The 115,343-nt window shown below is 38.8% G+C and carries 107 protein-coding genes and 3 tRNA genes (2 of these 110 running past the window's edge); 32 read left to right on the top strand and 78 right to left on the bottom strand.

The genetic code is table 11. The annotated features are described in order from the left end of the window. From mukB to DES39_RS01150, 5 genes are all read right to left on the bottom strand, one after another. Window positions 1-1,191, bottom strand: the start of a protein-coding gene (gene mukB, locus DES39_RS01170; RefSeq protein WP_121143944.1) for a chromosome partition protein MukB. The gene continues 3,216 nt to the left of window position 1, outside the view; only the first 1,191 of its 4,407 coding nucleotides appear in the window; the start codon lies at window positions 1,189-1,191; the stop codon falls past the left edge of the window. Between the two features lie 2 nt (window positions 1,192-1,193). Then, the gene (gene mukE / locus DES39_RS01165) at window positions 1,194-1,916 is read right to left on the bottom strand and encodes a chromosome partition protein MukE (RefSeq protein ID WP_121144745.1); all 723 of its coding nucleotides are present in this window, start codon (window positions 1,914-1,916) and stop codon (window positions 1,194-1,196) included. Between the two features lie 43 nt (window positions 1,917-1,959). Then, window positions 1,960-3,282 carry a chromosome partition protein MukF gene (gene mukF / locus DES39_RS01160; protein WP_121143943.1) on the bottom strand — a complete coding sequence of 441 codons (1,323 nt, stop codon included), beginning with the start codon at window positions 3,280-3,282 and terminating at the stop codon, window positions 1,960-1,962. A 312-nt stretch (window positions 3,283-3,594) separates the two neighbouring features. Then, entirely contained in the window at window positions 3,595-4,515 is a 921-nt protein-coding gene (gene rnz / locus DES39_RS01155) for a ribonuclease Z (protein ID WP_121143942.1), read from the bottom strand. A 13-nt stretch (window positions 4,516-4,528) separates the two neighbouring features. Continuing rightward, entirely contained in the window at window positions 4,529-4,756 is a 228-nt protein-coding gene (locus DES39_RS01150) for a YccJ family protein (RefSeq protein ID WP_121143941.1), read from the bottom strand. 120 nt (window positions 4,757-4,876) lie between these two features. On the opposite strand from DES39_RS01150, the gene yaaA reads away from it, so the two are divergent. From yaaA to map, 3 genes are all read left to right on the top strand, one after another. Continuing rightward, the gene (gene yaaA / locus DES39_RS01145) at window positions 4,877-5,674 is read left to right on the top strand and encodes a peroxide stress protein YaaA (protein WP_121143940.1); all 798 of its coding nucleotides are present in this window, start codon (window positions 4,877-4,879) and stop codon (window positions 5,672-5,674) included. 24 nt (window positions 5,675-5,698) lie between these two features. Next, window positions 5,699-6,655 (top strand): AEC family transporter, encoded by a 957-nt coding sequence (locus tag DES39_RS01140; protein ID WP_121143939.1) that lies wholly within the window; start codon window positions 5,699-5,701, stop codon window positions 6,653-6,655. 182 nt (window positions 6,656-6,837) lie between these two features. Continuing rightward, window positions 6,838-7,629 (top strand): type I methionyl aminopeptidase, encoded by a 792-nt coding sequence (map, locus tag DES39_RS01135; protein ID WP_121143938.1) that lies wholly within the window; start codon window positions 6,838-6,840, stop codon window positions 7,627-7,629. Window positions 7,630-7,743: 114 nt separating this feature from the next. Here map and DES39_RS01130 read toward each other — a convergent pair whose 3' ends face one another. Together DES39_RS01130 and DES39_RS01125 are read right to left on the bottom strand one after the other, a co-directional pair. Further along, a complete protein-coding gene (locus DES39_RS01130; protein ID WP_121143937.1) occupies window positions 7,744-8,613 on the bottom strand; it encodes a thioredoxin family protein in 870 nt (289 codons plus the stop codon). Window positions 8,614-8,649: 36 nt separating this feature from the next. Beyond that, window positions 8,650-9,420: an SDR family oxidoreductase gene (locus DES39_RS01125; protein WP_281271046.1), complete on the bottom strand. Its 771-nt coding sequence runs from the start codon at window positions 9,418-9,420 to the stop codon at window positions 8,650-8,652. Between the two features lie 221 nt (window positions 9,421-9,641). On the opposite strand from DES39_RS01125, the gene DES39_RS01120 reads away from it, so the two are divergent. Together DES39_RS01120 and DES39_RS01115 are read left to right on the top strand one after the other, a co-directional pair. After that, window positions 9,642-10,334 carry a 5'-methylthioadenosine/adenosylhomocysteine nucleosidase gene (locus tag DES39_RS01120; protein WP_121143935.1) on the top strand — a complete coding sequence of 231 codons (693 nt, stop codon included), beginning with the start codon at window positions 9,642-9,644 and terminating at the stop codon, window positions 10,332-10,334. 16 nt (window positions 10,335-10,350) lie between these two features. After that, window positions 10,351-11,001 (top strand): TRIC cation channel family protein, encoded by a 651-nt coding sequence (locus DES39_RS01115; RefSeq protein ID WP_121143934.1) that lies wholly within the window; start codon window positions 10,351-10,353, stop codon window positions 10,999-11,001. On the opposite strand, the gene plsY is transcribed toward DES39_RS01115, so the two are convergent. The 3 genes from plsY to DES39_RS01100 form a co-directional block, all read right to left on the bottom strand. Next, complete coding sequence (plsY, locus tag DES39_RS01110) at window positions 10,995-11,588, bottom strand: glycerol-3-phosphate 1-O-acyltransferase PlsY (protein ID WP_281271045.1); 594 nt, start codon at window positions 11,586-11,588, stop codon at window positions 10,995-10,997. The two genes, DES39_RS01115 and plsY, sit on opposite strands and share 7 nt — an antisense overlap. Window positions 11,589-11,610: 22 nt before the next feature. Then, window positions 11,611-14,442: an excinuclease ABC subunit UvrA gene (gene uvrA / locus DES39_RS01105; RefSeq protein WP_121144744.1), complete on the bottom strand. Its 2,832-nt coding sequence runs from the start codon at window positions 14,440-14,442 to the stop codon at window positions 11,611-11,613. Between the two features lie 169 nt (window positions 14,443-14,611). After that, complete coding sequence (locus DES39_RS01100; protein WP_121143932.1) at window positions 14,612-14,812, bottom strand: alternative ribosome-rescue factor A; 201 nt, start codon at window positions 14,810-14,812, stop codon at window positions 14,612-14,614. A gap of 115 nt (window positions 14,813-14,927) precedes the next feature. On the opposite strand from DES39_RS01100, the gene DES39_RS11105 reads away from it, so the two are divergent. The 4 genes from DES39_RS11105 to infA all read left to right on the top strand — a co-directional run bounded on the left by DES39_RS11105 (window position 14,928) and on the right by infA (window position 17,986). After that, on the top strand, window positions 14,928-15,185 hold the full coding sequence (locus DES39_RS11105; protein WP_121143931.1) for a YhdT family protein: 258 nt from the start codon (window positions 14,928-14,930) through the stop codon (window positions 15,183-15,185). Between the two features lie 7 nt (window positions 15,186-15,192). Continuing rightward, entirely contained in the window at window positions 15,193-16,629 is a 1,437-nt protein-coding gene (gene panF, locus DES39_RS01090; protein ID WP_121143930.1) for a sodium/pantothenate symporter, read from the top strand. Beyond that, window positions 16,629-17,513 carry a 50S ribosomal protein L11 methyltransferase gene (gene prmA / locus DES39_RS01085; protein WP_121143929.1) on the top strand — a complete coding sequence of 295 codons (885 nt, stop codon included), beginning with the start codon at window positions 16,629-16,631 and terminating at the stop codon, window positions 17,511-17,513. Before panF ends, prmA begins: the two co-directional genes overlap by 1 nt. Window positions 17,514-17,767: 254 nt before the next feature. Further along, window positions 17,768-17,986 (top strand): translation initiation factor IF-1, encoded by a 219-nt coding sequence (gene infA / locus DES39_RS01080; RefSeq protein ID WP_025315083.1) that lies wholly within the window; start codon window positions 17,768-17,770, stop codon window positions 17,984-17,986. 86 nt (window positions 17,987-18,072) lie between these two features. On the opposite strand, the gene DES39_RS01075 is transcribed toward infA, so the two are convergent. Continuing rightward, a complete protein-coding gene (locus DES39_RS01075; protein WP_121143928.1) occupies window positions 18,073-19,572 on the bottom strand; it encodes an amino acid permease in 1,500 nt (499 codons plus the stop codon). A gap of 99 nt (window positions 19,573-19,671) precedes the next feature. After that, window positions 19,672-19,938 (bottom strand): YkgJ family cysteine cluster protein, encoded by a 267-nt coding sequence (locus DES39_RS01070; RefSeq protein ID WP_121143927.1) that lies wholly within the window; start codon window positions 19,936-19,938, stop codon window positions 19,672-19,674. A 96-nt stretch (window positions 19,939-20,034) separates the two neighbouring features. Between DES39_RS01070 and yeiP the strand changes: the two genes are divergently transcribed. The 5 genes from yeiP to DES39_RS01045 are packed head-to-tail and all read left to right on the top strand — an operon-like array spanning window position 20,035 to window position 23,847. Continuing rightward, a complete protein-coding gene (gene yeiP / locus DES39_RS01065) occupies window positions 20,035-20,607 on the top strand; it encodes an elongation factor P-like protein YeiP (protein ID WP_121143926.1) in 573 nt (190 codons plus the stop codon). 15 nt (window positions 20,608-20,622) lie between these two features. Then, complete coding sequence (locus DES39_RS01060) at window positions 20,623-21,345, top strand: phosphatase PAP2 family protein (RefSeq protein ID WP_121143925.1); 723 nt, start codon at window positions 20,623-20,625, stop codon at window positions 21,343-21,345. A gap of 10 nt (window positions 21,346-21,355) precedes the next feature. Then, window positions 21,356-22,249 carry a tRNA 2-thiocytidine(32) synthetase TtcA gene (ttcA, locus tag DES39_RS01055; RefSeq protein ID WP_121143924.1) on the top strand — a complete coding sequence of 298 codons (894 nt, stop codon included), beginning with the start codon at window positions 21,356-21,358 and terminating at the stop codon, window positions 22,247-22,249. After that, complete coding sequence (hemW, locus tag DES39_RS01050; RefSeq protein ID WP_121143923.1) at window positions 22,250-23,380, top strand: radical SAM family heme chaperone HemW; 1,131 nt, start codon at window positions 22,250-22,252, stop codon at window positions 23,378-23,380. It abuts the gene before it with no gap. A gap of 44 nt (window positions 23,381-23,424) precedes the next feature. Continuing rightward, window positions 23,425-23,847 (top strand): hypothetical protein, encoded by a 423-nt coding sequence (locus tag DES39_RS01045; protein WP_121143922.1) that lies wholly within the window; start codon window positions 23,425-23,427, stop codon window positions 23,845-23,847. Here DES39_RS01045 and pgeF read toward each other — a convergent pair whose 3' ends face one another. Both pgeF and rluD read right to left on the bottom strand, forming a co-directional pair. Then, complete coding sequence (pgeF, locus tag DES39_RS01040; RefSeq protein ID WP_121143921.1) at window positions 23,848-24,579, bottom strand: peptidoglycan editing factor PgeF; 732 nt, start codon at window positions 24,577-24,579, stop codon at window positions 23,848-23,850. 10 nt (window positions 24,580-24,589) lie between these two features. Then, entirely contained in the window at window positions 24,590-25,579 is a 990-nt protein-coding gene (rluD, locus tag DES39_RS01035; RefSeq protein ID WP_121143920.1) for a 23S rRNA pseudouridine(1911/1915/1917) synthase RluD, read from the bottom strand. 170 nt (window positions 25,580-25,749) lie between these two features. Here rluD and bamD point away from each other — a divergent pair, with 170 nt between their 5' ends. Together bamD and DES39_RS01025 are read left to right on the top strand one after the other, a co-directional pair. Then, window positions 25,750-26,529, top strand: coding sequence for an outer membrane protein assembly factor BamD (gene bamD, locus DES39_RS01030; protein ID WP_121143919.1), 780 nt, complete (start codon window positions 25,750-25,752; stop codon window positions 26,527-26,529). A gap of 396 nt (window positions 26,530-26,925) precedes the next feature. Further along, a complete protein-coding gene (locus DES39_RS01025) occupies window positions 26,926-27,738 on the top strand; it encodes a tetratricopeptide repeat protein (RefSeq protein ID WP_121143918.1) in 813 nt (270 codons plus the stop codon). A gap of 95 nt (window positions 27,739-27,833) precedes the next feature. On the opposite strand, the gene tusA is transcribed toward DES39_RS01025, so the two are convergent. The 6 genes from tusA to DES39_RS00995 all read right to left on the bottom strand — a co-directional run bounded on the left by tusA (window position 27,834) and on the right by DES39_RS00995 (window position 32,204). Then, complete coding sequence (gene tusA / locus DES39_RS01020; protein ID WP_121143917.1) at window positions 27,834-28,061, bottom strand: sulfurtransferase TusA; 228 nt, start codon at window positions 28,059-28,061, stop codon at window positions 27,834-27,836. A gap of 1 nt (window position 28,062) precedes the next feature. Further along, window positions 28,063-28,881, bottom strand: a complete 819-nt coding sequence (locus DES39_RS01015) for a Cof-type HAD-IIB family hydrolase (RefSeq protein WP_121143916.1) — start codon at window positions 28,879-28,881, stop codon at window positions 28,063-28,065. 68 nt (window positions 28,882-28,949) lie between these two features. Beyond that, on the bottom strand, window positions 28,950-30,140 hold the full coding sequence (locus DES39_RS01010; protein ID WP_147405405.1) for a secretin N-terminal domain-containing protein: 1,191 nt from the start codon (window positions 30,138-30,140) through the stop codon (window positions 28,950-28,952). A 73-nt stretch (window positions 30,141-30,213) separates the two neighbouring features. After that, window positions 30,214-30,588: a hypothetical protein gene (locus tag DES39_RS01005; protein ID WP_121143914.1), complete on the bottom strand. Its 375-nt coding sequence runs from the start codon at window positions 30,586-30,588 to the stop codon at window positions 30,214-30,216. A gap of 26 nt (window positions 30,589-30,614) precedes the next feature. Beyond that, complete coding sequence (locus DES39_RS01000; RefSeq protein WP_121143913.1) at window positions 30,615-31,124, bottom strand: hypothetical protein; 510 nt, start codon at window positions 31,122-31,124, stop codon at window positions 30,615-30,617. An 18-nt stretch (window positions 31,125-31,142) separates the two neighbouring features. Next, on the bottom strand, window positions 31,143-32,204 hold the full coding sequence (locus DES39_RS00995; RefSeq protein WP_170143297.1) for a PilN domain-containing protein: 1,062 nt from the start codon (window positions 32,202-32,204) through the stop codon (window positions 31,143-31,145). Window positions 32,205-32,399: 195 nt separating this feature from the next. Between DES39_RS00995 and DES39_RS00990 the strand changes: the two genes are divergently transcribed. The 3 genes from DES39_RS00990 (at window position 32,400) to DES39_RS00980 (ending at window position 32,721) form a co-directional block, all read left to right on the top strand. Further along, window positions 32,400-32,475, top strand: a tRNA-Val gene (locus DES39_RS00990). A gap of 52 nt (window positions 32,476-32,527) precedes the next feature. Continuing rightward, window positions 32,528-32,603 (top strand) — tRNA-Val (locus tag DES39_RS00985). Window positions 32,604-32,645: 42 nt separating this feature from the next. Further along, window positions 32,646-32,721: transfer RNA gene (locus DES39_RS00980), tRNA-Lys, on the top strand. A 287-nt stretch (window positions 32,722-33,008) separates the two neighbouring features. On the opposite strand, the gene DES39_RS00975 is transcribed toward DES39_RS00980, so the two are convergent. Beyond that, entirely contained in the window at window positions 33,009-33,422 is a 414-nt protein-coding gene (locus DES39_RS00975; protein ID WP_121143911.1) for a DUF1090 domain-containing protein, read from the bottom strand. 43 nt (window positions 33,423-33,465) lie between these two features. Next, window positions 33,466-34,401 carry a type I pantothenate kinase gene (gene coaA, locus DES39_RS00970; protein WP_121143910.1) on the bottom strand — a complete coding sequence of 312 codons (936 nt, stop codon included), beginning with the start codon at window positions 34,399-34,401 and terminating at the stop codon, window positions 33,466-33,468. A 238-nt stretch (window positions 34,402-34,639) separates the two neighbouring features. On the opposite strand from coaA, the gene yihI reads away from it, so the two are divergent. Both yihI and hemN read left to right on the top strand, forming a co-directional pair. Continuing rightward, window positions 34,640-35,131, top strand: a complete 492-nt coding sequence (gene yihI / locus DES39_RS00965) for a Der GTPase-activating protein YihI (RefSeq protein WP_121143909.1) — start codon at window positions 34,640-34,642, stop codon at window positions 35,129-35,131. Between the two features lie 149 nt (window positions 35,132-35,280). Beyond that, on the top strand, window positions 35,281-36,666 hold the full coding sequence (hemN, locus tag DES39_RS00960; RefSeq protein ID WP_121143908.1) for an oxygen-independent coproporphyrinogen III oxidase: 1,386 nt from the start codon (window positions 35,281-35,283) through the stop codon (window positions 36,664-36,666). A 109-nt stretch (window positions 36,667-36,775) separates the two neighbouring features. Here the strand turns inward: hemN and DES39_RS00955 are convergent, their stop codons facing one another. From DES39_RS00955 to DES39_RS00910, 10 genes are all read right to left on the bottom strand, one after another. Further along, window positions 36,776-38,887 carry a WG repeat-containing protein gene (locus DES39_RS00955; RefSeq protein WP_121143907.1) on the bottom strand — a complete coding sequence of 704 codons (2,112 nt, stop codon included), beginning with the start codon at window positions 38,885-38,887 and terminating at the stop codon, window positions 36,776-36,778. Between the two features lie 162 nt (window positions 38,888-39,049). Further along, the gene (rpsI, locus tag DES39_RS00950) at window positions 39,050-39,442 is read right to left on the bottom strand and encodes a 30S ribosomal protein S9 (protein WP_121143906.1); all 393 of its coding nucleotides are present in this window, start codon (window positions 39,440-39,442) and stop codon (window positions 39,050-39,052) included. A gap of 11 nt (window positions 39,443-39,453) precedes the next feature. Further along, entirely contained in the window at window positions 39,454-39,882 is a 429-nt protein-coding gene (gene rplM, locus DES39_RS00945) for a 50S ribosomal protein L13 (protein WP_121143905.1), read from the bottom strand. 231 nt (window positions 39,883-40,113) lie between these two features. Then, entirely contained in the window at window positions 40,114-41,094 is a 981-nt protein-coding gene (locus DES39_RS00940; protein ID WP_121143904.1) for a Gfo/Idh/MocA family protein, read from the bottom strand. A 48-nt stretch (window positions 41,095-41,142) separates the two neighbouring features. Beyond that, window positions 41,143-42,681 carry a threonine ammonia-lyase, biosynthetic gene (ilvA, locus tag DES39_RS00935; RefSeq protein ID WP_121143903.1) on the bottom strand — a complete coding sequence of 513 codons (1,539 nt, stop codon included), beginning with the start codon at window positions 42,679-42,681 and terminating at the stop codon, window positions 41,143-41,145. A gap of 1 nt (window position 42,682) precedes the next feature. Beyond that, entirely contained in the window at window positions 42,683-44,533 is a 1,851-nt protein-coding gene (gene ilvD / locus DES39_RS00930; protein ID WP_121143902.1) for a dihydroxy-acid dehydratase, read from the bottom strand. 140 nt (window positions 44,534-44,673) lie between these two features. Then, window positions 44,674-45,603 carry a branched-chain amino acid transaminase gene (locus DES39_RS00925; RefSeq protein ID WP_121143901.1) on the bottom strand — a complete coding sequence of 310 codons (930 nt, stop codon included), beginning with the start codon at window positions 45,601-45,603 and terminating at the stop codon, window positions 44,674-44,676. Between the two features lie 29 nt (window positions 45,604-45,632). After that, on the bottom strand, window positions 45,633-45,863 hold the full coding sequence (locus tag DES39_RS00920) for an ACT domain-containing protein (protein WP_121143900.1): 231 nt from the start codon (window positions 45,861-45,863) through the stop codon (window positions 45,633-45,635). Between the two features lie 21 nt (window positions 45,864-45,884). After that, window positions 45,885-47,579, bottom strand: a complete 1,695-nt coding sequence (gene ilvG, locus DES39_RS00915; RefSeq protein WP_121143899.1) for an acetolactate synthase 2 catalytic subunit — start codon at window positions 47,577-47,579, stop codon at window positions 45,885-45,887. Window positions 47,580-47,991: 412 nt separating this feature from the next. Continuing rightward, window positions 47,992-49,335 (bottom strand): hypothetical protein, encoded by a 1,344-nt coding sequence (locus DES39_RS00910; protein ID WP_147405404.1) that lies wholly within the window; start codon window positions 49,333-49,335, stop codon window positions 47,992-47,994. Between the two features lie 750 nt (window positions 49,336-50,085). On the opposite strand from DES39_RS00910, the gene leuS reads away from it, so the two are divergent. From leuS to nadD, 4 genes are read left to right on the top strand one after another with little or no spacing between them, the layout of a single operon-like run. Next, window positions 50,086-52,668 carry a leucine--tRNA ligase gene (gene leuS, locus DES39_RS00905; RefSeq protein WP_121144743.1) on the top strand — a complete coding sequence of 861 codons (2,583 nt, stop codon included), beginning with the start codon at window positions 50,086-50,088 and terminating at the stop codon, window positions 52,666-52,668. 53 nt (window positions 52,669-52,721) lie between these two features. After that, complete coding sequence (lptE, locus tag DES39_RS00900) at window positions 52,722-53,234, top strand: LPS assembly lipoprotein LptE (RefSeq protein ID WP_121143897.1); 513 nt, start codon at window positions 52,722-52,724, stop codon at window positions 53,232-53,234. Beyond that, entirely contained in the window at window positions 53,231-54,247 is a 1,017-nt protein-coding gene (holA, locus tag DES39_RS00895; protein WP_121143896.1) for a DNA polymerase III subunit delta, read from the top strand. Before lptE ends, holA begins: the two co-directional genes overlap by 4 nt. Next, window positions 54,240-54,896, top strand: a complete 657-nt coding sequence (nadD, locus tag DES39_RS00890) for a nicotinate-nucleotide adenylyltransferase (protein WP_121143895.1) — start codon at window positions 54,240-54,242, stop codon at window positions 54,894-54,896. Before holA ends, nadD begins: the two co-directional genes overlap by 8 nt. Before the next feature lie 79 nt (window positions 54,897-54,975). Here nadD and DES39_RS00885 read toward each other — a convergent pair whose 3' ends face one another. The 6 genes from DES39_RS00885 to DES39_RS00860 form a co-directional block, all read right to left on the bottom strand. Then, window positions 54,976-55,398, bottom strand: a complete 423-nt coding sequence (locus DES39_RS00885; protein WP_121143894.1) for a YcgN family cysteine cluster protein — start codon at window positions 55,396-55,398, stop codon at window positions 54,976-54,978. Between the two features lie 6 nt (window positions 55,399-55,404). Further along, the gene (locus tag DES39_RS00880; protein WP_121143893.1) at window positions 55,405-56,463 is read right to left on the bottom strand and encodes a lytic murein transglycosylase; all 1,059 of its coding nucleotides are present in this window, start codon (window positions 56,461-56,463) and stop codon (window positions 55,405-55,407) included. A gap of 30 nt (window positions 56,464-56,493) precedes the next feature. Then, window positions 56,494-56,748 (bottom strand): YcgL domain-containing protein, encoded by a 255-nt coding sequence (locus DES39_RS00875; protein ID WP_425463982.1) that lies wholly within the window; start codon window positions 56,746-56,748, stop codon window positions 56,494-56,496. 18 nt (window positions 56,749-56,766) lie between these two features. Beyond that, a complete protein-coding gene (locus DES39_RS00870; protein WP_121143891.1) occupies window positions 56,767-57,972 on the bottom strand; it encodes an MFS transporter in 1,206 nt (401 codons plus the stop codon). Between the two features lie 163 nt (window positions 57,973-58,135). Then, window positions 58,136-58,606, bottom strand: coding sequence for a NanQ anomerase/TabA/YiaL family protein (locus DES39_RS00865; protein WP_121143890.1), 471 nt, complete (start codon window positions 58,604-58,606; stop codon window positions 58,136-58,138). Between the two features lie 105 nt (window positions 58,607-58,711). Continuing rightward, complete coding sequence (locus DES39_RS00860) at window positions 58,712-60,454, bottom strand: DUF3413 domain-containing protein (protein ID WP_121143889.1); 1,743 nt, start codon at window positions 60,452-60,454, stop codon at window positions 58,712-58,714. 152 nt (window positions 60,455-60,606) lie between these two features. Between DES39_RS00860 and DES39_RS00855 the strand changes: the two genes are divergently transcribed. Then, window positions 60,607-62,343 carry an AAA family ATPase gene (locus tag DES39_RS00855; RefSeq protein WP_121143888.1) on the top strand — a complete coding sequence of 579 codons (1,737 nt, stop codon included), beginning with the start codon at window positions 60,607-60,609 and terminating at the stop codon, window positions 62,341-62,343. A gap of 79 nt (window positions 62,344-62,422) precedes the next feature. After that, window positions 62,423-62,944, top strand: a complete 522-nt coding sequence (gene fabA, locus DES39_RS00850; RefSeq protein WP_121143887.1) for a bifunctional 3-hydroxydecanoyl-ACP dehydratase/trans-2-decenoyl-ACP isomerase — start codon at window positions 62,423-62,425, stop codon at window positions 62,942-62,944. Window positions 62,945-63,012: 68 nt separating this feature from the next. Here fabA and DES39_RS00845 read toward each other — a convergent pair whose 3' ends face one another. The 5 genes from DES39_RS00845 to DES39_RS00825 all read right to left on the bottom strand — a co-directional run bounded on the left by DES39_RS00845 (window position 63,013) and on the right by DES39_RS00825 (window position 69,044). Beyond that, entirely contained in the window at window positions 63,013-63,369 is a 357-nt protein-coding gene (locus tag DES39_RS00845) for a RidA family protein (RefSeq protein ID WP_121143886.1), read from the bottom strand. A gap of 36 nt (window positions 63,370-63,405) precedes the next feature. Continuing rightward, a complete protein-coding gene (locus tag DES39_RS00840) occupies window positions 63,406-63,771 on the bottom strand; it encodes a DUF5362 family protein (protein ID WP_121143885.1) in 366 nt (121 codons plus the stop codon). Window positions 63,772-63,902: 131 nt separating this feature from the next. After that, a complete protein-coding gene (uvrB, locus tag DES39_RS00835; RefSeq protein WP_121143884.1) occupies window positions 63,903-65,906 on the bottom strand; it encodes an excinuclease ABC subunit UvrB in 2,004 nt (667 codons plus the stop codon). 415 nt (window positions 65,907-66,321) lie between these two features. Further along, on the bottom strand, window positions 66,322-67,788 hold the full coding sequence (gene modF / locus DES39_RS00830; protein WP_121143883.1) for a molybdate ABC transporter ATP-binding protein ModF: 1,467 nt from the start codon (window positions 67,786-67,788) through the stop codon (window positions 66,322-66,324). Between the two features lie 101 nt (window positions 67,789-67,889). Further along, window positions 67,890-69,044 (bottom strand): iron-containing alcohol dehydrogenase, encoded by a 1,155-nt coding sequence (locus tag DES39_RS00825; protein ID WP_121143882.1) that lies wholly within the window; start codon window positions 69,042-69,044, stop codon window positions 67,890-67,892. 82 nt (window positions 69,045-69,126) lie between these two features. On the opposite strand from DES39_RS00825, the gene DES39_RS00820 reads away from it, so the two are divergent. Beyond that, window positions 69,127-70,785: a sulfatase-like hydrolase/transferase gene (locus tag DES39_RS00820; protein ID WP_121143881.1), complete on the top strand. Its 1,659-nt coding sequence runs from the start codon at window positions 69,127-69,129 to the stop codon at window positions 70,783-70,785. A gap of 19 nt (window positions 70,786-70,804) precedes the next feature. On the opposite strand, the gene birA is transcribed toward DES39_RS00820, so the two are convergent. The 4 genes from birA to DES39_RS00800 all read right to left on the bottom strand — a co-directional run bounded on the left by birA (window position 70,805) and on the right by DES39_RS00800 (window position 76,306). Then, window positions 70,805-71,770, bottom strand: a complete 966-nt coding sequence (gene birA / locus DES39_RS00815; RefSeq protein ID WP_121143880.1) for a bifunctional biotin--[acetyl-CoA-carboxylase] ligase/biotin operon repressor BirA — start codon at window positions 71,768-71,770, stop codon at window positions 70,805-70,807. Window position 71,771: 1 nt separating this feature from the next. Further along, complete coding sequence (locus DES39_RS00810; RefSeq protein WP_121143879.1) at window positions 71,772-72,911, bottom strand: MFS transporter; 1,140 nt, start codon at window positions 72,909-72,911, stop codon at window positions 71,772-71,774. Window positions 72,912-72,983: 72 nt separating this feature from the next. Continuing rightward, window positions 72,984-74,000 carry a UDP-N-acetylmuramate dehydrogenase gene (gene murB, locus DES39_RS00805; protein ID WP_121143878.1) on the bottom strand — a complete coding sequence of 339 codons (1,017 nt, stop codon included), beginning with the start codon at window positions 73,998-74,000 and terminating at the stop codon, window positions 72,984-72,986. Window positions 74,001-74,008: 8 nt separating this feature from the next. Further along, window positions 74,009-76,306, bottom strand: coding sequence for a Tex family protein (locus DES39_RS00800; protein WP_121143877.1), 2,298 nt, complete (start codon window positions 76,304-76,306; stop codon window positions 74,009-74,011). A gap of 51 nt (window positions 76,307-76,357) precedes the next feature. Between DES39_RS00800 and greB the strand changes: the two genes are divergently transcribed. Beyond that, window positions 76,358-76,846 (top strand): transcription elongation factor GreB, encoded by a 489-nt coding sequence (gene greB / locus DES39_RS00795; protein WP_121143876.1) that lies wholly within the window; start codon window positions 76,358-76,360, stop codon window positions 76,844-76,846. 328 nt (window positions 76,847-77,174) lie between these two features. Here the strand turns inward: greB and yfbR are convergent, their stop codons facing one another. From yfbR to prlC, 20 genes are all read right to left on the bottom strand, one after another. After that, on the bottom strand, window positions 77,175-77,768 hold the full coding sequence (gene yfbR / locus DES39_RS00790) for a 5'-deoxynucleotidase (protein WP_121143875.1): 594 nt from the start codon (window positions 77,766-77,768) through the stop codon (window positions 77,175-77,177). Window positions 77,769-77,860: 92 nt separating this feature from the next. After that, window positions 77,861-78,790: a UDP-3-O-acyl-N-acetylglucosamine deacetylase gene (gene lpxC / locus DES39_RS00785; RefSeq protein WP_121143874.1), complete on the bottom strand. Its 930-nt coding sequence runs from the start codon at window positions 78,788-78,790 to the stop codon at window positions 77,861-77,863. Window positions 78,791-78,850: 60 nt separating this feature from the next. Then, window positions 78,851-79,984 (bottom strand): cell division protein FtsZ, encoded by a 1,134-nt coding sequence (gene ftsZ / locus DES39_RS00780; protein WP_121143873.1) that lies wholly within the window; start codon window positions 79,982-79,984, stop codon window positions 78,851-78,853. A 110-nt stretch (window positions 79,985-80,094) separates the two neighbouring features. Further along, window positions 80,095-81,348, bottom strand: coding sequence for a cell division protein FtsA (gene ftsA, locus DES39_RS00775; protein WP_121143872.1), 1,254 nt, complete (start codon window positions 81,346-81,348; stop codon window positions 80,095-80,097). A 14-nt stretch (window positions 81,349-81,362) separates the two neighbouring features. Further along, window positions 81,363-82,193: a cell division protein FtsQ/DivIB gene (locus DES39_RS00770; RefSeq protein WP_121143871.1), complete on the bottom strand. Its 831-nt coding sequence runs from the start codon at window positions 82,191-82,193 to the stop codon at window positions 81,363-81,365. Window positions 82,194-82,232: 39 nt separating this feature from the next. Next, the gene (locus DES39_RS00765; RefSeq protein ID WP_121143870.1) at window positions 82,233-83,141 is read right to left on the bottom strand and encodes a D-alanine--D-alanine ligase; all 909 of its coding nucleotides are present in this window, start codon (window positions 83,139-83,141) and stop codon (window positions 82,233-82,235) included. Beyond that, window positions 83,141-84,604: a UDP-N-acetylmuramate--L-alanine ligase gene (murC, locus tag DES39_RS00760; RefSeq protein WP_121143869.1), complete on the bottom strand. Its 1,464-nt coding sequence runs from the start codon at window positions 84,602-84,604 to the stop codon at window positions 83,141-83,143. Before murC ends, DES39_RS00765 begins: the two co-directional genes overlap by 1 nt. Window positions 84,605-84,625: 21 nt before the next feature. Beyond that, the gene (gene murG / locus DES39_RS00755) at window positions 84,626-85,687 is read right to left on the bottom strand and encodes an undecaprenyldiphospho-muramoylpentapeptide beta-N-acetylglucosaminyltransferase (RefSeq protein WP_121143868.1); all 1,062 of its coding nucleotides are present in this window, start codon (window positions 85,685-85,687) and stop codon (window positions 84,626-84,628) included. Beyond that, complete coding sequence (ftsW, locus tag DES39_RS00750; protein ID WP_121143867.1) at window positions 85,684-86,841, bottom strand: cell division protein FtsW; 1,158 nt, start codon at window positions 86,839-86,841, stop codon at window positions 85,684-85,686. Before ftsW ends, murG begins: the two co-directional genes overlap by 4 nt. After that, window positions 86,841-88,169: a UDP-N-acetylmuramoyl-L-alanine--D-glutamate ligase gene (gene murD / locus DES39_RS00745; protein ID WP_121143866.1), complete on the bottom strand. Its 1,329-nt coding sequence runs from the start codon at window positions 88,167-88,169 to the stop codon at window positions 86,841-86,843. The genes ftsW and murD overlap by 1 nt, the downstream gene beginning before the upstream one ends. A 15-nt stretch (window positions 88,170-88,184) precedes the next feature. Then, the gene (mraY, locus tag DES39_RS00740) at window positions 88,185-89,288 is read right to left on the bottom strand and encodes a phospho-N-acetylmuramoyl-pentapeptide-transferase (RefSeq protein ID WP_121143865.1); all 1,104 of its coding nucleotides are present in this window, start codon (window positions 89,286-89,288) and stop codon (window positions 88,185-88,187) included. 3 nt (window positions 89,289-89,291) lie between these two features. Further along, a complete protein-coding gene (murF, locus tag DES39_RS00735) occupies window positions 89,292-90,650 on the bottom strand; it encodes a UDP-N-acetylmuramoyl-tripeptide--D-alanyl-D-alanine ligase (protein WP_121143864.1) in 1,359 nt (452 codons plus the stop codon). Then, window positions 90,647-92,209, bottom strand: a complete 1,563-nt coding sequence (gene murE, locus DES39_RS00730; protein WP_121143863.1) for a UDP-N-acetylmuramoyl-L-alanyl-D-glutamate--2,6-diaminopimelate ligase — start codon at window positions 92,207-92,209, stop codon at window positions 90,647-90,649. Before murE ends, murF begins: the two co-directional genes overlap by 4 nt. Window positions 92,210-92,251: 42 nt before the next feature. Continuing rightward, the gene (gene ftsI / locus DES39_RS00725) at window positions 92,252-93,976 is read right to left on the bottom strand and encodes a peptidoglycan glycosyltransferase FtsI (RefSeq protein WP_121143862.1); all 1,725 of its coding nucleotides are present in this window, start codon (window positions 93,974-93,976) and stop codon (window positions 92,252-92,254) included. Then, window positions 93,976-94,308, bottom strand: a complete 333-nt coding sequence (gene ftsL / locus DES39_RS00720) for a cell division protein FtsL (RefSeq protein WP_121143861.1) — start codon at window positions 94,306-94,308, stop codon at window positions 93,976-93,978. Before ftsL ends, ftsI begins: the two co-directional genes overlap by 1 nt. Continuing rightward, window positions 94,305-95,237 (bottom strand): 16S rRNA (cytosine(1402)-N(4))-methyltransferase RsmH, encoded by a 933-nt coding sequence (rsmH, locus tag DES39_RS00715; RefSeq protein ID WP_121143860.1) that lies wholly within the window; start codon window positions 95,235-95,237, stop codon window positions 94,305-94,307. The genes ftsL and rsmH overlap by 4 nt, the downstream gene beginning before the upstream one ends. 8 nt (window positions 95,238-95,245) lie before the next feature. Then, a complete protein-coding gene (gene mraZ, locus DES39_RS00710) occupies window positions 95,246-95,692 on the bottom strand; it encodes a division/cell wall cluster transcriptional repressor MraZ (protein ID WP_121143859.1) in 447 nt (148 codons plus the stop codon). A 421-nt stretch (window positions 95,693-96,113) separates the two neighbouring features. Then, window positions 96,114-96,800, bottom strand: a complete 687-nt coding sequence (gene rsuA, locus DES39_RS00705) for a 16S rRNA pseudouridine(516) synthase RsuA (RefSeq protein WP_121143858.1) — start codon at window positions 96,798-96,800, stop codon at window positions 96,114-96,116. Window positions 96,801-96,900: 100 nt separating this feature from the next. Then, entirely contained in the window at window positions 96,901-97,614 is a 714-nt protein-coding gene (locus tag DES39_RS00700; RefSeq protein WP_121143857.1) for a class I SAM-dependent methyltransferase, read from the bottom strand. Window positions 97,615-97,725: 111 nt separating this feature from the next. Then, complete coding sequence (gene prlC / locus DES39_RS00695; protein WP_121143856.1) at window positions 97,726-99,762, bottom strand: oligopeptidase A; 2,037 nt, start codon at window positions 99,760-99,762, stop codon at window positions 97,726-97,728. Between the two features lie 143 nt (window positions 99,763-99,905). Here prlC and DES39_RS00690 point away from each other — a divergent pair, with 143 nt between their 5' ends. Then, window positions 99,906-100,967: an FAD-binding protein gene (locus DES39_RS00690; RefSeq protein WP_121143855.1), complete on the top strand. Its 1,062-nt coding sequence runs from the start codon at window positions 99,906-99,908 to the stop codon at window positions 100,965-100,967. Between the two features lie 40 nt (window positions 100,968-101,007). Here DES39_RS00690 and deoB read toward each other — a convergent pair whose 3' ends face one another. Further along, window positions 101,008-102,243, bottom strand: a complete 1,236-nt coding sequence (gene deoB, locus DES39_RS00685; RefSeq protein WP_121143854.1) for a phosphopentomutase — start codon at window positions 102,241-102,243, stop codon at window positions 101,008-101,010. Window positions 102,244-102,497: 254 nt separating this feature from the next. Here deoB and DES39_RS00680 point away from each other — a divergent pair, with 254 nt between their 5' ends. Continuing rightward, window positions 102,498-103,373 (top strand): D-hexose-6-phosphate mutarotase, encoded by an 876-nt coding sequence (locus DES39_RS00680; RefSeq protein ID WP_121143853.1) that lies wholly within the window; start codon window positions 102,498-102,500, stop codon window positions 103,371-103,373. 56 nt (window positions 103,374-103,429) lie between these two features. Here the strand turns inward: DES39_RS00680 and DES39_RS00675 are convergent, their stop codons facing one another. The 4 genes from DES39_RS00675 to DES39_RS00660 all read right to left on the bottom strand — a co-directional run bounded on the left by DES39_RS00675 (window position 103,430) and on the right by DES39_RS00660 (window position 108,905). Beyond that, window positions 103,430-103,990, bottom strand: a complete 561-nt coding sequence (locus DES39_RS00675) for an ABC-type transport auxiliary lipoprotein family protein (RefSeq protein ID WP_121143852.1) — start codon at window positions 103,988-103,990, stop codon at window positions 103,430-103,432. A 3-nt stretch (window positions 103,991-103,993) separates the two neighbouring features. Then, window positions 103,994-105,631 (bottom strand): intermembrane transport protein PqiB, encoded by a 1,638-nt coding sequence (gene pqiB / locus DES39_RS00670; RefSeq protein WP_121143851.1) that lies wholly within the window; start codon window positions 105,629-105,631, stop codon window positions 103,994-103,996. Window positions 105,632-105,647: 16 nt separating this feature from the next. Then, complete coding sequence (locus DES39_RS00665) at window positions 105,648-106,892, bottom strand: PqiA/YebS family transporter subunit (protein WP_170143296.1); 1,245 nt, start codon at window positions 106,890-106,892, stop codon at window positions 105,648-105,650. A 96-nt stretch (window positions 106,893-106,988) separates the two neighbouring features. Further along, window positions 106,989-108,905, bottom strand: coding sequence for an ABC transporter ATP-binding protein (locus tag DES39_RS00660; protein WP_121143849.1), 1,917 nt, complete (start codon window positions 108,903-108,905; stop codon window positions 106,989-106,991). 264 nt (window positions 108,906-109,169) lie between these two features. Between DES39_RS00660 and DES39_RS00655 the strand changes: the two genes are divergently transcribed. Beyond that, window positions 109,170-111,410 (top strand): hypothetical protein, encoded by a 2,241-nt coding sequence (locus tag DES39_RS00655; protein ID WP_121143848.1) that lies wholly within the window; start codon window positions 109,170-109,172, stop codon window positions 111,408-111,410. A gap of 195 nt (window positions 111,411-111,605) precedes the next feature. On the opposite strand, the gene DES39_RS10890 is transcribed toward DES39_RS00655, so the two are convergent. The 6 genes from DES39_RS10890 to DES39_RS00630 all read right to left on the bottom strand — a co-directional run. Then, window positions 111,606-111,761 (bottom strand): hypothetical protein, encoded by a 156-nt coding sequence (locus DES39_RS10890; protein WP_170143295.1) that lies wholly within the window; start codon window positions 111,759-111,761, stop codon window positions 111,606-111,608. Between the two features lie 165 nt (window positions 111,762-111,926). Beyond that, entirely contained in the window at window positions 111,927-112,937 is a 1,011-nt protein-coding gene (locus DES39_RS11175; RefSeq protein ID WP_121143847.1) for a tail fiber protein, read from the bottom strand. A gap of 8 nt (window positions 112,938-112,945) precedes the next feature. Then, a complete protein-coding gene (locus DES39_RS00645) occupies window positions 112,946-113,593 on the bottom strand; it encodes a DUF2612 domain-containing protein (protein WP_121143846.1) in 648 nt (215 codons plus the stop codon). Continuing rightward, entirely contained in the window at window positions 113,586-114,707 is a 1,122-nt protein-coding gene (locus DES39_RS00640) for a baseplate J/gp47 family protein (RefSeq protein WP_121143845.1), read from the bottom strand. The genes DES39_RS00645 and DES39_RS00640 overlap by 8 nt, the downstream gene beginning before the upstream one ends. Beyond that, a complete protein-coding gene (locus tag DES39_RS00635) occupies window positions 114,688-115,053 on the bottom strand; it encodes a contractile injection system sheath initiator (RefSeq protein WP_121143844.1) in 366 nt (121 codons plus the stop codon). The genes DES39_RS00640 and DES39_RS00635 overlap by 20 nt, the downstream gene beginning before the upstream one ends. Then, window positions 115,050-115,343, bottom strand: partial view of a Gp138 family membrane-puncturing spike protein gene (locus tag DES39_RS00630; RefSeq protein ID WP_121143843.1) — the 3' end only. The gene runs 384 nt beyond the window's last position; the window shows 294 of its 678 coding nt (coding positions 385-678); its start codon lies off the right edge, out of view; the stop codon is at window positions 115,050-115,052. The genes DES39_RS00635 and DES39_RS00630 overlap by 4 nt, the downstream gene beginning before the upstream one ends.

Here is a 115,343-nt window from a genome sequence, read left to right as displayed (position 1 = left end):
GGTTTTAATCTCATCCACTTCTTGCTCAGTTGACTCTGCATGCTCTTGATAGGTTAAATACTGCTCATTAGCTTGCTCAACAATCTCAGCTTGCTCAGTCAGTTTTTCATTGAGTTCATCAATATCAATTTGGTAATGATCAATTTTTTCTTGCTGCCTAAATGCTGTTTGAACCAGATTCAAATGATCATTAGCCGACTGATAATCCATTTCTAATCCAGCTTGTGCTTCGCTGTTTTCTTGTAGCTCTTTTGCCATCTCAATATGGCGATATTGATTATCGACTAACTGCTGTTTGATCTTAAACAAATCACGACGCAGGCCTAATACGGATTCAATATGCACACGTCTTTCATTCGAATGGCGCATGTAATCGGACGCCACATAATTAGTTGACTCAGTAATTAAATGCTTAAATAAATCACGATCAGATTGAGTAACACGAATCGCTTCAAGCGTCATGCGGTTTTCGCGTAATGCGGCTTCCATATCCTGAAATGCCTTACGCACGCCACTGTTTTCCGGTAGTAAATAATCGCGCAAAGAACGCGTAATCGCACTTGAAATCCCGCCGTATAATGACGCTTCAATTAAACGATAATATTTACTCCGATCAGAGGATGAACGTAAACGTTTTGGCAACACACCAAAATCAAACATTACCGAATGGTAATCACTAATTGAGTTAAATTGTTTAAAAACAACGCCATCTAAGCTTTCAAGCTTATCTTTCAGCTCAGCTAAAGATAAGATACGTGCTTGACGATCATTCAAACGCTCAGTAACGAGATCAGTTGGCGCAATACTGTTTTCAACGCCCTGAATAATAAACGGCTTAATATCGACTTTTTTATCGCGACCGGCAATTTGCTGTAATCGCACCCCACAAATAATCCGTTGATTACGCGAATTAATGACATCAAGTAATGAATAACAGGTGCCGGGGCGAAGCTTACCGTGTAAACCTTTATCACGAGAACCACCCGTTGCGCCGGCTTCGGTGGTATTTCTAAAATGTAGTAAAGTTAAATCGGGAATCAAGGCGGTAACAAATGCCGCCATCGTGGTTGATTTACCGGCACCATTACCACCTGATAATGTTGTCACCAGTGCATCAAGCTCAAAAGTACGAGCAAAAAAACCGTTCCAGTTAACTAGGGTTAATGAGTGAAATTTTCCGTGACTTATCATAACTATTCCTCTATCTCCTCATTAACATCATTATCTTCACTGTCGGCTAACGATAATGCTGATTCAACACTCATCGCCTCACCATCACGAATTAAACGCAGTTGTGCTTCTTGCATATCATCGCTACTTCGAACGTCAGCACCAAAACGAAAAATGGCTTCATTAATGCGAAACTTACTGCTGTCGTTACCGATTAGGAAAAACACCATACCCAAACGGCGTAAACGATTTAAAGACGTTTTCACTTTATCATACAGCTTTTGCTTATCTAAATCCGACCCCGTTGAGCGCTGATTAACTAGCTTGAGCAGCTTGTTTTCATCGGCTAAAGACATCAATTCTTCATGCAGATCTTGCAAGGTAAAAATACCTTCGTGTGCCAATCGCTCTGGGCTCAGGTACAAATAACACAGAACCTTACCAACTAGCATGTCGAGTTCAGATAAAACTGAACGCGGAATAAAGGTAGTTGAACGCGGACGTAAGTAGAAAAAACCTTCCGGTGCACGAATCAGCTCAACATTATAACGACCATAAAATTGTTCAAGTTCACGCTGATAATCCATTAAAAACGCATGATTATCCAGCTCATCTAAACCGATATGGCGCCCACTACGTAGTAGGCTATCAAGTTCAGGAAAAAGAGGGTTGGCAATTGCCTGCGCCAGCTTAACTGGCATATATTTGTCTAACGCTGCTTGAGATGCGCCAGCAATACGATCCATTACATCGTTAAGTGCCGAACTATTCTCAAGTTCAAAATCGTTTTCAGTATGAATTGATGACATGTGCTTGTACCTTAGCTCCATAATCGTTAATTGGTTGCCATTGAGCCGGTATGCCAGCCAAATCAGCATCAGCAATTCCTAGACGAATCGCTTGATCAATAAATAAACGTGCCACATCAAAATGTTGTTCACGAGGGAATTGTGCTAAATAGCTGCGAATTGATGTTCCCATATCCAGCGGACGTTTGTGCTCTTTAAATACCCGCAGATTTTGTTCAATATGGGCAATAATGTGTGCTTGAATCTGTTCAATATCCTCAAATTCGAGTTCAGCGGGTAATTCGCCTGTCACATCGGTGTCATGCAGTGCCAACTCTTCATCGCGCATATCAAGTAAACGCTCGGCATTCGCAAAAGTGAGTGTCCAAGGTAAATCAAAATAGGTTTGGATAGACCGCCGTAAACGCTGAGAGAAAACGCGGTTTTTATCTAAATCAATCGCCGTTCGAATAAACTTATGAACATGACGGTCATAACCAATCCACAGATCAATTGTTTGCTGACCCCAACCCATAATGCGATCAAGTTTAGTCTGTAAATCAATCACCACATTACTCACTTTATCAAGCGAAGGATCATTAATCGTCGCTTCTTGAATCAAGAGTAAACTGGCTTGTAATTTGTCACCAGCGGCTTCAAGGGTATCTTGCAATTCACGCAGTGCACCGGACGTTTCAGATAATAGCCCTTCACAGCTGGTAATCGCTGACTGCCAATCTTGGCTTAATAGCGCAGCAATATTTTGCTTAACCTCGGTTTGCTGCTCATCCATAATACGCTGCGTCATATCAATGCTATCAAATATTTCAGCAACAGAATATTTCAGTGGCGCAAACACATTACGGTGCCAATGTAACTCATCACCGCCTTCAATAGCAGCATCCGCCGCGCGTTTTAGCTCTTGCGCTACAATCGAGAGCTGAATTGAGAGACGTAACGATGAAAATTCGCGTTGACGAATATAATAATCGGTAATGCCAATACCAAGAGGTGTTAAACGATAGATTGCCAGACCATCGGTCATTTCGCTAGTAAATCGGTTAATCAGCCGTTGACGGACTAAATCATTAATTGCGTTATTGGCTCTAACAGCAATCGTATCCTGACTTTGTGCAAAAATTTTACTGACATGACGAAAAGCGTCAACCAACTCCGCTTCACTCATTTCACCATCAAAGCGTTCACCATTTAAGGCCGCAACAGCGAGCAAAAATGCCAACCGTTCTGATGGTAACGAAATAGAGAAATCATTCTTTTTTGCCCAAGCGACCAGTTCTGGCACTGATTGGGAAAAATCAGTCATAGTTATCCTTTCCAATACGAATCAATATAATTTCGAATTTATCGTGTGCCCATCATGTTTATTTTAGTTATCGTTTTACGCATTACGGGTATAAAATCGACATTATCCACACAGCCCTAAACACAACATATAGTGCGACAGAGCAAAATATTGTCGATTATATAACAAATTACCGTAAAATTGTATTGTTATTATTGAGGATTATTTGCAGGGGATTAGGCGCCATTCATGCGTACAAATAGTGCGGGGATAAAAAGCAGCGAGTGAGCTTTAACGGGTCGCATAATGACCATTATTCTCACTCGAACTGCCTTATTCAATCTCGACTTGATAAAAATCGGTCGCAATTTCACTGTTGGCAAAAACTTGCCGGCATTGTGCGATAATTGATGGGTTATCAGTTAAACGGTATCGAGGACTAATGTGCGTAATAATCAGTTTTTTAGCCTGACTTTGTCGGGCAATATTGGCGGCTTCAATCGTAGTCGAATGCCCACGCGAGTTAGCTTTGTCTTGTAACTCATGTTTTTGAGTTGCTTCATGGACTAACACATCAACCTCATGAGCCAGTTCAATCGCGGCATCACAGGGAATGGTATCACCTAAAATAGCCAGTTTGCGACCAAGCTTCACCTCACCCCAATATGCTTTACCATCAATCACTCGTCCATCGTCAAGTGTCACGGTCTTGCCCCGTTTAAGGTCGGCATAGTAAGTGCCGGCCTCAATGCCCTGTTGACTGAGTTTCGCTACATCAAGCTTATTGCTAACATCATGCTCAACAATACGGTAACCAAAGCAAGGCACCCGATGGCTAAGGGCGGCACAATTGACGCGAAATTGCCCATCGTCAAATAAAACCATCGGCTGTTCAATCTCAATAATCTCAAGTGGATAAGTGAGCCAGGAAGAACTAATATTTATCACCGTGTCAATAAACTGCTTAATGCCTTTTGGCCCATAAAGCGTCATCGGTGACATATTTTGCATTAGGGAACGGGTGGTTAAAACGCCCGGCAAACCAAAAAGATGATCACCATGTAAATGGGTAATAAAAATTTTTTCAAGTTTGGCTAAACTGATTTTTGCCTTCATCATTTGATGCTGAGTAGCCTCTCCGCAATCAAATAACCATATCGCATTACGCTCTTTGATCAAATCTAATGCCAATGCTGATACATTACGCTCGCTGGTGACTGTACCGGCACTGGTACCGAGGAAAATTAATTTCATTGCCGCAGTTCAATTATACGTTTTTACGTTCAATCATCTGCTCGCCCCAAAATAATTGATCAGCCTCGGTTTTAGCAAAAGCAAGCGGTAAAACTTCATCACTGCCCTCTTGCCAAATTTTCTCAGCTAACGCTTCATCATGCTTGGCTAATTCAAAAATAGCCTCAGCAATTTCAATTGAAGTTTGACGTAAAGAAGCCCATGCTTTGATTTGGTGTAGCTCTTTTTTAGTTGAATTCATCGTATTTCTCCTTATTTAAGTTAGCTTACGTTTTAAATAATACTCTTAAAATCAAAATTTACGAGGTAGAATAGTGCTAATTTACATCTTATTTTCTTTTCAATACCATAGGAAAAAATCATGCTTACGGTTCTTTCTCCAGCCAAAAAATTAGATTATCAAACGTCAGTCAAAACGAGTGACTATACTCAGCCAGAACTCCTCAGCCATTCGGCAGAACTGATTCCTTCGTGCCAATCCCTTAGTGCGCAAGAGATCGGCAGTTTAATGAAAATCAGCCCAAAATTAGCTGAAACCAACTATCAGCGTTTTCAAGACTGGCAACTCCCTTTCACTCCGCAAAATGCGCGCCAAGCTATTTTTGCGTTTAATGGTGAAGTGTATGAAGGCTTACACGTTAAAGATTTCAGCCATGATGATCTTACCTTTGCTCAGCACCACTTACGTATTTTATCAGGATTATACGGCGTGCTTAAACCACTCGATTTGATGCAGCCCTACCGCTTAGAAATGGGGACTAAACTCAAAAATGGCCATAATAGTAATTTGTATCAGTTCTGGGGAGATACCATTACCGAAGTGCTAAACCAAACGCTAGCTCAGCACTCACATCAAGACTTAATCAACCTAGCTTCTCATGAATACTTTAAATCCGTAAATCTTAAAAAGCTGCAAGGTAATCTTATTAGCCCAGTATTCCTTGATGAGCATAAAGGCGATTATAAAATTATCGGCTTTTACGCTAAACGAGCACGAGGATTAATGAGCCGCTATATTATTAAGCATCAATTAGACAAAGCTCACGATATCCAATCATTTAATTTAGCGGGCTACCAATTTGATGCGATGCGCTCAACGGATGTCGAATGGGTCTTTACACGCAGCGAGCAACAAGCTGAACACCACAAAAATCACTAAAATAAATTATAACAAGCAATAGGCATGAAAATGGGCTTTTTACCAACATTGTGGTTTCAGTTTCTCTCTACTCTGCCATTATTTATCTTAATTCTGCTGGGTTTTTTATTGATTAAGCGACTAAAATGGCCAAAAACGGTTACCGATAGCTTAACAAAATTTACTTTTTCAGTGGCGATTCCCATTATGTTGTTTCATATCATGAGCCACTTCTCTGAGCAGCCTAGCGCGGATTACCGCCTACTATTCGCCTTTTTTGGCGGTACCTTGTTGGTCTTTATTTTAGGGCGGATCATTGCCGCGAAATGTTTCAAATTAGATGGCGCATCAGGTACCATGTTTGCAATGGGCGGTATATACAGCAATAATGTTTTTGTTGGTCTACCGATTGTACGCGCATTACTCGGTGATGAGGCAGTCCCCAGTGTGGCACTCGTTGTCGTTTTTAGCGCATTAATTTTGTGGACGCTGGCAACGATCTCGATTGAATTTGCGCAAATCGGTAAATTCTCATCGAGCGGCATCAAAAAAGCGATTCAAGGTGTATTTAAAAACCCAGTGATTCTTGGCATATTAGCCGGCCTTATCGTTAACTATAGCCGTGTACCACTGCCACAATTTGTCAATAAATCAACACAAATGGTCGGTGATATGGCCGCACCCCTATCGCTGATCGTGCTAGGGATGGGCCTTGCTGAATATAAAATTCGCGAAGGCTTAAAAGTCAGTTCGCTAATCTGCGTCTTAAAACTGGCTATTTTACCGTTAGTTATTTATGGTATAGCAAGACTACTGAATTTACCAACTCTCGAAACCTATGTTGTTGTGCTATTAGGCTCCATGTCGATTGCCATTAACTGCTATATTATGTCCAGACAGTTTAACTTACTACAACCCGAAATTGCCTCAAGTCTATTGGTTTCAACTGTGTTATCCTCATTTACCACACCATTGATTTTAGCGATTTTGACGCATATCTAATATCGGCGCCATAGGTGCCCGATATCAAAAGAACCGGAACACAGATTCCTTAGTACATCACTTTATTTAGTCTCAATCAATAAACACCATTAATACTTTATGAAGTAATCTTGGGAAGCAATTTATCCGTTAAAAGAACTATGATAGAATGATAACTATTTACAGATTTAGGGAAAAATAACATGACAATTAGGCTTAAAACACAAGAAGAAATCGAAAAAATGCGCATTGCCGGTAAATTAGCCGCCGACGTGCTTGAGATGATTGCTCCCTATGTCAAACCAGGCATCTCGACGGGTGAATTAGATAAAATTTGTTATGATTTTATTATCAACGAACAAAAAGCCATTCCGGCTAACATCGGTTACCACGGTTATCAACATACTAGCTGCATCTCGATTAATGACGTGGTATGTCACGGCATTCCAAGTTTTGATAAAAAACTCAAAGAGGGCGATATTCTTAATATTGATGTGACTGTGATTAAAGATGGTTACCATGGCGATACGTCACAAATGTATATTGCAGGCAAACCAACGGTTGCAGGTCAACGACTGTGTGACGTCACTCAGCAAAGCCTTTATGAAGCGATTAAAATTGTTAAACCGGGTCTGCGCTTACGTGAAATTGGTAGAACGATTCAAAAATATGCTGAATCATTTGGTTTCTCAAGTGTACGTGAATATTGCGGTCACGGTATTGGCGAAGTGTATCATGATGAACCACAAGTGCTACACTATGATTCAGATGATAATGGTGTTATTTTACAAGCGGGCATGACATTCACCATTGAGCCGATGATCAATACCGGTGATTGGCGCACACGTACTATGAAAGACGGCTGGACAGTTAAAACCAAAGATCGCGGGCTATCTGCGCAATATGAACATACCATTTTAGTGACAGAAACTGGCGTTGAGATCTTAACGCTGCGCTCTAATGAAGATTTACCCCGTATCATTGCGCATAAATAAAACTCAACCATAGATAGTTAACAAATAGGGGAATATGATATTCCCCTATTTGTTAACTTCATAGTCATCGCACAATATTCAATCAATATCAACAACGCTTAAACATCGCGGAAATTAATACAATAACGTATACAGCTTACGACGATAACTAGCCGCAACTGGATTGCTTGTGCCTAAGGCCGCTAACATGTCTAGCAGGGCTTTTTTGGCTTGACCATCGCCCGCATTTAAATCTTTGGTTAATGGCTTAAATATCAGCGCTAATGCTTCTTCATGACGCCCCACTTGCATCAATTGGGATGATAATTGGATCATCAGCTCAATATTATCTGGATCATTATTCAGCGCGACTTGTAAATGCTGAATTTCAGGTGAATTAGCCGCTTGCTCGAGCAATTCAATTTCGGCATTGAGGCCATGATAAGTCGAATCTTGATCCTGTAATGGAATGGTTGCTAAGCATGATTTTGCCTCATCAAGCAGTTTGAGCTCGATTTGCGCTTTAGCCACTAAAAAAGCAATATCGCTACGTGGTTTACCTAAATGATCCTTTAAATTCTGCCAAGCTTGTTTTAATAATGGTAGTGCTTGCTCATATTGTTCATCAGCGATCAATTGCTGGGCGTCTTGCAGCTTAAGTTCATCTTCATTAGGTAGCACTTTATCTAATAAGGCTTTAATCGCCTCCTCAGGTTGCGGCCCTTGAAACCCATCAACCGGCTGGCCGTTTTGAAATAAATACACGGTCGGAATAGCACGTAAACCAAATTGCCCTGCTAACATTTGTTGCTCGTCACAGTTCAATTTTGCCAGAATAAACTTACCTTGATACGCTTGAGCCATGTTCTCAAGTGTGTCTGTCAACGCCTGACATTGTGGGCTGCGCTCAGACCAAAAATAAAACATCACTGGAACTGTAGCTGATTGTTGCAGTATCTGCTGAATATTTTGTTCATTTATATCAACGATAAACGCGTTTTGCATAACATATCCTATTTTTTAAATGCTTAATTAAACAGTTTACTTACTCATTAAAATTTTATCCATTAGTTTATCCGGTAGCAAGCGTTTACCCATCGCAGCTAACTGAGTAACGACAGTCACCCGATAACGTACTTTCGGGGATTTACTCTCTAAGGCATGATACAGCTTAGGTAAGACAGCCTCTGGCGGCAAAGTGAATTTTTTCGCGATGGGTGGATTTTTAACAAGGTGATCTTTTTCAGTCTGCTCAACATTAGCCGAAAATTTGGTTGTCAAAGGGCCGGGCTCAATCAAACACACTTTAATATTGGTTTTCGCCAGCTCAAGTCGCAAAACATCAGACCAAGATTCGAGTGCATATTTACTTGCACTATAAGCACCACGACCTGGCGTTGCAATAATGCCAACAATCGAACTCATTTGAATAATGCGACCTTCGCCCTGCGCTATCATGGCAGGCAAAAGTAACTGGGTTAGCTGGTGAATCGCAAAAAAATTGGTCGAAAATTGTGCTTCCATTTGCGCCCGACTAATACTTGCTAATTTGCCATACACGCCAAAGCCCGCATTATTAAATAATGCATAGAGCTTACCGCCGGTTAATGCTAAGACTTGCTCGGCGGCCTGATTCACTGAATTGGGATCATCTAAGTCTAATAATACCGTTTCAAATCCTTGTGCAATTAGCTGCTGCGCATCATCAGCTTTGCGACATGATGCAATCACGCGATAACCTCTTTGCTTAAGTGCGGTTGCGGCCAATAAACCGACCCCACTTGAGCAACCCGTGATAAATATTGATTTCACCTTAAACTCCAATTGTTGCTTGATAGCATAGTTATACTCAAAATCGACTAATATGCAAGTAAAAGACCACATTTTAAACGACTTAATTTCTCCTCATGAATTAAATAAAATTGGCAGTATTATATTGTAATCACTAGTTATACCACTTATTATACTCAGCATAATTTAGTGATTATGATTGTATCACTAATCGATCAATTTACTGTTTTGAGCTCAATATTATGAAAATTGCCATTATTGCTGCAATGGAAGAAGAAGTTGCCATTTTAAAAAGTAAAATCATCAATTGCCATGTTGAAAATATCTTGGGATTTGATTTTTATCTGGGACAAATTGAAGGCTGTGATGTGGTATTGCTACAGTCAGGAATTGGTAAAGTTGCCGCGGCAACCGGTACCACCTTATTATTGAGCCGATTTGAGGTTAGCGCCGTGATTAATACTGGTTCAGCCGGTGGCCTCGACCCACGCCTGAAAATTGGTGATATCGTTGTCTCAAATAGCACAATCTATCATGATGTTGACCTAACGCCGTTTGGTTATCAGCCAGGCCAAATGGCAGGATGCCCAATTACCTTTAATGCCGATATCTCTTTAAAAAGCCTTGCCAAAGAGGTCATTGCCGAGCAAAACATCAACGCTGTTGAAGGTGTGATTACCAGTGGAGATGCATTCATTAACGGTGAAAATGCGCTAACTCATATTAAAACAAAATTTCCTGATGCTATTGCGGTTGAAATGGAAGCAACCGCTATCGCCCATGTTTGCTGGCTATTTAGTATACCATTTATTGTCGTTCGGGCTATCTCTGATAATGGTGATAAAAAATCCGCTATTAGTTTTGAAGAGTTTTTACCATTATCCGCCAAGCAGTCATCCCTTATTGTTGAATCGATGTTAAAACAACTTAAATAATCATGTTGGGTTAGCGATGAACTACATATTTTGGTGTGACATTTTAGGCACAATCGTGTTTGCCATTTCAGGTGTACTACTTGCATCTAAAAAAGAGATGGATCCTATTGGAGCCTTGGTGCTAGGGGTTATCACTGCCATTGGCGGTGGTACAATTCGTGATATTATTCTTAATCACGGACCCATTTTTTGGATCACCGACTCAACCGACCTGTGGGTTGCAATTATCGCCTCATTACTGTCGATGTTGTTCATTCGCTATTCATCCACGTCGAAATATCCAAAATGGCTCATGCCAATACTTGATGCAATTGGTCTTGCAGTCTTCGTTGGCATCGGTGTCAATAAAGCGATCGCATCGGAAGTTAATGGACTGGTGATGACGTGTATGGGTGTATTAACTGGAGTGGGTGGCGGTATTTTACGCGACGTGCTTGCCCGTGATATACCGATGGTGTTTCGCACAGATATTTATGCAACGGCCTGCTTAATTGGTGGTGCGGTGCATGTTTCAGCTTATTTATACGGCAATTTATCACTTGATATTGCCACACTACTAGGCATTATTGTGACACTCAGTATCCGCTTACTCGCCATCTACTGGCATTTAAAATTACCGATTGTTGAAGCAAAAAAAAACTGTTCAATACCCACTCATCATCAATGAGTTTTTTTTCGAAATGTCTTTGGTTCTTCACCTTTAAGCAAACGCTGAATATTGCTATGATGACGAACCAAAATTAAACACGATAACATAGCAACCGGCATCGTCAGTTCTGGCCGTATAAACCACACATATAGCGGTGCTAACAAAAATGTGACAATTGCACCAACCGAGGCATATCCAGTCAAACCAACAGAAATGAGCCAGGTCACAATAAGTAGTCCAGAAAAATCCAGACCAATCATCACAATTGCCCCTAAAGCAGTAGCCACGCCTTTACCGCCATGGAAATGAAAAAAACAAGGAAAGATGTGGCCTAGACAAGCTGCAATCGCAATCATGCCTAAAAAGAAAGGAGAAACACCAAACCGATAAGAAAAATAGACCGGCAACAGTCCTTTGGCCATATCAAAAAACAAGACAGCTAATGCCGGAAGCCGCCCATTAACCCGCAACATATTCGTTGCACCTGGATTATGTGAGCCATGTTCACTTGGATTTGGCAAGTGCAGCATTTTACTTAAAATGACCGCACCTGACAATGAGCCGCATAAATATGCGACTATTAACATGATAAAAATCAGCAGCAAATGATTTCCCTTACATTTTTAGCTATTTTTTCTCTAGTATAGGTTTTAAATAGATGCCTGTATATGAATGTTTGCATTTAATAACATCTTCAGGCGTGCCTTCAGCAATAATTTCACCGCCACCACTTCCCCCTTCAGGGCCAAGATCAACAATCCAATCAGCTGTTTTAACCACATCTAAATTATGTTCAATAACAACTACCGTATTACCTCGATCACGTAATAGGTGCAGTTGATTGAGTAGCTGCTTAACATCGGCAAAATGTAAACCCGTTGTCGGCTCATCCAGAATATAGAGCGTTTTCCCCGTATCGCGTTTAGACAATTCCTTAGCTAATTTAACACGTTGGGCTTCACCGCCAGATAGCGTAGTCGCGGATTGACCGATGGTGATATAAGATAAACCAACATCGATCAATGTCTGTAAGCGACGAGCAATCATCGGCACGGCATCAAAAAACTCCCGGCCTTCTTCAACAGTCATATTTAATACTTGGTTAATGGCTTTACCCTTGTATTTAATATCCAACGTTTCTCGATTATAACGTTGACCATGACACTGATCACAAGGCACATAAATATCAGGTAAAAAGTGCATTTCAACCTTGATTAAACCGTCGCCCTGGCAAGCCTCGCAGCGGCCACCTTTAACATTAAAACTAAAGCGACCTGGCGTATAGCCACGCGCTCGTGCTTCCGGCACACCGGCGTATAATTCCCGAATCGAGGTGAAAAATCCTGTATAAGTTGCCGGGTTTGAGCGTGGCGTTCGTCCAATAGGGCTTTGGTCAATTGCAATGACTTTATCAAAATGTTCAAGTCCTTTAATCGCTTTATAAGGTGCTATGTCGCTCTTTTCAGCGCGGTTAAGTTCATTTTGCGCCAGTGGATAAAGCGTATCATTAATCAACGTTGATTTACCTGAACCAGACACCCCAGTGATACAGGTAAATAATCCAACCGGAATATTTAAAGTAACATTTTTTAAATTATTACCGGTTGCACCAATCAAGGATAATAATCTTTTCTTATCCATTTTAGTTCGCTGTGCAGGAATTTCAATTTTCTCTTTACCCGATAAATATCGCCCTGTTAAAGAGTCTTTATTGTTCATGACTTCTGCAGGGGTCCCCTGTGCAATAATCTCACCGCCGTGCACGCCAGCACCAGGTCCGATATCAATTAGGTAATCAGCGGCTAAAATCGCTTCTTCATCATGTTCCACCACAATCACGCTATTGCCAAGATCACGTAAATGCGTCAAAGTATCAATCAGCTTAGCGTTATCGCGTTGATGCAGCCCAATTGAGGGCTCATCTAAAACATACATCACTCCAACTAAGCCCGCGCCAATTTGGCTCGCTAAGCGAATACGCTGCGCTTCACCGCCTGATAAGGTTTCGGCTGAACGAGATAACGTCAAATAATTCAAACCAACATTGATTAAAAATTGTAGCCGTTCATTAATCTCTTTTAAGATTTTTTCAGCAATTTTTGCTCTCTGACCAGTTAACTCTAATGAACCAAAAAACGCTTTCGCATTATAGACACTTAATTCGCTAATCGCAGGCAAATTAGTTTCATTGATAAATACATTACGCGCTTCAAGACGTAATCTTGAACCATGACAAGTTGGACAAGCTCGATTACTAATATATTTAGCCAATTCTTCACGTATCGTTGACGAATCAGTCTCTTTATAGCGGCGGCTGAGATTGTTTAAAATTCCTTCAAATGGATGAGTTCGCTTAACAGAGTCGCCACGGTCATTGGTATAGACAAAAACGATCTCATCATCACCAGAACCATGTAATATAATATTTTTAACCTGCTCAGGTAGCTGTTCAAAAGGTAAATCAATATCAAATTGATAATGTTCGGCTAACGATTTTAACATCTGAAAATAATAAAAGTTACGTCGATCCCAGCCTTTTACTGCGCCCGCTGCGAGCGAAACATCGGGCATTTGCACAATGCGCTTTTCATCGAAATATTGCTGCACGCCTAGCCCATCACAGTCCGGACAAGCCCCTGCGGGGTTATTGAATGAAAACAATCTTGGTTCAAGTTCAGATAAACTATAACCACAAATCGGACAAGCAAAATTAGCTGAAAACAGAATTTCTTCACTTGATGCATCATCCAGATTGGCAATTTTAATAATACCGTTTGTAATAGATAGTGCGGTTTCAATTGATTCGGCTAATCTTAATTTCAAATCATCGCGAATACGAAAACGATCAACAACAACCTCGATAGTATGTTTCTTTTGCAGTTCCAATATTGGTGGATCTGATAAATCATAGATATCACCATCGACACGAACACGGATATATCCACTTGCTGACAACTGTTCAAATAGCTTAACAAATTCACCTTTTCGCTCAGTGACAACAGGTGCTAGCAACATATATCGATGCTCTGTTGGCAACGCCATAATTGAGTCAACCATTTGTGACACAGTTTGAGCCGCTAGCGGTAAATGATGAGTCGGACAACGAGGCTCACCAATACGAGCATAAAGTAGACGCAAATAATCATATATTTCAGTAATCGTACCGACCGTCGATCGCGGATTATGTGAGGTAGATTTTTGCTCGATTGAAATCGCTGGAGATAACCCTTCAATGTGATCAACATCAGGCTTTTCCATCAAGGATAAAAATTGACGAGCATAAGCAGATAGTGATTCAACATAACGTCTTTGTCCTTCAGCATAGAGGGTATCAAATGCCAGCGATGACTTACCAGAACCAGAAATACCCGTAATCACAACCAATTTATCACGTGGGATAGTCACATTAATATTTTTGAGGTTATGTGTGCGTGCGCCACGAATTTCTATATCTTTAATTGCCATGTCTATCTTCTCAATTGATTTTAAAATCAACAATTTTGGGTAATTCCCCAACAATAAACTGTATATTATATCAGTATTTTAAACGTAAATATATAACTAACTATGAAATGGAAGAATAGGATCGAATACAATATGCAGCGTGATCGGTATTATGAGATAAGGATCAAAAAGCAGATAAAAACAGACTGTATAATCTATTTTTAACTGCGCCCTGATCGTATTGTTTACTATGTTTTACTTTACGGATATAGCTACCTTTACCTTTTAGATTTTTTTCAATGCGTTGTTTAAATAGCGGATCACGTATTAATGCAGCTAATGCATTATCAACAATCCTCCCTTTTTGATGTTGATATTTAGTCATAAAACTCTCCTTTTTTAAAAACACCTTATTGTAACATACCACTTAAAATCTTGCTTATTTTAAGAGTTTATTTTACTCTACCCTCCCTTTATGGTAATTAAGTATAAGTACAGCGATGGATAAACGTTATTTACAAGCTAATAAAGAAGCGAAATTATCATTATATATTACAGTTTGTTACCTTATTTGTTGGAGCTTTTTTGCCTATTTTAGTTACGATGAAATCGGCATCTTTGGTCTCCCTCTCTGGTTCGAACTTTCGTGTATTTTCGCCCCAATAAGCTTTATTATTGTTTGCAGCATCGTCGTTAAATATCTATTTAAAGATATTTCCCTTGAAATTCAGGCTGACAAAAAAACGTGTAATGAGTAAATAAGCCATGCATATCGATATCATTATTCCTTTAATATTATATTTAATACTCGTCTTTGCAATCTCAGGCTATGCTTATCTCAAGCGCAAAAAAACCGACCAATTTACTGATTACTTTATCGGTAATAGAACAATGGGCGGATTTTTACTTGCCATGACAATTGCTGCAACTTATATCAGTGCCAGCTCATTTATTGGCGGTCCAGGGGCTGCTTATAAATTCGGTTTGGGATGGGTGTTGCTAGCGATGATTCAAGTACCAACCGTTTTATTGTCACTAGGCATTTTAGGTAAAAAATTTGCTATTCTTGCCCGTCAATACAATGCAATAACCTTAAGTGATATGTTATATGTACGCTATAAAAGCCATTTAATCGTCTGGTTTGCAAGCCTTGCAATTGTCGTTGCCTTTATTGGTGCAATGACCGTGCAATTCATCGGTGGCGCTCGTTTACTTGAATCTTCAGTGGGAATCCCCTATGGTTATGGATTACTGATATTTGGTATTGGTACTGTTATCTATACCGCTTTTGGAGGTTTTCGAGCCGGTATTTTAAATGATGCCTTTCAAGGTATTGTCATGCTTGTTGGTGCTATCATTTTACTCATCGCAGTCATTTACGTCGGTGGTGGATTGCCAAATATACTAAGCGAGATAAAGCAAATAGATCCGGCGCTGCTCACGCCACAAGGTCCAAATAATTTTATGGACTTTCCATTTATGGCATCATTTTGGATTTTAGTTTGTTTTGGCGTAGTTGGCTTACCACATACCGCGGTGAGATGTATGGCGTATAAAGATAGTAAAGCGGTGCATCGTGGTATTATTCTCGGTACGATCATTGTGGCAATTATCATGTTTACCATGCACTTATCAGGCGCACTTGGGCATGCTATCTTGCCCGATCTCGCGATTCCTGATCAAGTAGTGCCCAATTTAATTGTGCAAGTATTGCCCCCTATTGCTGCGGGTATTTTCCTTGCTGCGCCATTAGCCGCAATTATGTCAACAATCAACTCACAATTACTACAAGTCTCGTCAGTGATTATCAAGGATCTCTTTTTATCTATTAAACCCGAGATGAAGAAATACGACAAATTGCTCACGCGATTATCGGTGGTTATTACGTTTATTTTTGGTGGATTATTAATTTTAGCCGCCTGGACCCCACCTGATATGGTCATTTGGTTAAATTTACTTGCCTTTGGTGGACTTGAAGCCGTCTTTTTATGGCCTTTAGTATTAGGTTTATATTGGAAAAAAGCCAATGCTTGTGGTGCACTAAGCTCAATGATTTCAGGGGCAGCATGTTATGCCATTTTGGCAAGTTTTAATATTAAATTATTTGATTTTCATCCCATTGTACCCGCATTAATCTTAGGATTAATCACGTTTCTTATTGCCAACCAATTGGGTAACTCTTTACAAAAAAAGGATAGATAATGCCTTGGATCCAACTCAAAATTAACACAACCTATGAACTTGCCGAGCCGTTGAGTGATTTACTCGAAGAGAGTGGCGCAGTGTCGGTGACTTTTCAAGATACCTACGATACGCCAGTATTTGAACCATTGCCGGGTGAAACCCGTTTATGGGGTAATACTGATGTAATTGGTTTATATGAGGCTGAAACCAATACCGAGCAGCTCATTGAAGTCTTAAAATTATCACCATTATTTAATGATAATCTGCACTATAAAATCGAACAGCTTGAAGATAAAGATTGGGAACGTGAATGGATGGATGATTTTCACCCAATGCAATTTGGTCAGCGACTCTGGATTTGCCCAAGCTGGCGTGAAATTCCCGATCCCAATGCAGTCAACGTTATGCTTGATCCTGGGCTGGCTTTTGGCACAGGAACGCATCCAACAACGGCGCTGTGCTTAGCATGGCTAGACAGTTTAGACTTACAAGGTAAAACGATTATTGATTATGGCTGTGGCTCAGGGATTCTGGCTATCGCAGCATTAAAACTCGGTGCTAAAGCCGCAATCGGTATTGATATCGATCCACAAGCCCTGCAAGCGAGCCGCGATAATGCCCAGCGCAATAACGTCAGCGAGAAACTTGCACTTTATCTAGCAAAGGATATTCCTGATCACCTATTAGCCGATGTTGTTGTTGCTAATATCTTAGCCGGTCCTTTAACTGAATTAGAACCCAATATTCGTATTCTAATCAAGCCTTCTGGCTTACTCGGGTTATCTGGAATTTTAGAGAATCAGTCAGACAGAGTTTGTAAGGCTTACCAAACTCATTTTGATCTTGACCCTATCTCAACGCAAGAAGAGTGGTGTCGTATTACTGGCAAAAAGTACCAATAGTACCAAAGTTGCTAATAAACTGTTCGTTGATGTGTTACAATAGCCCCAAAGTATATTGTTAAAAAACGAACAGTATCTTAGCTAAAGTAAACTTAATTCGCTAAAATCATAGAAACCACTTTACATCTGGCAATTTTTTGGGCATCATTTTGTCGCTATTTATCATTTGGAAAGACTGGTACATACTAAATCAGCAAGATCTTGTATGTAGGTAAATTTAGCACTTTTAGTAAAATAAACATCACGAGGACCCAATGGCAAAAGAAGATAACATTGAAATGCAAGGCACAATACTTGATACATTACCTAACACAATGTTTCGTGTAGAACTAGAAAATGGTCATGTTGTTACTGCGCACATTTCTGGCAAAATGCGCAAAAACTATATCCGAATTTTAACTGGCGATAAAGTCACGGTTGAAATGACCCCATATGACTTATCTAAAGCCCGCATTATCTTTCGTAGTCGCTAATATTCTTCTACTTTCCCTATATTCAGTGATACTGTATCGCGCAGCGCAGCGCGATACTTGTTATCTTAATGAACAACTTAGTCTAACTAGGGTTTAATGCGACTAAAATCCATATCTTGATACTTCACCCACTTTGTACGTTTAACTAGCTTGTAACCGAGCATAATCAATAAGAACATTGGAATACCAATATAGGTTGCAATTGCGCCATTCCAATCAATCTGATCTTGTAAAAATGCTTCATAATTCTGTCCAAGCGTAATAATTAAACAAAGCACAAACGCAAATATTGGTCCAAATGGAAATAAGCTTGAACGATAGGGTAATTGTTGAATATCCAACCCTTGTGCAATATATCCCTTTCTAAAGCGATAATGACTGATTGCGATACCTAACCAAGCAATAAAGCCCGTCATACCTGATAAGTTCAGTAACCAAAGATAAACACGTTTATCTTCAAACATTGAGGTGAGAAAACAGAGCATAGCAACACAAGTTGTGGCGAATAAGGCCATTCTTGGCACACCCGATTTAGATAAACGTGCAAAAATTCTTGGTGCTTTACCTTCTTTTGCTAGTGCATAAAGCATACGAGTTGAGGCGTACATACCTGAGTTACCCGCAGATAAGACTGAGGTTAAAATCACGGCATTCATCAGCGCTGCAGCAAAGAGTAAGCCGGAATTTTCAAATACCAACGTAAAAGGACTTACACTAATATCAGCTTCATCATTACGTAATAACAATGGATCGGTATAAGGAATAATTAAACTAACCACAAAAATAGCTAATACATAAAATAGTAAAATACGCCAAAAAACCTGTTTCATTGATTTAGGAATGTTCTTTTCTGGCTCCTCTGATTCACCCGCTGCAATGCCGATAAGCTCAGTCCCCTGAAATGAAAATCCAACAATCATCGCTACGCCAATCATCGAAGCAAATCCCCCAACAAAAGGCGCATCACCAATTTGCCAATTTTGCCATGGACTAGGGGCATTAGAGACAACTGTTGTCACGCCATCGACTTGCACTAAGGTCGCATGATTGAACCAATTCAAAAAGATATCTGCAATCATGGCTACGCCGAGTATGATAAATACAATAACAGTGACAACTTTAATGAGTGCAAACCAAAATTCAGCCTCACCAAATCCTTTTACTGAAATATAGTTTAAGGCAAAAATCAGACTTAAAAATAACAAACTCCACAGCCAACTATAACTACCAGAATCTAACCAATAAGAAATAACAAGTTGAGCGGCAACCAAGTCGACGGCAACGGTAATTGCCCAGTTATACCAATAATTCCAGCCAATTGCGAAACCGAATGATTCATCGACATAACGAGCACCATAGGTGGCAAAGGTCCCCGATACGGGAAGATAAGCAGCGAGCTCACCAAGACTTGTCATTAAAAAGTAAACCATCAGTCCAATAATCACATAACACAGTAATGCACCAGCAGGGCCTGCTTGGGCGATTGTTGCGCCTGAACCAACAAATAAGCCCGTTCCGATCGAGCCACCGATTGCAATCATCGTAAGATGACGCGCTTTAAGATCACGTTTAAGAGTATTTTGCATATTAAAATGTTAATAAAAATAAATTTGTGGGAAGTTTAACAAAAAAAAGCGGATGCGAGATAAATAATTCTAATAAAACTTATCTTATATTAAAATTATTTAAGGTTGAGTCTGTTTTTCTAGATTTTGTAGATAATCAACAGCGTCTTGTCGATTATTACCGCACATTTCCTGATTAGGTTGTAATCGAACGCATACTGTTGGTCTTGATGTTTTACCAAACAGTAAACAACGGTGTTGGTTATCGAGCTGAACACAAGGCTCGCCAGCAAGTTTACCATTTGGCATTCCTGGAATTGAACTGGAAATAGATGGCACTACGCAGCAGGCACCACAATTTTCTCGACATTGAAAACCACAATTCACAACTCATGCCTTATTCAATAAATTTGCTGGTGACAATAGCAAGATAGCGCTAAAATAGCGAGCTTATTTTAGCATATTACAATTAGGTACAAAATTATGGCAAAGGCAAACGAAGTTAAGCGTGGCGATGCAATCGCTTATAACGGCAAATTATTACTTGTTAAAGATGTTGAAGTACAAAGCCCAAGTGCCCGTGGCGCAAGTACTCTCTATAAAATGCGTTTTGCAGATGTAAAAACCGGTTTAAAAGTTGAAGAGCGTTTTAAAGGCGATGATATTTTAGAGACTATCGAACTTAATCGTCGCCCTGTCACCTTCTCCTATATTGATGGCGATGAATATGTTTTTATGGATGATGAAGACTTTACACCTTATTCATTTAAACAAGAACAAATCGAAGATGAATTACTGTTTATTCCTGAAGGCGGTATTCCTGGCATACATGTGTTAACTGTTGATGGACAAATCATCGCCCTTGAACTTCCACAAACCGTAGAACTGGAAATTGTTGAAACCAATCCAGGTATCAAAGGGGCATCTGCCAGTGCACGCAGTAAACCCGCTACGTTGACAACCGGTTTAACTGTGCAAGTACCAGAATATATTGATAATGGCGAAAAAATTAAAATTCACGTCGCAGAGCGCCGCTATATGAGCCGAGCTGATTAATTTTATTGAGTGTAGATGATGAAAAAAAAATTAACGCAGATCCTCTTATGGAACGTCTTTGGTATTGTGCTATTATTCAGTCAATACTATACCTATCGTCAGGGTTTTTGGTTCAATATTGATTCCGATGTATTCCATTATTTTAATCAGTTTTTAGATGGTAGCCATCAAGGTTTTCTCTATCTTATTGCTATAACGAATCACCGCAGCTTTGATATTGTCTCATTTTTAGCCATGGCGCTGTTGTACTTTTGCTATTTTCATAAGCAGAACAATGCAAATAAACGAAGAATGATTGTTATTGGTTTAATGATGCTTATCATGGCTGTTTGCATCAAGCAATGGGGTCGTTTTATCCCCATTGCACATGAAAGCCCAACGCTCTACTTTGAACAATTTGAACCCGTCAATCGTATCTCTAAACTGACCCATTTCGGCACCAAAGATGCATCAGGGGACAGTTTTCCGGGTGATCATGGTATGATGTTAATGATTTTTGCCGCATTTATGTGGCGCTATTTTGGCTTAAAAGCGTTTATTCAATCAGCTATCGTTGTAGTTATTTTTTCAGCACCACGTATTATTGCTGGTGCACACTGGTTTACTGATGTCTATGTCGGTTCATTAGCCATTACCAGTATTGTACTCAGCTGGTTCTTAATAACGCCGGCCAGTGATTACTTAGCTAACGTTTTATTACGTTTTATGCCAAAACGTTTTTTTAACACTCCATCATAAAATAAGTGACATGAAAGTTTATAATCAAAATAAATTACATAAACGTTTAAGACGACAAGTTGGTGAAGCGATCGCTGATTTCAATATGATTGAAGAAGGCGATCGTATTATGGTCTGCTTATCAGGCGGCAAAGATAGCTATACGCTGCTTGATATTTTAATGAATTTGAAAATGAGCGCGCCCGTTCATTTTGATTTAATCGCCGTCAATCTTGATCAAAAACAACCCGGCTTCCCTGATCATATATTGCCACAATACTTGCAATCATTGGGCGTGGAATATAAGATTGTGGAAGAGAATACCTATGGTATTGTGAAAGAAAAAGTGCCTGAAGGCAAAACAACTTGTTCACTCTGCTCACGCTTGAGAAGAGGCATCTTATACCGCACCGCAACCGAATTGGGGGCAACTAAAATCGCACTGGGCCATCACCGAGATGACATTTTAGAAACCTTATTTTTAAATATGTTTTATGGTGGCAAAATAAAAGCGATGCCGCCCAAGCTAATGAATGATACCGGTGAACACATTGTTATTAGGCCATTAGCCTATTGCAAAGAGAAAGATATTAGTGCTTATGCACAATTAAAAAACTTCCCAATCATTCCTTGTAATCTTTGCGGCTCTCAACCTAACTTGCAACGTCAAGTGATTAAAGAGATGCTCAATGATTGGGATAAAAAATTTCCAGGCCGGATTGAGACGATGTTTCGTGCCACACAAAACATTACGCTATCTCATCTTTGTGATACGAATCTCTTTGATTTTAAAGCCATTAAAAAAGGCGATACTATTGTTAACGGTGGCGATCTCGCGTTTGATCGTGAAGAGATACCGGCAGTCAGTTTTGATGCTTCAAATATTGAGGAACAAAATATGATTTTATGGCAAGAAGTCAATTAAGTGATGAGCGTAATTCCGTTAAGCCTCTATATTCATATGCCTTGGTGTGTGCAAAAATGCCCCTATTGTGACTTTAATTCACATAACATTAAGCAAACGCCACCTTATGAAGCGTATATTGAGCATCTACTCGCTGACTTACGGCATGATTTGCCATTGAGCCTTGGCCGTGCCATCCACTCCATTTTTATTGGCGGTGGTACACCGAGTCTTTTTTCGTCGGAACTCATTGCACATTTATTAACTACCATCCGCTCTTATATTGATTTTGAAGACAATGCCGAAATTACGCTAGAAGCCAATCCTAATTCAGCCGATGCTAGCTATTTTGTCGGTTATCTTGATGCAGGTATTAATCGTATTTCAATTGGTGTGCAAAGTTTTCAAGCCGATAAGTTAGTTCAGCTTGGTCGCGTGCATAATCCCAATGATGCAATTAAAGCCGCACAGCTAGCACAATCATTGCCTTTGCGCAGTTTTAACCTTGATTTGATGCACGGTTTACCCACGCAGTCATTAGCTGATGCTTTATCAGATCTTAGCCAAGCGGTTGCGCTATCACCACCACACCTATCTTGGTATCAACTCACCATTGAGCCTAATACGCTCTTTGGTTCAAAACCACCCAAATTGCCTGATGAAGATGCTTTGTGGGATATTTATCAACAAGGTCATCAATTATTAACCACAAATGGTTATGAGCAATATGAAACATCCGCTTATGCAAAAGCCGGTTTTCAATGCCAACATAACCTTAATTACTGGCGCTTTGGTGATTATTTAGGTATCGGTTGTGGTGCACACGGTAAGCTCACCCAGCCCGATGGGCGCATTATGCGTACGATAAAAACACGCCACCCAAAAGGTTATATGACCGGACGATACTTAGAAAAATCCTATATTGTTCCGCAAGATGAACTGCCTTTTGAGTTTTTTATGAATCAATTTCGCCTATTTGAAGCAGCGCCTAAAGCGCGTTTTGAGCAACGGACACAACTGCCAATTCAGACTGTCGAGCGGCCAATTGAACAAGCTATACAAAAAGGTTATATCACTGAAGATAACCATTATTGGTATTTAACGCCGCATGGTAAATTATTTCTTAATTCGCTACTAGAGCTATTTTTGTAACTCGATATAATCGTTTCATTTATAACGTTAATAGGACTATTACCTTGAAAAAATATTACTATATCCTTTTATCATTACTGTTATTTTTTATTATTAGTCCAATTTTTAATGGCACTTTCGCCTATCTATTCTTAAGCCTGCAAGACAATGCTAGTTTTTATTTTAAAGCAAAAGACTTTCAGCTATTTGTCACTATCGCCTATATTGTGACGTTTATTCCGGCCTTAATTACCGGTATTCTCTATGGTGCTTTATCTCTAAAACGTTCTAAGGCGAAAATGCTGTGGCTACTGCCAACGCTGGGTTGTATCATTTATTTCATTTATAGCTTGATAGTGGGAATAATAACGGCGTTCGCTGACGATGAGACTGTGTTCATCGCGATGCTTATCGCGTTAATCAGTATTGGCGGGACATTTATCTCCACACTGATTGCCAACGTACTATTAAAAGGAAAAACCCTTTAACTAGTCGAACCAAATGAGCGATGCCATTCTACCGGTCTGTTGTTCACGCCGGTAGGAATAAAATAATTCGCTTTGTGTGTAAGTACAGTAATCCCCACCATAAATCTGGCGGATACCCACTGATTGCAAACGTTGCCGCGCAAGTAAATAAAGATCCGCAAGATATTTTTGCTCGCTAGCATTAATGAGTACAAATGCCTTTATAGCATCAGCATCATAATCGACAAACTGATTTTTCACCTCTTGACCTACTTCAAATCGCTTCGGGCCAATAGCTGGACCAAGCCAAGCCATAATCTGCGACGCGGAACAGTTAAAATGACGCACCGTATTTTCTAAAATACCATTACATAAACCACGCCACCCAGCATGGGCGGTTGCAATTTCATCACCTTGCTTTGAGCAAAATAAGACAGGCAAACAATCAGCAGTCAATACGGCACTCACTGACTTTGCTTGATTACTGTATGAACCATCCGCATCTGTGAGTTGGTAATTGGCTAAATCAAGTACTTTAGTACTATGTATTTGATTGAGCCATACCGGCTCATTTGGCAATGACAAGGCAGAGCTCAACAATTGACGGTTGTGAATGACCCGATTAAGATCATCGCCAACGTGAATCCCTAAATTCAGAAAGTCGTAAGGTGATTGGCTAATGCCGCCCTGACGCGTAGTCGTCAGAGCATGCACATGGGTAGGCACAGGCCAACTCGGATAAATCACCTTCATCTCGTTTCTTCTACCAGTCAATTTCATCTTGATGCAAGCGCGTATCTTCTTGTAAGACTTTGATTAATTGCATCATATCATCGGGAATTGGCGCATGCCATTCCATCTGCTCACCACTAATAGGATGGAATAATCTTAACATCGTTGCATGTAGTGCTTGACGATCAAAATCACGTAAAACATGAATAAACGCTTCGGACGCACCTTTCGGCGGTCTTGGTCTACCACCATATAACGGATCACCAATTAAAGGATGTGCAATATGCGCCATATGGACACGAATTTGGTGAGTTCGCCCGGTTTCAAGACGTAAACGTAATCGGGTATGAGCACGGTATTTTTCCATCACACGATAATGCGTTACCGCCGGCTTACCCGTTGGAAATACAGCCATATGTGTTCGTTTAGTTGGATGACGAGTAATCGGCTGATCCACTTTTCCGCCCGCAGTGATAATCCCCATAATCACCGCCTCATATTCACGGGTAATCTCCCGTAATTGAAGTGACTCAACTAAACGAGTTTGTGCCTCTATTGTTTTAGCGACAACCATCAAACCGGTTGTATCTTTATCTAAACGGTGCACAATACCAGCTCGTGGGACGGTTGCGATTTGTGGATAATGATACAGCAAGGCATTTAATATTGTACCGTTTGGATTACCCGCACCAGGGTGAACAACTAAATCACGTGGTTTATTAATCACTAAAATATCATCATCTTCATAAACAATATTGAGTGAAATTGGCTGTGCTTGATGATTGGTCTCTTCCTCAATCAATGCGGTTAGAACAATATGTTCTCCTCCTAATACACGTTCTTTGGGCTTATCGACGACAACATCGTTAACTTTAACGTAACCATTGACAATCCAGTCTTTAATTCGTGAGCGAGAGTACTGAGAAAATATCTCAGCAAGAGCCTGATCTAATCGCATGCCTAATTGATGTTGCTCAATATCTGCAATTAATTCTATTTTTTGTAGTGTGCTATTTGACATAATTATCTATACTATGAGGAGTTTTCACTCTTGAGTGTTTTAAGCTATGATAAATTAGAGTATCATATACACTTAAATGGGTTAATGTTTATTTTGCATTTCTGACATAAAAGTTTATCTAAAACTTGATGCCAAGATTTTAAAATACATACTAATGGATTAATGATTGAATGAAATTATATCTTAAATATTCTTTTATCGCAGTAATAACGGGTTTATTAATCGGCTGTACGGCCTCCAAGCCCGATGTGGAAAATGTACCAGAATCAGAACTCTACGCCAAAGCAGATCAGGAATTACAAAGCGGCAATATTCGTTCAACAATTACAATTTTAGAAGAACTCGATAAAGCATATCCCTTTGGCCCATACTCACAGCAAGTTCAACTTGATTTAATTTATGCCTATTATAAATCAGGTGACTTACCACTTGCTGTAGCATCTATCGACCGCTTTTTAAAACTCAATCCAACAAGTCCTAATGTCGATTGGGTCATTTATATGCGTGGACTTGCTAACATGGCTCAAGATGATAATCAAATCCAAGGGTGGTTCAATGTTGATCGATCGGATCGGGATACCGCATTTGCGCAAGCTGCTTTTAAAGACTTCAATTATTTAATTCTGAATTTCCCTAATAGTCCTTACAGTTATGATGCAGAAAAACGTTTAGTATTTCTAAAAAATCGTTTAGCCAAATATCAATTAAAAGTGGCTAAATATTACACTGATCGAGGTGCCTATGTGGCCGTGGTTAATCGTGTTGATGGGATGCTACAAACCTTCCCTGATACCGATGCGACTAAACATGCGCTATTATTAATGCGTGATGCCTATAACCAATTAGGGTTAACAGAAGAAGCGAATAAAACCAACCAGCTTATAGAAGCAAACTTGAGTAATGTTAGCTCACCGTTTGACGATGATAAACCCTTCTTATGGATTTTCTAATGTAGTTAAAAATTAGAGGGAGTAAAACTCCCTCATGCCTCCTGAGTTAATAAATACTCTTGTTATTTATGCGTCGTGTTTAATCATTGAATATTAATTGATCACACTAAGCAATCATCAATATGACGCTTAGACTAATCCAATCGATAAAATATAAGCACTTGAGTGATAGCCAATTTAGCTGCGTAACAAACCTATTATATTAAAGCCAATAACAGCAATAACGAGAAAATTTTAAAATACGCTAGAGAAAATAGTTTGTAATAATGATACGTTTTTTCAACGATAAGCATAAATGATGAATTAAAAGTGTGAAGAGACAAATAGCTTGATATAATTTATGAGCAAATACAGGAAATAACCATTATCAACTCACGAATAAAATAAGAAGAAATTATGAAAAATATTCTATTTACTCTATTAATTAGTTGCGGATGTTTAATTGGATTGATGTCTAATGCTAATGCACAAACCGATAAACAGTACGAACTATCTTGTAAAAATGGTGATTTAGCAAGTTGTGATCAACTTGCCTACCTGTATCAAGAAGGAACGGCAGAAATCCCCCAAGATTCAGCAAAAGCCATCGAATTCTATTCGCAAGCCTGTAATGCTAATTATGCTGAAAGCTGTACAAATCTAGGCTATCTGTATCGATATTCAACAAATATTGAGCAAGATAATAATAAAGCATTCACTTTCTATAAAAAAGCCTGTGATCTTGGTAATATGACCGGTTGTAATAATCTTGCATTCCTTTACCATCATGGAGAAGGAACAGATCAAGATACCCAGCAAGCATTTAAATTATATGAATTAGCTTGTAATGGTAATGAAAGTTCAGGTTGTTACAATTTAGGTAATATGTATCAAGAAGGTGATAGTGTTAAGCAGGATGTACCAAAAGCGATGGCATTATACGCTAAAGGATGCAATAACGAACATGCATCTAGCTGTAATAACATTGGCTATTTGTATGATAATGGAGAGGGTGTCACACAAAGCTATACACTAGCAGCTAAGTATTACAAACAAGCCTGTGATTTAGATGAATCGGTCGGATGCTATAACTTAGCTAGCCTCTATGAAGAAGGCCTTGGAGTACGGCAAAACTATGCAAAGTCCAAAGAGTTATATCAAAAATCCTGTGCACTTGGTGATGAAGATAGTTGCAGTGCTTATGCTGATCTCTATAGTAACGGATATTAGTCGGTTTAGTTAACAAAATAGGCACTTACCTCTCATAGGTACCTATTGTTTCATTCAGCATTCGATTGTATCAATACAAATTAGTTACTGCCTAATTAGCGTTTTGCAATCCAATAGTGATAAGGTTTTTGATCTGTCTGCATCTGTAGTAGCTGATGATCCATATGTCGACAAAATCCTGGAATATCCCTTACGGTCGCAGGGTCATCAGCAATAATATGTAGGACATCTCCAATGACCATATCCCTTATTGTTTTACGTACTAACATAATGGGTTCTGGGCAACGCAGTCCCAACGTATCTAATTCTTTATCAGCTTGCATATTAAATCGCTGAGGCAAAAAAAAGTTTATTCAAATAATGAGGTACTGCATCATCAGCATTTGTACCGATAATTTCTAAATGAGGCAATCGCATTTTTAGTTCATCACTAGCATTTTGCATAATACAGCCCTTACCCGCCATCGATAACATCTCAAAATCATTCATTCCATCACCAAATGCAATACAATCTTGTGCCGAAAATCCTAACTGTTTTGCGACAGCTTGCAAAGCATAACCTTTTGAAACTTGACTTCCCATAACTTCTAAGCAATTTAATGTAGAGAAAGTGACACTAATTTGCGCCCCATATTTCGCTTCTAACCGATTTTTCACCTTAACTAAATGTGCATGATGCCCATCTTCAGTAATCGAAAAATAGATTTTGGCAATATGATGTGTATCAAAGTCTAGAGGATCGAAAAACTGATAAGTAAAATTAGTATCTTTAAAATAGCCTAAAGAATACTCATCTTCTTTATTAATCAACCATTCATCTCCTCGATAAACATGTGTATAAATAAGCGGTTCATGCATCGCTATTTGTGCAATTTCAGCAGCAATATTAGGATCAACATTTTTACTATAGATCAAATTGCCTTGACTATCATGTACCCTTGCACCATTTGAGGTAATCATAAAAGCATCAATAGCCATATTTTCGCGCATTTGTGCGACATCAATGTGATGGCGACCAGTTGCAAAAATAAAATTGATGTTTTGTTTTCGTAATGCTTGGAGAATTTTTTTAGTATAAGCAGATAAACTATGCTGAGAATTTAACAATGTACCGTCAAGATCGGATGCTACAATATGAAACATAACTCACTCTTATTATCAATAATATATGGTTATAATTATACTCCATTGATGCCAACCATAAAAGTAAATTAAAACTGGATTATTTGTGGGGTAATAAAAATCACCAACTCACGTCGTTCAAGTTTAGATCCTTTATATCGAAACAACCCTCCGAAAATAGGAAGTTTGCTAAGACCTGGCACAGTGCGATGATCTTGATGTTTGGTTTGTTGAAAAATTCCGCCTAGCACTAATGTTTCACCACTGTTAACAAACACTTGCGTACGAATTTCTTGTGTGTCAATTGCTAACGTTTCACCATCATCGCTACGTTTAATTGATCGCCCCGCTGAATTTTGTGTTATATATAAGGTAAGTTCCATGAGTCCATTTTTTAGCAAACGTGGCGTAACTTCCAGCCCTAAAACTGCCTGTTTAAACTCAATTGAAGTCGAGCCATTATAACCTGTTGTAACTTCGTAAGGAATTTCAGTACCTTGTTTAATCGATGCAGTATGTTTATCTGCTGTCATTAACATGGGACTAGCAATAATATCTAATTGATTTTCAGCCTCGAGTGCAGATAATTCTAAATTTAATAAATGACCAGATCGCTTAGCCAAATTAAAACCAACTACAGTAGAAGGACTACTAGCGCCCAAATTAGTATTAAGCTGATCTATAAACTGTGATGATGAACCTGTGTATCCCCATTTTATACCAAGCTCCGAAGCGCTTTCATTATTCATTGTGACAATGTGAGCTGATATTTGAACTTGTGGTGTCGGCTGATCCAATATTTCAATTAATGTTTTTATCTTATCGACATTCTTGGCAATATCGTAGACGACTAATACATTGGTCTTTTGCTCAATAAAGATGTTCCCCCGTTCAGATAATACGTGTTGATCTTTAATGATAGTTAACAATGATGTAATATCACTATGATGTATTTTTAACGGTAAGTAGACTAATGGTAAAGATAACTCCTGCTCTTTCTGCTGCAATCGTTGTTGTTCTAATTCATCGGAAGGATTTGGTAAAGGTCCAACCGTTAAAAAATTATTATCAATAATATAATACAGTTTTGCATTTTGAGTAATAAGCGCTAGTGCCTTATCCCAAGTGATATGGTATAAATTAATCGTTTGGATTTGATCAACGGCAACATCTGAGATTAAATTCATCTGACGATAATCGGCTAATGATTGTAAAATCATACTCGTTGGTGTTTGATGAAAACGCATTGAAATCACAGTATCTTGTTGCTCATGAGCCAATACATTTGATTAAATTAAATAGCAAAGCGTGGCTATTAATGTAATCATACTCATGATAAAGCATCGTTTCATCTTACCTTGCTCCCCAATTCATCGTAAAAATAATATTTTTATGGCAATAGTTAGGCAGCGGTGCTTGCCATTTAATTGACTTCGTTGAAATCGTTAAAATTTGCCAGGGCAGTAAGCTCAAAGGAATGACGCCATTAAAGATGGTCAACCAGGCCTGCTGATGACGTAATACAAGGATTGCAGGATATTTTGATTGTAAAGATTCGTCCTGTATTCCACCAAAATACTGCCAACCATTAATTTTTGTGATCAAGTTTGCTTCCAATTGCTGACAAGAACTAAGAGTCGGTGATAAAAAAGGATCTTTAACATCAGGTATGCTTATCTTGGGTAGATACAGCAAAACGCACAACAATAAGCGAGCTATAGAACTCATCGTCAATCCTCATCTCGATTTTCATATTAGATATTAACTGAAAAAATTAAGTGTTTGTCTTGTTCTATAATGGTGAGACCGGTCATACTACTCCCCATATTTTGCTGTGACATTACCTCAATAAAATTGACAAAATGATGGTATAATCCAGAGAATTTCATACTAAGATTCACATAATTATCCCCGTCTTGACTCACCAATTGAATTAGTGCTAAATGACTGTTTGATAATTGCTGTGAAACAAATGTAATTAAATCAGTAATAGTACTTATACTATCTTTGGTTATATTGTGTCGATTATGCTCTATCGCGTTTAAAAGTTGTGATTTTGTTGGATAATAATTTATTTTTTGTTCTAACAATTTTATGTCTGCAAACAGAGACTGGTAATTAAGTTGCTCACGTAAGTATTGCGCTTTAACTGGCGCAATGAACACAAAATAGAATAAAAGGAATAATAAGCTCACGCTAAATATGATTACCAAATGGCGGACCTTCGCCGAGCGCAACAAAAATCGATCAAGCCATTCAATCATAGTTTTTTTCCAAGTCGGTCAAAGAATAACTTGCACGGATAAATTAAACTGAAATAAGTAATCATGTTGATTCACTGATAGCACCTGACGTTGTTGAAAAATACCAGACACATCAATTAATTGTGAAAAAGTGAGAATATCATCATAAGAAAAACTTTCGCCGATAAACACTATGGAGTCCTTATCATACTCAAATGAGCGAAGCCATAGCCCATCAGGTAAGCGATTACTCATCAAACGGAATACATTGACCAACATCATCAATCGTTTATTTAGTAATTCGGACCTATCAACATCAACTTGTAACTGCCTAATGAGACTATCTAATTCTACCAACTCAGCCAATTGTCGATTGCTTTGAGTTAACCGCATCTGCAGCTGTAAATTATCATTAACTTGCTGCTGATACTGGATTATTGTTTGCCAAAATAGTAATGCAGTGATCACAATACTCACTAGAAAATAGCAGGCAATAACAATCAATAAACCCACTCTTTTATGCCTTTTTTGTTGCTGACGCCAAGGCAAAAAGTTGATGCCACCAAGTTGAAACTGACAAGCTAACTGTTCAAAATAAGGTGCATGCTGTTCGAGTACTGTTGAAGATGAAAGTAAATCAGTGGTTATACCAAGAAAATGTAATGATGATACAGGAATACTCTGAAAATAACGGTTTATTACTGACTGAGGATAAGCGTAAACACAAAGGTTCTGGTGCCGATTCAACTCGGGTTCAAGCAGATAATCATAACTCAATGGTAACGCTGTATGAAAAATTTTAGCTAAAACGCTATCAATATACTGCTCAATTTCACCAGACTGTAAACCAATATTAGGTAGCTGCAATTGCCTATGCATAATTTGATTATCTAATAAAATTATGCGATAGATAATCCTGTCTTGGTGTTGAAGAATTGAACTGCAATATTGACTAATGAATGAATTTAAGGTTGTGCTAATATCACTAGTATCAATAATTTCTATAGTCTGTTTGTCAAGAATGTTATAATTTTTACCCTTAAGATGAACAATAAAACCAAGCACACTTTCTGCCTTGATAAAAAATGTGATGTAATACATGAGATGCTCTCCTGATCTTTTCGGCATCTAATTGTCAGTTAAAATACGCTTGGTAATAGCTTAAAAAAACAGCAAATGCGAAAAATCTCACAAAAAGTGTTTAAATTTAAAACGAAAGAGTAATAATTTGCAGAAAAATAAAAAAAATAGTTGACTGGGGCAGCATGATCTTTATAATGCTTTTCCACACAGTAAGGGTGATTAGCTCAGTTGGGAGAGCACCTCCCTTACAAGGAGGGGGTCACTGGTTCGAACCCGGTATCACCCACCAAATCTTTACTGTGTAGAAAGTTAAAATAAAATAATATTTTGTTTTAGCCTTAGGGTGATTAGCTCAGTTGGGAGAGCACCTCCCTTACAAGGAGGGGGTCACTGGTTCGAACCCGGTATCACCCACCATCTTTAAGATGAAATAGATTTGATTGGTATTGTCCCTTTAGTGGGTCGTTAGCTCAGTCGGTAGAGCAGCGGACTTTTAATCCGTTGGTCGAAGGTTCGAATCCTTCACGACCCACCAATTTATTAAGATCACCTGATGGTGATTTTTTTATGCCTGTCATTCGCTCATCACACACATCATGACTCAATTATCATTCTTTGCGACATCTTTTCAAACAGACTTGTTCAATATATATGATTTAATCTGTCTATTCTAAGAGCGACACAAATACTGAGTATATGCATACCAAATAATCAAACCGTTTAATGCCATACGATTAAATTTCACTCATGACAAAATGCGTTTATAAAGTAAAAAAAAACGCAATTTGTATGCCAAATTGCGTTTAAGATTAACCAGATAAACTACTCTGCTTTTAGTTTTTGATGAAATGAATCGAGTTGAGTTTGTGCTTCTTGTAACTCATATTGAGCTTTTTGCAATTTTGCTTGCTGTTTTGCTATTTTACTTGGATCACCTTTAAGCTGAGCTTCTTTTAAATCATCTTGTTTCTCTTGCAATTTAGCTGTTTTCTCTTGAACTTTCTCTTGGTATTTCTTTGCAAGATCATCATTAGAACAATAAGTGTTCACATCAGTTAATGCTTTTTCTAGCCCTTGAACTTGATAAACATTATTCGCTTGTTTAGCATAATCAAGTTGTGTTTGTATCGCGGTTTTTTTACCGGCACAAGTTAAACCTTCAAATTGATTAGCTAAAGCCGATGCACTCATAGTAACAGCTAATGTAATAAGACTCATTTTTAATATATTTTTCATAATTACTTCCTTTTTGTTATATTCACTAAATAATGATATTTAGTTATTTTCTCAGTTGAACATTATCGACTCGATGGTCAACACTTTTTGTTAGAATTAAACTCGCCCTTTCACGAGTAGGTAAGATGTTTTCAAGTAAGTTTAATTCATTAATACTTTTCCAAATATGCTCAGCCTTTTTCAACGCTTCCGTTTCAGGGATCTGCGAATAATGGTGGAAATAGGAGTTTGGATCACTAAAAGCACCGGCCCTAAATTTTAAAAATCGGTTAATATACCAATCGTGTAATAATGGTCTTTCAGCATCAACATAAATCGAAAAATCAACATAATCTGACACAAATACCCGATTACTGGTCGCATGACAATCAACAGGATTTTGTAATACATTGAGTCCTTCAAGAATCAAAATATCCGGACTTTCAATTTCTACCGATTCATTTTCAACAATATCATACACCAGATGAGAATAAACGGGGGCTGAAACATGTGAAACACCCGATTTAATATCAGACACAAATTGCAATAGCTTTTTCAAATCATATGACTGTGGAAAGCCCTTTTTATGCATAATACCACGTTCTTCTAACACTTTATTCGGATATAAGAAACCATCAGTAGTTACTAACGCAACTTTGCGATGTTCTGGCCAGCGAGTTAACAGTGCTTTTAATACCCGAGCAGTGGTGCTCTTGCCTACAGCAACGCTACCTGCAATACCGATAATATACGGCGTTTTATGATTTTTACCTAAAAATTTAGCCAAAATGGCTTGTCGTGTAAAATTATTACCAATGTAATAATTAAGCAATCGAGAGAGCGGCAAATAAATATCCGTTACCTCATCAAGCGATAGCTCTTCATTAATACCTTGTAAAGACTTTAATTCATCAACACTTAGCGTCATCGGTACAGCATTACGTAAAGATGCCCACTCTTGACGACTAAACTTCATATATGGACTTAACTGATTACTCATAAACAATTATCACTTTATTAATATGAACATCGTGCTCTTATTAATCTCGCTTAGCAAGATCCGTTTGTGCTAGCTTACACATAAAATGGATTTTCACCAATTAAAATTAGTCAAGCAATAATTAAAATCACATATATACTGCACATTAAAGTGACTTGAGTGTATAATTTCCTGCATCAGTTCCTATTTGTTCATCACTATACAGATGAATTATTAATGAAATATTAAATGGCCTATTATGATTAAAAAGAAACCGAGTAAAAGCCGTGAAGAGATTAATGAACAATCTCGTCAACTGAAACGTAAACGCAAGCATAAAGGGCTACCAAGTGGCTCTCGTATTCAAGGTGCAGATAACACATCGAAAAAAAACGATAATGTTATCAATGATCCTCGAATTGGCAGTAAAAAACCAATTCCATTAGTTGCAAATGGTGCAGTGAGTCAGACTAAACCACACAAAACTAAACCAGTAACGGCAAAACCAATCAAACTCACCCCTGAAAAAGAGCTTGAGCAATTAGAAAATGATCCTTATTTAGATCAATTGCTCGATTTGATTGATGAAGGTGAAACACTTTCAAACAAACAACAGCAAGATCTCGATAGAATGCTTGATCGCATTGATGCGCTCATGAACCAACTTGGTTTAACTATCGAGGAAGACGAAGATAATGAATTTGCCGATGACACCAAGGAAGATATTGTCAGTTTATTAAAAAAACAGTGATAGTATGTTAGCACTCATTATGCTCAGTTTATATTTTGGTTTATTTATCTGTTTTATCCTTTATATGCACAAACTGAGCAAAATAAAACGTTCTTTCTTGATAAGAAAAAAACGTAAAGTCAGTCTCAAACAAAATAGAAAAACACGCAATGTCAAACAAAAACAGTAATACCGAGATTATTTGGGATCAACAATTAATCCAAAAATATAACTACTCTGGACCGCGGTATACTTCATACCCAACAGCGTTGGAATTCAATGAGCAGTATAGTGAAGCGCAATTTTTAGCGGCAACATCGCGTTACCCAAATAGACCGCTATCGCTATACGTACATATCCCTTTTTGCCATAAATTGTGTTATTTTTGTGGTTGTAACAAAATGGTTACTCGTAATCATAATCGTGTCGCCACTTACTTAACCGCTTTAACGCAAGAAATTACCTCACGCGCAGCGCTATTTAAACATCGAATTGTCACTCAAATGCACTGGGGTGGCGGAACGCCGACATATCTTAATGATGATGAAATTAGCTATTTAATTACGACATTAAAAAGCCATTTTCAGTTTTCTGCTGATGCAGAGCTATCGATTGAGATTGATCCCCGCGAAATTGAGCCTCATACGATTGATCATCTAGCTAGTGTCGGTTTTAATCGCCTGAGCATGGGGATTCAAGATTTTAATCCCGAAATCCAACGTTTAATCAACCGCGAACAAGACGATAAACTCATTGAATCGTTAATTGAACGGGCAAGAATCAACCATTTTAAATCGATTAGTTTAGATTTAATTTATGGATTGCCGAAACAAACCGTTGATAGTTTTACTAAAACATTAGAAAAAGTGGTCAAACTGTCTCCTGATAGGCTAAGTGTCTTTAATTATGCACATTTGCCAGCTCGGTTTGCCTCTCAACGTAAGATCAAAGACCATGATTTACCTAGTGCGGCTGAAAAATTAGCTATTTTACAAACCAACATTGAGTTTTTAACCCAGTCGGGCTATCGCTTAATCGGTATGGATCATTTTGCCAAACCCACTGATGAACTGGCAATCGCCCAACAAAATGGCGTATTACACCGTAATTTCCAAGGCTATACAACTCAAGGTGAAGCCGATTTATTGGGACTTGGTGTATCAGCAATTAGTATTTTAGGTGATAGTTATGCTCAAAACCAAAAAGAGTTAAAAACCTATCAAGAACAAGTTGCATTATCCGGTAATGCGCTTTGGAAAGGCTTTACTATGAGTGAAGATGATAAAATTCGCCGCGATGTCATCAAACAGCTTATTTGTCACTTTTACTTAGATAAATCCACAATAGAAAAAACTTACCATATTGATTTTAATCACTACTTTGCCGAAGATCTCCAACTTTTATCGACCTTTATTCAAGACGGTTTAGTCACGAATGAATCAACATCTATCAGAGTATCTGCGAAAGGACGCTTATTGATTCGAAATATTTGTATGTGTTTTGATATTTATATGCGCCAACAGGTTCGCCAACGACAGTTTTCAAGAATTATTTAAATAGACTGAGATGCACAGAAATTCAGGTTGTGTGCATCTTTTTACCAATGGTAAGAAATATCGTATCAAACATAACTGATGCTACACGCCCTTGAATATCAACCCAAGCTTAATCAATATGTTCTCCTTTATTATTATATGTCGAACCATCATGAAAAAAGTAAGTGATACTATCTGGCCCATTTCTTTCACTGGCAGCTAAGGATGTATCAAATCGTTTGATAACCGAATTAGTTGGACTAATCAATTGATATTGATCATTTTGTTCAACTAATGCAGAACCACCAATAAATTGACTCGCACTTTGATAGAGACAAGGAATCGTTAATTTACCTTGAGTATTAATATAACCATATAATTGATTACTGCTACATTCAACCACTGCAAGTCCTTCTGAAAAAGGCGACACGTTAATATATGAATCTAAAGCAATCTCCACGTCCTGACCCTGACGATTAACAAAGCGTTGTTGCTGTTTATCAGTGGTCACTAATAATAGATTATTTTGACTAAAATTATCGGATACATCAAAATAAGGGGCCGTTGATAATTGTTGCCCTTTATCGTCGTAGAGATGATAATTATCATAACAATAGTAAGTGATATTATCACGGCTTGTTGTACTATATTTATAATAGTTTGGTTCTTGTGTTACACATATCTCATTTTTTACAATGAAATTATTTTTATCAACCGTTACTCGTCCTTGACCCGAAAACAATTTTTGTAAATTATTGCTGTTATAAACTTCATTATCATCTATTTGCTTTGCCTTATTGATCCGGCTAGCAATAATAAAAGATTCAGAAATATTAATGTTACTATATTGCAGAGGAATCGCTAATTGATGATTTTGGATATCGACTAATCCTTTGATAAAATTATTATTTGCGTCCTGATTAACGATAATCCAGCGCTGTAAATACAGTTTACTATCCATCATATAAAATGGTTGTGGTGCAAATTGTTGATTGGCCGTATCTAATCGATAAATTTTATAATTCCAGCCATCATTAATAAGTGAAACCCGATAATATTGATCAACCAGGTAGTCAATATCACGATAATTCCCATCAACGATTATCTCTCCGGTTTCAGCTTTCAATCCTTTAACATTATTATCACCGAAGGAAGAAACAATCGCATGATTATAATATGGAGATTTAGAGGTATTAATCTGCGCTTGATATGCCATGATTTGTGGATCAGGCTTAACAAATAAGGTTATTGTCATCGGTTGACGTTTAAAATAATAGGCAACCCTAGTCGTCAATTGCCCATAAACCTGCTGCAGATTATCTGATAATACCTGAATATGATCTTCTAAATAACGTAAAAGTTGAGTTTTGTCGGTAATAACGTTTTGATCAATTTGATTCAATAATATTTGATAAAAATTGATAATAATGTCTATTTCAGGCTGATTAAATTGGTATGACCATTGATTTGATGAGTTGACAATATGATTTTGTTTGTCTATTGCTTCTACATGTAAAATGCTATCAGGATCCCGATTAACGAATTCAAATTCAGCCACATTATTATCTACGAACAATAAATTAATATCACCTTGTTTAGTAGATAACTTTGATGCAGTAAAAGTTAATGTTTCTAGCGGCTTATCTGGGACCATATAATTGACTAGAATATCGATAATTGTAATTCGTTTGGTACTTTCAACAGAATATTGTAAGCGTGCACGATACATATCGAGAGCGTTATCGTTGAGCTCTAAAAATGTACCATCATAAAAAGTAACCTTATTCAGGGCAATCAGGGGGGGAGTAAAATTATAACGCTTATAAGTGGTTAACTGATCTCTTATATCATCAGATAAACCAGCAAGTTGTATGATTGAGTTTTCATCTTCAATTGATTGTGAAAAAGAAAGATTTTTCACTAATTGTTTTACCATTTGCTGTATTTGATTTCGATCGATGATAATAAACTCATCCGACTCATCCGACTCATCCGCTTGCTCTACCGAATCAAATTTAATAATCGGCAAAGTCTCCTGATTAAGTGGAAAACTTTTTAACCGGCTCAAATCCTGCCGTAATATTGATGTTATATCGGTAAAATTTTTATCTGCCAAAGATTGCTCAAAATGACTTAATAGTGATTGTGAGTCATAATCGTTGATTGAGTTAGCAAAAATATTGTTTGACCATAAAAAACTCCCCAAAAGACAGATAGAAATTAAAAAATGTTGATATTTCATATCGTTATTATTCTCAATTATCAGCAAGATATATTAAAAATTTTATTTAGCCAGTTGACAATATAATAATATACTCAATAAATTCATAGGAATGAATATCATCAAAGTCATTTTGCATAAAAAAACCCAGCATAAGCTGGGTTTGACATTTTGCAATTGCAATTAACGTTTTGAGAATTGTGGACGACGACGTGCTTTGCGTAGACCCACTTTCTTACGTTCAACTTTACGAGCATCACGAGTAACAAAGCCCGCTTGACGTAGTGAAGAACGAAGAGTTTCATCATATTCCATTAACGCACGAGTAATACCGTGACGAATCGCGCCAGCTTGACCAGAAATACCACCACCTTTAACTGTGATGTAAAGATCAAATTTGCCGACCATTTCAACTAACTCTAGTGGTTGCATTACAACCATACGAGCAGTATCACGACCAAAGTATTGCTCTAAAGAGCGTTGATTAATTACAATGTTACCACTGCCTGGTTTAATAAAAACACGAGCAGAAGAACTTTTTCGGCGACCTGTACCGTAATATTGATTATCAGCCATCTTCTATCCCCTTAAATATCTAAGACTTGCGGTTGTTGTGCCGCATGGTTGTGCTCACTACCTGCGTAAACTTTTAATTTACGGTACATTGCACGACCAAGAGGACCTTTCGGTAACATGCCTTTTACAGCAATTTCGATGACTTGTTCAGGATGACGTTCAATCATTTCTTTGAAAGTCGCTTCCTTAAGACCACCAATATAGCCAGTATGACGATAATAGATCTTATCAGTGCGTTTTTTGCCAGTTACAGCAACTTTTTCTGCATTGATAACGATAATATAATCACCTGTATCTACATGGGGTGTATATTCTGCTTTATGTTTACCGCGAAGGCGGCTTGCGATTTCTGTTGCTAAACGACCAAGTGTTTTACCACTTGCATCAACAACGTACCAGTCGCGTTTTACTGTTTCTGGTTTAGCTGAAAAAGTACTCATTAGTATTTTACCTAAAGTTTTAGTTTATCTCACGTCAATAAATCAACCATTTGACTTATCTACACTTATTTGCTTATTTAGCAAGAAATATTCACCCCTTCGAGCAATAAATTCCTTCAAATAAAACAACAAAGCAATGTTGGGAAAACATTGCCGTAACGTGGGTGCAACTATTATACAGAAATAAAATAATATCGCTAGCTACCCAATACAAATTATTGCAACTTTTAACTATACTTTATCGGCGGGGAAAACAATGCCAGTCTGTCGCCGAATTTCGGTCAACAATTCAGCTGTAGTTAAACTTAAGTGAAGTCCACTATGATCAACAGCTACATGTTGACATAAAACCGCAAATTGTTTTGCTTCGTAATACATCGTATTATCATGTTGCGGTAAAGTAATATCTTGCCACTCACCTTGACGCGGTTTATACATCACCTTTTCACCGACTGAAAGATGTTCGATGATTAGCGCCCCCTCTTCACCTTGTATTTCACTTGGAATATGGGAATCACTGACTTTTGAATGACAAATAACCACATCAAACTCACCGTAGTTCATGAGCACCGTGCCATGTGCATCAACACCTGACGCTAATAAACTGGCCTGTGCATTAATATGATTTGGCTTGCCCCATAATCCGACCGCGAAATTTAATGGGTATACGCCAATATCCATAATCGAACCGTTGGAGAATTGAGGATTAAAAGTATTTGGGTTCTCACCATTTAAATATCGAGCATAGCGAGAAGAGTACTGGCAATAACTTAAAAACACCTTACGAATTTTGCCCAGTTTTGGTAAAAACTGTTTTACCACATCATAATTAGGCAAATAAAAGATTTTTAGTGCTTCAAAAATGACACGGTGATGTCGCTTAGCTATCGCAATTAAGGCGTTCACTTGTTCTGCGTTTGAGGCAAGCGGCTTTTCACAAATCACATGTTTACCATTTTCCAGCATTAATTTCGCTTGTTCAAAGTGTAACGAATTTGGACTAGCAATATAAACGGCCTCAACCTTAGCGCTACTTGCTAATGCCGCTAAGTCAGTAAATACAGTATCAACAGCATATTTACTCGCAAACTCGGTTGCCGTTTGATAATGGCGAGAGTACACGGCCACAAGCTTGTATTCACCCGTTTGTAAGGCCGCTGCAATAAATTTATCCGAAATCCAATTGCTACCAATTACTGCTAAATTAATCATAATGCCTCTCGTGATCAAAAATAAAAGGCCTAAATAGGCCTTTTATTATCAGTTAGTTAAAAAGAACTTTAATGATGGATTATCTGTCTCATTATGATAATCATAATTGAGCTCTGCTAAGTGAGCTTCAAAAGCATGGTTATCCGGTTCAATCTCAAATGCAGCTAACACTCGGCCATAATCAGTTCCATGACTACGATAATGGAAAAGTGAAATATTCCAATTAGTGCCTAATGTTTGTAAGAATTTTAATAGCGCCCCTTGTGATTCAGGGAATTCAAAACTATACAGTTGCTCTTTAATTGGTAGACAAGGTTTGCCACCAATCATATAACGCACATGCAATTTTGCCATTTCATCATCAGATAAGTCAGCAACTTGATAACCGCCCGCCGTTAATTCAGAAATGATCTCTACCTTCTCTTGCTCACCATTATTAATTCTTACACCAACAAAGATACACGCCAGCCCCTTATCATGATATCGATAGTTGAATTCGGTCACAGTCCGCCCGCCTAACAATTGACAAAAAGTTAAAAAGCTGCCTTTTTGTTCCGGAATCGTCACAGCAAATAATGCTTCTTTCTTTTCACCTAATTCACATCGTTCAGAAACATAGCGTAAAGTATGAAAATTCAGATTAGCACCGGATAAAATATGGGCTAAATTTTCACCGCGAATATTGTGCTGCTCAACATACTTTTTCAAGCCAGCTAGCGCCAAGGCACCGGATGGTTCGGCGACAGCCCGTACATCGTCAAACAGATCTTTTACCGCCGCACAAATTTCATCGCTATCAACAATGACAATGTCATCAATATACTGCTGGCATAGACGAAAGCTCTCATCACCAATTCGTTTAACCGCAACGCCTTCAGCAAATAGACCAACTCGGTTGAGATCAACCGGTTTACCGGCATCTAAAGCCGCTTTTAAACAAGCCGAATCTGCCGCTTCAACCGCAATCACTTTGATTGATGGCATGATCTGTTTAATTAAAACTGCAATACCGGCAGCCAGTCCACCACCACCAACAGGTACAAAAATACGATCTAACCGAGCATTTTGTTGTAGCAGCTCCATCGCGACACTACTTTGACCTGCAATCACTAAAGGATGATCAAAGGGAGGGATAAAGGTTCGACCTTGCTCTGTGGCCAGTTCAATCGCTTTATTTTTTGCCTCATCAAAGTTCGCCCCATGTAGCAGCACTTCACCACCAAATCCCTTTACCGCATCGACTTTAATATCAGGGGTCGTCATGGGCATTACGATCAAAGAATTAATCCCTAATTTGGTTGCTGATAATGCCACGCCCTGAGCATGATTGCCCGCTGAAGCGGCAACAACGCCACTTTTTCGTTGTTGTTCATTCAAGCTGGCGAGCATCGCATAAGCACCACGGATTTTAAAACTATGGACTTGTTGGCGATCTTCTCGCTTCACAAAGACTTGATTACCAAGTCGTTGTGATATTTTTTCCATCTCCTCAAGAGGTGTGACAATTGCAACATCATAAACAGATGAACATAAGGTTGCTTTCAAATAATCGGCACCAGTTAACTTTTGTTCTGTTGTCGCATTCACCTTAGCCCCCTAATTTGCTTTTATCGCGTACGGCACCTTTATCTGCACTGGTCGCTAAACTTGCATAAGCTTTTAATGCATAAGACACTGCTCGCTGACGATTTAATGGGGTCCATGCTTTGTCGCCACGCGCTTCTTGCGCGGTTCGACGTGCTGCAAGTTCCACTTCGGTAACGTCTAATACTAATTTACGATTTGGAATATCAATGTCAATAATATCGCCATCGCGCACTAAACCAATCAAGCCACCACTTGCCGCTTCAGGTGAAATATGACCAATCGATAAGCCTGATGAGCCACCCGAAAAACGGCCATCGGTAATTAAGGCACATTTTTTACCCAAACCCATTGATTTTAGATAGCTCGTTGGGTAAAGCATCTCTTGCATGCCGGGTCCACCTTTTGGTCCTTCATAAATAATCACCACCACATCACCGGCAACCACTTTACCACCTAAAATCGCATCAACCGCTTCTTCTTGGCTTTCAAACACTTTAGCTGGTCCTTTAAAGACAAGGTTTTCTGCTGCAACACCGGCTGTTTTAACAATAGCACCATCAAGTGCGATATTGCCATAAAGCGTCGCCAGTCCGCCATCTTGGCTATAAGCATGTGCTTTATCGCGAATACAGCCATTTTGGCGATCATTATCTAACGTATCCCAATAGCAATCTTGTGAAAATGCTTTCGTTGTACGAATACCAGCCGGGCCACTGCGGTACATTTTTTTCACTTGTTCGTCTTGGCATTGCATGATGTCGTATTTCGCAAAAGTCTGCTCTAAATTTAAGCCAAGCACATTCTTAACGTTATGGTTAAGTAAACCGGCGCGATCAAGTTCCGCCATAATGCCAACTACGCCACCAGCACGGTGTACATCTTCCATATGATATAGTTGGGTACTTGGCGCTACTTTACATAAATGAGGCACTTTACGTGATAAACGATCGATATCTGACATGGTAAAATCGATTTCACCTTCTTGCGCGGTTGCTAATAAGTGAAGTACCGTATTAGTTGATCCTCCCATGGCAATATCTAATGACATGGCATTTTCGTAAGCGGCTTTTGTTGCAATCGCACGGGGTAATAATGATTCATCATTCTGCTCATAATAACGCTTAGTAATATCAACAATATGTTTTGCCGCATCAATAAATAATTTTTCACGCTGCTTATGGGTTGCCACTAACGAGCCATTACCCGGTAGAGCTAAGCCAAGCGCTTCCGCCAAACAGTTCATGGAGTTGGCGGTAAACATGCCCGAACATGAGCCACACGTTGGGCACGCTGATTCTTCAATTTGCTGGCTAACACTGTCAGAAACGGTTGGATCAGCACTTTGAATCATCGCATCAATAAGATCTAATTTGATAATCTGATCAGAAAGCTTAGTTTTACCGGCTTCCATTGGGCCACCAGAAACAAAAATCACGGGAATATTAATTCTCAACGCAGCCATTAGCATACCAGGAGTGATTTTGTCACAGTTAGAGATACAGATCATCGCATCAGCACAGTGAGCATTAACCATATATTCAACCGAGTCCGCAATTAATTCACGTGAAGGAAGCGAATACAACATACCACCATGCCCCATGGCAATCCCATCGTCAACCGCAATGGTATTAAACTCCTTCGCAATGCCGCCGGACGCTTCGATCTCTTTCGCGACTAATTGACCAATATCTTTTAAATGAACATGACCCGGAACAAATTGCGTAAATGAGTTAACCACCGCAATGATTGGCTTACCAAAATCTTCATTTTTAACGCCAGTTGCACGCCATAATGCGCGTGCCCCAGCCATATTACGGCCTTCTACAGATGTTGCTGAACGATACTTCGGCATATAATGCTCCCAATTCTTTTTCCAATAATTTAATAAGTATATACATAATTAACTAAAAATTGCAGATTTTAGTGCATTCCCTAGCAAAATTGTCAGGGATCAATAACTTAAAGCATAAAACGCGCTAAACGCGTTATGGATTATTTCACCAAATCAAGCCAACCATATTTATCGGTGGTTTTACCATTAAATAGACCAAAAAATGCCTGCTGAATTTGTTTGGTCATAGGGCCACAGCGACCTATGCCAATTTGAATACCATCGATACTACGCACTGGGGTAATTTCAGCGGCAGTGCCTGTCATAAAGACTTCATCAGCCAAGTACAGTGATTCACGCGATAGGGTTTGTTCACAAGTCTCAATCATTAAATCTTTAGCTAATGTTAAAATGGCATCGCGCGTAATCCCAGGCAATGCAGCCGACGTCAACGTTGGGGTATAAAGTATGCCATTTTTAACAACGAAAATATTTTCGCCAGCACCTTCTGATACGTAGCCATGTACATCTAAAGCAATCCCTTCTTGATAACCATGGCGACGCGCTTCATTACCCACTAAAAGTGAAGATAAATAGTTGCCGCCCGCTTTAGCCGCCGTAGGAATGGTATTTGGCGCAGCACGATTCCAGGAAGAAACCATTGCATTAATGCCCTGTTCTAACGCATCCTCACCTAAATAAGCGCCCCAAGGAAAAGCCGCAATAATGACATCAGTGCCATATTCCTCAGGTGGATTCACGCCCATGCCAATATCACCAATAAAAACTAACGGCCGAATATATGCACTGGTTAAATGATTTTGTTTGAGCGTTTGCCGCGTTGCAGCCATCAGCTCATCGACGCTGTATGCCAATGGCATACGATAAATTTTTGCAGAATCATGTAAACGCTGCATATGTTCACGGTGACGAAAAACAGCAGGGCCTTGATGAGTCTCATAACAACGTACCCCTTCAAACACCGAAGAACCGTAATGTAGCGCGTGTGACATCACATGAACTTTAGCATCAGCCCATTTAACCATTTCGCCATTAAACCAAATATAATCAGATTTTGCCGTTGTTGCCATTTTATTACTCCTTTAGATAAATTTTGCTATTATTCTTGTTCATTCATCGTAACAATATCAGCTAACTTGAGCAGCTGATCATAGATTTGCTGTTTTGATTTGACATTAGTTAGCTCAACCTTAATTAGTAGCCGAGTTTGGTCATGTGTCTGCATATTGAGTGTGACCACTTTGCAGCCACGATGGCGAATGACACGCAAAATACGTTCTAATGAACCCGGTCTATCATGAGCATTAATTAATAATTGATACGTTTCCATTTTGATTTTTCCTAAAAATTCTTATTCTGTAATCGACTCAAGCATGTCATGATTAGCGGCGCCAGGTGGAACAAGTGGCCACACATTCTCCATTGCATCGATTTTGACGTGCAATAAAAAGGCCCCTTCTGTGGTGAGTAACTGCTCAATCGCCGGTAAGACTTCTGCTTTGGTGGTAATTAATCGACCCGGTATATTAAATGCACTGGCCAAAACTAAAAAATCAGGATTATCCGATAAATCGGTTTCGCTGTAACGTTCTTTAAAGAATAGTTGCTGCCACTGGCGCACCATACCTAAACGAGAATTATCGATTAAGACCATTTTAATCGGCAGGTTCCTACGTTTAATGGTTGCTAGCTCTTGAATATTCATCATAAAAGAGCCGTCACCTGAAATACAAATCACGCAATCATCTGGTCTGGCAATTTGCGCACCAATTGCTGCTGGCAAGCCAAATCCCATCGTGCCAAGCCCGCTAGAACTAATAAACGTATTAGGATCTTTAAATAACATATGCTGTGCTGCCCACATTTGATGCTGGCCAACATCGGTTGTCACAAATGTTGCGATCGCTGCTTGCGCTAAAATCGCATTAGATAGCTGCTTGAGCATTAATGGCGCATATATCGCCTCACCAGGGTGATCGTAACGCGGCACATATTGCTGCTTCAATGATAAAATATGCTGCTGCCAATCACCAATATCCACAGATTGCTTTAACATCGGTATCACCAATTTAGCATCCGCTTGGATTGCAATATGAGCCAGTTTCAATTTACACAATTCCGCGGGATCAATATCAATATGAATCACGTTAGCATGCGTGGCAAATTGATTAAGATTGCCAGTTACACGATCATCAAATCGCACACCAATAGCGATCAATAAATCACACTGTTGCACGGCCAAGTTAGCTGACTTAAAACCATGCATCCCAACCATACCGAGATAGTACGGATGATTGATATCTAACGCCCCAATACCTTTTAGCGTTGTCACCGCAGGAATACCGGTCTGTGTCACTAACTCTCGCAGTTCCATTACCGCATCAGCCATCATCACCCCACCACCAATATACAATATCGGTTTTTTAGCTTGATTGATTAGGTCATTAGCAGCTCGGATCTGTGAAGTCGTCGTGGAGGTCAGTGAATGAGTTAAAGTGTCAAATGGATGATAATAATGAGAATGGGTTAAGCAGTGTTCAAAATCAAGTTGAGCTAATTGAATATCTTTAGGAACATCAATTAAAACCGGCCCCGGCCTCCCTGAGTTGGCTATCGCAAAAGCTTGCTCAAGGATATCAGGTAAGGCGGTTGGGTCATCAACCAAAAAACTGTGCTTGGTACAGGCAAATGACATTCCTAATATATCAACCTCCTGAAAGGCATCTGTGCCAATTAATGCGCGAGGCACTTGACCGGTAATTGCAACCACCGGCACGGAATCAACTAACGCATCCGCCAGCCCGGTTAAAAGATTGGTTGCACCCGGCCCCGATGTTGCAATGCACACCCCAGTTTTACCCGTTGAGCGAGCATAACCAATCGCTGCCATTGCCGCACCTTGCTCGTGACGACATAATAGATGTTCAAGTCCGCCGTCATAAAGAGCATCATAAAGTGGCATTATCTGCCCACCAGGATAACCAAAAACGGTTTTTACCCCTTGCTGCTTTAATGACTTAACGATCCACTGTGCTCCTGTCGTCATGACTGCTCCCCTTTTGCTTTATTATTAATAAAAAAAAACCCCTGCAATATTGCGGGGGTTTTAAATTGTTGATATAGACTTAATTTAACTCAATAGCGCCCCCGCGTTGGCATAATAATGACCACGCTAATAATGTTGATGAGGACGATACGAATATTAATTAAGTTCATACTATGTAATTTTTACCTTTAATCTCTCTGAATGGGTATTTGTCATATACTGTAAATACCATGTACTTTTAATCAAAATACTCGCTTTTTATAAAAGTGCAACTTTTTTTTATGAAAAAGTGAATGGTATAAATTTATTTACTAGCCAACAAAATAATATTGGATATTGTTATAAACTCACTCTACCCATCTAGTATTACCAGTGACAAAATGCAGCCTAACGGCTGCAGTAATAATAATGATTACTTACTGACACAAGCTGACCTAACATAAATATTATTGGAATCATAAGTGCTTACCTCACCTGTCGCGGAGTTGACTATATATTGTGAGGTGCTACCGTATTTATCACTAGTCCAAAAAATTGTTTGGTTAAAATCACTTTCAGTATAGTAGCGAAATGAAGTCACTCCCCACTCTGAAAATAATCCGCCACCAATCTGGCGTTGATAATTTTCATTAGGATTATTTGGATTTTCAAATCCAACTTCACCTGTAGCATTTGTTAAGTCTCGCACAGCCATCATGCGATAATTTCCACCGGCAACTGACGCACAATAACTGGCTGAATTACTGTAATTACCGTCTGTATTTTTACGTGCAATAAACCATTGTTTAAGGGTAAAACTGTATAAGTCAGTTGAACCAGCTGATAATTTGAATGTTGTGGCTGTAAAAGCGCTTGACCCGGGACTGGCAAAACTAGGGCCATTTAACGTCACTCGCACAATGTTAGCGCCAGCACCATTAGGATTTGGCGTTAACGTCAAGCTAATATTACTACTCCCTGATACTTTCGTTGCCGTAACCGAACTACCCAATACACCATTTAACAAAATGTCAAAAAAAGCTTGATTAAATCCGGTCGTTGGAAAGTTACGACTTGGAGTATTAACATCTTGCACTAAAAATCCTTTCGCCGGATTCCATTGAGTAGTAGAGCCAGCGTACACACCCGTCCCATAATTTAAATTAGGTTGGATATAACACACTTTTGAGCCACTGACAGGCGGTTGTAAATAATAGCTTTTAGTACTCTGGGTAAAATAGCTCGTACTTGGATCGCCATATTGTGTTGATAAGCTCCCATCGGTTGATGAAACAGTCAGCTGATAAGGCCCAATGTAAGGAGCATCACATCCTCCAAGTGCAGTATCAGGTGTCGTTTTTACGGTATTGGTAATGTCGGTGCCATTCACATCAAGCCAGTTGACTGTCAAGCTACCTGTCGCGGTAGGATTAGTATCGCCATCAGAATCTCCCCAATAGCTATAAGTATTAACTAATTCATTCAAAGAAACTGACGGATAATCAGCATTCGTTGTAGATAAGGGAACCATGGTCGTAATGCTGGCAAACGTATCATTTTCATTGGGTAATATGATTGGTGATGCCGAGCTGGAATTATCACTTGAGGCAGTAATAACTGTGCCATCTGATAGCGTAATGCCAAGCAAACCTTCCGTTGTCGTTACTTTAGTCATACCACCATCAAATGTTAAATACGGAGGTGTACCTTGCACATCAGCAATAGTGGTAACGGCATATCCCGCCTTTGCAGATAAAGGTATGAGCGATGTAGCCACACCTATAAATCCCAATAGAATTAATGAAACTAATCGCTGTAAATAAGATGCGCTCAGTTGAGTTAGCGCTGAAACTATTATCTTAGCATGACAAATAAAATGGTTTTTCATCGGATTACACTAATTTTTTTAAAATCGTATTTATGTTTAATAATTGGTATTCTTGCTTGAATTTCATACTCGGTCAAACAAGCGGACAGTGGTTAATTACCATTATTTGGAAAAGATTTACATAAAATGATCAATTATTTAAAAGAAATCGGTGTTTCAAATTGTGGGTATTCATTATCAAGCCATTTTCTAATGCACTGTATTTATTTGTCTTTTAATAAGAAATAGAGATAATTATTAGCAATAAAATATGATAATTATTTTCAGTTTAGTCACTCTAAAGCGGGGTTTTAAAATATTACTTAAAAATAAAGTAAAGAAGAGATAAGAAAACGTTAAAATTTAATTTAACCATATAAATCATTAAGTTAATCTGATTTTGTGATATGGTATATTTTGATAAATCTCAAATTTTAAAGATACAAAACATCTCATCATCCAAACTTAATGCATTGCGAGCAATGTCGAACATCATGCGCGCAGAATTTAATAACATAAAAATGGGGCAAATTAGCAATCAGATATTTCATTTTTGCCCAATACCCCCTACAATTAGCAGATAATTTATTTAGTTAATTGTATCGAAAATACACGTACAAAATATAGTTAATAGGACGCAGACCAACTATGTCAACACATATGCAAGAACAATATCGCCCCGATGAAATTGAAGCGCAAGTTCAACAATACTGGCACGATAATAAAACATTTCATGTTACCGAAGATAATAATAAACCGAAATACTACTGCTTATCGATGTTACCTTACCCGTCTGGTCGGCTCCATCTTGGTCATGTTCGTAACTATACTATCGGTGATACCATCTCGCGCTTTCAGCGTATGCAAGGCAAAAATGTATTACAACCAATTGGTTGGGATGCGTTTGGTTTACCAGCTGAAGGCGCCGCAGTAAAAAACAATACCGCACCGGCAAAATGGACTTATGAAAATATTGCTTATATGAAAAAGCAATTAAAACTACTTGGCTTTGGCTATGACTGGGATCGAGAAATCACAACATGTAGACCCGAGTACTATAAATGGGAACAGTGGTTTTTTACCAAGCTTTATGAAAAAGGTTTAGTGTATAAAAAAACCTCAGCGGTAAACTGGTGCCCAACTGACCAAACCGTGTTAGCCAATGAACAAGTGGTTGAAGGTTGCTGCTGGCGTTGTAATACACCGGTGGAACGTAAAGAGATTCCACAATGGTTTATTAAAATTACCGCTTATGCACAAGAGTTACTAGACGATTTAGAGACCTTAGAAAGCTGGCCAGAACAAGTCAAAACGATGCAAAAAAACTGGATCGGTCGTTCTGAAGGGGTTGAGATCGATTTTAATGTACTAAACTATAACGACAAATTACGCGTTTACACTACCCGCCCCGATACCTTCATGGGGGTGAGCTTTGTATCGGTTGCTGCCGAGCATCCAATTGCTCAATTAGCCGCTCAAAACAATGCTGATATCGCTGCATTTATTGCTGAATGTAAAAATACCAAAACAGCAGAAGCAGATATGGCAACAATGGAGAAAAAAGGTATCGCTACCGGATTTTATGCGATTCATCCATTAACTAATGAAAAGATTCCAGTCTGGATTGCCAACTTCGTGTTAATGGAATATGGTACAGGTGCCGTCATGGCAGTACCGGGTCACGACCAACGTGATTTTGAATTTGCAAGTAAATATGATTTACCAATAAAAGCGGTTATTTTAGATCAAGATGACAATGCGCCAGATTTAACTCAACAAGCTTATACTGAGCATGGCAAACTCTTTAACTCCGGTGAATTTGACGGGCTTGATTTTGCACAAGCGTTTGACGCAATCGCTAGTAAATTGATTAACCTAGGTGTCGGTGCGCGCAAAGTTAACTACCGATTACGTGACTGGGGCGTCTCTCGTCAACGTTATTGGGGTGCGCCAATTCCAATGGTGACGTTAGAAGATGGTACAACCATTCCTACGCCGGAAGATCAAATTCCGGTTATTCTACCAGAAAATGTGGAAATGAACGGTATCACAAGCCCGATCAAAGCCGATCCGCAGTGGGCAAAAACCACCGTTAATGGTCAATCCGCGCTACGCGAAACCGATACGTTTGACACATTCATGGAATCCTCTTGGTATTACGCTCGCTATACCTGCCCTCACTATGATAAAGGCATGTTAGATGAAAAAGCTGCCAATTATTGGCTACCGGTCGATCAATATGTTGGCGGAATTGAACATGCCATTATGCATTTACTGTATTTCCGCTTTTTCCATAAACTGATGCGTGATTTTGGTATGGTAACATCAAGCGAACCAGCCAAACGCTTATTATGTCAAGGTATGGTACTTGCTGATGCCTTTTACTATACAACAGCGACGGGGGAACGTATTTGGATTTCACCAACTGAAGTCACCGTTGAACGAGATGATAAAGGCCGGATTGCCAAGGCTTACGATAAAGAGGGTAATGAACTGATTCATGCCGGCATGACAAAAATGTCTAAATCTAAAAATAACGGCATTGACCCACAAGAAATGGTGGAAAAATATGGCGCAGATACCGTTCGCTTATTTATGATGTTTGCCTCTCCTGCAGATATGACGCTTGAATGGCAAGAGTCTGGCGTTGAAGGTGCAAATCGCTTTATTAAACGAGTTTGGCGTTTAGTGTACGAGCATGCAGAAAAAGGCCCAGTTGCCACATTAAATTGTAATGAACTCAACGATGAGCAAAAAGCGTTACGTCGTGAACTCCATAAAACGATTACCAAAGTTAGCGATGATATTGGTCGTCGCCAGACATTTAATACCGCAATTGCTGCCGTCATGGAATTTATGAATCGTCTGCAAAAAGCGGCGCAAGACTCTAGACAAGATCGTGCATTAATGGATGAAGCATTACAAGCCATTGTACGTTTACTTTCACCGATGATGCCGCACGCGTGTTTTATGATGTGGAAAGCACTCGGTCATCAAGACAGCATCGATAATGCCTCATGGCCTGTTGCTGATGAAGCAGCCATGGTAGAAGATGAGAAACTTATTATTGTACAAATTAACGGTAAATTACGCGCAAAACTGACCGTTCCTGCTGATGCCACAGAACAATTTGTCACTGATATGGCTAAATCTGAAGTCAATATCCAAAAATACTTGGAAGGCACAACTATTCGTAAAGTCATTTATGTACCGGGCAAATTATTGAATATTGTTGTTGGCTAATCATTGAAAATACGGGGTAAATTTGTTTACCCCATAAATTTTAGGTAAAATACATGAAAAAATGGCTCTGCTTGTTTGCATTAATGTCTCTGCTATTAAGTGGTTGTGGTTTTCACTTACAGGGCGATGCAGAAATTCCTAAGCAATTTCAAACAATGGCTTTTTATAGCAGTGACCCATATGGCTCACTCTCTCGAGAAATCAAAAAAGTATTGAGAGAGAACAATGTGCAAATCGTTAATAATGATGATAAACATAATTATCCCGCTTTAAAAGTTATTGATGACAATATGGATAAAACGACTATCTCAATTTATCCAGATGGTAAATCGGCTGAATATCAATTAACGTTAATGGTTAATGCTCAAGTCATTATTGCCGGTAGCGATATCTACCCATTGACTGTTAAAGTATTTAGAACCTTTTTTGACAATCCGGCCAGTGCATTAGCAAAAAGCACTGAGCAGTACATGATTGAGCAAGAGATGTATAGCCAAGCAGCTATTCAGTTGATTGGTAAACTAAAATCAATCAATATGATAGAGCAAAAAATTAACACACAATGATAAAAATTAGCGATAGCCAATTATTGGCAAAGTTAGCTAACAATGATTCGCTACGCTATTTCATAACCGTGGGAAGCGATCCCTATTTGCAATACTTAACTCAAAATCAAATTATCGCTAAGTTACGCACATTAGGATTTGCAGAACACAATGTATTTGCCATTGATAATCAAACTGATTGGGATCTTGTTTATCAAAGCAGTCAAGCGATGAGCTTATTCTCGAGCCAAACCTTACTTATTTTGCAGTTTGGTGAAACCGCTTTAAATGTGGCGATTGCCAAAAAACTCGATGAACTAACGCAACACTTATCACCCGATGTGAGCGTGTTAATCTCATTAACTAAAATGAGCAAAACACAAGAAAATGCCCAATGGTTGCAAAATTTATCCGAACAATTATTGATTGTCAGCTGCAATACACCAGATGCTAAGCAATTACCGCAATGGATAGAGCAACAGTCACATCTGCTAACATTAACCATTGAAAAACAGGGAATTGAGCTATTAGCTTATTATTATGAAGGTAATTTACTCGCGCTAAGCCAGATATTAGACCAGCTTAAGCTACTCTATCCTAAAGGCACCATTAGTTATGACCAATTAGAAGGTCAGCTCAATGATTCCGCTATCTTTACGCCTTATCACTGGATCGATGCCATGTTACTTGGTAAAACCAAACGCTCAATGCACATTTTGCAGCAGCTCAAAGTTAATGATATCGAGCCATTAATTCTATTACGTAGTATTCAAAGAGAGCTGATTTTGTTGATTAATTTAAAAAAATATACTATGCAGCATAATTTAAAAGCCGCTTATGATGCTTATAAAGTCTGGCAAAGTCGGCGTAATCTAATAACGCCTTATCTTAATCGCATCAATCTTAATCAGCTTTATCAGGTATTAAAAAAACTGGCTGAAATTGAAGTGATGCTAAAACATGATTATCACTCTCCTGCTTGGGAACGAATTACAGCGCTCAATATACTATTTATAGGCTCAAGCAATGACTAATTGTTTAACTGCACTCTTTGGTGGCACATTTGATCCGATCCATTATGGGCATTTATTACCGGCCGTAGCCTTAGCAAAAGAGGTAAAATTATCGCACATTAGCCTGTTGCCTAATCATATTCCGCCGCATAAACCGCAGCCAGAAGCATCGACCCATCAGCGTATTGAGATGCTCAAACTTGCTATTGAAGATAAGCCAATATTATCAATTGATCTGCGTGAAATCGTGCAAGCAAGATTAGATAGACCATCTTATACGATTGAGACACTACAAGCCTGGCGGCAAGAAAACGGTACTCAGCAAGGCTTAGCATTTATTTTAGGCCAAGATTCGTTACTTAGCCTACCTACTTGGAATAATTGGCAAACATTACTCAAATATTGCCATTTACTCATTTGCCGTCGTCCGGGGTATGCAAAGACAACCAATGATACACAGCTTAAAGCTTGGATTAATCAGCATCAAACCCATGATATTCATGATTTACATCAAAATGCCAGTGGCTTTATCTATTTTGCTAATACGCCATTAGAAGATATTTCAGCGACAGAAATTAGGGATAGAATTAGCCAGCAACAGAGCTGTGAGTCCTTATTACCCCCTAAAGTGTGGCAATATATTCAAGCAGAGCACCTCTACGGCGCATAATTTATTAGGATTGGTATTAACATTAAAATTCCAACCCAGTGACGGGCAAAACAACATAAAGCCAAATATCGTGGTACGCCTAACGAATAATATGATCCTGCCAGTGAATTACATCCTCTTCATATACGATACGATTTTGCACCGAAATACGCTTTTTATGCATCATTGTTTTACTACCCGTTATCAGCGGATGCCAATCGGGTAATCGATTATGCTCTTGAAAATAAAGGTAGCTACAGGTTTTAGGCAGCCACTCAATGGTAAATAAATTTTGACGAGTCAACTTAATACAATCCGGTTCATAATCAAAACGGTTAGCATAATGCTTACATTGACAAGTTTGGCTATCAAGCTGATTACAGGCAACGTTGGTATATAAAATTTCATCAGTATCTTCATCAATTAATTTATTTAAACAGCATTGCCCACAGCCATCACATAACTGTTCCCACTCACTATCACTCAGCTCGTCTAATGTTTTATTTTGCCAAAATGCGATCATGATTAATTAATTCCCTTCCGTGTTATTTAATGAATCATCCGTTAAGCTATCAGCAAGCATACCCACACTAATGGCAAATGGGTATGAACGATTCCAATGCATCAATGTTCTGAAATTACGATACACCAAGTAACCTTGACCACTGCCTACATCAGGAATAATCACCCAAGCTTGAGTATTATTGTTGGGTTTAGCTTTAGAATCACTAAACGTAATGCCGGTTTTGAGCCACTCAGATACCGCGCGAACTTTGTCATTATCGAGCCCCGCTAACTGACTATCAAAATTATCCGGCAGTTTAATCTTATTACCCCATCCTTCATTAGCTTGCCAGCCAACTGTCGCTAAATAATTAGCGGTTGAAGCAAACACATCTGACATATTATTCCAAATATCGATTACGCCATCGCCGTCGCCATCTAAGCCATAAGCAAGATAGGATGATGGCATGAATTGATTTTGTCCCATTGCCCCAGCCCAAGAACCTTTAAACTGTGATTTTTCAATGTGGCCATTTTGTAGAATCGTTAATGCTGACATCAGCTCTTTGGTAAAAAAGGTCTCTCGTCGACCTTCAAATGCCAATGTCGATAAAGCGGAAATAATATCTTCTTTACCTTGATATTTACCATAGCCACTTTCAACGCCCCATAATGCCAAAATATAGGTTTGTGGCACATGCGTCAATAAAGTTGCATTGCGTATCTGGTCATGAAACTCTAAATATTTCTGTTGAGCCAATTTAATGCGTGTGGGGGACACTGCGCGCGTTAAATACTCATCAAGCGTCGATTTTTTTTCAGGTTGATTTTTATCAGCTTGAACCACATGTTCAACAAAATGCACATCTGTAAAGGCGATTTCAATGGTTTTATCATTAATGCCTTGCGTTTTAGCATAATGCTTTAACGCCTCAATATAATCAGGAAAATAGTGCACTTCCCGTGGCTTATCAAAACCGATAACACTGGTTTTGATCTCATTGGATGTCTGTTCAGATTGACTAGCGCATCCCCATAACACAGCAATACCACCAATCAGCACCAGTGCTTTAATCAGTTTCATCAATAACTCCTCACCATTTAGCGGGTGACCTTAGTTGGTACCAATATAAAAATCATCGTCTTTTAGCATCTGCAAAAAGAAGCCATCGCTATTAATTTTATCCTCAATCTCTTGTGCATGACCGACGACAAACTGCCGTTTACCATCTAATAGCACTTTCATGGCAAAACTAGGTGTGCCAAACACGTCCATCAAGACCTTAGGTACTTGAGAAAAATCATTTTCTTTTGCTACATATAAATAACTATTTTCTTTTTTCGAGCTTCGGTAAATATAACACCACATCATCGTCTTGTTCCTTTGTTACTGTCTTTTTGTGCCTTTTATCTCTTGATAAAATGCAATCATTGCAGTTAACGCCATAAAAATAGCAGTACACCAAAATATACCTCTTGGGGAGTTTTGATCTAAAATCCAACCGAATAAAACAGGGCCAATCGTACCGCCAATATTAAATCCTGTCGATACAATTCCAAACACTCGCCCTTCCGCACCTTTAGGCGAGATATTACGCACAAGCATATCGCGCGAGGGCGCAATGAGTCCAGATAAAAAGCCCATCACCCCAATAATCAGCGTAATAATGAGCGTCGATGACACAGATAAGAGCGCAACTAACACGGCCAGCAGCGCCGTCACGGCTAGTGCAGCAGTGGCAATAAAACCGTGACGACTAGAATAATCAGCAAGTTGCCCACCAACTAATACGCCCACAGCACTAGCGACTAAAAATGCCGTTAAAGCCACATTGGCATCCGCTAACGAAATATGATAACCAGTCACTAATGCTGAAACCGAAAAGTTTTGAATTGAACCACCACTTAAACTGAGTAATAAAAACAAAATCAGCATAAAAAAGATGGCGGGTGTCATTAAAGGCAATTTAGTACTGACTTTGTTTGTTGATTCTTTATGCTCAATTGACTGGCTTTCCTCTGTTTTTTTACGCCCTTCATTACGTGCTTTAGGATATAAAATCACAACCGCAATGAGTCCAATAACACCACTGACAATAAATGCCATACCCACGTTATAAAACGCACTCACCGTTAACATTAACGTCGGCGTAACTGCAAAACCAATATAACCACTAAATGTATGTAATGAGAAGGCTCTACCCATTCGTTTTTCAGTCACATTTTGCGATAAAATTGCGTAATCGGCAGGATGATAGACGGCATTGGCTGCGCCCGCAATCCCCATCGCAATAATCAACCAAATATAGTGCTCAATTAAGCCGATGGATAAAAAGCTTAAGCTCCCAATAATCAAACCCGTTAATAACACACGCTTCGGTCCGATGCGATCGACAAAAAAACCGACCGGTGCTTGAACCACCGCAGAAACAATATTAAAAACACTGATAGCAAAACCAATTTGGATAAAATCGACATCCTGGCGCGTAAGTAGCATGACAGGCATTAAAACCGGTAGCACTAACATATGAATATGACTAATTAAATGCGTAATACAAATTTGTGATAATAGCGATAAACGAGGTAATTTCATGGGTATCAAGTGACAACAATAAAGTAATGTTTAAGATTACCATAATCTCGATGATTTGATAAATAGTAAAAGAAACTGTGATGAGTTTAATTGATTAGCCAACCTAAGTGATCATTTTAAGCTGCTGATTTAAGGCTCCGCGAAAGCGGAGCCTGACTGAAAATTATAGATAGTTGACGTCCATTTTAATCACAATTTTGCGTACTTTATCAAGCTTGCCATCGATCGCACAAAGTGGTTTATGTACCTCATGAGGATAAAAAATGACAAAATCATGTTTATGCGCAACAAACATCGTCTCTTCAACTGGCGTAGCAACAAAGGCAATATCGCCGTTAGCCAGACGATCTTCCATCACCTCAGTATAGGGTGGTAAGGTCGCCACAGACATGCCTTCTTGCCCTTCAAGCACAATTTGCACATCCAAATAACGTTGATGATATTCGGGATCTGCGTTAGACGCTAAACGAGGAACATTTTCTGACACCATAAAAAATACCTTATCGCCATCAATTTCATACTTTCCTGTTGGCGTATTACCATTGACATTATCTCGCACATACTCAATTGCTTGTTTGATTTTTGCTGGTAAATAAGGCACTAACTCTAAATACTCAATATTGCCAATAATCATGTTCTTCTCTCTATCAATCTGGTTATGTTGATTTAATCTATTATTTTACGTCCAAAGGGAGATTAGTAAATGACTTTCGCAAGTCAATATTCTCATGGCGCTGCCCTAGTGACTAACCATAAATCGCCGATTATCCGTCACGATTTGTAAAAAAGTGGACAGACCGAGTGTTTCATTTTTTTGTAATTCATCCGCAAAATTATAAATTTGATAATGCCCTGAATTATCAATCACAATGGTTTTATCAGGATAAAGCGCGGCAATATCTTGCTCAGTGCCAGCAACTAGCCATTGGCGACCATTCGGTAAAAATAAGTTTTCACCTTGGCTATACTGTTTTGATGCCGTCTTAACTTGTAGTACCTCTTGCATTAAGGTTTGCATAATATCAACATGCGATGTCGGTGTGGTAATCACTTGAGCATCTCGATTTGGCCACGCAATAATCAACGGCACTCGTAGCTGTTGCCGATTAAACTCGTGATCATCATTAGGTGAAGCAGTATTACTGGCCGTGACAATAACAACCGTTCGCTCCATTTGGCCGGTCGTTTGCAAGGATTGTATAACACGTTCAATCGCACTATCCAATGCTTGCTGCTGTTTAACGGTATGGGCTTTTTCATTATTTTTATACTGAATCACTGAAAACCACGGTGCACTGTTATCCACTTTTTGCAAATCGTAATACCAAGATAACCATAAGTCGGTTGTCGCGGCAAATGATTGTGATTGTGTCTCTGCCGGCATTGAGAAATTAGATAACAATGCATATCGATATAAAGGATGGTCAAAACTATCGGAAGAAAATAAACCCAAACTATAGCGCTGCTTGGTTAATGTATCGATAAAGATCGACGATTTATGGCTTGCCAGAATGCTATTATAATAATTAGGATCCAAGCCATAAAAAAGTGAAAACTCACCCAAAAATGATTTATCACTAGCACTGAAATGATTAATAAATTGAATGTTTTTATTAGCAAATTCAGCTAAATTTGGCATGTTACTCAGCTGACTATCAGCATTCCAATTATCGACAACGATCATTAAAATATTATAAGGTGCTTGAGTGCTTTCATAGCGCACTTTCTCCAATGGATATTCAATAGCAATCGCAAAAGGATTACCTTCTTGCCTCACACGTGACTCATAATTGCCTTGCTCAATAAAACCATAGCGCTCTAAAAAATGCCTTGCCGTCAACGGATAAGAGATCGGTAAGCTAGAGCGCTGCATAGTAATTGGACGATAAAAGTTAGCATCAGCCCAAATATGAATCAAGTGAGAACTAATAAAGCAGAAGATAAACAAAGCAATAAAAGGTCGACAATACTGGCTACGCTTAGTCAAACTGCGTAGCTTACGCCAGCTCCAGATCGCAAATATACTCTCAATGAGTAAAATAAACGGCACAAAAATAAATAAACGTTGCCATTGTGAACTTAGCACATTACTTTGATCGGCTGAGGTCAATATCTGCCAAATTGAAAAGTTCAAATGCATGCGAAAGTGAGCAAACACTTGAATATCAATCAGTAATATAGTGATAGCGACGGTCGCAATAATAACCGCAATAATACGCTGCCATCTTGATGAGTGAAGAAAAAAACTCAGTGGAAATAAGACAATAAGGTAAACAATAAACGTTAAGAAACTAAAGTGCCCAATACAACTGATAATGGCATAAACTCGGCCTAGCAATGTTTGTGGCCAATCGGCTATAAATAGATAACGGCTGCCAAGAATAATGACTAAAAAGATGTTAAATAGTGCAAACCAATGGCCCCAGCTAACGATTTGAGTGGCGCGATCATCGCGTAATGAATTCGGTTTAAGCTTGACCATAAAATAGTAAAAATGCCAATTGATTAGTTTATCTCAATGAATGAAGAGTAGTTTAACCGATTTTACAAAATCTTTCTGTAAATTTTTTATCTATTGCCATAAATCAGGTATAATCATCTAATTAATTTAATACTTTTTAAAAGACCACGACTTTGACAATTAAACGACTGACTTGGCAAGAAACACAGCCAATTACTGACCATATTTCGTCATTATTAGATAATCTCACACTCGAGGCAGATTTGTTAACACTGCAGCCTCGGATTCAATCGGCGTTATCGATGTTATGTCCGACCAACAGGAAGACTTATCAGCCTCGATTTATGTTATTAAAAGCACCTGAAAGTCAGCTATTTTTTTCGTTACTACATCATTCGATTGAATCAATATTGCCGCCATCGGTACAAATGGGCTTTGCTTACCATATTAACGATCGAAAAATCACCTTGTCACCGGCAAAGTCTAAACAAGATAATTTTGCCGCCATAGATCGGTGCCAATTTTCTACTTGGATAGATCATGAACGTTTGTTTGGATGTGTCAGACAACCCGAAGATAATCTATTTAAACTGCAACCAGGGCTAGTGCACAATGTCAATGGCGGTGTATTAATCTTAGGGTTACGCACCCTTCTTTCACAGCCAAATATTTGGGCTCGCTTAAAGAATATGGTGATGAGTGGTGAATATGAATGGTTCTCAACCGATGATGCCAATCCATTGCCTATTACCATTCCAGCGATGCCACTTGATTTACGCATTGTATTAGTGGGTGATAGGCTCAGTATGGCTGAGTTGCAAGAGGATGATCCCGAGTTCTATGAGTCAGCCCTGTATGCAGAGTTTGAAAACGAATTAGTGATTAAATCTGATGACGATATCAAAAAATGGTCAGCATATGTAAAATTTTTAGCAAGTTATCAACAATTACCGAACATTAATCACTCAGCCATCAGTGAATTAATCAAAGCAGGAACACAATATACAGAAGATCAATCGCTTATACCCTTATTGCCTGACTGGCTAAATAATCAATTAACTTATGCGGCACAAGTAGCCGTTGATGATATTGATGCAAGTGCTGTCAACATTGCAATCGAGCAAAAAAACTGGCGTGAAAATTATTTAGTTGAGCGTTTTCGAGAGGCCATTTTCACAAACCAAGTAATGATTAATACCAAAGAACAAGTGGTTGGGCAAATCAATGGCTTATCAGTGGTTGAATACCCAGGTCATCCTAAAGCGATTGGTGAACCTACCCGTTTAAGCTGCTTAATCCATTTTGGTGATGGTGAGTTCATTGATATTGAACGTAAAAATGAACTTGCTGGTAATATTCACTCTAAAGGCATGATGATAATGCAATCATTCATTACATCTGAATTTGCCCTCACTCACCAACTGCCTTTTTCAGCCTCATTAGTCTTTGAACAATCTTATAATGAAGTGGATGGCGACAGTGCGTCACTTGCGGGTCTATGTGTTTTAATTAGCGCCTTATCAGGGCAGCCAATTGATCAGCAGTTAGCGGTGACAGGTTCTGTGGATCAATTTGGTCACGTACAAGCAATTGGTGGTGTAAACGAAAAAATAGCTGGATTTTTTGCCGTATGCCAAAATCAAGGCTTGACGGGTCAACAAGGGGTCATTATTCCTTCAAGTAATCAGCGCCATCTCTGTTTAAATAATGACATTACCACCGCGATTAAAAATGAACAATTTTCAATTTGGACGGTCGATAATGTCGCAGATGCATTATACTTACTCACAGGCATCGCTTATCGAGATGAAAATACTATTAGTTTATACAAACTCATTCAAGCCAGAATACAAATGACCATCAGTCACGAAAAACGCCCCACTGGCTGGTTTCATAAATGGCGTAAATAGCATTGCAAAAAAGCCTGTTTAAGCTTACACTTGTACGCTTAATTTTTTACTTAAAGATATAACATATAAAAGGTTACGTATGACTTTTGAACGCAAATCATCTTATACAAAAGAAGACCTGATAAAATCAGGTAATAACGAATTATTTGGGATTGATGGACCACCATTACCGTCAGATCAAATGTTAATGATGGACCGAGTGGTCGAAATGAACGAGCAAGGTGGGCACTTTGAAAAAGGTTATGTAGAAGCAGAACTTGATATCAATCCTGATCTATGGTTTTTTAAATGCCATTTCACTAATGACCCTGTAATGCCAGGCTGTTTAGGGCTTGATGCAATGTGGCAATTAGTTGGATTTTACCTTGGTTGGGTAGGTGGTAAAGGCAAGGGTCGTGCGCTAGGTGTTGGTGAAGTGAAATTTACCGGCCAAGTCCTGCCAACAGCAAAAAAAGTGACCTACAAAATCCACTTTAAACGTGTCATTAATCGTCGTCTGATTATGGGGATTGGCGATGGTGAAGTGTTTGTTGATGGTAAACTTATCTATCAAGCAACGGATCTTAAAGTCGGTCTATTCCAAGATACGACCGCTTTTTAATGATTAAAAGGTTCTGCATACAACGGCAGAACCTGCTTGCTACGCAAAGTAGCGATAAGAATAAAATATTAAGACGACTTTTTAACCGCAGCAATGATCTTAATTTCAACTTTATAGCTATCTTTCATTAACCCTGCTTGCACAGTGCAGCGTACAGGCGCTTGGCCTTTAACCACCCACTCATCCCATGCTTTATTCATAGCGGCGAAATCGGCTTTATCGACAATAAAAATTGTTGCATCCAAAATATGCGTTTTATCACTATTCGCTCGAGCAAGTATTGCGTCAATCTCGCTTAATGCACTTTTAGTCTGTTCATAAACATCAGCAACTAAATTAGCTGGCACACTGGTATAATAGATAACGTCATTATGTATAGTCGCTTCCGACCAACGATCATCGGCATCGATTCGAATAATTGTCACGCTGTTCTCCTTGTCACAACGAGTGTATTACTAACTTTAATAATACTGCCCACGTGCAAAAATGGTAAACATCATCAATAAAGCAATAATATAAAATACAACTGTAATAATAATCATAATTAACGTGTATAGCCAATATGAGGCCAAATTTACAATTGCCTCTTTCATAAATTTACTGTCATGAGTATATGAAGCATAAGAAAATGCACTACCCGATTTAAATAATTTTATCCCCGCTATCAAATAAGGAACGCCCAATATTGCCGTTATAATACCAAGACATGTTAATGCGCCACCAATAATGGCAAAAACGCCAAAAATCTTCTGCATCGTGCCAATAAATGACATTTTTTTCATGAGAAAAACATCAACTTCAACTTGAATAATATTGCTATTTTCCATTTTTATTCCTTTACGAATCAATTTTGTTAAGCATACTAGCAGATATCAAACTAACAGACAATTTCAATTGTAACAATTATGCCAAGCCGATATTATGACTTAATTACGGGTAACTATTGATGAAAGATCAATCAAGATAACGTGATAAAATCACTTCTTAACTGTTTAATTTCATCGCGTAGCACGCCTGCACGTTCAAATTCAAGATTTTTAGCCGCTTCATACATCATACTTTCAAGCTCTTTAATTCGAGCTTGTACCTCTTTGACCGACACATAATCATAGTTCTTGCCAGGTTCAAATATTTTCGCTTTACTGATTGATTTCTTTGTACTTAAACCCGCATCAAGGATATCTTGAATCTGTTTTTTAACAGATGAAGGTACAATATGATGCTCTTGATTAAATTCTTGCTGCTTATTACGTCTTCGCGCCGTTTCATCGATAGTCTGTTGCATCGCTGGCGTAATTTTATCAGCATATAAAATCGCTTTACCATTGACATTACGAGCTGCCCGACCAACAGTTTGAATTAATGAGCTTACCGAACGTAAAAAACCTTCACGATCAGCATCTAAAATAGCCACTAAAGATACTTCAGGAATATCAAGTCCCTCACGTAATAGGTTTATTCCAACTAAAACATCAACTTCGCCTAGACGTAAATCACGAATAATTTCCATTCGCTCAACCGTATTAATATCAGAATGTAAATATTTCACTTTTATGCCATGTTCTGAAAAATAATCTGTTAAATTTTCAGCCATTCGTTTAGTCAGCGTAGTAACGAGAACCCGTTCACTTAATATGATGCGCTGTTTTATCTCAGATAATAGATCGTCAACTTGTGTCATCACCGGCCTGACTTCCAACACAGGATCGAGCAAGCCAGTTGGGCGCACGACTTGTTCAATAATCTCTTCACCCGATTTTTCTATTTCATATTTTGCGGGTGTGGCTGACACATAAATTGTTTGTGGCATGATCTGTTCAAATTCACTGAATTTAAGCGGTCGATTATCTAACGCTGACGGCAGCCTAAAACCATATTCAACCAAATTAAGTTTTCTAGAACGATCGCCATTATACATTGCACCTATTTGTGGCACTGCAACATGCGATTCATCAATAAACAGTAGACCATCTGCCGGTAAATAATCAAACAATGTAGCTGGAGGTTCGCCGGGCTTACGCTGTGATAGATAACGTGAATAGTTTTCAATGCCAGAACAGTAACCTAACTCAGACATCATCTCTAAATCAAACAAAGTACGTTGGGTCAAACGCTGCTCTTCAAGCAAACGATTTTGATCTAATAAAATTTTTTGTCGATCAACCAACTCTTGTTTGATTTGTGCAATCGCATTCTCAAGAATATTACGAGGCGTAACATAGTGCGTTTTCGGATAAACTGTAATACGCGAGACTTCATTAACAACGCTACCGGTTAAAGGATCAAATAATACTAATTTTTCGACTTCTTCATCGAATAATTCCACTCGCACCGCTAATGTGTCCGAATCAGCAGGGAAAATATCAATCACATCGCCCCTCACGCGAAACGTACCGCGATTAAAACCAATATCATTACGCTTGTATTGCATTTCAGCTAAACGCGTCAGGATCGCGCGTTGGTCGGTAATAGTACCTTTAGTTAAATGTAAAATCATAGCCATATAGGTTTCTGGTGCACCTAAGCCATAAATCGCCGAAACCGATGCAACAATGACAACATCACGTCGCTCCAATAGCGATTTCGTCGCGGATAATCGCATCTGCTCAATATGTTCGTTAATCGACGCATCTTTTTCAATAAAAGTATCAGTTGTTGGAACATAAGACTCAGGTTGATAATAATCATAATATGAAACAAAATACTCAACCGCATTATCAGGGAAGAAGGATTTCATCTCTCCATATAGCTGAGCGGCTAATGTTTTATTAGGTGCTAAAATAACAGTCGGACGATTATGGGTTGCAATCACATTAGCCATTGTAAAGGTTTTACCCGATCCCGTTACACCAAGTAAGGTTTGATGTGCAATACCATCATCTAAATTTTGATTAATTTTTTTTATTGCTTCGGGCTGATCCCCTGCTGGGCTAAATTCTGAACATAATTTGAAATTTCGCATACATTGTCCTTTCTATTATCACATTATCTATGTGTAGTAAATAAAATTTATCCCCAAAAAAGGCTTGACCTTTGGCATTAATTCATTTCCACATTGGCCGTTTTAAAAATCAAGTTAAAGCTGGCTATAACCGACACTTGATTTATCCTAACTATTTGATTTATATAATATTGATATTTTATGTTTACTATCTAAACAAATTAGAATAAAGCGTGTTATTTCTAGCGATTAGCTACGTTTTCAAGAAACTATTCACAAAGTTATCCACAGCCATCGGGGATAACTTTATGAATGCTTTATTCCCTTAATTTTACAGGGGTTTACCGCAATAAAGATCCTGATAATAGCACAAATGATCAAAATAAATTATTTTTTTACCTATTTTTACCCTATAAATTAATAGTTATTATCTAAATTAATTAGCGGGTAATTTTTCCATCTGATAAGAATAGTTATCATGATCCTGAGCAACAAATATTAATCGATGGGTAATACATCGAGGCGCATCTTCAACATGGTGAGAAACGAACAGTAATTGACTGTATCCTTTTTGCATTAATAAGTCGATCCAACGCTTTACTAACTCTCGGTTTAATTGGTCAAGACCCTGTAATGGCTCGTCTAGAATCAACAAAGTTGGGTGTTTAACCAATGCTCTGGCAATTAAAACTAAGCGCTGTTGACCCCAAGATAATGATTTAAAGGGTTGATTTGCCTGTTTAGTCAAATTCAATAAAGCGAGCCACTCCTCCGCCAATTTAACCTGCTTATCACTCGTTGCACAATAAACGCCTATCGAATCAAGATAACCAGATAATAGAACATTTTTCACACTGCTACTTACTCGGTAGTCTAAATGTAAGCTACTACTGACATAGCCAATATGCTTTTTAATATCCCAAATCGTTTCGCCTGAACCACGTTTACGCCCAAATAACGTTAAATCGTTGCTGTAGCCTTGCGGATGATCGCCAGTAATTAAACTGAGCAAAGTCGACTTACCTGCGCCATTGGGCCCAACGATTTGCCAGTTTTCTTGGGCATTAACTTGCCAAGTTATATCATTAAGAATTGCTTTGCCATCATACTGTACAAACCCGTGATTTAACTTGACTCTAGCGACCTCAACGGGCAAGCGTTCAAGCTCAATATCCGGTTCTGGCAAATGGATATTAGTGAGAGCTTCAATATTACTCAGTGCCTTTACCACTTCATCGGCTAAAATCTGCTCTCTGGGACCAACCTTAATGAGTTGGCACTGTGCTAATACGCCAACAGACTGAACGAAGGTTGGAATATCATCAAATCGGTTTAACACTAAAACAACGGTAACACCTTGCTGCGATAATTCTGCTAACAACAAAGTGAACTGACGACGAGATTCAACATCTAGACCATCGAAAGGTTCATCGAGTACTAATAAATCAGGCGAAGACATTAAAATACGACATAATAGCGCTTTACGTGTTTCACCAGTTGAGAGGTATTTAAAGCGCCTATCAAGTAAATGATCAATGCCAAAACGTTTAGCTAAAACTTGGCATAACTCACTATCTTGCCTATTCTCGCTAATCACTTGCTTAGTCATTAAACCAATATCGTCTTCACCTTCGCTTAACATATCAGTATTATTACGTTGCCACTCATCTTCAATCATCTTTTGTAATAATTCAAAAGAGATCTGTTCAACAGCGGAAAACTGATGAGAAGCTTGTCCGTTAAGTAATAGTAATTGCTCAGTTAATACCTTCGCTAAACTGGATTTTCCGCTACCGTTACAGCCAACAAATGCCCAACTTTCTGCCGGCATAATCGTCAGCTCAGGAATAGAAAACGTCGTGTAATCACCAATTTTATATTGAGCATTATTAATTTTAATCATATATATCTTCTATTGATATAAGCCCTACCGGGCTTGTTTAAACTCTCTATAATAAGGAACAACCACACAATTTGCTCGTGCAGCCCTCTATTTGCAATACACTAAATACGCTCTAAAATCTGCCGACTAATGGTTAAGGTAATATTACCTTGCTCACCTAGTGCCGTGTGTCCATGCTGCTCGAGCCTAGCCACTAATAGATCAACATCTTTACTAATACCATAGTCAGCAAGGGTATTTTTCATGCCTAAAGATTGAAAAAAATGGACGGTTTTTTCAATCGCGCTATCGATTTTCTCATCATCCGTTCCCGATGTAATACCCCAAATCCGTAACGCATATTGCAATAACTTCGCTCGTTTTTCCTCTTTTTTCAGCGACCAAAGTACTGGTAAAATCAAGGCTAACGTACGAGCATGGTCTAAACCATAAAGCGCTGTAAGCTCATGTCCAATACGATGCGTTGCCCAATCTTCAGGAACTCCCGTTGCTAAAATACCATTAAGAGCAAGGGTTGCCGCCCACATAAAATTCGCCCTAGCTTGATAATCATCAGGCTTATGAATGACGTCTGGCGCAATTTCAAGCAACGTTTTTAGTATCCCTTCGGCAAAATAATCAGTCACTTTGGCATCTACCGGATAAGTTAAGTACTGCTCAAGCGTATGGACAAATGAATCGACAATCCCGTTTTCTAACTGGCGCTTTGGTAGTGAATAGGTTTTGCTAGGATCGAGTATTGAAAACTGAGGAAAAATCAGTTCAGTTCTAAACGAAAGTTTCTCTTGAGTTTCAGCTCGAGTAATGACGCCGCGGCAATTCATTTCAGAGCCAGTCGCTGGCAGGGTTAGAACCGTTGCAAGCGGTAACGCATCTTTTACTTCCACACCGGTTTTGGTCAAAATTTTCCAGGGATCATCGCGATACAGTGCTGCTTGAGCAATAAATTTTGTCCCATCAATTACCGAGCCACCACCCACTGCAAGCAAAAAATCAATTTTATGTTTTTTGACAATGTCAACCGCTTTAAGCAACGTTTCAAAATGAGGATTGGGTTCAATGCCGCCAAACGCTTGATAATAAAAATCAGGAGCAAGGGTAGTTTTGACTTCATCAAGCGTCCCATTATTAATCGCACTTTGCCCGCCGTATACAATTAATATGCGGGCGCCTTTTGGTAAATAGGTGGCTAATTGCGAAATGGTATCTTGACCAAAAATAATCCGTGTTGGATTATAAAATTGAAAATTTTGCACAATCTTTGCTCCTACTATTTACATTTATCAGATCAGTACCTATTATCTCTGGCTATTATAATCCAAATTAGAACCAGATGCTGTGAAGAAAATTTTATTTAGTTTAAAAATTACCTATGCTTTGCTTATTATTATTATTGCATTTATTACTTGTACTAATGCCGTCGGATTGTCAGTATTCACCTTTATCGCTTTTGGATTTTACGCTTCACTAGCAACAATGATTGTCTTTTTAACACGCCGCATCGCACTATCTTTAGTCATCACCAGTTCACTGCTCATCATTTTGCAACTGTTGAATCAAATTAAAGTTCACTACTATAAAGAAAGACTATTTTTCTCTGATTTCTATGTCGCCTTTGATCCAAAAAATTTTTCAACATTATTGCACTATCCAAGTGCATCACTGTATTTGTTTGCATTACTTATCTTTTTGATCGCTAATATTTGGCTATTTCGAACAGAAAAAAAAATTAGCCAGCTGAGTAGATGGGGAAGTTTACTTATCTCAATTATATTATTCTGCGGTATCGTTTATGTGAGTAAGCAAGCTCATGTCAATCGCCTATGGCAACAATATTTGCCCAAAGGACGCGGTACAATTGCCAATCTGTTTATTTCATCCAATCAATTCACTTATGAGCCACCAATTTTTGGAAATTCGTCAGCTTACTTTTTAGATAAATTATCGACATTTCAACCGTCAATTTCAGCAGCTACGCCAGTATTAACTAAAAAACCGGATGTCGTGGTCTTTTTGCAAGAATCCACCGTCAATCCCCAGTTATTTGATATCCCATCTTCGAATGTACCTAGTTATGAGATGTTCTCGCAACCTAATAGCAACTTAATGCGCGTACAAACCTTTGGCGGTGGCACATGGCTAACTGAATTTTCAATGCTAACAGGACTCAATACCAATGATTTTTCTTATCGGAAAAACTCGGTTTACTATGTCGTTGCCCCACATATACAAACTAGCCTTTTTAAAGAGTTCAATGACAATGGCTATTTCACCGTTGTATTATCTCCGATGGGCTATGGTAACTATAATGCAGGCCCGGCGTATACGTCCTTTGGTATGCAAAAGTTTTTTATGCCACAAGACTTAGGTTATGCCGCAGAGCAAAATGAAAATTTATGGAAAATACCGACCCAAGACTTACTCGATCGCGTCAAAATGATTCTTGACACTTATACAGACAAACCACTGTTTATTTTTGTTTTATCGATGAATGAACATGGGCCTTACGATCCTAACTTTGTGGACGAGACACAAATCGAATCTTCAGTTACTGATAAACAGTTTGTTGGTCGTTTTAATGATTATTTAAGCCGTATAACGCCACTCGATAGCGCGACACAAGATTTCAGTCGTTATATACAGCACCGGCAAAATCCGACACTCTTTCTATATTTTGGTGATCACCAACCTGCTTTGAGCTGGGGCGGTGACTATAAAACAAAGTTAAGTGCTGCTGACTACCTCACGCAATATACATTAACAACCAATTATCCAAGCAGTGTTGAGCATAATGAATTGACCGATGTCTCACTCGTTAGCGGTTTAATTTTAGAAAAAACGGGGGTGCAATATTCTGACTTTTACCGAGCGAATATTGCCATGCGCTATCTTTGCGATGGTAAATTAGATGATTGTGAAGACAAGCAACTCGTTGAAAGCTATAAACACTATATCTACCAAGACTTACAAGATGCAGGCCAATTAATACAGCATTAACATTGTTAATGCATGTACATTAACTATCGGCCCTAAGCGAAATTTCACCGCCAATATACGGCGTGATTTGACCATCTTGCTCGAGCAAGAGTGCGCCCTGTTCATTAATTCCTCGAGCAATCCCTTTAATAAGGGTATCGCCAATAATTAATTTAACCGAGCGGTTAGCAAAATTATCGATTGGGCTCCATTGTGATAAAAATGCTGTCAGCCCCTCTTTTTCAAAGTTGATTAATGCTTGACGCAAATAAGATAAAAGCTCAGCAACCAGTTGATTACGATCAATATTACCTAAATTAGACCACGCTTGGTTGACAATATCTTGATTAGGATTGTGCATACTTAAATTAATACCGACCCCCATAACAACATGGGCAACATCGCCAGTTTTACCTGTGATTTCAACTAAAATCCCGGCTAATTTTTTGTCATTCAGATAGAGATCATTTGGCCATTTAACTCTAATATCTTGACCGGATAACTCACGCAGCACTTTAGCTATCACAATACCAATCACCAAACTCAATCCACTTGCCGCCGCGGGGCCTTGCTCTAAGCGCCAATATATTGATAAATAAAGATTACTACCAAATGGTGAGTACCACTGCCGCCCTCGGCGCCCTCGACCGGCTTGTTGATACTCAGCAATGCAGGCAAAACCAACCGGTAATGACTGAACTCGCTCTAATAAATATTGATTGGTTGAATTAATTACTGGAATGACTTCGAAATTAGGCGATTGTTTAGTTTTACGGTGATAATAATTAGCGATCTTGTCGTTATTAAGCAGATCGAGTGGATGAGTTAATTGGTAGCCTTTACCTTGCACCGATAGCAGCTCTATTCCCCATTCTCGAATGACTTTGATGTATTTATTAACACCGGCTCGAGTGATGCCAAATATAGCCGCTAACTCTTCACCCGAATGAAACTGACCATCTGACAATAACGCCACCACTTTAAGTGGGTTAGAAATATCGCGCATATTAATTATGACTCCATCTGTTTTTTATCATATTATTAGTAAGTACCCAGACATAATAGAGTGAAATAATGGCAAAACTAACAAATAAGTAAATATCACCGCATATATCCATTATTAATGAAATAAATGCCGGTGCAATTAAGCTTCCTAAGGTGTTAACTAATAACATTGTTTGATTCATAGCAACAATATCGGGTTTTCTGACCGATTCACAGGCCCAAGCCATAGAAATAGGATAAATCGTATAAATCGTTGCTCCCAAAATAATTGTGGCAACGACATTAAATAAACCACTAATTAGCATGAGACATGCCATTATCGCAATCAACATCTCAACGATAAGTAGAGTCTGTTTGCCATATTTATCAGCAATCCATCCTACTGGAATTTGGGCAATCACACCTGAGATAATCAATACAATCATCCAATTGGCAACTTGACTATCATTATAGCCCAAATGTGCATAATAAGCTGGCAGTAATGAATAAAAACAACCAATAATCATTCCCGCAATCATACAACCAATCAAACCAAATCTGGCTTGTTTGTGTAAAATCATTGGCATCAAATTAAACGTGTTGTGTTTCTTTTTCGGTAGTTTATAGTGAGTTAATAAAATAAATAATACAGCGAGTGCCATCAACGTGGATATCACAAGACTAAAATACAAAACATCTGTTGGAAAATAACGCAGTAATGCCTGCCCAAACACCGTCCCTAAATAATAAGTTGTCATATAAACGGCTAGCATTTTACCTCGAGTACGTAACGTCCCAGTAACCAAAATACAACTTTCAACTACAACCCATGTGACCGCGCAAGCAATACCAATTAAGAATCGCCAAAATATCCAACTATAAAAATCCATTGAAAAACTTAACCCTAAAGTGGCAACGGCAAATAAAACACAGACATAACTGTAGGTCAGTTTGGCATTGAATTTGCCAATGAACCAATTCGCAACGATGGTACCAACAAGATTACCAACAAAATAACTCGATCCAATCAAACCAATTTGCCAAACAGGAAAATAGCTATGAACTAACCACAAAGGCACTTGTGTATTTAATGTAGAAAGGGATATTGTGACAAATAGTAAGCTAATTAATAAAACCGGAAAAGAATATGAACGACGCCCCATGTTATCAACTCTTAATATGAATAAAATAATTAACTAATTAAATCTACCTGGACCTAATCCCTAATATATTTATTAGCTCAATAGTAAATTAGCATCAATCTCGCCTTGCTTAGCAATAAATCGAATTTCTGGGGAAAGAGAGATTCCAAATCGTTGTTGTACAGTATTTCTTACCACTCTGGCTAAATCAATCACATCTTGTGCTATCGCGTGATCTTTATTAATCAATACCAGTGCTTGTTTATCGTGAACAGCTGCCCCACCAATTTGGTGATTTTTTAAACCACACTGATCGATCAGCCAGCCAGCGGCGAGCTTCACTTGCCCATCAGCTTGAAAATAAGCTGGCATATCCGGATATCGCTTAGCTAATTGCTGATATTGAGTACGATCAATAACCGGATTTTTAAAAAAACTGCCACCATTACCAAGTACTTTCGGATTAGGTAGTTTACTGCTACGAACTTCACAGACTTTGTCAAAAATCATTTTGGCAGTGACGGTTTGGCGATCAAATAATTTCAGCTCACCATAACTCAACACCGGTTGCCACTGTTTAGGCAGCTTTACTCCAACAGCCGTGACAACATAATGTTGGCGATATTGCGACTTAAATATACTTTCACGATAACCATATTCACCGTCGGTCACGGTGATTAACTCACCGTTCGTCAAATCTAATAACTCAACATAATCCGCAAATTGTTCAAACTCAACGCCATATGCGCCAATATTTTGAATAGGCGCAGAGCCGACGCAGCCCGGAATAAGCGCTAAATTCTCAAGTCCGGGGATGTGCTGCTCAATTAATTGGCTCACTAATTGATGCCAAATAACACCAGCGCCAGCCTTAATGAGCCAGCAATCCTCCGTTTCGCTAATCGCCACGCCGCCAATGCGATTAAGAATTACCATACCGGCAAAATCTTCGGTGAATAAAGTATTACTTCCTTCTCCCAAAACAAGCATCGGTATATTTTTGGCCGTAGCGTGCTCATAACATGCCATCAGCTCATCAACATGATTTACAGCTATCACATCTTGGGCATAAACAGGTAAATTAAATGTATTTGGAATACGCTTTTTCATCGTGGCCCTTATTTTTTCTTAAATGCAGCAGCAAAGGCATTGCCCATTGCACTATTGGTTGCAGCTTGAACCGATTTAGTGTTAGTCGCTTTTGCATCTCTTCGCGGTGATTCATTATTCTTAATCGAGGTAGTATCATCATCAAGGCGCATAGATAACGCGATACGTTTGCGTGCAATATCCACCTCGATCACTTTGACTTTCACAATATCACCGGTTTTAACCACCGTTCTAGGATCTTCAACAAAACGATCGGATAATGCCGAAATATGGACAAGTCCGTCCTGATGGACACCAACATCAACAAATGCGCCAAAATTTGTCACATTTGTCACGGCGCCTTCCATAATCATGCCCACGTTGAGATCATTCATCGTTTCGACGTTTTCAGTAAACTGTGCCGTTTTAAATTCAGGCCTTGGATCTCGACCCGGTTTATCTAACTCTTTGATAATATCGGTTACTGTTGGTAAACCAAAATGTTGATCGGTGTAATCAACCGCTTTAAGCGATTTGAGCAACTCACTCTCACCCATAATCTCTTGTAATGGCTTAGTTAATGCAGTCAAAATGCGTTCAACCACTGGATAAGCTTCTGGGTGAACTGCCGAAGCATCTAACGGATTTTTACCACCGATAATACGTAAAAAGCCCGCACACTGTTCAAAGGCTTTTGGCCCAAGTCGAGCAACTTTTAACAATTGTTTACGATCGATAAATTGACCATTATCGTTACGATAATCAACAATATTTTGTGCAATCACCTTATTTAAGCCTGCAATGCGCGATAATAACATAACGGATGCCGTGTTCAAGTTAACGCCAACGGCATTTACCCCATCTTCAACAACAGCATCAAGTTTTTTAGCTAATAACGTTTGACTGACATCGTGCTGGTATTGGCCAACACCAATGGATTTCGGATCAATTTTAACTAACTCTGCCAAAGGATCTTGTAGCCGGCGCGCAATGGAAACCGCGCCACGTAACGATACATCAAGCGCTGGAAACTCTTGGGCTGCAAGTTCAGAAGCAGAATATACCGAAGCACCCGCTTCACTGACAATCACTTTTTGAGCTTTAACATCTGGATATTTTTTCTGCAACTCGATGAAAAATCGCTCCGTTTCACGGGAAGCAGTACCGTTACCGATCGCAACTAGTTCAACTTGATACTTAATACAGAGTGCCGCAATAATCATCGCCGCTTTATCCGCCTGACCCGTATGAGGATAGATTGTGTCAGTTGCAACGAGTTTCCCTGTCTGATCCACCACCGCGATCTTTACACCAGTACGTAGCCCAGGGTCCATCCCCATTGTCACTTTCATACCAGCGGGTGCTGCCATTAACATATCATGTAAATTAGCAGCAAACACATTAATCGCTTCTTCTTCTGCACGCTCTCTGAGCGTTGTCATTAGCTCCGTTTCCATGTGCATTAAAATCTTAATACGCCATGTCCAACTAATCACGGCTTTGCGCCATTTATCTGCTGGCTCATCATTTAGGTGTATACCTAAGTGGGTGGTAATAATCTGTTCGCAATAACTCTCTTTCGGTGGCTCTTCGGCAAGTGGATCGGCATTAAGTGATAACTGCAAAATTCCTTCATTACGTCCACGAAACATTGCTAGAGCACGGTGAGAGGGAATCTTGGCAATTAACTCGTGATGAGCAAAATAATCACGGAATTTTGCGCCTTCGTCTTCTTTACCTTGATTGACCGTCGCAACTAAATGCGCATTATTCCATAAATAATGACGCACTTTAGCCAATAATGTCGCATCTTCAGCAAACCGTTCCATTAAAATATAGCGTGCGCCATCTAATGCGGATTTCGTATCATCAATACTCTTATCTTTATTTAGGTATTTTGTCGCTTCAGCTTCAGGATCGAGCTGAGAATTTTGCCATAAAGCATTCGCTAAAGGTTCTAATCCTGCTTCAATTGCAATTTGTCCACGCGTTCGTCGTTTAGGCTTATAAGGTAGGTAAAGATCTTCTAATTCAGTTTTATTAAGTGTTGTTGTAATGCTTTTTTGCAGTGCTGGGGTTAATTTACCTTGCTCTTCGATCGATTTTAAAATAGTCTGCTTACGATCTTCAAGTTCACGCAGGTAAGTTAATCGGCTATCTAAGGTACGTAATTGAGTATCATCAAGTCCCCCGGTCACTTCTTTTCGGTATCGCGCGATAAAAGGAACCGTGCTTCCTTCATCGAGTAAGCTGACGGCAGCAAAAACTTGTTCTGGTTTTACACTCAGTTCACCAGCTATAATATGGCTAATTTGTGAATTTATCATAAATACTTATCTTACATTTTATTAGTGGAATCAAAATCAACAATTTTAATTATGGCAAAGAGCAATTATATAACAAGAGAAGGATATTTGGCACTTGATCGTGAATTAAAATATCTTTGGAAAGAAGAGCGACCTAAAGTAACCCAAGCAGTTTCGGAAGCAGCCGCAATGGGTGATCGCAGCGAAAATGCCGAATATATTTATGGTAAAAGACGACTGCGCGAAATTGATCGCCGCGTTAGATTTTTAACCAAACGGCTTGAAGCGTTGACAATTGTTGAACCCAATCCTGCGCAAGAAGGTAAGGTATTTTTTGGCGCTTGGGTAACACTGGAAGATGAAAATGGTCATGAAAAAATCTTTCGTTTAGTTGGGCCAGATGAATTCGATCCGAAAAAAAACTGGATCTCTATCGACAGCCCTGTTGCACGTAGCTTAATCGGCCATAAAGTTGATGATGAAATCACCGTTGATACACCAAACGGTAAAGCCTATTACGCGATACTCGTAATACAGTATCATGCCCCAGTATCTGATTAGCATCGCATCACTAAGATAAAAAAATAGACTATTGGCTAAATTGTTTGCATGAAAAAAGGGTCAAATGACCCTTTAATCAAATTAATTCGGTTTCAACTATTTCTTTTTAGCTGGAGCTTTAGCAGGTGCCTTGGCAGGTGCTTTAGCTGGCTCTTTTTTAGCTGGTGTCTTAGCCATTTTCACTATCCTTAGTTAAAAAACTATTGAGTTATGAATATTTATCAATATTCAATTAACTATATACACCTTAGAAAATAAAAACACAATATAGTCCGAATAAAATAATTTTATAACAAAATATAGCTGATAATAATCACTAAAATAAAAATTATTCTTCTAAAGTAATTTCATCTAATGATAGACTAAAACTCGGTACAAATACCTCAAGAAAATAATCCATTTCAGCACTTTCTCGTTGTGATAGTGTTTTCTTCAACCGTTGCTCTGCCAATTTAAACTCATTATTGCCAGCACTTAACTCTTCAATCGTTTTTAAGTAAGCGCACAATGCATCAGCTTGCTTAACAATATTTTTTTCATCTTCACTATAAAAATCATCATCGATCAATGCTCTAAAGTCGTCTTGAAATTCGGCTGGTAGCATATTGATCAATTTATTTTGAGCAATTTTTTCAATTTTTTTGTATTCAATTGTGATTTGCGGATTATAGTATTTAGTTGGAGTTGGCATATCGCCCGTTAATACTTCTGACACATCATGATACATTGCCATTAAGGCAATCCGCTCAGGATTAAGTTGACCATTAAATTTGCGATTTTTAATAATAGCAAGAGCATGAGCAACAAAAGCAACTTGTAAACTATGTTCAGAAACATTTTCTATTCTAACATTACGCATTAAGGGCCAACGGTTAATCAATTTTAACCGAGAAAGATGAGCAAAAAAATGGCTTGTTTTCATAATTAATCAAATTTAAGTAATGTTTTTATGGAAAATAAAAAACGCTTTCACGATTAGATGAAAGCGTTCAATTTGTATGATGTAACTGTAGGTTAAGCTAAAACGAGAGATTGATCACCTAAAGCAACAGGAACCGATTCAGTATCATCAAATGTGACAAATTCCCATGCACTCTGTTTCGCTAATAATGCTTGTAACAACTGATTATTTAATGCATGGCCTGATTTATAACATACCACTTCTGCAAGCATGTTATGTCCACACATATAAAGATCTCCGATGGTATCAAGCATTTTATGGCGTACAAATTCATCTTCAAACCGTAAACCATCTTCATTTAATACACGATAATCATCAACTACGATTGCACAATCAAGACTTCCGCCTAAACATAAACCTTTTGATTGCAACATTTCAATATCACGCATAAAGCCAAAGGTTCTTGCACGGCTAATCTGTCTAATGAAAGATTCCGATGAAAAATCCATCTGATAACGCTGTGAACTACTATCAATCGCTGGGTGATTAAAATCAATGGTAAAATCCAATTTGAAACCACTATACGGCCGTATTTCAGCCCACTTATCACCGATTTCGACTCTCACGGTTTCTTTCACTCGTAAGAATTTTTTATTCGCGCCTTGCTCAGCAATACCCGCGTCAAGTAATAAATAGATAAAAGGACTTGCACTACCATCCATAATTGGAATTTCTGGCGCATCCACTTCGATAATAATGTTATCAATGCCTAAACCGGCTAATGCAGCATTGATATGCTCAACAGTCGAAATCCTAACGTTATTCTCATTAACTAAACATGTACAAAGCATCGTATCACGTACTGATTTTGCATTAACAGGGAAATCGACAGCGGGATCTAAATCCATTCTACGATAGATAATACCGGTATTTTCAGGTGCAGGACGTAACGTTAACGTGACCTTCTTACCTGTATGTAAGCCCACTCCCGTTGCCTGAATTTTCTGTTTTAATGTTCTTTGTTTCACTCTTGCACCTATCATTATCTAATAACGATTTATCTTATACATAGTTATGACAATAAAATACGTCATAAGTTCCAATTAGTCAGCTTGTTTACGTAAAAAAGCAGGAATATCAAGATAATCTTCTTTGCTCGCAGTAGCGACAGGTTGATCATTAACAACTTGCGCAGGTTTCACTTCTGCTTGAACCGGCGCCGCTGCTTGATGATAACTCTGACGAGGAGCAATAGATTGTGCCATTTTAACTTCTGGCCTTTTATCCATACCAATCCCAGTTGCAACAACAGTCACTCGTATTTCATCACTCATTTCCGGGTCAATAGTTGATCCCACAACAACTGTTGCATTATCAGATGCAAATGCTTGCACAGTACGACCAACAGTATCAAACTCTTCCAAGCTGAGATCAAAACCGGCAGTTACATTGACAAGCACCCCTCTCGCTCCAGATAAATCAATATCTTCGAGTAGTGGACTTGAAATCGCCATTTCAGCAGCTTCTTCGGCTCGATTATCACCTGATGCTTTACCCGAACCCATCATCGCATATCCCATTTCAGACATGACAGTTCTTACATCGGCAAAGTCAACATTAATAATACCAGGCTTAGTAATCAACTCGGCAATACCTTGCACGGCGCCCATCAATACGCCATTAGCGGCTGAGAAAGCATTAAGTAAAGTCACGCCACGGCCCAATACTTTAAGTAATTTATCGTTTGGAATTGTAATTAACGAATCAACATGTTTCGCCAATTCAGTAATACCTTGCTCAGCAAAAGCCATTCTTTTTTTGCCTTCAAAACCGAATGGTTTTGTGACAACAGCAACGGTCAAAATACCGAGTTCTTTTGCAATTTCAGCAACAACTGGCGCAGCACCCGTACCTGTACCACCACCCATACCGGCAGCAATGAACACCATATCAGCACCTTCCAGTGCAGTACGAATAATCTCTCGATCCTCTTGTGCAGACGTTTTTCCGACTTCTGGATTAGCACCAGCACCTAAACCTTTAGTAACGTTACTACCGATTTGGATTGTTTGACCTACTCTAATTCGTCTTAATGCCTGTGCATCTGTATTCGCAGCAAAAAACTCGACGCCTTCAATGTGCTCAGCGACCATGTGCTCAACAGCGTTACCGCCTCCACCACCGACACCGATAACTTTAATTACTGGTTCATTTGATGCAACCATCGGTTCAAACATAATTACTCTCCAAATTGACATTATCTGCATCTCTACAACGCTTAGCTAATATTGTACAGATAAGCATCCGTAAAGTCACGCAGTTAATGAATGAATTATTATAAATTTAGCTAAAACTCTTTTTTAAACCAACCGGTTACACGTTTAGCTAATCCCTTTATTGATGCCTTATCTTTCACGCGATCATCATCATTTAAAATGCTTTGCTTACCATAATGCAATAATCCAACTGTTGTTGAGCAATAAGGCTTTTGTACATAATCGGTTAAGCCTGAAATATTCAGTGGGTAACCGATTCTAACCTGATTATGGAATACTTTCTCAGCACATTCGACCAAACCTTTAATCTGTGAAGCCCCACCAGTTAATACAATACCTGCTGCCAGTTGGTGTTTAACATTTTGCTGTTTCAGCCCCTCTTGCAAGGTTGCCAGTTCTTTTTGTACAAGCGATAATAATTCGGTGTAACGTGGTTCAATCACATCAGCAAGTGTTTGCCTTTGAAGCGTTCGAGAAGGGCGCCCACCCACACTGGGTACATCAATTACTTCATCTTTACCAACAAGCGCGCCGGTTGCACAGCCATATTTAATTTTAATATTTTCAGCATCCATAGGTGGCGTACCAAATGCATAAGCGATATCACTAGTCACTACATTACCTGCATAAGGAATCACAACAGAGTGGCGTAACGCACCTCCTGTATACACTGAAATGTCCATGGTTCCACCACCGATATCAATCACGCAAGCACCTAACTCTTTTTCATCGTCAGTTAATACCGCATAGCTTGATGCCAGCCCAGAGAAAATTAACTGATCAACTTTTAGTCCACACCGTTCAACCGCTTTGACGATATTTTTTGCCATATCATTATGACAAGTGATGAGATGAACTTTAGACTTCATTCGTACGCCAGATAAGCCAATTGGGTTTTTGATCCCTTCTTGTAAATCAATAGAATATTCTTGAGCAATAACATGTAAAATACGATGTTCGTCTAATATTCTGACCGATTTAGCAGTGTGGACAACGTTTTCAACATCATCGACACTGACCTCTTCAGCAGCAATTGGCACCATACCAATTTCATTTTGACAACGTATATGTTTACCTGACAGCGCTAAATAGACAGATGATATCTGGCAATCGGCCATCAACTCAGCTTGATCAACAGCACGCTGGATAGATTTAACCACAGACTCAAGATCATTAACACCGCCCTTATCAACACCCTTAGAAGGACAGTGACCGACACCTATTATATTAACAATACCATCTGGAAGTACTTCTCCAACAAGCGCAAGTACCTTGGATGTACCAACTTCCAGTCCAACGACTAACTTTTTATCTGTTGCTTTCATACTTCAATTCCTAATTATTTCTCAATTTTTTGTTTTTTTACTGAAATACCATTCTCATAGCGTAAATCAACCGCCACAACCCTTTCACCATCTGGTAATCCAGCCTGAATATCTGACAAAAAATGAATAAAACGTCGATAACGTTCAACCATTTTTTCTCTACCCAACTTTAATTCAATGTTTTGATCATCCACACAAAAACCATTTACACAAGGCCGAACTATCAAGGTCCAAGCATTTCTATCATCCGCACTAGCATCAAGAATCGATAATGTTAGTGAACGATTAACAGATTCCTTAGATATTTCATCCAGTCGACGAAATGTTGCCAAAACTAGTTTTTCTTTACCAATAGGACCCGATAGTCTCGGAATTAAGTCGTTATTAAGACGATCTTTTGGTACGCTAAATAGCACACCATCTTCATCTAATAAAAACACTTCATTCCAAAAATAACACGGCTTATACTCAACAAGATGAACAATTAATCGATCTGGCCACTGCTTGCGCACACTCACTTGTTTAATCCAAGGTAGTCGCATAATTTCTTGTTGAATATCATCAACATCTTGCGCAATATAAGTATTAGGTAACCCTAAACCTAATATCGCCCGACGAATATCATCTTCGGTTGTAAAAGCATGATCGCCCGTTAACGTTAATTGCGATAAGATTACTCGCTCAGGGTTATCCACCCAACGCGTTACGGTTAAAACAGTCCAAAATCCAAATAATAATACGATGATGAAAAACACAAAACCAACCAACTGCTCTCTATTGGCAAACACGAATATGACCTTTTTATGGCTCTCTTTTCGTTGTGCGGCTTGTCGTGTTTTTTTCATGTTAATTTTTTCTAACGATTACTTGGAATTTAACTAACTTTAAACTGTTGCTAAAGTTAAAATTGTATAAACTAAATCACTAAAAGACCAACCCTGTTGCTTTGCTGCCATCGGCACAAGACTATGGTCGGTCATACCTGGCGCGGTGTTAACCTCTAATAAATAAGGCTGACCATCTTTGCCAAACATGATATCAACTCTCCCCCAACCACGGCAACCTACCGCTTGATAGGCCTTCCACGCCAATTCTCTTAATGCCATTTCATTGTGTTGATCAAGACCACTTGGACAAAAATATTGTGTTTTATCAGAAAGATACTTTGCATCATAATCATAAAATGTCGTTGCAGGTTGAATTTTTATTGTCGGTAAAACCTCATCACCGACAATAGCGACCGTGTATTCAGCGCCCGCTAAGAATGCTTCTACCATGATAGAACTATCAAATTTAAAAGCATGATCAAGCGCAGATTGTAAATCAGTTACTTTATCGACGCGACTCATTCCAACACTTGAGCCTTCATGGCTAGGTTTTACAAATAATGGCAAACCCAATTGTTTCACGATCGTCTCACAACAAACCGCTTGGCCTTTCTCTAACATCACATAATCAGCAACCGGTAAATTAGATGACTTCCAAATTAACTTGGTTTTTAGCTTATCCATCGTCAATGCTGAAGATAAAACATCACTACCAGTATAAGGAATATTTTGGTAGGTTAAAATCGCTTGCGTAATACCATCTTCACCACCCCGACCATGCAGTGCAATGAAGGCTTTGGTAAAACCATCTTTTTTTAATTGTGTAATTGGGTATGTACTTGTATCAATAGCATGAGCATTAATACCTTTTGCTAATAACCCATTTAAAACAGCATTCCCTGATTTTAGCGAAACTTCACGCTCAGCAGAAGTTCCACCTAGCAATACAGCAACTTTATCCGCCATTATTGATTACCTTCTAATAATGATTCTTGTGCAAATAACCCCATTTTCGATAAATGGCTAGCAATCTTGCCAACGCTACCTGCACCTTGAGTTAATAATAAATCTCCGCCCTTTAATACTTCGGATAATACCTGAGGTAATGTATTAGGATCAGATACATATATAGGATCAACTTTACCTCGATTACGAATCGTTCGGCATAATGCCCGACTATCCGCTCCAGCAATAGGTTGTTCACCTGCTGAGTAAACATCGAGCATAATTAATACATCTACTTGCGATAAAACATTTGCAAAGTCATCAAACAAGTCACGGGTTCGCGTATAACGATGAGGCTGAAATAGCATAGCTAATCGTTTTTCTGACCAACCATTTCGAGCCGCTTGAATTGTCACGCTAACTTCACTTGGATGATGACCATAATCATCAACAAGCATGATTTCACCACCATTAGGATGAACATACGAACCTAAAAAGTCAAAACGACGATTTGTGCCACCAAATTTTGCCAATGCAGCAAGAATTGATGCATCATCAATACCATCTTCTGTTGCCGCAATCAATGCAGCAGTTGCATTTAATGCATTATGCTTACCTGGCGCATTAAGCTCAATATCTAATTCGCTTAATCCGGGCCTAACGACAGTAAAATAACTTCGATTAAGCACTTGTCGATAATGTTTAATCTTTACATCAGCACCATCATCAAATCCATAACTAATAATTTTCCGTCCAACAATTGGCAACAATTCGCGCGTAATCTGATCGTCAAAACACATAATAGCTAGACCATAAAATGGTAAATTGTGTAAAAACGTAATAAATGTTTGTTTTAAATTATCAAGATTACCTTGATAGGTATCCATATGGTCAGCTTCAATATTTGTCACAATTGAGACCATCGGTTGTAAATGCAAAAAAGATGCATCACTTTCATCAGCTTCCGCAATAAAGTAACGGCTAGTACCTAATCTTGCATGTGTGCCAGCGGCTTTAACTAGTCCACCATTTACAAATGTCGGGTCGAGTTTTGCTTCCGCATAAATTGCTGTCACCATCGCGGTTGTTGTTGTTTTGCCATGCGTGCCGGCAATGGCAATACCATAACGAAAACGCATCAGCTCAGCGAGCATTTGAGCACGCTGGATCACGGGAATTCTGGCTTCAATTGCCGCCATCACTTCAATATTTTCGTTTGAAATCGCTGATGAAATAACAACCACACTAGCGCCAATAATATTTTCCGCTTTATGACCAATAGTAATTTGGGCCCCTAAGTGAGATAAATTTTGAGTGACTGTGTTTTCAGCAATATCTGAACCACTAATTTCATACCCTTCATTAGCAAGGACTTCTGCGATTCCACCCATTCCTGCACCGCCGATTCCCACAAAGTGAATATGTTTGACTCGTTTCATTTCAGGAATGATTGTTCTTAACGCTACTAATTTATTTACATTCATCATCGTTCTTATTAATTGTTTTTAAGGTTGCGTCACACAATCATTAATAGCTTGTGCAACTTCTAACGCAGAATCTTTAATTGCAAGGCTGCTTGCTTTATTAGCCATACTCAACAATTGATTGCGATCAAGCGATGTTAATATTGTGACTAATTTATCAGAAGTAAAATGTATCTGCTCAATAATTTGTGCCGCACCAATATCTTGCAGCAGCTTAGCATTCCAATATTGCTGCCGATCTTTATGCATAAAAGGAACAAAAATAGCGCCGAGTCCAACAACTTGAATTTCACTGACCGTTAATGCCCCACTACGACAAATAATAAGATCTGCCCAGCGATATGCTTCAGCCACATCATCAATAAACTCGCTAACTTTATTATGTGTCATATCAATACCTTCATAGGCAGATAAAACCTTATCTTGCGAACCTTTACCGGTTTGATGCCAAATCTCAAATCGATCAGCGACTTGCTTGAAGGCAACCGGGATAACCTCATTTAATATTTTTGCACCTTGGCTACCACCCATAACTAAAATGCGTAGTTTACCCTGATGTTCAGTAAAACGTTCTTGTGGTGAGGGGAGTGATAAAATATCGGTGCGTACCGGATTACCAACCACCTTAGCATCCTTAAAAGCTGATGGAAATGCTTGCAACACCACTGTTGCTATTTTTGATAGCCATTGATTAGTCAAGCCGGCTATGCCATTTTGCTCATGCAAAACAACGGGTATGCCACAAAGTTTTGCCGCAAGTCCACCCGGACCTGAAACATATCCGCCCATACCTAAGACCACATCAGGCTGATAAATTTTTATAATCTTTCTTGCTTGTATTACCGCTTTAAAAATCCGTATTGGTGCTAACAATTTTGCCAATATACCTTTGCCACGAATTGCTGATATGGTAATAAAATCAATGTCGATACCATGCTGAGGAACTAACTGAGCCTCCATTCGATCAGCTGTTCCCAGCCAACGAACTTGCCAACCTTGTTGAATTAATTCCTGCGCGACAGCAAGTCCTGGAAAAACATGGCCGCCGGTTCCACCTGCCATAATTAATATTTTTTTGATCATTTTTTTACCCTTACTCTGGCTTGGATCTGCTCTTGACGAAACTCAAAATCGATACGAAGTAATAACGCCACAGCGACACTCATTATAATTAGACTCGATCCACCATAACTTATAAATGGTAGCGTTAATCCTTTAGTTGGTAACATACCCGATGTTACACCAATATTTACAAACGTTTGAAAACCAAACCAAATACCGATTTGACAGGCTAAATATCCGGAAAACTGAGCACCAACGCTCAGTGAACGATAACCAATAGATAATGCTTTAAATGTCAAAAAAAACAACAACGCCAAAATCATAATGACACCAAAATAGCCCAACTCTTCTGCTATAATTGAAAAAATAAAATCCGTGTGAGCTTCGGGCAGATAACCGAGTTTTCGTACCGAATTACCTAACCCCTGTCCCCAGAATCCACCATTACCAATTGCCATCAAAGAACTAGTCAATTGATAGCCCGATCCGGTTGGATCTTTCCAAGGATCAAGGAAGGTGGTAAAACGCGTTAAGCGATAGGGCTCAAATAATATCAATAATACAACCGAAAAAATACCGGTTGCCAGTATCGCTATAAATTGCCACAACCTGGCCCCAGCAATAAATAAAATACCTAATGTGACCGAGAATAGAACAATGACCGTGCCCAAATCGGGCTGTTTTAATAGTAATAACGATAAAACCAACATAACCGTCATTGGTTTAAAAAAGCCCCAAAAACTACTTTGAACTTCGTCTGACTTACGCTTTAAATAACTCGCTAGATAACAAAATAGCGCTAATTTAGATAACTCTGCTGGCTGAAAATTAAATATCCCAAGTGGAATCCAGCGAGACGCACCTTTTATTGCTGAACCAGTAAATAACACGACAATCAATAAAATAATCGTTAATAACAATAGTGGCATACTAGCTTGTTTCCAGCGAGCTATTGGAATATATAAAACAATCAACATAACCGTTATTGCTAGCCCTAACTGAACAAGTTCACGTTGCGTGTAAAAAAAAGGACGATTTTCGCTCATTGCCATTGATGCTGACGTGACCATCAGTACACCAAATATCATCAGTCCAATTACCGTCCATAGTAATGCACGATCATATAACATACTTTGCGCATTGACCTGTGTATTAATCCGAATGAGTCTACGCATTATCCAAGCTCCTTTGCTAAAGCTGCAAAGCTGTTACCGCGTTCGATATAGTTTTTAAATTGATCTAAACTCGCACATGCTGGAGACAATAACACGACATCATTCGCTTGCGTTTTTTGAGCAATTGCGCATATAGCCTCTTGCATTGTATTAACTTTAGTTGTGACCGTTGGTCTTAATCGCGCAAGCAAGTCTTTATCTCGGCCAAAGCAATAAATCTCAAGCTGTTTTTGTCGTAATAAATGAGGAAGTAATGGTGAAAAATCAGCCGACTTTCCGTCACCACCTAATAAAAGATATAACGTCCCCTGACATACGATACTGTTTAAAGCAGCTTCAGTACTTCCCACATTAGTGGCTTTAGAGTCGTTAATCCATTTAACGCCTTTATTTTCAAATACTAATTCAAAGCGATGTGATAATCCTTGAAAGTGTTTTATCGCCGCTAAACTACTTTCTCTTGCAATATCTAATGCATCAGTAATAGCTAACGCAGCAAGAATATTCAGATAGTTATGTAATCCAATAAGCTGGGCTTGTTGAGTTTCTAGGACTGCTACATCATTAATGACCAGATGTTGCTGCAGATCATCTAAATGATATTGCCCATTTGCCACACCAAACTCAATACACTTCGACTGCTCAGACGGATCAATTGGATAGGTTAATTGATCATCATAGTTAATAATGCAGTGTTTAGCATTGGTATAAATGCGCTGCTTGGCCGCCGTATATTGCTTAATGCCATCGGGGTAGCGATCCATATGATCTTCTGAAACATTTAAAATCGTCGCAGCAGTAGCGCGTAAGCTAAAGGTTGTCTCAAGTTGAAAGCTTGAAAGCTCTAACACAAAAACATCGCAATCTTCATCTAACAAACTGAGTGCAGCTTGACCAATATTACCGCCAACACCCACTTTAGCACCTGAAGCTTTAACGATTTCACCCACTAACGTGGTCACGGTGGTTTTACCATTTGAGCCAGTAATCGCTGCTATTTTTTTACCACTATGCTGATTAACTTCCCGACAGAAAAGCTCAATATCACCAACAATCTCAACACCGTGTTGTTGTGCTTCTACTAGCTCTGGTGTCGATAATGCAATACCTGGACTTGCAACGATTAAATCAGCAGATAACAACCAATCAAGTTTTAAGCTGCCAATGTGATAAGGTACTCGGCAATCTAGCAGATCTAAACCATCAGGCTTCACACGTGTATCAATGACCTTTGGAATAACATTTTTGGTCAAAAAGTAATTTACACAAGATAATCCTGTGATACCTAGCCCAACAATAACAATGTTTTTTCCACGATAATTGATCATATTCATTCCATTTACTTAACGTATTTTCAACGTAACTAAGCCGATTAGTACCAGCATCAGTGAAATAATCCAAAAACGAACAATCACTCTAGGTTCTGGCCAACCTTTTAATTCATAATGATGATGAATCGGTGCCATGCGGAAAATACGTTTACCGCGTAATTTGAATGATCCAACTTGTAAAATCACCGATAACGTTTCAATCACAAAAATGCCACCCATAATCAGTAATAAAAACTCTTGTCGTAATAAAACCGCAATAATACCGAGTACACCCCCTAATGCAAGTGAACCAACATCCCCCATAAATACCATAGCGGGATAAGTATTAAACCATAAAAATCCTAGCCCCGCGCCAACAATAGACATGCAAATAATCATTAATTCACCACTATAGCGAATATAAGGAATATGTAAGTGCTGAGCAAAACTAACCGATCCGCCGGCAAAACTCGCCGTTCCTGTTGCCCATGCAACTAACGCAAATCCCGCCGCAACCATGATCGTTGGCACAATAGCCAATCCATCCAAACCATCGGTTAAATTAACGGCATTGCCTGCGCCCACAACGACAAAATAAGTCAGCAAAATAAAGAACACCCCCAACTGAGGCATCACATCTTTAAAGAAAGGCACCACTAAAACCGTAACTGACGTATCTTTACCATAGGCATATAATCCAAATGCCACAATTAAAGCAATCAATGACTGCCAAAAGTATTTCCAACGCGCAATTAAACCATCGGTATTTTTGCGCACCACTTTCAGATAATCATCAACAAAGCCAACAATGCCATAACCAATGAGTACAAATAGCGTCACCCATACATAGGGATTCTTCAAATCAGCCCATAATAAAACCGAGATTGTAATAGAGGCTAAAATTAACGTTCCCCCCATCGTCGGTGTCCCTTTTTTACTCAAGTGGCTTTCTGGACCATCATTACGGATGACCTGGCCTATTTGTAATTTTTGCAACCAATCAATCACCTTTTGCCCAAAGGCTAACGAAATAATCAACGCGGTTAATAACGCTAAAATTGATCTTACCGTGACATAAGAAAATACATTAAAAAACGTCACATATTTAACTAAAAAACTGGATAACAAAAATAACATAGTTTAACCCTGACAATGATTAATATTATGAATAACTTCTTCCATCTTCGAACTACGAGAACCTTTTACCAATACCGTTGCAATTGGCTGCATTTGTAATATTTGACGTAAAAAGATACTCGCTTGACTTTTGTCCTGAAAATGATGCCCAACACCACTAAACTGACTAATTAAAGCACTATTTTCACCCACACTAATAACGCAATCTAAATTCGCATTATGGGCCTTTTCACCAATTTGCTGATGTAAATACACTGAATCGTTTCCCAACTCAGCCATATCGCCAACCACTAAAATTTTATAGCCTCTTTGTCCCGCTAAAACATCAATTGCAGCGGTCATTGAGCCAATATTGGCATTATAAGAATCATCTAGAATCAGCTGATCATCGTTTAACGGTATAGGAAATAGTCGCCCTTTCACCGCTTTTACCGATTGTAATCCCGTTTTGATCTGCTCAAGATTAGCCCCTACTGAAATGGCTAAAGCAGCAGATGCAACGGCATTAGCAACATTATGTAGCCCCAATAATGGTAAATGAATGACAACCTTGCCAATTGGTGTATGCAAAATAAATTCGGTTCCTGCGCTTTGCACAATATTTTGAGCATAAAAATCCGCATCTGTATTTTGTAAAGCAAAAGAATAAATTTTTTTATCATTTAAATCATCGAGCCAATTTTGACGATAACTATCTAAATTTACAATGGCAATACCCTGCATGGGTAACCCTAAAAAGATTTCACTTTTTGCTTTTGCAACGCCATCGAGCGAACCAAAACCTTCCAAGTGTGCCTGAGCAATATTATTAATCAATGCACTATGGGGTTTGACCATTTGTGTTGTATAAGCAATTTCGCCAATATGATTCGCGCCCAGCTCAATCACGGCAAATTCATCTTGTTCAGTCAATTGGAATAGCGTTAAAGGCACACCGATATCATTATTCAAATTACCTTTAGTAAATAGGGTTTGACCACATTGAGATAAAATCGCTGCCGTCATCTCTTTGACTGATGTTTTACCTGATGATCCCGTTAAAGCAACAACTTTTGCGGTTGAATGTTCCCTTACCCAAGTGGCAATTTGACCTAATGCAAGGTGAGTATCTTGCACAATAATTTGCGGTGTCTTATCATCAATTTGATGGCTAACTAAAGCAACGCTCGCCCCCTCGGTAACCGCTTGCTTAACAAACTCATGTCCATCAAATTTTTCACCCATTAAAGCAATAAATAATGCGCCGCTGGACATTTTCCTTGAATCAATAGTGATATCAGTAATAATTTTATCATCATTATTCACGGCAACACATTGTCCACCAACGACTTGTAACAAATCTTTAATTGAAATGGCTATCATTCTGCTATTCCTAATAATTGCTGTACGGCTTCACGATCAGAATAGTGATGTTTTATCTCGCCAATAATTTGGTAATCCTCATGACCTTTACCGGCGATTAAAATAACATCATCTTCATTTGCCTGCTTCATTGCCCATTTAATCGCTTGATATCGCTCTTTAATCACCTCGACTCTCAAGCCTTGACTAAAACCCTTTAAAATATCCTCAATAATCTGATCTTGGTCTTCAGTTCTTGGATTATCATTAGTCACAATAATATTATCAGTATAAGACTGCGCTACTTTGGCCATTAATGAACGTTTACCGTTATCGCGATCACCGCCGCAGCCAAATATAACCCAGAGCCGCCCATGGCAATGCTCTTTAGCGGCACTAAGTGCTTTATCTAAGGCATCAGGTGTATGTGCATAATCAACAATCGCTGTTGGTTTACCTGCCCCTGTAAATATTTCCATTCGACCTGTCACCGGTAACAAATAAGACGCCGTATTAACAAGACGAGAAAAAGGAAAATCCAAAGCTAACAAGGTTGCAAATGACACCAATAAATTGGACACATTAAAAGCACCGAACAATCGACTCTCTAAGGTGCCATGACCAAAGCTTGAATCAAAATGAATCGATACACCTTTATTATGGTACTCTAAAGAAGACACCGCGATATAAGGTTTATCTAACTGACGAATTCGCATTAAATAATCTGGATTGGCAGAAACCACCATCACATCATCAAGCCGATTTATCCATGCATTGCCAACGGTATCATCATAATTGATAATTCTTTTTCCTGATGATATAACGGCTAATTCCGTTTTTGCAGGTGAGAATAACGACCATTTAGCCGTTTCATATTTTGCCATTGTATGATGAAAATCCAAATGATCACGGCTTAAATTGGTAAAAACACTAGCCGAAAAACTCACATCCTCAACGCGCCCTAATGCTAAACCATGGGATGAGACTTCCATCGCCACCACATCAACTTTATTTGCTAAAAAATCAGCTAAATAATGCTGAATATCAACGTTTGATGGTGTAGTATTCGCTGAAGGAGTAAGCTGACCCAAAACCCCATTACCAATCGTGCCAAGTACGGCTGATTTTTTGCCGAGTAAGACAGCCCACTGAGCAATTAACTGAGTGACAGTGGTTTTACCATTCGTGCCTGTTACTCCAACAACCCTCATTTTGTCAGATGGGTAGCCATAAAATTCAGCTGCAAATGCGGATATTCGTTGTGATAACTGATAAACATCAATTCGTATACAAGGGCGATTATTAGGTTGATAATATGTGACTATACCATCATCGGAATGCTGATTTGTCTCAACTAAAATCGCAATAGCGCCAGCGTCTATGGCTTGTGCAATAAAGTCTTTACCGTCACGACATTGCCCTTTCAAAGCAACAAATATATCATTAGTACTAACGAGGCGGCTGTCTAACTTCAATTGGTTAATGGCATAATTTTTAGACGAAAAAATAGCATGTGCTTCTTTTGATTGCACCTTTGCGTTAAAATATTTAATTAGCTTTTCTAAACTATAATTAGCCATTACTATTCTCATCCCAACATCATTCTACGATTATTTTATTTTTTAGTAGATAATCATCTGATTATCTAATTCTTTATCTGGTTTAATATTCATTGTTCTTAACGTTCCACCCATTATTCGGCTAAAAATAGGGGCAGATACCGTACCACCATAATATTGGCCTGATTTTGGATTATCAATAATCACCACCAATGAATACCTTGGATTTGTTGCGGGTGCAATCCCTGCCGTATAAGCAATATATTGATTAATATACGTATGATCGACACCTAATTTTTTGGCGGTACCCGTTTTTACCGCGACACTATAGCCCGGAACTGATGCTTTTGTTCCCCCCCCGCTAACTGCTACAGCTTCCATTAACTGTACCACCGTTTTAGCGGTTTTTTCATCGACAACTCGCTGACCTTTTACCGGTTCATTGACTCGTAAAATCGATACAGGTCGATAGACACCATAACTTCCAATAGTTGCATATGCTCGTGCTAATTGTAATGGCGTGACCATTAATCCATAACCAAAAGAATAAGTCGCTCTTTCAATATCAGACCAGCGTTTTCGGTTTGCCGCAATTGATCCACTTGACTCACCACTAATTCCTAATGAGGTCGATTGTCCTAAACCAAAACGAGCATAAAATTCGATTAAATCACGTGGTTCCATTTGCAACGCTAAGCGGCTCACCCCAACGTTACTCGATTTTTCTAAAATTCCCGCCAAATTAAGTGCTTTTTGGTATGAAACATCCTTGACTTCATAGCGATTGACATAAAATGGCCTAGTATCAACTACGGTATTTAAATCAGCGATTTTTTTCTCAAGCGCGGCCATCACAACTAATGGTTTTACAGTTGAGCCAGGTTCAAACGCATCAGTTATTGCTGGATTACGTAATAACCGAGGATTGATCTTAGAGCGATTATTAGGATTATAAGATGGATTACTCGCCATCGCTAAAATCTCGCCTGTTTTGATATCAACCAATACTGCAGTACCGCTATCGGCTTTATTAAACTCAACCGCTTGAGCCAACTCTTTATACACGAGCGATTGTAATCGTTCATCAATGCTAAGCACTAAATCAATAGCAGCTTCACCATCCACTCGCTCTAACTCTTCAATCACTCGACCAAAGCGATCTCGTCGTACCACCCGCTGACCTGATTCACCAATCAGCCATTTATGATAGCTTTTTTCGATACCATCTGAACCAATTTCAACATTATTATCGATATTAGTTAAGCCAATTAACTGCGCCACACTTTCGCCGGCTGGATAATAGCGCTTGGATGTTTTATCAAAGTGAATCCCTGATAATTTCAATTTTTTTAAATAATTCGCATTAGTCGGTGTAATTTGTTTAGCTAAATAAACAAAACGCAGCGTTTTTTGCGTCAACTTTTGTTCTAACATCGTTATCGACATAGCAAGGCTTTTTGCTAACTCCTGCCATCTCACGTCTGCGGCATCAAAACCGCCAGTTTGAGCAACAATTTTAGGATCAGCCCATACATCATACATCGGTACACTAACCGCAAGTGCTCGCCCATTACGATCAAGAATCATCGCTCTTGGCACGCCAACATCTTGATAACGGATTGAACGTTTATCACCTTCGGTAATCAATCGCTCTGGTTCGACTAACTGTAATAAAGCAAGCTTACACACCAAACCTAAAACAGCCGCAAAAATGACGCCATAAACTACATAAAATCGCCATTTAGCAAAAAATTTATTTTCTGTTGGTTTTTTCTTCGCTAATTTCATTATTTATTCTTTATAACAATTACAGTCTCATTTTTGGATGATACATACTGCATACCCAACGTATTTGCTTTTTGTTCTATCCGCTTTGGTTCGGCAAGTACATTCTCTTCAATAATTAAATTTCGCCACTCACTTTCAAGTACATCACGTTCTAAGATAAGTTGTTCTTTTTCAAACAGCTGCTTTCGGGTCTGTTGAGTGACTAATAAGACAGAAAAAGCTGATCCAATAATTAAAATAACCAATAACATCGATAACTTTTGATGTTTAAAAAAATCATCAATCATTAATTTAACTAAACTAAACCTAGTCTTTGCATTACTATTATTCATCGGACTCTAGCTGCAATACGTAAGATCGCACTACGCGATCTTGGATTATGATCAATTTCATCCTTAGACGGCTTCACTTTGCCTAACGACTTTAATGAACAAGAACCATATTGCTTTATTTGCTGCTCTGTTAGCGGCAACCCTCTCGGAATCTCTGGTCCTTTACTCTGCTTTGCCATAAACTGCTTAACAATGCGATCCTCTAAAGAGTGAAAACTAATCACCGCTAATCGGCCGCTATCTTTTAATATTGCTAAACTCTCTTTTAATGCTAATTCAACTTCTTCAAGCTCACTATTAATATAAATTCGAATTGCCTGAAAACTTCGAGTTGCTGGATGTTTATGACGTTCTTTTACTGGACTTGCATTTGCGATAAGATTGGCTAATTCAAGTGTTCTGGTCATAGGCTGCTGTTGATTTTGTAACACAATAGCTCTAGCGATACGTTTAGCAAAACGCTCTTCGCCAAATGTTTTAAGCACCCAAGCAATATCATCCTCACTGCTTTGTATTAACCATTCACTCGCTGACATTCCTTTGCTTCTATCCATTCGCATATCAAGTGGCCCATCACGCATAAACGAAAAACCACGTTCAGGATCATCGAGTTGTGGAGATGACACCCCTAAATCAAGCAAAAAACCATCGATACATCCGACCAACTCTAGTGCTTCAATATAGGATTTAACCTGTGAAAATTGACCATGAATCATCGTAAAACGAGAATCGTTAATCTGTTTTGCTGATTCTATCGCATTGGTATCGCGATCAATGGCAATTAATCGGCCAGTTGGACCGAGTTGTTCAAGAATCAGTTTTGAATGCCCACCTCGCCCAAAAGTACCATCCACATAAATACCATCAGGTTTTATCGCTAATCCATCTATGGCTTCATGTAATAATACAGTTTGATGCAAGTAATTCATTTTCACCACTAAATTGTTAAATGTTTAAGATTTTCTGATAGTTCGCCAATATCAGCAGGAATAGCTGCAATATCTTCGACAATTTGTGTATGCCATAACGTTTCATCCCAAATTTCAAATTTATTTGATTGCCCGACAAACATCGTACTTTTTTCAAGTTTAGCGTACTGTCTTAGCGTTGTGGGAATGAGAATTCGTCCAGCATTATCCATTGGACATTCACTCGCATGGCCAAGTAATAATCGAGCTATGCGTCGCTCAACTTCGATCATTGAAGATAACTTTGCAAGTTTTTGCTCAATGAGTTGCCACGCGTCAGTAGGATACAACATTAAGCAGGGGTGATGAAGGCCGATAGTGCAGACTAATCCATCAGATAATACGTCACGGTAGCGAGTTGGAATCGCTAATCGACCTTTATTATCTAAATTGATTGAAACTGCGCCACTGAACATGATTATGTTTTCCTTGCTGACTCTAACAAAAAAATAAAATTGTTAAAAATCAGATTGTTATTATATTATCTATTTATACACCACTTTTCTCCACTTTTTACCACAAAAAAACAAAAAATGATAGTTATTTCGCCAACTTATTTATTAAGTCAAGTGAGATTGAGTAGCAATAAAATATGAAAATATTCACAACGATGTGATGTGTATATAAAGATGAGTGTTATATTGATTTGAGCCTAAAATCAGCAAGGCCATTGATTGGCGTCGAAAGATAGGGAAAATGAGAAGGCACATAATGAATATTATACGCATTGAAAATAGCATAAAGTTTATACGTTCACCCCTTTAAAGGGCAATACAGTTAGCATATTGCCCCAGTTGACATCAACGTTTTCAATCGATAAATGATCAACATGTTCGATTAAAGCGAGTCGACCTCAACTTGTGTTAAAGGGCGATATTCACCTTCAGCAATATCTAAATTAATCGCACCAATTTGTTGACGGTGTAAAGCCACAACATGATTACCTACCGCTGCAAACATGCGCTTAACTTGGTGATAACGACCTTCACTAATCGTTAAGCGGGCATGATGTGCATCGATAATTTCAAGTATGGCAGGCTTAGTTAAGGTAGACTCACCTTTTAGCGCAATTCCCTGAGTAAACTGCTCAATCAAATCTTCGCTTAACGGTTGTTCTAACTCAACTAAGTACGTTTTCTCGCAATGATACTTCGGTGAGGTAATACGATGCGACCACTGTCCATCGTCAGTGAGTAAAACTAAGCCCGTTGTATCAAGATCCAGCCGGCCAGCAGCATGTAGTTTTTCTGCCATTGGTTCATCAAGAAAATACAATACAGTTGGATGATCGGGATCATCAGTCGAACAAACATAACCTTGTGGTTTATGTAGCATAAAGTAGCGCTTACCATTAATTTGTTCAATAATATTATCTTGGTACTTAATTACTTGCTGAGCATTAATCTGGTAAGCACCAGACTTAATCACTTGGTCATCAACGGTCACATTTGAGGCTTTTAGCTCTTTATTAACAAGGGTTCGACTAATACCTAAATGGTGGGAAAGAAATTTATCCAATCGCATAACAACTAACTTATAAAAAGTAATATATGTTAGCTATTTTAAAGGAAAAATTCGATTAACCAATACTTTTTTATCAATAACGAGAAATACAAGGGATAATTTATTCAATAAGGGGGGCATAAATATCAAAACGGTGATTTTTGGTTTTAATCGAAGAAACGGGTTTTTGTTCAGCTAAAAACTGCGCATAATCCGGACGCTTAACTACAACACGTTTTTTAACGATTTTTCTGGCAATCGCTAATAAGTCATCGGCATCATTATCGCTTCCGACTAGTTCCTGAAAAACGCGCATCTCTTTTTTGACTAATGCGCTTTTTTGTCGATGTGGAAACATCGGATCGAGATAAACCACATCAGGCCTCATTATCACAGATGACAAACCTTGAGCACTATTATCAAAGGTTAAAACTAGTCGCTCTTGCAACCAATCACCAATCGCTTCATCTTGATATGCGCGGTTTAATCCATCCTCGAGTAATGCCGCGACAACAGGATGACGCTCAAACATGGTGACTTGACAACCGATAGCCGCTAATACAAAAGCATCGCGCCCTAATCCAGCCGTTGCATCAATGACAGCCGGTAAATAATCGCCTTTTACGCCAACCGCTTTTGCTACCGCTTCACCGCGGCCACCACCAAATTGGCGTCGATGTGCCATTGCCCCACTGACAAAATCCACATAAATTCCGCCTAATTTAGGTTCATCAATTTTAAGCAGCTCTAAATAACCACTACGATTTGATAACGCAAATACCTTATCTCGATCATGATAGCTTAGCCAATTATTCGCTTGTTCAAGTAGTGTCATCAGGATTCCATTTTGACAAAATCAGTTTTAATTCAATCGATCATGTCATCATTATACAAACAAAAAAATGCACCAACCATCGTGATGCATTTTAAACGTAATTAGAAACGCTTACGCAATACCATAATGATGTAATAATGCATCTAACTGTGGCTCTCTACCACGGAAATTTTTAAATAACGTCATCGGTTCATCACTACCGCCTTGTGACAGAATATGCGCTAAAAAGTCATTACCGGTATTAACATTGAAAATGCCCTCTTCTTCAAAGCGCGAAAACGCATCTGCCGATAATACTTCCGCCCACAAGTAACTATAATATCCTGCTGCATAACCACCAGCAAAAATATGACTAAAGGCATGTGGAAATCGCCCCCACTCGGCGGTTGGCGTGACAGCCACTTGCTGACGGACTTGTTGTAACGTTTCCAATATTAATGCACCGTTTTTCGGTGAATATTCATAATGCAGACGGAAATCAAATAAACCAAACTCTAATTGGCGCAAAATAAACAAGGCTGCTTGATAGTTTTTAGCCGCTAACATTTTATCGAGCATCTCTTTTGGTAACGGCTGGCCTGTTTGGTAGTGACCCGAAATAAATGCCAATGCTTCTGGCTGCCAGCACCAATTTTCTAAAAACTGACTCGGTAACTCTACGGCATCCCATGCAACACCATTAATACCGGCAACAGAAGCGGTTTCAATTGCGGTTAGCATATGGTGTAAACCATGCCCAAACTCATGAAATAACGTGGTAACTTCATCGTGCGTAAAGAGCGCTGGCTTATCGCCAATTGGACGATTAAAATTGCAGGTTAAATAAGCAACGGGTTTTTGTAAATGCCCATCAGCAAACCGCATTTGGCCAAGACAGTCATCCATCCATGCACCGCCACGTTTATGCTCGCGTGCATAAAGATCAAGATAGAAGCTAGCTTTGTAGTCGCCTTTTTTATCATAGAGATCAAAAAAGCGGACTTCTGGCGACCAAACCTCAACATCTTTACGCTCTTTTGCTGTGACGCCAAATACACGATTGACTACCTCAAACAGGCCACTAATCACCCGATTTTCAGGAAAATAAGGTCGTAGCTCTTCATCATTAATGGTATACAAAAACTGTTTCTGTTTCTCGCTATAGTAGGTAATATCCCATGGTTTTAACTCACTTGCTCCATAATGCTCATAAGCAAAACGTTTTAATTGGGTTAATTCTTCTTCACCCTGAGGTTTGGCTTTATTGGCTAAATCGGTTAAGAATGCTAAAACTTGTTCGGGTTTATCGGCCATTTTGGTTGCTAATGATTTATGTGCATAAGTTTCAAAATCGAGTAGCTGAGCTAGCTCATAACGGAGTGCTAAAATCTGCTTGATATTATCAGTATTGTCCCACTGACCGGCATTCGGTCCCTGATCTGATGCGCGAGTAGAATAGGCATAATACATTTCATAGCGCAATTCACGATTATCGCAGTACATCATGACCGGAATATAACTGGGCATATCTAATGTTAATAACCAACCTTGTTGCTCTTTCGCTTCGGCTTGCGCCTTAGCAGCAGCAAGTGCACTTTCAGGTAAACCCGCTAATTCATCAATATTAGTAATAAGTTTACTCCACCCCATGGTGGCATCCAAAACATTATTACTGTAATTAGACGATAATTCAGAGAGTTTAGCGACAATTTCACCATAACGTTGTTGTTTTTCAGCATCAAGTCCGATACCTGATAGCTCAAAATCACGTAAGGCATTAGTAATCGATTTTTGCTGAGCTTTATTTAAACTACTAAATTGCGCACTATTTCTTAATGATTTATAAGCATGATAAAGTCCTTTATGCTGCCCAACCCATGTGCTGTATTCAGATAATAAAGGTAAACATGCTTCATAAGCTTCGCGTAATTCACTACTATTTTTAACCGAGTTTAAATGGCTGACTGGAGACCAAACTCGGCCAAATTTTTCATCAGCTTCATCAATAGGTTGAATCAAATTATCCCAAGTATACTCGGATTGATTAACAACTTGCTCAATTACGTCACGGCAATGGGCAATAACCTGTTTAACAGCGGGTAAAACGTGTTCCGGTTTAATGTGTGAAAATTGCGGTAACTCCGCTGAACTTAATAATGGATTTGTCATTGTCATACCTTTTACGTCATACCGATTTAATATTATTACTTTAATATTGGCGCAAATTTTATAAATTCAAGGGAGGATTCACTATAATTTATCCGTTGCATAAGCTAAAATGGTAAAAAATATAACAATCACAAAGACTATACATGGATTATGACATTGTCGTTGTCGGCTTGGGACCGGCGGGTGCAACGCTAGCACGTTTATTAAAATCAGAATTTAAGGTCTTAGCCTTAGATAAAAAACTCACCTGTGGAACAGATGGGTTTAATAAGCCTTTTGGCGGATTGCTAGCCACGGATTCTCAGCGTTCATTCATCCGTTTTAATCTTAATCTACCACTGGATATCCTCACGAATCCACAAATTTTTAGCGTGAAAACGTTTGATATCCAAACGGGCTTGGTGCGTAATTATCAACGTACTTACATTAACTTCGATCGCCACAAATTTGATTTATGGCTCAAATCATTGATTCCAAATCACGTTGATGTTAGGCACAATACTTTATGCAAAAACATTGAACGCATTATCGATGGCTACCAAGTCACTTTCGTGCAAGATGGTCAAGAGCATGTTATCACCACCAAATATGTGGTCGGCGCTGATGGCGCGAATTCAATGGTGCGGCGCATGCGTTATCCTAACCATACCGTGCGGCAGTATATCGCCATACAGCAGTGGTTTGCCGAGCAGCATCCGGTGCCATTTTACTCTTGTATTTTTGACAATACCGTCACCAATTGTTATGCCTGGAGCATATCTAAAGATGATCATTTCATTTTTGGTGGGGCATTCCCTAAAAAAGATGCCAATCAAAAATTTGAACAACTCAAACACAAACTTGAACAAAATGGATTTATTTTCGGCACGCCACTAAAAACTGAAAAATGCCCGGTCGTCTATCCTAATCGGTGGCGAGATTTTCATGTGGGTAATGAACAAATTTTTCTCATTGGTGAGGCGGCAGGATTTATCAGTGCCAGTTCGTTAGAAGGGATCAGTTACGCCTTTGATAGCGCAGAAATTTTAAGTAAAATTTTTAATGATAAGCTGAAAAATCCAAATAAAGCCTATTATCAACGAACCCTTAAATTACGCTTCAAACTGCTGAGTAAAATCGTTAAAGCGAAAATACTCACGACCCCATTTTGGCGTAAAATGATCATGAAAAGTAAAATTTCACATATCGATAATATTCAACAATAATACCCACGGTAAAATGGGTATTATGCCATCATTTTGCTGACTAGCTAAATGTAAATAGCGCTTTACCATAATCCATTGGTGAGGTATCAAAATAATGCGCGACCGTCTGGCCAATATCAGCAAACGTCGCGCATAAACCTAAATTTTTAACGGGTAGATTCGGGCCATAGATAAGAACCGGAATATGCTCACGAGTATGATCTGAACCATGCCATGATGGGTCACAACCATGATCGGCAGTAATAATAAGCATATCGTCGTCTTCAACCAACGCTAACATTTCTGGTAAACGCCGATCAAACTGCTCTAACGCAGCAGCATATCCCTCAATATTACGTCGGTGACCAAAGTCCGAATCAAAATTAACAAAATTGGTAAAAACAATCGTCTGATCTTTAGCCAGTTTCATTTCAACTAAACTGGCATCAAATAGCGCATCAATGCCAGTTGCTTTAATTTTTTTAGTAATCCCAACGTGGGCATAGATATCGGCAATTTTACCAATTGAAACCACCTCGCCTTGCTTTTCTTCGACCAGTTTTTGCAATACTGTCGCAGAAGGTGGCTCTACCGCATAATCATGACGGTTACCTGTACGCTCAAACTCACCCGCTTTATCACCAATAAAAGGCCGTGCTATAACGCGACCAATGTTATAACCACCATCCGTTAATTTTACACGCACCAGTTCACACAATTCATATAATCGTTCTAAACCAAAAGTATTTTCATGGCAAGCAATTTGGAAGACAGAATCCGCTGACGTATAAAAAATCGGCTTACCGGTTTTTATATGCTCTTCACCGAGCAAATCAAGTACTACCGTACCAGATGAATGGCAATTACCTAAATAGCCCGGTAAATTAGCCTCTCGTACCAACTCATCTAATAATTCCGTTGGAAAGCTATTTTCTTTATTCGCAAAATATCCCCAATCAAATAAGACCGGAACACCCGCAATTTCCCAGTGCCCCGATGGAGTATCTTTACCTGACGACAACTCTTGTGCGTAGCCATATGAACCAATGATTTTAGCATCTTTGTCTAAACCAATCGGGAATTCACCACAAGAACCTTCTGCCGCTTTACCTAAGCCTAATCGGCTTAAATTAGGCAAGGAGAGCGGTTTTTTACTGCCGTCACTATTTTTGCGATTAGCGTCACACCACATGGCAATATGGCCTAATGTATTGGCACCAACATCGCCAAATTTATCAGCATCCTGTGTTTCACCGATGCCAAAAGAGTCTAATACCATAATAAAAACACGTTTCATCCTATTCACTCTCTATGATTTTTACTTAAAAAGATGATATCTGCTTATAATAAACTAATTTTAACGAAACTGATTAATAAATTTTATGATTATTATGGCTTAAAATATTCCCTACAAATCATTGCATATGATTTAATCATCTGATGAAGTCACGATCAGAAACATAAAAACCCTATTTTTGCGATATACTTCTCTGTATTGAAATAATAAGATGCGTAGAATCATCACAATGACACTAATTATGGGGAATTAAGATGACTATTATTGAAAAAATGCAAGCGACCACATCAAATCAAGTGATATTAACACATAGCCTAAAACGCGTTAATTATGAGGAGCATACCTTACTCCTAATCACGCATCCCAAATGCCATGCAGCGATTTCACTGCAAGGCGGGCATTTACTCTATTGGCAACCAACTGGTGAAAACACACCTATCATTTGGTTAAGTGAAAATGCCCAGTTCAAAAAACACGTTGCCATTCGAGGCGGTATGCCAATTTGCTGGCCTTGGTTTGGTCAAGCCGGTAACCCAGCACACGGTTTTGCGCGCATTGTCGATTGGACATTACAATCTCATCAAGAAACCGAAAATGGGATCGACATTGTGTTATGTTTGACGGCAAATGAACAAACACAACCGTATTGGCAAAATGACTTTGAATTGAGTTTACATTTGCATCTTGGTGAGACTTGCTCGGCGGAACTTACTTCATTAGGGAATTTTGATGCAACATCCGCATTACACACTTATTTTGGTATCGATGATATTAGCCACACTACTGTCTCCGGGCTTGGTGAAAACTATATTGAGAAACTAAGCACCGAAAATATACCCAGTATCGCGGGTAAAATGCGCTTTAATCAAGAAGTTGATCGTATCTATACTCAGGCGGATGCCATCACACTAATTAACGATAATCACCGTACAATTGAGATCACCCATCATAACTATAGTGATGTTGTGGTGTGGAATCCTTGGACTGAAAAATCAAAAACGATTAAGGATCTACAAGAAAATAGTTATCGGCACTTTGTCTGCGCAGAAACCTGCCGAATTAATCAGCCGATCCATTCAACCTCACAACAAAAAACGCCTTACGGCGTAAAAATAGCGGTCATTAAATAGTATTAATAGTCGTTACGCCACCTGATAGATACCGCATTAGGTGGCGCGATTGAAACCTAAAATTTAACCGTTCTTATTAAGTCAAGCTCTTCATTTTGCCAACCTTTAGAAAGCGTTTTAACCAATGCCGCATAACCATCTTCAGATTGCCTTAACTTCATATCAATATTTTTAGTGATTACTTGATTATCTTTATATGTAATCACCCACTTACCTTTGATCAGCGCATCACCAGTATAGCTGCCATGAAACGAATCAATAAAAAGTTTGATTGTCGCTCTTGGATTTTGTGTAGGCGCCGCGGTCACATAATAGTTCGGTAATAAGGCAGATAGATCAATAATAACGCGCTGTTGAATCTGATTCGATAAAGTCGTTAACCACAAATTATTATTGGCAGTGCTATATTCAATCGCATCGGTTTGATAAACAATGCCGGTTTTATCTAAATAGTTCGCCACATTAACGCTATCAATAACGATCACATTATCAACTGTTTGTGGTTGTAAATTATTGACAGAAAAATCACTCGTTAACTGGTAATACACCTTATTGGACATGGTTGATGAACAACCGGCTACTAAAAAGAGTAGCGCAATGATGACATACTTTTTCATTCTTTAATTCCCTTTTGCCTTAGGTTGTGGATCTTGTTTTTGCGGTGCGGCAAAAATCAAGGCATTACTTTTTTCATTTAACGTATTAAGCAATGGCGTCAATTCATTTAACACATTCTCAAATTTTTTCAAATCTTCATTCAGTTGATTATGCATCGACGAGCCTGGTTGTATTCCCTCTAATGTGCTGTTTAAAGAATCAAGCGTCTGTTTCAAATCTTTTGGTAAACTTTGCATATCTTTGCTTTTAGTGATCGCTGTCACTGAGTCAAGCAAGGCTTGAATTCTGATTAATGAATTATTAAGTTCATTGACTGTTTTATCTAGCGGTAACTGATTGAAATTATCTAATGCTTGGGCTAATTTAGCTTGTAACTGCGACAATCCGGCTGGCACCGTCTCGATGATATCATAGCCAAATTTCTGGGTTGGTAAACTATTACCATTATCTTTAATATCTGGATAGAAATCGAGATCAACATATAATGCGCCGGTAAAAAAGTTAGCCGATTTAAGCGATGCACGCAGACCTTGTTTTTGCTCTTTGATGATCAAATTAGATAAATCAACTGGCAGATCAATAACATCTGACAAGCGCCCAGGCTCAATATAGATTAGTACCGGAATGGTATAACTAAACACATTTGATTCTTCTAGCATGTCTTTATTATAAAATGGTACTTCTTTTACTGTACCAATTCGTATACCACGATACTCAACTGGTGAACCTTCACTTAAGCCTGAAATGGATTCTGTGAAGAATAATAAAAATGGATGAAATTCAGTATATTGTGAATCTTGTATTGCATTTTTATCTTTATAAAGTGTAAATGAGGTGAGCGCTTCTACCGGTTTGCCAAATTTCACACCGTCGGGCACATCAAAGCTAATGCCTCCTGATATCAATACATCAAGCGATGGGACATCTAAACTGGCGCCTTTTGATGATAAAGAAAAATCAATTCCACCTTCCTTCCAAAATCTCACATTTTGCGTGATCAACGTATCGTAAGGTTTAGGAATAAATAATTGATATTTCATGCTACGTGAGGTGATATCAAATTCTGAGTTTTCAACATTACCCACTTTGAAACCGCGGAACATCACGGGCGCTCCTCGCGGTATTGTGCCACTAAGATTGCTCGTTAGATTAACCCGAATACCGGCTTCATTAGGCACAAAAAGTGGTGGATTGTCTGATAATTGAAATGGTTTATTACGAAAGGTTGAACCATCGGTACCCGATACAAGTTCAATATACACGCCAGAGAATAACGTACCCAATCCAGTCACACCGTCTTTACCAATTTGTGGCCTTACCAGCCAAAATATTGAATCATTTTTTACCAATGGCGCCATATTTTTATAAATCTGCCCTTTGATAACAACTTGATTATAATCACTGCTGAGTGTCACGCTTTCAACAATGCCAACATCAACACTGCGGCTTTTGATCACCGTTTTGCCAGCAACAATACCATTGGCATTGGCAGTTAAAATTGTGATACTTTGGCCCTGATCGGCAAAATGGCTATATACCATCCATCCACCGATCATTAAGGTAATAATGGGTATAATCCAGATCGCTGAGATGCGATCGTTCTTCATGACTTTTGCTAATTTTTTGGAAATAACAGACATAACTCACCTAACTTTTCTAATTAACTTTATCCCAAATCAATCTAGGATCATATTTATGTGAAGCAATCATCGTGACAATCACAACTGATGCAAAAAATATCACACCAATATACGGATAGACCGCCATCATCTCGCCATTACGAATTAATGAAGCCACAATTGACACAACAAATACATCAATCATCGACCAACGCCCAATAAATTCGACCATATTATATATTTTATTCATTTTGAAACAGTCTTTGTCACTCTTGTGTTTAACGGCTACAACGAAATAACACAACCAACTCAATGCAACAATTTTCAACACCGGAATGATAACACTTGCCGAGAATATGACTAACGCAACAGGATAATCACCTTCTTGCCACATATACAAAACCCCATCTAAAATGGTAGAGCTTGACTGAGAACCGAGAAAAACCGTGTTCATCACACCATATAAATTTGCGGGAATATACAGTATTAATGAGGTGAATAATAAGGCAAACGTCCATTGAATTTTTCGACTCTCCCTCAGTTGACCTTTACTTTTACAACGCGGACAGCGCGTCAGATCCGCAGGTAAAATCGCATGGCAACATAAACATAATCGAATATTTTGATCGATACCCATTGTGCCAGAAACCAGCTCAGTGTTCGCAAAATTACTCTTATCGATCTCGTTCCAAATATCACGTTTACCAAAAATAATATATGACTTCAAATAAAATACGATGAAAAGACAAAATAATATAAATGCCTTCCCAAGCCCAACATCACCATAATTAATCAATTTTACAAAACTCACTAACACCCCAGCCATAAAAATTTCGGGCATACTCCAAGGCTCTAATTGATGATATAATTTCAACAAAGATCGCTGCCGATATTTAGATAACGGTAAGTGACTACAAAGAGCAAGTTGAATAAGCAAAGATAAAAAAGGGATCACAAGTACCAGAATCAAAAATAACAACGTTAGTGACAGGTATTGATCTTGATATAAGATATGTGCTAACTGAATAAGATTTAAATTATTCACAATGCCAATAACTCGGATATCGATAAAAATAAAGCAACACGCTAAGCACAACATGGTTAGCGAACAGAGTGAATAAATAATCGTGTCCCTTTTCATATCGGTGTGACCACGCGCTAAACGAGTATGGCACCTTGGACAAACAGCTTTATGTTTATTTGCAATCACGGGTAATTCACTAAGTAAATCACAGTGATGGCATAAAACATAGTTCTTATCACTCTCATTAGAAAGCGGCATAAAAATTTCCACGTCTTTGCATTTTTTAACAGAATCGTCATTATACCTATAAAAAAAATTTCTCATAAACACAAAGCATTATTTATCAAATTAGCCTTAACTATTTTTTATAGCTTCTAATTCTTCCCATAAGTTAAAAATACGTTCAAGGTTCTGTTCTTGTTCGGCTAATTCTTGTAGCGTTTTGCTAGTGACTTCATGAGGTTGATTGAAAAAATCCCCATCACTCACTTTACGTTGCAATAACGCGATGGCTTGTTCAACACGTTCAATTTCTTGAGGTAAGGATTCGAGCTCTCGCGCTTGCTTATAAGTTAATTTTTTACTTGCAACTTTATTGTTATCCGTTGAACAAGGCGCGACGATCTTAGGTGCGACCACAGGCTCATATGAGGCTCGTTTATCAATTGGCTGAGTTGTTTCACGTTGATGTAGCGCATCAAAATAGCCACCGACATAAGCGTGGATCACGCCTTGGCCTTCAAAAAACCAACATTGATTAACCGCATTATCAACAAACTGCCGATCGTGGCTAACAAGTAAGACTGTGCCATTATATTCGCTGACGAGTTCTTCTAACAATTCGAGGGTTTCAACATCTAAATCATTTGTTGGCTCATCTAGAATCAATAAATTACTTGGTTTTAAAAATAATTTTGCAAGTAATAGACGATTTTTCTCGCCACCAGATAAGGCACTAACAGGCGTTCTCGCTCGTTTAGGATGAAATAAAAAATCTTGCAAGTAACCCAGAACATGGCGATTTCGACCATTCACCGTCACTTCTTGTTTACCATAGGCTAAGTTATCCATCACGGTTTTATCCGGGTCTAAATCTGCACGATGCTGATCAAAATAGGCCACCTCTAATTTAGTACCGCAATGAACCGATCCTGACGTTGGCATCAGTTGATTTAGCATCAGTTTGATTAACGTTGTTTTACCAATACCATTTGGCCCAATTAAGGCAATTTTATCACCACGTAGTACTTGTGCTGTAAAGTTTTCAACCAACTGTTTATTATCAATTTGATAACATACTTGTTCTAAATCAAATACTATCTTACCTGAACGTAACGCCTCTTCGATCTGCACTTTCGCCGTTCCCATGACCTGACGACGCGCTGAATATTCCTGTCGCAATGTTTTAAGTGCGCGTACTCGCCCCTCATTACGAGTTCTTCTCGCTTTGATGCCTTGCCTTATCCATACTTCTTCTTGAGCCAGTTTTTTATCAAACTCAGCATTTTGCAACTCTTCCACACGTAAAGCTTCTTCTTTTCCAAATAGGTAAGCATCATAATTACCAGGCCAAGATGTAATTTTACCGCGATCTAAATCAAGAATTCGTGTTGCCATTTTACGGATAAATGACCGATCATGAGAAATAAACACAATACTACCAGGAAAGCTTTTTAAAAATGTTTCAAGCCAGGCAATACCGTCAATATCTAAATGGTTAGTCGGTTCATCTAATAGCAAAATATCAGGCTCGTTTACCAGCGCTTTGGCAAGTGCTGCTTTACGTAACCAACCACCTGACAATGCGGAAAGTTCCATATCCGCATCCAGTGATAAAGCGGATAACACATTATTAATCCGATTACTGATTTGCCACCCATTCTTTTGATCAATTTGATCTTGAAGTTTTGCTAACTGCGATAGATTTTCATCACTCGGGTCATGTTCAATTTGTACTAATCGTTTATGATATGCTTTGAGTAAATCGGCGACATCTCGTAACCCACCTGCGACAAAATCAAAAATTGAACCTTGTATGTTCCTTGGTGGATCTTGTTGTAATCGAGAGACAACAATATCATTTTCGAAAATAAGCTGTCCTTCATCTAATGTCACTTCTTTATCCAAAATTTTGAGCAATGTCGATTTGCCGGCACCATTTCGGCCGACTAAACACACTCGCTCGCCGGGTTCAATCGATAAATCTGCATGATCAAGTAAAGGAGCATCACTAAAAGAGAGGTATGCGTTATGTAATGTAATTAAAGCCATAATATTAAGCCATGTTATTAAAATAATTCACTAATGATGAAATTATGCCACGTATTAACGGCAATACATAATAATTCAGTAAAAATTGTTTTAGTCATGTTTCAAACAGGACTTATTATGCCAATAGATTGTATTTCATCTAAAATTATCTAAACATTATCAAATATAAAAGCTTTGTAATAAATAGGTTTTATCAAGGTAGCATTAAAAAAACATCTATAGCATAATAATAGCTATGTGTTTTGATAATTAAGGTAATAGCAAATGGCAAATACAACAACGACGTATCCATGGCAATTTCAGCGCATTGGTGGAATTGATCAAGTTATTTTACGAAATGCTCAAGATATCATGCATTTAGATGAACTCGATCCTAAGCTTTGGGTCGCATTGAGTTGTCCCGCTTCAGGGCTTGAGTTAGATGCCAAAACATTGTCGTTACTTGATAGCAATAATGATGATCGTATTCGCATACCCGACATTGTTGATGCAGTGAAATGGCTAAAAACAAGATTAATAAAGCTTGATAGCCTAATTGAGTGTGCTAGTGAATTACCACTCGCAGCCATTGATAGCACGACAGAAAATGGGTCACGTTTATTAGCAACCGCAAAAGCGATTCTCGCCAATATTGGTAAAAATGACCAAAATTTTGTTAGTGTAGATGATTTAAATGCCTCAACACTAGTTAATAGCAGTAATTTATTTAATGGTGATGGTATTGTCCCGCCAACAAACAAAATTGCGAATGATTTACAAGATTTTATTAAAGATGCACTCAGTGTGATGGGTGGGGTTAAAGATGCCAGTGGCTTAGATGGGATTGATAATAAAATCGCTAGCGCGTTTAAACAATCTTTAGAAGAGTGGGTGAAGTGGCACAAAAACGTCAGTTCAGCAACGACGCCACTAGCTAATGATACAGAGGAAGCATGGCAATTAGTGTTGCAATTAAAAGATAAAATCAACGACTATTTTTTGCGTACTGAGCTTGCAAGTTATGCCCCACAAGCAGAGAAATCATTAAATGTTGATGAAAAATATATTGTACCAATGGATAATGGTTTACTAGCCGATAGCGCCTTGGCTGAATTACCCCTATCAAAAGTAGAAGCAAATGCAGACCTTAATCTGACTAGCGGATTAAATCCAATATGGCGTGATAAAGTATTACGTTTGATGAGCTTAGTTAAGCCATTTTTAAGCTCACAAAATGCACTATCACAGACAGATTGGATCCATATCCAAAAAATGTTAACGCCTTATTCAACTGTGGTTGCATCAAAACCAGCTTTAACTAAAGTCGATACAACTATCGCCCCAAAAATAACCATTGATAAACTGGGCGAAGCCAAAATCGATCAACTACTAAATAGTGATCTATTCGAACGATTTGCCGAACTTGCCGATAAAGATAGTAAAACACCAGCCGCCGCCTCTGATATTGCTGATGTCGAAAAACTAGTCGTATTTCATAGACACCTATATCGATTGTTGATGAACTTTGTGTCATTTCATGATTTTTTTGATTTAGACACTCGCACAGCAGCCTTTCAAACTGGGCGTCTTTTTATTGATGGCCGCTGTTGTACATTGTGTATTCCGGTCGCCGATATCGCCAAACATACGACATTAGCTAATTATTCTGAATTATTTTTAATGTATTGTGAATGTACCCGAAAAACGCCACCTATTAACGGTACACAGCAAAAACAAACGATTGTTGCCGCAATGACCGCGGGTGATGCTGATTTTTTACTTGATGGTCGTAATGGCGTATTTGTTGATAATAAAGGTAATGACTGGGATGCCAAAGTAGTCAAAATCATCAGTAAACCAATTAGCATTAGCCAAGCAATTTGGGATCCCTATAAACGAATTGGCCGTTTTATCACCGAACAGATCAATAAATGGGCAACCTCTAAAGATTCAGCGATTATCAATTCCGCGACTCAAACAACCCAAACCGCCGATCCGGTAAAATTTGATATTGGCAAAAGCATGGGAATTTTTGCAGCTATCGGCCTTGCACTCGGTGCTTTAGGTACCGCAATTGCAAGCATTGCCAGCTCACTCTTTCAACTCTATTGGTGGCAACTCCCGTTTGTCTTTTTAGGTATATTTTTAATTATTTCAGGTCCATCGGTCATTTTAGCGTGGATTAAGCTACGTCAACGTACACTTGGTCCACTGCTTGAAGCATCTGGCTGGGCGATCAATGGCAAAATAAAAATTAATTTGTTTTTGGGGACACAACTTACCTCAAAAGCCGAACTGCCAAAAAATGCGAGCCGAAGTTTAATTGATCCAATGAAAAAAAATCGCTACAAATACTACTTAGCCTTTTTCATTGCGCTTATGATTGGTATTGCCGCAGCAAGTGGCTGGCTATGGTATGATGGCTATTTCGATTCCCCGGCACAATCAACTTCTGCCACAGTGCAGCAAGCTCCTGTTGATACCCCAATAGCAGAGGGCGGATCACCTATTAATACAACAAAATAAACAAAGCCCCAGCTGGGGGGCCTGCTCAATTCATGTTATTATGGAAAACTAAAATATACTAGAATTGATAGAGTAATAACAGGAGAGATGAGTTAGCCTGCAATGTCTTCCATGTCGGCTTGTTCCCTAAAAACTTAACTTCACTAAGAGCAGGCAAACCATTGGTCATATCTTGCTATATTGAATATTGAAATGTTACTTCAATCTCGAATTTTTTCCACCATTATAGCTAAACTCAGCTATAATGTTATCAAGATCAAGCCAAGCAGTGCTTGCCGGATTTTCTTCAATTGTAGCTTCTTTTGATACGCTAATTTTAGTCCTTTGTGTTAATTCATATTTATTAGCCATTGTTTTCTCCATAAATAAAAAACCACCCCATTAGGTGGCGTTAGTAATTGTTCTTAAGAACACGGAAAATGTGAATATTTAGAATAGATAAATTATAGAATATTATCCGCTATGATACGGACTATCGGGGTAGTATCAGAACTAATAGAGGCTTGGAATACGTATTTACTCACTTAATTTGATAACTCGAACACGATAAGGTGCTGACTCTACAAGACCGGAATTCCACGGATTACCATCACCTTGAGCACCCGTGAGCAGCGATACTCCCCCGCATTGAATAACTATCGTACCATTACTCATCGCTGTAGCAGTTGCACCTCTTGTGTAGTTACTGCCGGTATCCTGAGATTTTGGGCATTCAGCCCAAATATTATTTATCCTAAGCTCAAGCTTAACTATACAGTTTAACGTGTTATACGGATTTGCTATTACTTTTCTATTACCTTTAGATAAAATAGGAGGGGAGCTCTCAGATCCTTCTGGATATAATACTGAAACAAGAGTAGTGTTGTACTTATAAATGCTTTCAACGGTAATGACATCACTTCCCGCTTGTTTTAGTTTTCCGGTAAAGTTAGTATTACCAGACACAACCCCCCCCAAAGTTCGCGATAGCGCGGTGTCAGCTGTAATATTGGCATTATTAGCTAATGTATAAGCGCTATCTGCTTTAATTTGAGCGGTTAAAGCATTAGATTTAGCCGTATTTGCAATGGCATTTGCAGAACTCGCCGAATCATAAGCAACCTTGACCGCTTTGGTTGTCGCCGCTTCTGTTTCAGAAGGGCTATTGGTCGCTGAGCTGAGTTTGACAATACCTTTTTGTGTGGTGCTAGCATCATTAAGCAGTTTATCCCATTTCGAGGTATTGGTTGATGGCATAGCATTATCATTTTCAAGTTTAGCTAAGTAAATAGTGTTGTTATATTTGATCACTGCGCCAACTGGATAAAGCACATCACTATTCCATTGCGGGATCCCTTGCTGTAGTAAATACAGCATATTTTTATCCACGCGGTTAAAAGCACCGTTCATCCACTCCATCGGTGGCTTAGACTGGGTTTGATCAATGGTCACGCCCCAGCCACGAGATACATCAGGAAATTCTTGTAATTCACTGGTTTTGGCATCTTGAGCAAAAATCAAATAATCGGGTTGTGTTTGTATTTTCATATTGTTTGTTATCCTATTTGTTGTAATCTGACAAATTGACCAAAGCCAAAACCATGTGCATTTTTATCACGATAAAAACCGAATGGCTGATTATTGGTGAGTATCAATAATTTATAATGCACGCCAACCGGGCGAACCAAAATATCTAAATATTTGATGGCATACAGCATGATGGTATTGAGTGATTGTGAGCCAACGACGATATTCATCGTCATATCGAGCAAATCAATCGCATTACTATGGTTACCACATAAAAACCGCACGCTATTGATGATATTTTCAATCGTACCATCTTGATAATTTTTAACGGTCTTGGCTTTAATAAAAAAGCGATAATCGTCATCATTCAGGCGAACTGATGCCGTTAATGCATCGCCATAACGATAAAACTCACCGGTATTAAATCCTTGCGCTGCTTCACTAGCTAAAAAACCGAAATACTCCTTAGCAATCGCTTTAGATAAAATGCGGCTCATCCCGACATGGCGGCCAATTAAATCCAGCGCATAGCCTTGCGCGGTATCAATATTTAACAGCTCAGCAATATCCAGCGTGCTTTGCAGTGTGCTGCGAGTTTCTGAAGTCAACGCATTAATAGTCGCAACCGCGTTCGGTTTATCTCGGTATTGCCAGATCAAGTCGTTATTATCACTCATCGATCAGCACCTCAATTTGGTTAATTTCCGCATATTCGCGATAACCAATGTTAGCCATATTCGACTCGTTGACGGTTAATGATTTAATATAAAAACCATCGGTTAAATTAATACTCGAGATAATCCTTGAAGCGTATACTGTTTCACCAATGGCAAAGTTTAATGCCGTGAGGTTAGCTTTAATTGCATCTTGGTCGATATCACTAAAAGCCTGATAACGACCCAGCGTCATCACCACCGCAATCGCTTTTTTACTTGGCCGGTCAAAATGCACAACTCTTGCTAATCCCTGCAAATCACTAGTTGCAGTTGTTTGCCCAAATAGCCCGCAGCCACCTTGTTTCTTTTTTGTGATAACTTTAGCAATTTGCTCATCAGCGCCGCCTACAATCACAACATTGATCGAATGGGCTGGCACGCCTTTATCATCAGCCTGATGGGTATAATTTTCATAAACTTCGCATTTGGTCACGCCAGTCAGATTGTATAACGCTGCCTTAATACCCGATTTATCATCATAGTTATTAATCGCATGCGATAACATAAAACGTTTTAGCAGCGCAATATCTGACTCTTCATCACTACCACCATAACCCCTGCTGTGAGCAGTGATTCTGTCGATGCCAAGCATAATTGCCGACAGGGTAAATGTATCGCCGATCTTGACAGTAAAATCACCCACCAATGCCGAGCGAATTCTAACCCGAGCACTGCCTTGAGCATTGAGTGTCGTGGGCTCAGTAATCAGCCACTTATTTTTATTGCCATCAAGCAACGTCGTATTGGTTGGAATGGTTGTTTGAGGCGTTCCCGTTATAATCACTTCATCAATATACGAATAAGAAGCTTTATTACGTACTACGCCAGCATAAAGCGCCCGTTGATCTAACCACTGGCCAACAGCCTGATAAGGATCGAGCATTTGAATCGCAAAGGCAGCGGCTTGGTAAATATGCGTTAGCTCTTGCGCGATTAAACTGAGTAATTGCCCGTCAGGCGTATCACTATCAAGGTTAACGTCATTGCCGTATATCTGCTTAAAACGTTCAACTAATCGCGTATAAATTGTTGAAAAATCATCTATCGAGATGCCTTTATCTGTTATTTGTAACATTAAACTCAACCTCTCGCGTGTCGTTGTATTTATCGGTATAGGTAATTTGTATTAAAAAATGGCGCTCAATCGGATCAAGTTTGATATCAAATTCAGTGATCTCAAGTACCCCACTGACTTTTAATATTTCGGTTCTTACATCGATCGCTAGTTGCTGGGCATTGGGATTTTTATCCAAATAATCAAACCATGCGATGCCGCTATTTAAATCAAAAATCCAGTCACCCTTTAGCGCATACAGTTTGGTTTTAATGCTTTGTGCAATCGCATCTGAGCCACTAAGGTAATTTGCGTTACCTCGGCCAAATGTCCAATCATGATTGCGATCTAATTCTCTCACTCTCATTTAATCGGTTTCCCTGTCACTGTTCCTGTCTCAAGGTGAGTATGATTTTGCAAATCAATCCCGCCGCCAATAATCTTACTTGCCGACAATGTTCCTACCGCATTAGCATCGCCGCCTTGCTGCGTCCAGGCACCCGTTTGACTGTAAGCACCAATTAAGATTGTATTACCGGTTTGCCGACTATTACCCAGATGTTCAATATCGCCTTGAATCAGAATTTTGCCCTGAGTCAGTCGGATATAAGTCGACCCATCATCACTTTGCATCGAGGCACCATCGTGATAAAAATC

The sequence above is a fragment of the Orbus hercynius genome, from assembly GCF_003634275.1.
Lineage (GTDB): Bacteria > Pseudomonadota > Gammaproteobacteria > Enterobacterales > Orbaceae > Orbus > Orbus hercynius.
Note: the sequence above shows the minus strand (reverse complement) of the source record. Positions and strands in the feature narration are given on the sequence as shown.

Bases quoted from the DNA above. Each gene is read 5' to 3' on its own strand.
- mukE (WP_121144745.1), bottom strand. From the start codon at position 1,916: ATGGATCGTATTGCTGGCGCATCTCAAGCAGCGTTAGACAAATATATG.
- mukF (WP_121143943.1), bottom strand. From the start codon at position 3,282: ATGACTGATTTTTCCCAATCAGTGCCAGAACTGGTCGCTTGGGCAAAA.
- rnz (WP_121143942.1), bottom strand. From the start codon at position 4,515: ATGAAATTAATTTTCCTCGGTACCAGTGCCGGTACAGTCACCAGCGAG.
- DES39_RS01150 (WP_121143941.1), bottom strand. From the start codon at position 4,756: ATGAATTCAACTAAAAAAGAGCTACACCAAATCAAAGCATGGGCTTCT.
- yaaA (WP_121143940.1), top strand. From the start codon at position 4,877: ATGCTTACGGTTCTTTCTCCAGCCAAAAAATTAGATTATCAAACGTCA.
- DES39_RS01140 (WP_121143939.1), top strand. From the start codon at position 5,699: ATGAAAATGGGCTTTTTACCAACATTGTGGTTTCAGTTTCTCTCTACT.
- map (WP_121143938.1), top strand. From the start codon at position 6,838: ATGACAATTAGGCTTAAAACACAAGAAGAAATCGAAAAAATGCGCATT.
- DES39_RS01130 (WP_121143937.1), bottom strand. From the start codon at position 8,613: ATGCAAAACGCGTTTATCGTTGATATAAATGAACAAAATATTCAGCAG.
- DES39_RS01120 (WP_121143935.1), top strand. From the start codon at position 9,642: ATGAAAATTGCCATTATTGCTGCAATGGAAGAAGAAGTTGCCATTTTA.
- DES39_RS01115 (WP_121143934.1), top strand. From the start codon at position 10,351: ATGAACTACATATTTTGGTGTGACATTTTAGGCACAATCGTGTTTGCC.
- DES39_RS01100 (WP_121143932.1), bottom strand. From the start codon at position 14,812: ATGACTAAATATCAACATCAAAAAGGGAGGATTGTTGATAATGCATTA.
- DES39_RS11105 (WP_121143931.1), top strand. From the start codon at position 14,928: ATGGATAAACGTTATTTACAAGCTAATAAAGAAGCGAAATTATCATTA.
- panF (WP_121143930.1), top strand. From the start codon at position 15,193: ATGCATATCGATATCATTATTCCTTTAATATTATATTTAATACTCGTC.
- prmA (WP_121143929.1), top strand. From the start codon at position 16,629: ATGCCTTGGATCCAACTCAAAATTAACACAACCTATGAACTTGCCGAG.
- infA (WP_025315083.1), top strand. From the start codon at position 17,768: ATGGCAAAAGAAGATAACATTGAAATGCAAGGCACAATACTTGATACA.
- DES39_RS01075 (WP_121143928.1), bottom strand. From the start codon at position 19,572: ATGCAAAATACTCTTAAACGTGATCTTAAAGCGCGTCATCTTACGATG.
- yeiP (WP_121143926.1), top strand. From the start codon at position 20,035: ATGGCAAAGGCAAACGAAGTTAAGCGTGGCGATGCAATCGCTTATAAC.
- DES39_RS01060 (WP_121143925.1), top strand. From the start codon at position 20,623: ATGATGAAAAAAAAATTAACGCAGATCCTCTTATGGAACGTCTTTGGT.
- ttcA (WP_121143924.1), top strand. From the start codon at position 21,356: ATGAAAGTTTATAATCAAAATAAATTACATAAACGTTTAAGACGACAA.
- pgeF (WP_121143921.1), bottom strand. From the start codon at position 24,579: ATGAAGGTGATTTATCCGAGTTGGCCTGTGCCTACCCATGTGCATGCT.
- rluD (WP_121143920.1), bottom strand. From the start codon at position 25,579: ATGTCAAATAGCACACTACAAAAAATAGAATTAATTGCAGATATTGAG.
- bamD (WP_121143919.1), top strand. From the start codon at position 25,750: ATGAAATTATATCTTAAATATTCTTTTATCGCAGTAATAACGGGTTTA.
- DES39_RS01025 (WP_121143918.1), top strand. From the start codon at position 26,926: ATGAAAAATATTCTATTTACTCTATTAATTAGTTGCGGATGTTTAATT.
- tusA (WP_121143917.1), bottom strand. From the start codon at position 28,061: ATGCAAGCTGATAAAGAATTAGATACGTTGGGACTGCGTTGCCCAGAA.
- DES39_RS01015 (WP_121143916.1), bottom strand. From the start codon at position 28,881: ATGTTTCATATTGTAGCATCCGATCTTGACGGTACATTGTTAAATTCT.
- DES39_RS01005 (WP_121143914.1), bottom strand. From the start codon at position 30,588: ATGAGTTCTATAGCTCGCTTATTGTTGTGCGTTTTGCTGTATCTACCC.
- DES39_RS01000 (WP_121143913.1), bottom strand. From the start codon at position 31,124: ATGATTGAATGGCTTGATCGATTTTTGTTGCGCTCGGCGAAGGTCCGC.
- DES39_RS00995 (WP_170143297.1), bottom strand. From the start codon at position 32,204: ATGTATTACATCACATTTTTTATCAAGGCAGAAAGTGTGCTTGGTTTT.
- DES39_RS00975 (WP_121143911.1), bottom strand. From the start codon at position 33,422: ATGAAAAATATATTAAAAATGAGTCTTATTACATTAGCTGTTACTATG.
- coaA (WP_121143910.1), bottom strand. From the start codon at position 34,401: ATGAGTAATCAGTTAAGTCCATATATGAAGTTTAGTCGTCAAGAGTGG.
- yihI (WP_121143909.1), top strand. From the start codon at position 34,640: ATGATTAAAAAGAAACCGAGTAAAAGCCGTGAAGAGATTAATGAACAA.
- hemN (WP_121143908.1), top strand. From the start codon at position 35,281: ATGTCAAACAAAAACAGTAATACCGAGATTATTTGGGATCAACAATTA.
- DES39_RS00955 (WP_121143907.1), bottom strand. From the start codon at position 38,887: ATGAAATATCAACATTTTTTAATTTCTATCTGTCTTTTGGGGAGTTTT.
- rpsI (WP_121143906.1), bottom strand. From the start codon at position 39,442: ATGGCTGATAATCAATATTACGGTACAGGTCGCCGAAAAAGTTCTTCT.
- rplM (WP_121143905.1), bottom strand. From the start codon at position 39,882: ATGAGTACTTTTTCAGCTAAACCAGAAACAGTAAAACGCGACTGGTAC.
- DES39_RS00940 (WP_121143904.1), bottom strand. From the start codon at position 41,094: ATGATTAATTTAGCAGTAATTGGTAGCAATTGGATTTCGGATAAATTT.
- ilvD (WP_121143902.1), bottom strand. From the start codon at position 44,533: ATGCCGAAGTATCGTTCAGCAACATCTGTAGAAGGCCGTAATATGGCT.
- DES39_RS00925 (WP_121143901.1), bottom strand. From the start codon at position 45,603: ATGGCAACAACGGCAAAATCTGATTATATTTGGTTTAATGGCGAAATG.
- DES39_RS00920 (WP_121143900.1), bottom strand. From the start codon at position 45,863: ATGGAAACGTATCAATTATTAATTAATGCTCATGATAGACCGGGTTCA.
- ilvG (WP_121143899.1), bottom strand. From the start codon at position 47,579: ATGACGACAGGAGCACAGTGGATCGTTAAGTCATTAAAGCAGCAAGGG.
- leuS (WP_121144743.1), top strand. From the start codon at position 50,086: ATGCAAGAACAATATCGCCCCGATGAAATTGAAGCGCAAGTTCAACAA.
- lptE (WP_121143897.1), top strand. From the start codon at position 52,722: ATGAAAAAATGGCTCTGCTTGTTTGCATTAATGTCTCTGCTATTAAGT.
- holA (WP_121143896.1), top strand. From the start codon at position 53,231: ATGATAAAAATTAGCGATAGCCAATTATTGGCAAAGTTAGCTAACAAT.
- nadD (WP_121143895.1), top strand. From the start codon at position 54,240: ATGACTAATTGTTTAACTGCACTCTTTGGTGGCACATTTGATCCGATC.
- DES39_RS00885 (WP_121143894.1), bottom strand. From the start codon at position 55,398: ATGATCGCATTTTGGCAAAATAAAACATTAGACGAGCTGAGTGATAGT.
- DES39_RS00880 (WP_121143893.1), bottom strand. From the start codon at position 56,463: ATGAAACTGATTAAAGCACTGGTGCTGATTGGTGGTATTGCTGTGTTA.
- DES39_RS00875 (WP_425463982.1), bottom strand. From the start codon at position 56,748: ATGTGGTGTTATATTTACCGAAGCTCGAAAAAAGAAAATAGTTATTTA.
- DES39_RS00870 (WP_121143891.1), bottom strand. From the start codon at position 57,972: ATGAAATTACCTCGTTTATCGCTATTATCACAAATTTGTATTACGCAT.
- DES39_RS00865 (WP_121143890.1), bottom strand. From the start codon at position 58,606: ATGATTATTGGCAATATTGAGTATTTAGAGTTAGTGCCTTATTTACCA.
- DES39_RS00860 (WP_121143889.1), bottom strand. From the start codon at position 60,454: ATGGTCAAGCTTAAACCGAATTCATTACGCGATGATCGCGCCACTCAA.
- fabA (WP_121143887.1), top strand. From the start codon at position 62,423: ATGACTTTTGAACGCAAATCATCTTATACAAAAGAAGACCTGATAAAA.
- DES39_RS00840 (WP_121143885.1), bottom strand. From the start codon at position 63,771: ATGGAAAATAGCAATATTATTCAAGTTGAAGTTGATGTTTTTCTCATG.
- uvrB (WP_121143884.1), bottom strand. From the start codon at position 65,906: ATGCGAAATTTCAAATTATGTTCAGAATTTAGCCCAGCAGGGGATCAG.
- modF (WP_121143883.1), bottom strand. From the start codon at position 67,788: ATGATTAAAATTAATAATGCTCAATATAAAATTGGTGATTACACGACG.
- birA (WP_121143880.1), bottom strand. From the start codon at position 71,770: ATGCGCGATATTTCTAACCCACTTAAAGTGGTGGCGTTATTGTCAGAT.
- DES39_RS00810 (WP_121143879.1), bottom strand. From the start codon at position 72,911: ATGGGGCGTCGTTCATATTCTTTTCCGGTTTTATTAATTAGCTTACTA.
- murB (WP_121143878.1), bottom strand. From the start codon at position 74,000: ATGAAAAAGCGTATTCCAAATACATTTAATTTACCTGTTTATGCCCAA.
- DES39_RS00800 (WP_121143877.1), bottom strand. From the start codon at position 76,306: ATGATAAATTCACAAATTAGCCATATTATAGCTGGTGAACTGAGTGTA.
- greB (WP_121143876.1), top strand. From the start codon at position 76,358: ATGGCAAAGAGCAATTATATAACAAGAGAAGGATATTTGGCACTTGAT.
- yfbR (WP_121143875.1), bottom strand. From the start codon at position 77,768: ATGAAAACAAGCCATTTTTTTGCTCATCTTTCTCGGTTAAAATTGATT.
- lpxC (WP_121143874.1), bottom strand. From the start codon at position 78,790: ATGATAGGTGCAAGAGTGAAACAAAGAACATTAAAACAGAAAATTCAG.
- ftsZ (WP_121143873.1), bottom strand. From the start codon at position 79,984: ATGTTTGAACCGATGGTTGCATCAAATGAACCAGTAATTAAAGTTATC.
- ftsA (WP_121143872.1), bottom strand. From the start codon at position 81,348: ATGAAAGCAACAGATAAAAAGTTAGTCGTTGGACTGGAAGTTGGTACA.
- DES39_RS00770 (WP_121143871.1), bottom strand. From the start codon at position 82,193: ATGAAAAAAACACGACAAGCCGCACAACGAAAAGAGAGCCATAAAAAG.
- DES39_RS00765 (WP_121143870.1), bottom strand. From the start codon at position 83,141: ATGGCGGATAAAGTTGCTGTATTGCTAGGTGGAACTTCTGCTGAGCGT.
- murC (WP_121143869.1), bottom strand. From the start codon at position 84,604: ATGAATGTAAATAAATTAGTAGCGTTAAGAACAATCATTCCTGAAATG.
- murG (WP_121143868.1), bottom strand. From the start codon at position 85,687: ATGATCAAAAAAATATTAATTATGGCAGGTGGAACCGGCGGCCATGTT.
- ftsW (WP_121143867.1), bottom strand. From the start codon at position 86,841: ATGCGTAGACTCATTCGGATTAATACACAGGTCAATGCGCAAAGTATG.
- murD (WP_121143866.1), bottom strand. From the start codon at position 88,169: ATGATCAATTATCGTGGAAAAAACATTGTTATTGTTGGGCTAGGTATC.
- mraY (WP_121143865.1), bottom strand. From the start codon at position 89,288: ATGTTATTTTTGTTATCCAGTTTTTTAGTTAAATATGTGACGTTTTTT.
- murF (WP_121143864.1), bottom strand. From the start codon at position 90,650: ATGATAGCCATTTCAATTAAAGATTTGTTACAAGTCGTTGGTGGACAA.
- murE (WP_121143863.1), bottom strand. From the start codon at position 92,209: ATGGCTAATTATAGTTTAGAAAAGCTAATTAAATATTTTAACGCAAAG.
- ftsI (WP_121143862.1), bottom strand. From the start codon at position 93,976: ATGAAATTAGCGAAGAAAAAACCAACAGAAAATAAATTTTTTGCTAAA.
- ftsL (WP_121143861.1), bottom strand. From the start codon at position 94,308: ATGAATAATAGTAATGCAAAGACTAGGTTTAGTTTAGTTAAATTAATG.
- rsmH (WP_121143860.1), bottom strand. From the start codon at position 95,237: ATGAATTACTTGCATCAAACTGTATTATTACATGAAGCCATAGATGGA.
- mraZ (WP_121143859.1), bottom strand. From the start codon at position 95,692: ATGTTCAGTGGCGCAGTTTCAATCAATTTAGATAATAAAGGTCGATTA.
- rsuA (WP_121143858.1), bottom strand. From the start codon at position 96,800: ATGCGATTGGATAAATTTCTTTCCCACCATTTAGGTATTAGTCGAACC.
- DES39_RS00700 (WP_121143857.1), bottom strand. From the start codon at position 97,614: ATGACACTACTTGAACAAGCGAATAATTGGCTAAGCTATCATGATCGA.
- prlC (WP_121143856.1), bottom strand. From the start codon at position 99,762: ATGACAAATCCATTATTAAGTTCAGCGGAGTTACCGCAATTTTCACAC.
- DES39_RS00690 (WP_121143855.1), top strand. From the start codon at position 99,906: ATGGATTATGACATTGTCGTTGTCGGCTTGGGACCGGCGGGTGCAACG.
- deoB (WP_121143854.1), bottom strand. From the start codon at position 102,243: ATGAAACGTGTTTTTATTATGGTATTAGACTCTTTTGGCATCGGTGAA.
- DES39_RS00680 (WP_121143853.1), top strand. From the start codon at position 102,498: ATGACTATTATTGAAAAAATGCAAGCGACCACATCAAATCAAGTGATA.
- DES39_RS00675 (WP_121143852.1), bottom strand. From the start codon at position 103,990: ATGAAAAAGTATGTCATCATTGCGCTACTCTTTTTAGTAGCCGGTTGT.
- pqiB (WP_121143851.1), bottom strand. From the start codon at position 105,631: ATGTCTGTTATTTCCAAAAAATTAGCAAAAGTCATGAAGAACGATCGC.
- DES39_RS00665 (WP_170143296.1), bottom strand. From the start codon at position 106,892: ATGCCGCTTTCTAATGAGAGTGATAAGAACTATGTTTTATGCCATCAC.
- DES39_RS00660 (WP_121143849.1), bottom strand. From the start codon at position 108,905: ATGGCTTTAATTACATTACATAACGCATACCTCTCTTTTAGTGATGCT.
- DES39_RS00655 (WP_121143848.1), top strand. From the start codon at position 109,170: ATGGCAAATACAACAACGACGTATCCATGGCAATTTCAGCGCATTGGT.
- DES39_RS10890 (WP_170143295.1), bottom strand. From the start codon at position 111,761: ATGGCTAATAAATATGAATTAACACAAAGGACTAAAATTAGCGTATCA.
- DES39_RS11175 (WP_121143847.1), bottom strand. From the start codon at position 112,937: ATGAAAATACAAACACAACCCGATTATTTGATTTTTGCTCAAGATGCC.
- DES39_RS00645 (WP_121143846.1), bottom strand. From the start codon at position 113,593: ATGAGTGATAATAACGACTTGATCTGGCAATACCGAGATAAACCGAAC.
- DES39_RS00640 (WP_121143845.1), bottom strand. From the start codon at position 114,707: ATGTTACAAATAACAGATAAAGGCATCTCGATAGATGATTTTTCAACA.
- DES39_RS00635 (WP_121143844.1), bottom strand. From the start codon at position 115,053: ATGAGAGTGAGAGAATTAGATCGCAATCATGATTGGACATTTGGCCGA.